Source organism: Microbacterium enclense (assembly GCF_001456955.1).
Lineage (GTDB): Bacteria > Actinomycetota > Actinomycetes > Actinomycetales > Microbacteriaceae > Microbacterium > Microbacterium enclense.
In genome coordinates, this window is record NZ_KQ758475.1 from 57,672 (window position 1) to 140,853 (window position 83,182).

Annotated in this window: 66 protein-coding genes (1 of these 66 running past the window's edge); 30 read left to right on the top strand and 36 right to left on the bottom strand. The window is 72.3% G+C overall.

Annotated features, from left to right (window positions below; genetic code table 11):
* On the bottom strand, nucleotides 1-970 hold the 5' portion of the coding sequence (locus AS029_RS15320; RefSeq protein ID WP_058233464.1) for an MFS transporter. It extends 323 nt beyond the left edge of the window; 970 of the gene's 1,293 nt are visible here — the first part of the coding sequence; the start codon lies at nucleotides 968-970; the stop codon falls past the left edge of the window.
* Between the two features lie 69 nt (nucleotides 971-1,039).
* Between AS029_RS15320 and AS029_RS15325 the strand changes: the two genes are divergently transcribed.
* Nucleotides 1,040-1,621, top strand: a complete 582-nt coding sequence (locus tag AS029_RS15325) for a TetR/AcrR family transcriptional regulator (RefSeq protein ID WP_058233465.1) — start codon at nucleotides 1,040-1,042, stop codon at nucleotides 1,619-1,621.
* A gap of 528 nt (nucleotides 1,622-2,149) precedes the next feature.
* Here the strand turns inward: AS029_RS15325 and AS029_RS15330 are convergent.
* Nucleotides 2,150-3,103, bottom strand: coding sequence for a LacI family DNA-binding transcriptional regulator (locus AS029_RS15330; RefSeq protein WP_058233466.1), 954 nt, complete (start codon nucleotides 3,101-3,103; stop codon nucleotides 2,150-2,152).
* A 60-nt stretch (nucleotides 3,104-3,163) separates the two neighbouring features.
* Here AS029_RS15330 and galT point away from each other — a divergent pair, with 60 nt between their 5' ends.
* The 3 genes from galT (at nucleotide 3,164) to AS029_RS15345 (ending at nucleotide 7,162) form a co-directional block, all read left to right on the top strand.
* Complete coding sequence (gene galT, locus AS029_RS15335; RefSeq protein ID WP_058233467.1) at nucleotides 3,164-4,339, top strand: galactose-1-phosphate uridylyltransferase; 1,176 nt, start codon at nucleotides 3,164-3,166, stop codon at nucleotides 4,337-4,339.
* Entirely contained in the window at nucleotides 4,336-5,487 is a 1,152-nt protein-coding gene (gene galK / locus AS029_RS15340; protein ID WP_058233468.1) for a galactokinase, read from the top strand. Before galT ends, galK begins: the two co-directional genes overlap by 4 nt.
* Before the next feature lie 211 nt (nucleotides 5,488-5,698).
* A complete protein-coding gene (locus tag AS029_RS15345) occupies nucleotides 5,699-7,162 on the top strand; it encodes a carboxylesterase/lipase family protein (protein ID WP_058233469.1) in 1,464 nt (487 codons plus the stop codon).
* Nucleotides 7,163-7,489: 327 nt separating this feature from the next.
* On the opposite strand, the gene AS029_RS15350 is transcribed toward AS029_RS15345, so the two are convergent.
* From AS029_RS15350 to AS029_RS15360, 3 genes are read right to left on the bottom strand one after another with little or no spacing between them, the layout of a single operon-like run.
* Entirely contained in the window at nucleotides 7,490-8,461 is a 972-nt protein-coding gene (locus tag AS029_RS15350; protein WP_058233470.1) for a DNA-methyltransferase, read from the bottom strand.
* Entirely contained in the window at nucleotides 8,458-9,507 is a 1,050-nt protein-coding gene (locus AS029_RS15355) for a lipoate-protein ligase LplAB (protein WP_058233471.1), read from the bottom strand. The genes AS029_RS15350 and AS029_RS15355 overlap by 4 nt, the downstream gene beginning before the upstream one ends.
* A gap of 46 nt (nucleotides 9,508-9,553) precedes the next feature.
* Nucleotides 9,554-10,501, bottom strand: coding sequence for a DMT family transporter (locus AS029_RS15360; protein WP_058233472.1), 948 nt, complete (start codon nucleotides 10,499-10,501; stop codon nucleotides 9,554-9,556).
* A gap of 71 nt (nucleotides 10,502-10,572) precedes the next feature.
* Between AS029_RS15360 and AS029_RS15365 the strand changes: the two genes are divergently transcribed.
* A complete protein-coding gene (locus tag AS029_RS15365; RefSeq protein WP_058233473.1) occupies nucleotides 10,573-11,472 on the top strand; it encodes a LysR family transcriptional regulator in 900 nt (299 codons plus the stop codon).
* A gap of 16 nt (nucleotides 11,473-11,488) precedes the next feature.
* Here the strand turns inward: AS029_RS15365 and AS029_RS15370 are convergent, their stop codons facing one another.
* The 3 genes from AS029_RS15370 to tatA form a co-directional block, all read right to left on the bottom strand.
* Nucleotides 11,489-13,081 carry a DUF2079 domain-containing protein gene (locus AS029_RS15370; protein ID WP_082642342.1) on the bottom strand — a complete coding sequence of 531 codons (1,593 nt, stop codon included), beginning with the start codon at nucleotides 13,079-13,081 and terminating at the stop codon, nucleotides 11,489-11,491.
* 65 nt (nucleotides 13,082-13,146) lie between these two features.
* A complete protein-coding gene (locus AS029_RS18050; RefSeq protein ID WP_074615967.1) occupies nucleotides 13,147-13,794 on the bottom strand; it encodes a twin-arginine translocase TatA/TatE family subunit in 648 nt (215 codons plus the stop codon).
* 49 nt (nucleotides 13,795-13,843) lie between these two features.
* A complete protein-coding gene (gene tatA, locus AS029_RS15380) occupies nucleotides 13,844-14,080 on the bottom strand; it encodes a twin-arginine translocase TatA/TatE family subunit (protein ID WP_058233474.1) in 237 nt (78 codons plus the stop codon).
* A 460-nt stretch (nucleotides 14,081-14,540) separates the two neighbouring features.
* Here tatA and AS029_RS15385 point away from each other — a divergent pair, with 460 nt between their 5' ends.
* The 4 genes from AS029_RS15385 to AS029_RS15400 all read left to right on the top strand — a co-directional run bounded on the left by AS029_RS15385 (nucleotide 14,541) and on the right by AS029_RS15400 (nucleotide 21,812).
* Nucleotides 14,541-18,047, top strand: a complete 3,507-nt coding sequence (locus AS029_RS15385; protein WP_228375968.1) for a PQQ-dependent sugar dehydrogenase — start codon at nucleotides 14,541-14,543, stop codon at nucleotides 18,045-18,047.
* 86 nt (nucleotides 18,048-18,133) lie between these two features.
* Nucleotides 18,134-19,162 (top strand): sugar phosphate isomerase/epimerase family protein, encoded by a 1,029-nt coding sequence (locus AS029_RS15390; RefSeq protein ID WP_228375969.1) that lies wholly within the window; start codon nucleotides 18,134-18,136, stop codon nucleotides 19,160-19,162.
* Nucleotides 19,163-19,179: 17 nt separating this feature from the next.
* On the top strand, nucleotides 19,180-20,451 hold the full coding sequence (locus AS029_RS15395; RefSeq protein WP_058233476.1) for a hypothetical protein: 1,272 nt from the start codon (nucleotides 19,180-19,182) through the stop codon (nucleotides 20,449-20,451).
* Between the two features lie 116 nt (nucleotides 20,452-20,567).
* Nucleotides 20,568-21,812 (top strand): COG1361 family protein, encoded by a 1,245-nt coding sequence (locus tag AS029_RS15400; RefSeq protein ID WP_058233477.1) that lies wholly within the window; start codon nucleotides 20,568-20,570, stop codon nucleotides 21,810-21,812.
* Nucleotides 21,813-22,859: 1,047 nt separating this feature from the next.
* On the opposite strand, the gene AS029_RS15405 is transcribed toward AS029_RS15400, so the two are convergent.
* From AS029_RS15405 to AS029_RS15415, 3 genes are all read right to left on the bottom strand, one after another.
* Nucleotides 22,860-24,041 carry an ROK family transcriptional regulator gene (locus AS029_RS15405; protein WP_058233478.1) on the bottom strand — a complete coding sequence of 394 codons (1,182 nt, stop codon included), beginning with the start codon at nucleotides 24,039-24,041 and terminating at the stop codon, nucleotides 22,860-22,862.
* A 99-nt stretch (nucleotides 24,042-24,140) separates the two neighbouring features.
* On the bottom strand, nucleotides 24,141-25,190 hold the full coding sequence (locus tag AS029_RS15410) for an ABC transporter permease (protein ID WP_082642345.1): 1,050 nt from the start codon (nucleotides 25,188-25,190) through the stop codon (nucleotides 24,141-24,143).
* Entirely contained in the window at nucleotides 25,187-26,662 is a 1,476-nt protein-coding gene (locus AS029_RS15415; RefSeq protein WP_058233479.1) for a sugar ABC transporter ATP-binding protein, read from the bottom strand. The genes AS029_RS15410 and AS029_RS15415 overlap by 4 nt, the downstream gene beginning before the upstream one ends.
* Nucleotides 26,663-26,964: 302 nt before the next feature.
* Between AS029_RS15415 and AS029_RS15420 the strand changes: the two genes are divergently transcribed.
* The 3 genes from AS029_RS15420 (at nucleotide 26,965) to AS029_RS15430 (ending at nucleotide 30,327) form a co-directional block, all read left to right on the top strand.
* Entirely contained in the window at nucleotides 26,965-28,014 is a 1,050-nt protein-coding gene (locus tag AS029_RS15420) for a substrate-binding domain-containing protein (RefSeq protein WP_058233480.1), read from the top strand.
* A 92-nt stretch (nucleotides 28,015-28,106) separates the two neighbouring features.
* On the top strand, nucleotides 28,107-29,294 hold the full coding sequence (locus tag AS029_RS15425) for a Gfo/Idh/MocA family protein (protein WP_058233525.1): 1,188 nt from the start codon (nucleotides 28,107-28,109) through the stop codon (nucleotides 29,292-29,294).
* Between the two features lie 28 nt (nucleotides 29,295-29,322).
* Nucleotides 29,323-30,327: a sugar phosphate isomerase/epimerase family protein gene (locus tag AS029_RS15430; protein WP_058233481.1), complete on the top strand. Its 1,005-nt coding sequence runs from the start codon at nucleotides 29,323-29,325 to the stop codon at nucleotides 30,325-30,327.
* A 1,352-nt stretch (nucleotides 30,328-31,679) separates the two neighbouring features.
* On the opposite strand, the gene AS029_RS15435 is transcribed toward AS029_RS15430, so the two are convergent.
* The 7 genes from AS029_RS15435 to AS029_RS15465 all read right to left on the bottom strand — a co-directional run bounded on the left by AS029_RS15435 (nucleotide 31,680) and on the right by AS029_RS15465 (nucleotide 40,190).
* Nucleotides 31,680-33,062, bottom strand: coding sequence for an alkaline phosphatase family protein (locus AS029_RS15435; protein ID WP_058233482.1), 1,383 nt, complete (start codon nucleotides 33,060-33,062; stop codon nucleotides 31,680-31,682).
* Complete coding sequence (eboE, locus tag AS029_RS15440) at nucleotides 33,059-34,474, bottom strand: metabolite traffic protein EboE (protein ID WP_074615968.1); 1,416 nt, start codon at nucleotides 34,472-34,474, stop codon at nucleotides 33,059-33,061. The genes AS029_RS15435 and eboE overlap by 4 nt, the downstream gene beginning before the upstream one ends.
* 2 nt (nucleotides 34,475-34,476) lie before the next feature.
* Nucleotides 34,477-35,361, bottom strand: coding sequence for a TatD family hydrolase (locus AS029_RS15445; RefSeq protein ID WP_058233483.1), 885 nt, complete (start codon nucleotides 35,359-35,361; stop codon nucleotides 34,477-34,479).
* A 1-nt stretch (nucleotide 35,362) separates the two neighbouring features.
* Nucleotides 35,363-36,919, bottom strand: coding sequence for an EboA domain-containing protein (locus AS029_RS15450; RefSeq protein WP_058233484.1), 1,557 nt, complete (start codon nucleotides 36,917-36,919; stop codon nucleotides 35,363-35,365).
* A complete protein-coding gene (locus tag AS029_RS15455) occupies nucleotides 36,916-37,887 on the bottom strand; it encodes an SCO3242 family prenyltransferase (protein ID WP_058233526.1) in 972 nt (323 codons plus the stop codon). Before AS029_RS15455 ends, AS029_RS15450 begins: the two co-directional genes overlap by 4 nt.
* Nucleotides 37,884-39,083: an inositol-3-phosphate synthase gene (locus AS029_RS15460; protein ID WP_058233485.1), complete on the bottom strand. Its 1,200-nt coding sequence runs from the start codon at nucleotides 39,081-39,083 to the stop codon at nucleotides 37,884-37,886. The genes AS029_RS15455 and AS029_RS15460 overlap by 4 nt, the downstream gene beginning before the upstream one ends.
* Before the next feature lie 258 nt (nucleotides 39,084-39,341).
* Nucleotides 39,342-40,190: an alpha/beta fold hydrolase gene (locus AS029_RS15465; protein WP_058233486.1), complete on the bottom strand. Its 849-nt coding sequence runs from the start codon at nucleotides 40,188-40,190 to the stop codon at nucleotides 39,342-39,344.
* Nucleotides 40,191-40,331: 141 nt separating this feature from the next.
* On the opposite strand from AS029_RS15465, the gene AS029_RS15470 reads away from it, so the two are divergent.
* The 3 genes from AS029_RS15470 (at nucleotide 40,332) to AS029_RS15480 (ending at nucleotide 43,880) form a co-directional block, all read left to right on the top strand.
* On the top strand, nucleotides 40,332-40,793 hold the full coding sequence (locus tag AS029_RS15470) for a MarR family winged helix-turn-helix transcriptional regulator (protein WP_058233487.1): 462 nt from the start codon (nucleotides 40,332-40,334) through the stop codon (nucleotides 40,791-40,793).
* 8 nt (nucleotides 40,794-40,801) lie between these two features.
* A complete protein-coding gene (locus AS029_RS15475; protein WP_058233488.1) occupies nucleotides 40,802-42,163 on the top strand; it encodes an MFS transporter in 1,362 nt (453 codons plus the stop codon).
* 106 nt (nucleotides 42,164-42,269) lie between these two features.
* The gene (locus AS029_RS15480) at nucleotides 42,270-43,880 is read left to right on the top strand and encodes a DHA2 family efflux MFS transporter permease subunit (RefSeq protein ID WP_058233489.1); all 1,611 of its coding nucleotides are present in this window, start codon (nucleotides 42,270-42,272) and stop codon (nucleotides 43,878-43,880) included.
* 143 nt (nucleotides 43,881-44,023) lie between these two features.
* Here AS029_RS15480 and AS029_RS15485 read toward each other — a convergent pair whose 3' ends face one another.
* The 4 genes from AS029_RS15485 to AS029_RS15500 all read right to left on the bottom strand — a co-directional run bounded on the left by AS029_RS15485 (nucleotide 44,024) and on the right by AS029_RS15500 (nucleotide 48,997).
* On the bottom strand, nucleotides 44,024-45,301 hold the full coding sequence (locus AS029_RS15485) for an alpha-hydroxy acid oxidase (RefSeq protein WP_058233490.1): 1,278 nt from the start codon (nucleotides 45,299-45,301) through the stop codon (nucleotides 44,024-44,026).
* A gap of 57 nt (nucleotides 45,302-45,358) precedes the next feature.
* Nucleotides 45,359-46,204, bottom strand: coding sequence for a transglutaminase family protein (locus tag AS029_RS15490; RefSeq protein WP_058233491.1), 846 nt, complete (start codon nucleotides 46,202-46,204; stop codon nucleotides 45,359-45,361).
* Nucleotides 46,205-46,301: 97 nt separating this feature from the next.
* Nucleotides 46,302-47,234: an alpha-E domain-containing protein gene (locus AS029_RS15495; RefSeq protein ID WP_058233492.1), complete on the bottom strand. Its 933-nt coding sequence runs from the start codon at nucleotides 47,232-47,234 to the stop codon at nucleotides 46,302-46,304.
* A complete protein-coding gene (locus AS029_RS15500; protein ID WP_058233493.1) occupies nucleotides 47,228-48,997 on the bottom strand; it encodes a circularly permuted type 2 ATP-grasp protein in 1,770 nt (589 codons plus the stop codon). The genes AS029_RS15495 and AS029_RS15500 overlap by 7 nt, the downstream gene beginning before the upstream one ends.
* Before the next feature lie 106 nt (nucleotides 48,998-49,103).
* On the opposite strand from AS029_RS15500, the gene AS029_RS15505 reads away from it, so the two are divergent.
* Nucleotides 49,104-50,327 (top strand): ATP-grasp domain-containing protein, encoded by a 1,224-nt coding sequence (locus AS029_RS15505; protein ID WP_058233494.1) that lies wholly within the window; start codon nucleotides 49,104-49,106, stop codon nucleotides 50,325-50,327.
* 161 nt (nucleotides 50,328-50,488) lie between these two features.
* Here AS029_RS15505 and AS029_RS15510 read toward each other — a convergent pair whose 3' ends face one another.
* From AS029_RS15510 to AS029_RS15530, 5 genes are all read right to left on the bottom strand, one after another.
* Nucleotides 50,489-51,670, bottom strand: coding sequence for a zinc-dependent alcohol dehydrogenase (locus AS029_RS15510; RefSeq protein WP_058233495.1), 1,182 nt, complete (start codon nucleotides 51,668-51,670; stop codon nucleotides 50,489-50,491).
* Nucleotides 51,671-51,756: 86 nt separating this feature from the next.
* Nucleotides 51,757-52,467 (bottom strand): glycosyltransferase family 2 protein, encoded by a 711-nt coding sequence (locus AS029_RS15515; RefSeq protein WP_228375970.1) that lies wholly within the window; start codon nucleotides 52,465-52,467, stop codon nucleotides 51,757-51,759.
* 5 nt (nucleotides 52,468-52,472) lie between these two features.
* Entirely contained in the window at nucleotides 52,473-53,981 is a 1,509-nt protein-coding gene (locus tag AS029_RS15520; RefSeq protein ID WP_074615969.1) for a PIG-L family deacetylase, read from the bottom strand.
* Nucleotides 53,975-55,021 carry an acyl-CoA dehydrogenase family protein gene (locus tag AS029_RS15525; protein WP_082642347.1) on the bottom strand — a complete coding sequence of 349 codons (1,047 nt, stop codon included), beginning with the start codon at nucleotides 55,019-55,021 and terminating at the stop codon, nucleotides 53,975-53,977. The genes AS029_RS15520 and AS029_RS15525 overlap by 7 nt, the downstream gene beginning before the upstream one ends.
* Nucleotides 55,022-55,186: 165 nt before the next feature.
* The gene (locus AS029_RS15530; RefSeq protein ID WP_058233497.1) at nucleotides 55,187-56,356 is read right to left on the bottom strand and encodes an alpha/beta fold hydrolase; all 1,170 of its coding nucleotides are present in this window, start codon (nucleotides 56,354-56,356) and stop codon (nucleotides 55,187-55,189) included.
* Nucleotides 56,357-56,438: 82 nt separating this feature from the next.
* Here AS029_RS15530 and AS029_RS15535 point away from each other — a divergent pair, with 82 nt between their 5' ends.
* The 3 genes from AS029_RS15535 (at nucleotide 56,439) to AS029_RS15545 (ending at nucleotide 58,608) form a co-directional block, all read left to right on the top strand.
* Complete coding sequence (locus AS029_RS15535; RefSeq protein ID WP_058233498.1) at nucleotides 56,439-56,675, top strand: addiction module protein; 237 nt, start codon at nucleotides 56,439-56,441, stop codon at nucleotides 56,673-56,675.
* A complete protein-coding gene (locus tag AS029_RS15540) occupies nucleotides 56,672-56,989 on the top strand; it encodes a type II toxin-antitoxin system RelE/ParE family toxin (RefSeq protein ID WP_058233499.1) in 318 nt (105 codons plus the stop codon). Before AS029_RS15535 ends, AS029_RS15540 begins: the two co-directional genes overlap by 4 nt.
* A gap of 83 nt (nucleotides 56,990-57,072) precedes the next feature.
* Nucleotides 57,073-58,608 carry a molybdopterin-dependent oxidoreductase gene (locus AS029_RS15545; RefSeq protein WP_058233500.1) on the top strand — a complete coding sequence of 512 codons (1,536 nt, stop codon included), beginning with the start codon at nucleotides 57,073-57,075 and terminating at the stop codon, nucleotides 58,606-58,608.
* A 116-nt stretch (nucleotides 58,609-58,724) separates the two neighbouring features.
* On the opposite strand, the gene rocD is transcribed toward AS029_RS15545, so the two are convergent.
* The 3 genes from rocD to AS029_RS15560 form a co-directional block, all read right to left on the bottom strand.
* Nucleotides 58,725-59,942 (bottom strand): ornithine--oxo-acid transaminase, encoded by a 1,218-nt coding sequence (rocD, locus tag AS029_RS15550; protein WP_058233501.1) that lies wholly within the window; start codon nucleotides 59,940-59,942, stop codon nucleotides 58,725-58,727.
* Nucleotides 59,939-60,835 (bottom strand): dimethylargininase, encoded by an 897-nt coding sequence (gene ddaH, locus AS029_RS15555; protein ID WP_058233502.1) that lies wholly within the window; start codon nucleotides 60,833-60,835, stop codon nucleotides 59,939-59,941. Before ddaH ends, rocD begins: the two co-directional genes overlap by 4 nt.
* Before the next feature lie 454 nt (nucleotides 60,836-61,289).
* Nucleotides 61,290-62,252: a carbohydrate kinase family protein gene (locus tag AS029_RS15560; protein WP_058233503.1), complete on the bottom strand. Its 963-nt coding sequence runs from the start codon at nucleotides 62,250-62,252 to the stop codon at nucleotides 61,290-61,292.
* 204 nt (nucleotides 62,253-62,456) lie between these two features.
* On the opposite strand from AS029_RS15560, the gene AS029_RS15565 reads away from it, so the two are divergent.
* The 8 genes from AS029_RS15565 to AS029_RS15600 all read left to right on the top strand — a co-directional run bounded on the left by AS029_RS15565 (nucleotide 62,457) and on the right by AS029_RS15600 (nucleotide 72,068).
* Nucleotides 62,457-63,470 carry a sugar ABC transporter substrate-binding protein gene (locus tag AS029_RS15565; RefSeq protein ID WP_082642348.1) on the top strand — a complete coding sequence of 338 codons (1,014 nt, stop codon included), beginning with the start codon at nucleotides 62,457-62,459 and terminating at the stop codon, nucleotides 63,468-63,470.
* Complete coding sequence (locus tag AS029_RS15570; RefSeq protein WP_217630079.1) at nucleotides 63,467-65,014, top strand: sugar ABC transporter ATP-binding protein; 1,548 nt, start codon at nucleotides 63,467-63,469, stop codon at nucleotides 65,012-65,014. Before AS029_RS15565 ends, AS029_RS15570 begins: the two co-directional genes overlap by 4 nt.
* A gap of 67 nt (nucleotides 65,015-65,081) precedes the next feature.
* On the top strand, nucleotides 65,082-66,086 hold the full coding sequence (locus AS029_RS15575) for an ABC transporter permease (RefSeq protein WP_058233504.1): 1,005 nt from the start codon (nucleotides 65,082-65,084) through the stop codon (nucleotides 66,084-66,086).
* On the top strand, nucleotides 66,083-67,195 hold the full coding sequence (locus tag AS029_RS15580) for an ABC transporter permease (protein WP_074615970.1): 1,113 nt from the start codon (nucleotides 66,083-66,085) through the stop codon (nucleotides 67,193-67,195). Before AS029_RS15575 ends, AS029_RS15580 begins: the two co-directional genes overlap by 4 nt.
* Nucleotides 67,192-68,928, top strand: coding sequence for an FGGY-family carbohydrate kinase (locus AS029_RS15585; RefSeq protein WP_058233505.1), 1,737 nt, complete (start codon nucleotides 67,192-67,194; stop codon nucleotides 68,926-68,928). The genes AS029_RS15580 and AS029_RS15585 overlap by 4 nt, the downstream gene beginning before the upstream one ends.
* Nucleotides 68,925-70,808: an acireductone synthase gene (gene mtnC / locus AS029_RS17070; protein WP_167345289.1), complete on the top strand. Its 1,884-nt coding sequence runs from the start codon at nucleotides 68,925-68,927 to the stop codon at nucleotides 70,806-70,808. The genes AS029_RS15585 and mtnC overlap by 4 nt, the downstream gene beginning before the upstream one ends.
* Nucleotides 70,805-71,440, top strand: coding sequence for a methylthioribulose 1-phosphate dehydratase (gene mtnB / locus AS029_RS15595; RefSeq protein ID WP_058233506.1), 636 nt, complete (start codon nucleotides 70,805-70,807; stop codon nucleotides 71,438-71,440). The genes mtnC and mtnB overlap by 4 nt, the downstream gene beginning before the upstream one ends.
* A 46-nt stretch (nucleotides 71,441-71,486) precedes the next feature.
* The gene (locus tag AS029_RS15600) at nucleotides 71,487-72,068 is read left to right on the top strand and encodes a 1,2-dihydroxy-3-keto-5-methylthiopentene dioxygenase (RefSeq protein WP_058233507.1); all 582 of its coding nucleotides are present in this window, start codon (nucleotides 71,487-71,489) and stop codon (nucleotides 72,066-72,068) included.
* Between the two features lie 165 nt (nucleotides 72,069-72,233).
* On the opposite strand, the gene arfA is transcribed toward AS029_RS15600, so the two are convergent.
* Complete coding sequence (gene arfA / locus AS029_RS15605; protein ID WP_058233508.1) at nucleotides 72,234-73,745, bottom strand: arabinosylfuranosidase ArfA; 1,512 nt, start codon at nucleotides 73,743-73,745, stop codon at nucleotides 72,234-72,236.
* A 218-nt stretch (nucleotides 73,746-73,963) separates the two neighbouring features.
* On the bottom strand, nucleotides 73,964-77,698 hold the full coding sequence (locus tag AS029_RS15610; RefSeq protein WP_058233509.1) for an aldehyde dehydrogenase family protein: 3,735 nt from the start codon (nucleotides 77,696-77,698) through the stop codon (nucleotides 73,964-73,966).
* Between the two features lie 223 nt (nucleotides 77,699-77,921).
* Here AS029_RS15610 and AS029_RS15615 point away from each other — a divergent pair, with 223 nt between their 5' ends.
* Entirely contained in the window at nucleotides 77,922-79,046 is a 1,125-nt protein-coding gene (locus AS029_RS15615) for a S1 family peptidase (RefSeq protein WP_228375971.1), read from the top strand.
* 77 nt (nucleotides 79,047-79,123) lie between these two features.
* Here AS029_RS15615 and AS029_RS15620 read toward each other — a convergent pair whose 3' ends face one another.
* Both AS029_RS15620 and AS029_RS15625 read right to left on the bottom strand, forming a co-directional pair.
* On the bottom strand, nucleotides 79,124-79,504 hold the full coding sequence (locus AS029_RS15620; protein ID WP_228375972.1) for an MDR/zinc-dependent alcohol dehydrogenase-like family protein: 381 nt from the start codon (nucleotides 79,502-79,504) through the stop codon (nucleotides 79,124-79,126).
* Nucleotides 79,459-80,043, bottom strand: coding sequence for a zinc-binding dehydrogenase (locus AS029_RS15625; RefSeq protein WP_228375973.1), 585 nt, complete (start codon nucleotides 80,041-80,043; stop codon nucleotides 79,459-79,461). The genes AS029_RS15620 and AS029_RS15625 overlap by 46 nt, the downstream gene beginning before the upstream one ends.
* 66 nt (nucleotides 80,044-80,109) lie before the next feature.
* Between AS029_RS15625 and AS029_RS15630 the strand changes: the two genes are divergently transcribed.
* Nucleotides 80,110-81,120 (top strand): helix-turn-helix transcriptional regulator, encoded by a 1,011-nt coding sequence (locus tag AS029_RS15630; protein ID WP_058233511.1) that lies wholly within the window; start codon nucleotides 80,110-80,112, stop codon nucleotides 81,118-81,120.
* 50 nt (nucleotides 81,121-81,170) lie between these two features.
* Nucleotides 81,171-81,800, top strand: a complete 630-nt coding sequence (locus tag AS029_RS15635) for a DUF1345 domain-containing protein (RefSeq protein WP_058233512.1) — start codon at nucleotides 81,171-81,173, stop codon at nucleotides 81,798-81,800.
* Nucleotides 81,801-81,845: 45 nt separating this feature from the next.
* Here the strand turns inward: AS029_RS15635 and AS029_RS15640 are convergent, their stop codons facing one another.
* Nucleotides 81,846-82,445, bottom strand: coding sequence for an Asp23/Gls24 family envelope stress response protein (locus AS029_RS15640; protein ID WP_058233513.1), 600 nt, complete (start codon nucleotides 82,443-82,445; stop codon nucleotides 81,846-81,848).
* A 21-nt stretch (nucleotides 82,446-82,466) separates the two neighbouring features.
* Entirely contained in the window at nucleotides 82,467-83,054 is a 588-nt protein-coding gene (locus tag AS029_RS15645) for a hypothetical protein (protein WP_058233514.1), read from the bottom strand.
* Nucleotides 83,055-83,182 lie beyond the last annotated feature (128 nt).

Sequence of the window (83,182 nt, forward strand, 5' to 3'; positions counted from 1 at the left end):
TCAACGCGCCGACGATGAACAGCCACGGCTGCGCAAGCACGGAAGCGACCCCGGCGAGGGCGATCAGCCCGACGGCCTGGGTGACGATGCCGCTGAGCACGACGCCCCGCTCGCCGATACGCGGGAGCAGGAAGCCGAGCAGCACGCCCTGGATGGCGATGTCGATGATGCCGACGCACGCGGTGAGCAGGCCGATCGCGGTGGGATTCCACGAGATCGCGTCGAGCGCGAGCACGCTGAAGTTGTTGACGAAGAAGCCGAACGGCAGGCCGACGAGGATCAGACCGATCATGAGCCCGCGCAGTTCGGGGCGGCGGAATACACCGCGGAAAACCGCGAGCGGGTGCACAACCCGCAGGTCGAGCCGGGCGATGCGCTTCTCGGGCGCGAGGCTCTCGGGCAGCAGGAAGATGCTCAACACCGCGACCGTCAGGGCGAGACCGGCGGTGACGAACACGGGCAGGTCGACATCGATCGCGGCGAGTGATCCGCCGAGAGCTGGTCCGACCATGGTGCCGATGCCCGCGGTCGCCCCCAGAACGCCGAAGCGACGCGCGCGCTCGTCGGCCGGGGTGATGTCGGCGAGGTAGGCGAAGAGGGCGGGGAGGTCTCCGGCGGTGACACCCTGCACGATCCGGCCGAGCAACAGCACCCAGATCGCTCCGCCGACGCCGAAGAGCAAGAACCCGAGGGCGGCGCCGAATCCGGCGACGATGATGACCGGCCGTCGCCCGAAGCGGTCGGAGATGCGCCCCAGGAACGGCGCGACGAGGAACGCGCAGAGGGCGTTGACCGTCTCGAGGATGCCGACCCAGACAGCCAGGTCGGACGGGTTCGACACGTAGCGGAGCACGACGAAGGGAAGGACGGGGAGCACGACGGTCATGCCGGCGGTCGTCAGGGTCGTGATGACGACGAGCATGACCCAGGCGCGGCGGCCCGACTGAGAGGAGGGCAAAGGTGAAGTCACGCCGTAACTGTACTCGTACCACTTTCATAGTCAACATAGTTACTGAGTCAATCCGGTATCGTGGCGGACATGGGCGAGACGATCGGTCGGCGGGAACGCAAGAAGGCCGCCACCCGCAAGGCGATCTCCGATGCCGCGACCCTGCTTTTCATCGAGCGAGGTTTCGACGAGGTGAGCATCCGCGAGGTCGCCGAGGCCGCAGACGTGTCGCCCACGACCGTGTTCGCGCACTTCCCGCAGAAAGAGGCGCTGGTCTTCGACGAGGACGACGCGCAGCGCGACCTGCTCGTCGGCGCCGTGCGCGACCGCGCCCCGGGCACCTCGGTGTCGGAAGCCCTGCGAGAGCTCTACCGCCGCGAGCTCGTCGGCCTGGCGTTCGACCCGACGGGCGCGCATCGCCGGCAGTTCATGAAGCTGATCACCGACACCCCCGCCCTGCACGACTACGCCTCGCGCATGTGGCTCCGCCACGAGGACGCCCTGGCCCAGGCGATCGCCGAGACGACCGGGCAGAGCACACCGGATGCCGGGACCCGCGTCTACGCGCGCATGGTGCTGCAGCTGCAGATCCTGGCGTTCGAGCACGACGACGCCGCGGCGACCATCGAGGCCGGCTTCCGCATCCTCGAGCAGGGCTGGAAGAGCGGCTGATCGTGAGAGACGGTCTCGTCGCCGGCTGGACCTGCCAGCGCGACGTGCCGGCGCGACTGGACGGGCGGGCGATCAGGCTCGTACCCCCGCGTTGCAGGTGGGCGGCGCGCGGGGCGGGGGACGTCGTCGTCATGGTCTCGTTGCGGGTCGGAGGCGTCGGGAAGCGTCGGGAAGCGTCGGGAAGCAGAATCCCGCGAGACGGGCGGGTTGTCGTCATCGGCGCGCTGCGGTCACCATCGATCCGGCGGCGATCAGGTGTTCGGCCGCAGCAGGCGGCGTGCGAGGGATTCGGGGCGGGACCGGCCGTTCGGGGCGGATCGGCGCAGCAGCGTGCGCACCGGCGCAACGCGTAAGCGCGATTCGGGGCGGGATCCGGCGTGCGTACCGGCGCAGCGGCGTGCGCGCGGATTTGGGGCGGGATCGGCCGTTCGGGGCGGGAAAATCACGCCCCGAACGGCGGAATCCGCCCCAAACCGATGAGCGACGCCGGGAGCGGGCCTTCGCGAGCGTTCCGGAATCGCCGTGCGGTCAGTCCGCGACGCTGCTCGCGCGCACGACCAGCGACGTCGGAACCGTCTCGGCGACCGTCTCGCCCCCCTCGATCGCATCGACCAGTGCCGCGACGGCGCGAGCACCCAGGGCGTCGAAGTCCTGCCGGACGGTGGTGAGCGGGGGGCGGAACTCGGCGGCATCCACGATGTCGTCGAAACCGACCACGGCGACGTCTGCGGGAATGCGGCGCCCCGCCTCGGCAAAGGCGCGGAGGGCGCCGAGCGCCATCTGATCGTTCGCGACGAACACGGCGGTGGCGGCATCGAGGTCTGCGGCCGCGCGATGGCCGGATGACGAGGTCCAGTCGCCGCGGACCGGCTCGTGCGGTGCGACGCCGGCGTCGGCGAGCGCTTCTCGCCACCCGCGTTCGCGCTCGCGGGCCGCATACGATCGCGCGGGGCCGGCGACGTGGTGGACCGTCTCGTGGCCCTGCGCGAGCAGGTGCGCCGTGGCCACCCGCGCGCCGCCGGCGTGATCGGTCTGCACGATCGAGAAGCGCGCATCGGGCGGAGAATCGACCACCACGACGTGGAGGTCGGCGGGGGGCTCGACGTCGCGCGCGAGCTCGGTGGCCTCGTTGAGCACGACCGCGCCGTCGACGCCTTGCGAGCGCAGGCGCGCGAAGGCCTCGCGGATGCCGCGCTCCCCCACCGTGACGACCGCGAGAGCGTAGTCGCGCGCGGCCGCGGCTTCGGAGATGGCCTGCAGCATGCGCGAATTGCCGACGGAGGCGAGGGTCGACACGACCAGGCCGATGGTGGAGGTCTGGCCGGTGCGCAGGGCACGCGCGGCGCGGTGCATGCGATAGCCGAGGTCGGCCATCGCCTTCTCGACGCGCTGGCGGGTGGCGGGGTCGACCCGCGGACTGCCGTTGACCACGCGCGACACCGTCTGCGCCGAGACCCCGGCCCTCTCGGCAACGTGTGCCATCGATACGCGCATTCTCACTCCCATGTTGACGATATCACGCCCGAGTTGTAGCGTGTTATCGTGAACACGGACAGCCTCTCCGCGGTGCCGCTGGGCGCCGGCGTGGTCAAGCGCCCGACCCGCCTCGCCGACGGCCGCGAGCTCATCTACTTCGACGACCCGCAGACGACGCTCGGAGCCGATCGCGCGGTGGACGCGCGAACCCTCGACCCGCGGCCCGCCACCGCGACCATGCGACAGGACGTGCTGACGGGCGACTGGATCACCGTGGCATCCAATCGCCAGAACCGCGCGTTCCTGCCTCCCGCGCACCTCGACCCGCTGTCACCGCAGACGCCCACGAACCCCTCCGAGATCCCGTCGCTGTACGACGTCGCGGTCTTCGAGAACAAGTCGCCGTCGTTCGGCCCCGCCCTCGACATCGCGACCGGCGACGCCCCCGCCGCCGTCGACCCGCCCCAGAGCGACGACGACCTCGAGCACCTGGGCCTGGGCCGCACGCGCACCTCCGTCGGCCGCTGCGAGGTCGTGTGCTTCAGCCCCGCGCACGAGGGGTCGTTCGGCTCGCTCTCGCGCACCCGCGCCCGCACCGTCATCGAGGCGTGGGCCGACCGCACCGCGGCGCTGTCGGCTCTGCCCGGCATCCGGCAGGTCTTCCCCTTCGAGAACCGCGGGCAGGAGATCGGGGTCACCCTCCCCCACCCGCACGGCCAGATCTACGCCTACCCCTACGTCACCCCGCGAACGCACCGTCTGCTCGACACGATCTCGCGCAGCTCGGACGACCTCTTCGCACGGATCCTGGAGTTCGAGCAGGGCGGCGAGCGCGTCGTGCTGCGGGGCGAGCACTGGACGGCGTTCGTGCCGTTCGCGGCCCGCTGGCCTATCGAGGTGCACGTGCTGCCGCACCGTCACATCGCCGACCTCGCCGAGACCACGGATGCCGAGCGCGACGAGCTCGCACCCTTCTACCTGCGGCTGCTGCGCGGCATCGACGCGCTGTACGGCACCCCCACGCCCTACATCGCGGCGTGGCACCAGGCCCCCGTCGACCGCGGGCGCGACGCCGTGCGCCTCAACCTGCAGATCACTTCGCCGCGTCGCGCCGCCGACAAGCTGAAGTACCTCGCCGGATCCGAGGCCGCCATGGGCGCCTGGATCGGCGACGTGACCCCCGAGTCGCAGGCCGAACGTCTGCGCGCCGCCCTCGACACCGTTCCGGAGGTGACGGCATGACCGCCGTCGACAACGCCCGCACCCTGCTCGCCGGGCCCGCCGTGGGGGTGTGGTCGGCTCCCGGCCGCGCCAACCTCATCGGCGAGCACACCGACTACAACGAAGGATTCGTCTTCCCCTTCGCGATCGCACAGCGCACGGCCGCCGCCGTCGCCCTGCGTCACGACGACGTGATCCGCGTGCGCTCGACGTTCTCCCCCGACGCCGTGGAGGTCTCCCTCGGCGAGCTCGACGCACGCATCACCGCGGGCGGCCTCGACTGGGCCGGCTACCCGCTGGGTGTGGCATGGGCGCTTCTGCGGGAGGCTCCAAATGCCACCCCGCGCGGCGTCGACATCGCGCTGGCGTCGGACGTGCCGGTCGGCGCCGGACTGTCGTCGTCGGCCGCGATCGAGGGAGCCGTGGCATCCGCGCTCAACGACGTGTGGAACGCCGGCCTCGACAAGGTCGCGCTCGCCCGGGTCGGCCGCATCGCCGAGAACGACGCGGTCGGCGCGCCCACCGGGATCATGGATCAGATGGCCTCGATGCTCGGCGTCGCGGACGCGGCGACCTTCCTGGACTGCCGCACCCTCGAGACCCGCGCGGTGCCCCTCGGCTTCGCCGACGCGGGCCTGTCGATCCTCGTCACCGACACCCTCGTCGAGCACGCGCACTCCACCGGCGGATACCGCGAGCGCCGTGAGGCCTGCGAGCGCGGGGCCGCGGCCTTCGGCGTCGCCTCGCTGCGCGACCTCTCGGTCGACGACCTGCCGCGCGCCGAGCAGATCCTCGACGATGTCACCTTCCGCCGCGTGCGCCACGTCATCACCGAGAACCAGCGCGTGCTCGACACCGTGGCGGCCCTCGACGCCGACGGCCCGGCCGCGATCGGCGGGCTGCTCGTCGCCTCGCACGCCTCGATGCGCGATGACTTCGAGATCTCGGTGCCCGAGCTCGACCTGGCCGTCGAGACGACGCTCGCGTCGGGCGCGCTGGGCGCACGCATGACCGGCGGCGGCTTCGGCGGGGCGGCGATCGCGCTGATCCCCACCGGGCTCGTCCCGGCGGCGACCGAGGCGGTTCTCGCCGCCTTCGCGGCATCCGGATTCCGCGCGCCGAACGTGTTCACGGTGGTGCCGTCGGAGGGCGCGCGCCGCGACGCGTGACGTTGCGGCCCTGAGGGCCAGGGCGACACGACGCAGGAGATCCGGCGCCGAGCGATCCAGGCGCCGGCATCCGTCGCCGCCCGCGGAGCCCAACTCCTGCGTTGTGTCTCGATGAGTCGGGTGAGCCCCCGAGCGGGCGGTCATCGGCGAGCGGGCTCGCGGGCGCGACCGAATCTGGCGGCCCGCGCGACCGGGGCGGCAGGATGAGGGAATGGATGCCGCTCCCCTCGCCGTGACCTCGAAGGGCCGCGTGCGCGGCTTCCGGCGCGGAGACACCGCCGTGTTCCTCGGCATCCCGTTCGCTCAGGCACCCGTGGGGTCCCTGCGATTCGCCGCGCCGGCGCCGGTCGAGCCGTGGAAGGGCGAGCGCGACGCCTCCGCGTACGGCGCGACCGCCCAGCGGGGCGATGCCGGCATCACGCTCATCCCCGAGCCCAGCGTGCCGGGCGAGGCCACGCTGAACGTCAACGTCTTCGCACCGGCCGACGCGATCCGGGATTCCGCGTTGCCGGTGCTCGTGTGGATCCACGGCGGCGGTTACACCTCGGGCTCCCCCGCGAGCCGCTGGTACGACGGCGACGCGTTCGCCCGCGACGGGGTCATCGTGGTCGTCATCTCCTACCGCATCGGCTTCGACGGGTTCGGGCTCATCGACGGCGCACCCGCCAACCGCGGCCTCCGCGACCAGATCGCCGCGCTCGAATGGGTGCGCGACGAGATCCGCGCGTTCGGCGGCGACCCCGCGCGTGTGACCGTCGCGGGGCAGTCGGCGGGCGGCGGGTCGGTGCTCGCGTTGATGGCGAGCCCCGCGGCATCCGGGCTCTTCTCCGCTGCGATGGCCGTCTCGCCCGCGGTCGGCGCGGTCACGCACGAGGCCGCCGAGAACCTCGCCCGCCGCGTCGCCGCCCGCGCAGGGGTCGAGGCCGACCGGGAGGGCTTCGCATCCCTCGCCGAGGACCGTGTGCTCGCGGCGCAGAAGAGCGCCCTCACCCCGCGCCCCGTTCGGACGCTCTCGTCGCTGGCGACCCTGCTCGACGACGGGCTGCCGCTCGGGCCGGTCATCGACGGCGACGTGCTGCCGCGGCATCCGCTCGAAGCCCTGGCGGACGGAGCGTCGGCTGACATCCCGCTCGTGATCGGCTCGACCGACGACGAGTTCACGGGGCTCACAGCGCGCTTCGCCGGCGTGCTCCGCTTCGTGCCGGTGCCGTTGGCGCTGGCCGTGCTCGGCCTTCCGCGTTCGCGGCGGCGCGCCTACCTCGACCGCACCCGGCGTCGAGGAGCCGCGGCCGTGCTCGGCGGCTACGCCACCGACCGGGTGATCCGATCGACCGTGCTCGAGGCCGCCCGGGCGCGCGGGACGGCACCGACGTGGGTGTACCGCTTCGCGTGGGCCTCCCCCGTGCCCTCGATCGGCGTCGCCTGCCATTGCCTCGACGTGCCGTTCTGGTTCGACCACCTCGGCGCCGACGGGGTCACCGCGATCGCCGGCCCCACCCCTCCCGTCGACCTCGCCACGCGGATGCACGGCTGCGTGGTCGCGTTCGCGCGGGACGGTGATCCGGGCTGGCCGCAGTGGGAGGCCACGACACGGCGCGCGCGGGTGTTCGACGCCGTGGCATCCGCCCCCGTCGTCGAGTCCGACGCCTACGCCGACGTCGCACCGCTGGTCTGAGGGCGTGCTCGCGTCCGTGTCTTCGGGCCCGGCTGATGCGGTTGGCCCGGTTTGGGGCGGTTTTCGCCGTTCGGGGCGGAAAAATCACGCCCCGAACGGCGGAATCCGCCCCGAACCCAGCGAAGCCCCGCCGCCGCCGCACGTGGCCGGCCGAGGGCGGCAGCCCGCCCGTCGGACTTGACTGCGCCGGATTGGGGCGGCTTCCGCACTTCGGGGCGGAAAAATCACGCCCCGAACGGCGAAATCCGCCCCAAATCGCTGAACGCGCGTTCACCGGGGCGGGCGGCGACCCGGGGCGGGCGAAGCCCGCCGCACCGCACCGGAGGGTCAGTCCGCGAACGGCTCCAGGCGCTTGCGCATCACGGCCACGGCATCCGCGTTGTCGTCGATCAGCACGCTGTCCCTGCCCAGGGGGGCGGCGACCGCGCCGAGCGTGCCGCTGCCGGCGAACATGTCGAGCACGCGATCACCGGGGCGGCTGGACGCTTGCACCATGCGGCGCAGCACCCCCTCGGGCTTCTGCGTCGGGTAGCCGGTCTTCTCGCGGCCCGTGGTCGGAACGATCGTGTGCCACCAGACGTCGGTGGGCATCTTGCCGCGCGCGGCCTTCTCGGCGGTCACGAGGCCCGGGGCCATGTAGGGCTCGCGGTCGACGGCATCCGAATCGAAGAAGTACCGCTGCGGGTTCTTCACGTAGACCAGGATCGTCTCGTGCTTCGTGGGCCAGCGGCGCTTGGTCTTCGCGCCGTAGTCGTAGGCCCAGATCAGCTCGTTCAGGAATCGGTCGCGGCCGAACAGCGCGTCGCACATCACCTTGGCGTAGTGCACCTCGCGGTAGTCGAGGTGCAGGTACAGCGTGCCGTCGTCGGCGAGCAGGCGCCATGCCTCGATCAGTCGCGGCTCGAGGAAACCCCAATAGTCGTCGAACCGGTCGTCGTAGGTGCGCAGGTCGCCGCGCAGACGTGCATACTCGCGTCCGTGGAAGCCGCGCTGCACCACGGGAGGCGGGGGCGGCTCCTCGTCGGGGAACGTCAGCATGTTGGGGTCGTCGTCGACGGATGCCGCGGCCTCGGGCTCGTCGGCATCCGGGGTCGCGGCATCCGGGGTCTCGTCGATCTGCGGCGTGTAGGTCGCCGACTCGACGGCCTTGGAGCGCGTGCGCCCCGTGTTGAACGGCGGGTCGAGGTAGACGAGGGCGAAGGAGCCGTCGGCGTACGCGGGAGTGATCGCCAGATTGTCGGCGTGGTGGATCTCGACGCGGCCCGGCTGGGGAGCGTCGGGCAGGACCTCGACGCTCACGGAACGCGCTGCAGCCACGCGTCGGTGGCGAACTTCGTCTCGACGAGCGCCTCGGCCTCGGCGTACTCCTCGTCGGTGATGTGCCCGGGGGTCGCGCCGTACAGGGTCGTGAAGGTCTGGATGAACCGGTCGATCACCTGATCACGCGGAAGGCCGGTCTGGCTGCGCAGCGGGTCGACCCGCTTGGCCGCCGACACCGTGCCCTTGTCGCTCAGCTTCTCGCGGCCGATACGCAGCACCTCGGTGAGCACCTGGCCGTCCATGTCGTAGCTGAGGGTCGCGTGGTGCAGCACCCCGCCGTTGGCGAGGCGCTTCTGCGCGGCCCCGCCGATCTTGCCGTGCGGGCCGGCGATATCGTTGAGCGGCTGATACACCGCGTCGATGCCGAGCGATCTCAGCGCCTGCAGCACCCAGTCGTCGAGGAACGCGTAGGAGTCGGCGAAGGTCATCCCCGCGACGAGGGATGCCGGGACGTACAGCGAGTACGTCACGATCGAGTTCGCGGCCATGAGCATCGCTCCCCCGCCCGAGATGCGGCGCACGACGTCGAAGCCGTGCGCGGCCGCCCCCGCGGGGTCGACCTCGTTGCGCAGCGACTGGAACGAGCCGATGACGACGGCGCTTTCGTTCCACTCCCAGAGGCGCAGCGTGGGCTTGCGCAGCCCCGCCCCGACGCGGGTGGTCAGCACCTCGTCGAGCGCGAGGTTCATGCGGGGAGAGACGGGACGGTCGTGGACGACCTCCCACTCGAAATCGGCCCATCCGGGAGCGGTGACGAGGGCGCGGCGGATGGCCGTGGCGACCGACTCGGGCGTGAATCCGAGCAGCTGCGCCCCCTCGGGGAGCGCCGCACGGATGGCCGCGGCGATCGTCGGGACGTCGGACTCCACCGGCAGGCCGTTCACGGCGGCGTCGATGTCGTCGAGGGCGTCGTCGGGCTCGAGGAAGAAGTCACCGGCGAGGTGGAAGCCGTGGATGCGACCCTCGCGCTCTTCGAGGTCGACGACGACCAGCTTGCCCCCCGGGACTTTGTACTCGCCGTGCATGCGTCCAGCCTACGGCGGGCGGCCCGCGGGGGCTGCCGCCGAGATGTCAGCGCGGTGCCGTCTCGGCGATGGCGGGGCGCGCGCTCGGCGCGGACGCCGGAGCCGGTCCCCGGCGGTGGCGACGCTCGATCGCCTGGCCGGCGTACGACGCCCCGATGATGAGGGCGGCACCCGCGAGGCCGGGAAGCCCGACCGCCTCGCCCCCGATCGCGACGCCCACGGCGAGCGCCCACACCGGCTCGGTCCCCATGAGGATGCTCGCCCGCGTCGCCGACGTGCGCCGCACCGCCCACAGCTGCACGACGAAGGCGAAGACCGAGCACAGCAGTCCGAGGAAGAGCAGATTCGCCCATCCGGATGCCGTGAGCCGGGCCGCCGCAGCGGGCAGGTCGGCGCCGGCCACGGCCGACGACGTCACCGCGCACACGACGAGCTGCACGAGCACGACGGCGAGGGTGCTGTCGTGCCGCTCGCGAGTGAGGCGCGCACTGGCGGTGACGTGGACGGCGCGCACGACCGCGGCGGCGATGACGAGCGCGTCGCCGACGGTGGGGGTGCGCAGCCCGCCGTCCGAGACGAGCAGGGCCACGCCGACCACCGCCGCGACGGCGGCGACGAAGTACGAACGCGGCAGCCACGACCGCGCGGCGATGCTCTCGAGCACCGGGGTGAAGACGAGGGCGAGGCTGATCAGCAGCCCCGCGTTGGTCGCCGTCGTGAGGTGCACGCCCGCGGTCTCGAGGCCGATGACCGCCGCCTGCGAGCACCCGAGCAGTGCCGCGATCGCGAGGCCCCGGCCGCGCGGCATCCGTTCGCGCCGGATGAAGCACACGATCCCGAGCGCCGCCGCGGCGATGATGAAGCGCAGCGCCACGGCGGGGGCGACGCCCACCTCGCCGGTCAGTTCTTTCGCCGCGAGGAAGCTCGCGCCCCACACCACGGCCACGGCTATGAGCAGCAGGTCGACGACGATCTCGGGTACGCGACGGGTCATATCCCCACTGTCACCGCCCGGACGCGGAAGAACAACGCCCACTTCCTTCCGTATCCCGTAAGTTCGGACTTATGGATGCCGCCCACCTGCGCTTACTCCGAGAGCTCGGCGACCGCGGCAGCGTCGCCGCCGTCGCCGCGGCCCTGCACATCTCGGCATCCGCGGTCTCGCAGCAGCTCGCATCGCTCCAGGCGCGCGTTCCCGTGCCGCTCACCATGCGGCGCGGCCGCGTCCTCGCGCTGACCCCGGCCGGTGAGGCGCTGGCTGCGGCGGGAGCGCGCGTGGATGAAGCGCTCACCGCCGCGCGGGAGGCGGTGGGGGCATTCCTCGAGAGCGACGATCGGCCCGTGCGGGTGTCGGCGTTCCACAGTGCCGGGCTGGCATTGTTCGGTCCGCTCCTGCGCGCCCTCGACGGCACCCCGCCCCTGCACCTGACCGACGCCGATGTCGCTCACCACGCTTTCCCGGGTCTGACCGCCGACCACGACCTCGTCATCGCCCACCGCCTGGCGCACGATCCTCGGTGGCCGAGCGACCGCGTGGTCGCGACCGGGCTGCTCGAGGAGCCCCTCGACATCGCCCTGCCCGCGGGGCATCCCCTGGCATCCCGATCCCGCGTGCACGCCGCCGACCTCGCCGACGAGTCGTGGGTGTCGGTGCACGAGGGCTTTCCCCTCGCCGGCGTGCTCGACCACCTCGCCGCCCGCGTCGGACGGCCCCTGCGCATCGCGCACCGCATCAACGAGTTCTCGGTGACGGCGGAGGTGGTGCGCGCGGGCGGCGCGGTGGCCGTCATGCCGAGGACGACCACGACCTCGCTCGCCGCCGACGGAGTCGTGCTGCGCCCGCTCGCCGATGTGGACCTCGTGCGTCACGTCGACGTTCTCGCGCGACCCGACACCCTGGCCTACGCCGCGGTGCGACGCGTGTTGCGGACGCTGCGCACGGTGGCGGCGGAGGCGGCGGGCTGATCCCGCCCGCCGTGCCTCACCGGCAGGCGACCTCATAACCGTCGCCGTCGAAGACGACGCCGTAGCCGACGCCCGGGAACAAGCGCTGCCCCACGTCGGTGACGCTGCCCCACTCGCCGGGCGTTCCCCCGGCGACGGTGTCGATCACGATGCAGTCGGGCTCGGGGTTGGCGTTGCCGATCCAGTAGACCTCGTGGTCGCTGACGAGGTAGTTCATCAGCCCGATGTCGCTGACCACGCTCGCCCCGGCGGGGACCGCGGCGATCGCCGCCCGGGCGCTGGCCGCGCGCGGCGACGGCTCCCACGCGGCGGCCGTGACGAGCGAGAACAGCGGCAGGCCGGGCAACAGCACGATGGCCGCCGTCACCGCGATGGCGGGCGCCTGGCGTACGTAGGCCCGCATCCACGCCCAGCGGGATGAGCGTCCGCGTTCGATGGCATCCAGGAGTGCGACGAGCACGATCGGGATGAGCACCGCGCTGTAGTGCCACGTCGGCGCCCAGTAGCCGGTGTTCGTCGAGAGGAAGCGCCAGGCCAGGGTCGGCAGCAGCAGCAGCGCCAGCGGCGAGCGCAGCACGAGAACGGCGGACGAGGCGAGGATGAGCGCGAGGGTCTCACCCTTGGCCGGGTTGAAGAGGATCGCAGTGTCGGTCAGGACGCTGAGCGGATCGGCCTTGTCGGCGTAGGCCCATTCCCCACCCGGGTTGAGCGCCGGCAGCACGATCATCGTCGCGACGACGAACCACACCACACCCCACACCGCCAGCCCCGCACCCAGGCTCACGCCCGAGAGGCGTGCCAGCCCGCGCAGAACCGACGGCGCCGAGGCGGCGCCCGCGCGCGGTGCCACCCCGACGCGGCCGTGCTGCGCGACCGCGGAGACGTCTTCGTGCGGATGCCCCCGACGCTCACGCCACGCCAGCAGCATGATGACCAAGCCGAGCATGACGACCGTGAGCCCGAGGTCTTCCTTGACGAAGACGAGCGGCGCGCCCCACAGCGTCGCGACGCCCCAGCGGCGGTCGAGCACGGCGATCAGGCTGAGGGTGAGCAGGGGCACGGCGAGCGCGATCTCGTGGAACTGCGCGTCGGCGGCGTACTGCAGACCCCAGGCGAAGCCGAAGGCGAGGCCGAGCGCCACGCCGGCGATGGGGCCCAGGCGGGTCAGCGCCGCGCGCGTGAAGACGGCTGCCGAGAGCGCGAAGCAGGCGGCCTGGATGACGAGCAGCGTGAACGCCGACGGGAAGATCGCGTAGATCGGCGCGAGAACGGCCAGCAGCGGGTGGAAGTGGTCGCCGAGCAGGTTGTAGCCGTCGCCCTTGATGTCGACGATGGGCGGCTGCAGCGCCGCGTAGTGCGCGAGCAACTGAGTGAAGATGCCGAGATCCCACGAGCGGGCGGTGAAGTGGGCCCACTGCTGCGCGGCGAAGAGGACGTAGCCGACGAAGACGATCACGAAGACGGCGACCGGACCCGCCCAGTCGCGACGGCGACCCCAGACGCGGGAGGCGACCCCCGATGCCGGGCCGAGGGCGGTCGCACGCCGCGGGGCGACCGATGGGGCGTCGACCGGGTCGCCCGGGGCGGCGGGCGCGGACGTCTGAGTCATGCGAACATCTTCGCGTACCGGCCATCGTCAGACGAATGCCCGACAGCCGGGTGGGGAGAACAGCCTCAGCGGGAGGAGGCGTCCGCAACCGGCGACAGCGGGGCGCGAAGATCGACGGATGCCGAGGGGCGGACGCGCGCGGGAGCGGCCTCCCACGCCGGCTCGTCGTCGTCGAGATCGGATGCCGCATCGAGCGGCGCGGGCGGCGCGGAGCGCGGCACGGTGGGTGCCGATACGGCCGACTCGGACGCCTGCGCGGACGATGTGGGCGCGGCCGGCTCCGACGCCTGCGCGGCCGGCTCCTCCACCGACGGTGTGGACGGCGCTGCCGCCGCCGACGCGAGCGGCTCGCCGGGCGCCGACGCCTCGGGCGGGTTCGCGGCCGACGTCGCGGCCGGCGCGTCGGCATCCGGCGTAGCGGCCGACGGCCCAGCGGCCGCCGGCGCGGCGGCATCCGGCTCGGCGAGCAGTGCCTCGCGGATGATGCGGCGCGGGTCGTACTGCCGAGGATCGAGACGCTGCCAGTCGACGTCGGCCACCTCGGGCCCGAGCTCCTCGCGCACCCGCTCCTGAGCGGTGCGGGCCATGCGCCGCACCTGTTGAATGGTGCGGCGCAACGACTCCGCCGCGGCGGGCAGACGTTCGGGGCCGATGATCATCACGGCGATGAGACCGATCAGAAGGATCTTCTCCATCGTCAGGCCGAAGGTCATGAGAGACCCTTGTGCACTGACGCGGCGTCGTGCGGGCGCACGTGTCGGATCAGCGAGACGACGGCGGATCGACCGCGACGGCGTCGCTGCGCGCGTCGGTCGACGGCGCGGCCGAGGCGCGCGCGTCGGCGGCATCCTCGTCTTTCATCGCCTTGATCTCACCGCGGAAGACGCGAGCCGATTTGCCGACGCTCTGCGCGAGGGCGGGGAGCTTGGCCGCGCCGAAGAGCAGCAGGATCACTGCCAGAACGATCAGCAGGTGCCATCCGGTCAGTCCATGGAGCATGAGGCCTCCTCGGCCGTGCCGGCGCCTTCGCCGGCCATCGGGAATCGGCGCGGGGAACGCACCGTCGGCGATGCTAGCCCGCGACGACAAAGATTCACAACCTCCGCGTCGCACGCACTTTTGTTGGTCGCCAGTCGCGCAACTTTTGATTGACCTATGGAAAAACATCGGTCAAGATGACCAGCGAGCGACATCGCCGATCATGCGAAGACGACTCACCCCCGGAGCTCGCCCGAGACCCGCCCGCAGAGGCGGTGATCGGCGACCCATCCGAACTCGACGAAGAGCGGAGGATCGCACCCGCGCGTGGCCGACAGCCACCGCATGAAGAGCCCGGGCCGTCACGAAACAGTCGTTGAGACCGACCGTGTGACGACCCGGTGAAAACAACTCGCACGCATTCACAGGAGCTGTATTCACGATGAACTCTACTTCTCGGCATCCGGCCAAGAGGTCCCGGTTGACGGCGGTCCTCGCGGCCACCGCGCTGGGCCTCGGCGCCTTCGCCGCGGCACCCTCGGCGGCCTTCGCCCACGAGGGACACGACCACGGGACCGACCCCGTCATCACCGATCCCGGTGGCGACCACGGCGACCCCACCGACCCCGGCACCCCCGACCCGGGCGACACCGGCGAAGACGGCGGCGCCCTCGACTGGAGCAACTACGAGCGCGTCCTGCTCACGAAGGACGTCGGCGAGCCGATCGACCTCGCGGTGCTCCCCGACAAGCGCGTCCTGCACACCGCCCGCAACGGCGACGTGCGTCTGACCGACCCGGCCACGGGCGTCACGCGCATCATCAACAAGCTCGACGTCTACGCGAACTCCGAGGACGGCCTCCAGACCGTCGCGATCGACCCCGACTTCGAGAACAACAAGTGGGTGTACCTCGTGTACTCGCCGCGCGACGCCGACGGCGACGGCGTGGCCGACACCCCCACCGGCAACGCACCGAACACCCTGCCCGCCGGGGCCGACGAGTCGTACTGGGACCGCTGGCTGGGCGTGAACCGCCTCGCCCGCTTCCAGTGGACCGGCGACCAGCTCGACCTCTCCTCCGAGCAGGTCATCCTCGACGTCGAGGTGCAGCGCGGGCAGTGCTGCCACGTGGGCGCCGACATCGGCTTCGACGGCGACGGCAACCTCTACCTCAGCACGGGCGACAACACCCCGGCATCCACTCCGGGAGCGAACGGCTTCGCACCCAACAACGACGCCCCCGGCTTCAACCCCGGCTTCGACGCACGACGCGGCGCCGGCAACACCAACGACCTGCGCGGCAAGATCCTGCGCATCCACGTCGAGGACGACGGCACGTACACGATCCCCGAGGGCAACCTCTTCGCCCCCGGCACCGAGCTCACCCGCCCGGAGATCTTCGTCATGGGCGTGCGCAACCCGTTCCGCATCGAGGTCGACATCGAGACCAACTCGCTGTCGTGGGGCGACTACGGCCCCGACGCGACGAAGGCCGTCGCCGAGACCGCGGGCCGCGGCCCCATGGGCCTGGTGGAGTGGGACGCCATCAGCCTCGACGAGCCGCAGAACGCCGGATGGCCCTACGTGCACGGCGACAACTTCGCCTACAACGACTGGGACTTCGCCACCGCCACCCCGGGTGCGTTCTTCGACCCGCAGAACCTCAAGAACGAGTCGCGCTGGAACACCGGTCTCGTCGACCTGCCCCCGGCGCAGCCGGCGACCCTCTGGTACGGCGACAACCCCGGCGACCAGCCGTGGGACGAGCTGGTGAACTTCGGCGCCGGCACCGGCCAGGGCCCGATGGGCGGACCGGTCTACCACTACGACGAGTCCAACCCCTCGACGACCAAGCTCCCCCGCCACTGGGACGGCAAGGCGTTCATGGGCGAGTTCTCGCAGGACTACATCGCCGCATTCACGCTCGACTGGGACGCTTTCGAGGTCACCGACATCGAGGACTTCCTGCCGAACGCGGCCCTGTCGGCCCTCGGGCAGCCCCCGCACGACAACCCGATGGACATGGAGATCGGGCCCGACGGCTCGATGTACGTGCTCGACTACGGTGACGGCTTCTTCCGCGCCAACCCGGATGCCGGTCTGTACCGCATCGATTACGTCGCGGGCAACAAGTCGCCCCAGGCGCGCTTCACCGCCACGCCCACCTCGTCGTCGCAGGCGCCCCTGACGGTGCAGTTCGACGCCGCGGCATCCACCGATCCCGACGGCGACGCCCTCACCTACGAGTGGGACTTCGACGGCAACGGCACCTTCGACGCCACCGGCGTCACCGCCTCGTACACCTACACGGAGCTCGGCAACTACACCGCGCGCCTGCGGGTGACCGACGCGGGCGGACGCTTCGGCCTGACCTCCCGCACCATCTCGGTGGGCAACCAGGCCCCCGAGGTGACCGTGGAGTTCCCCGGTAACGGCGCGTTCTTCGACTGGGGTCAGGCGATCCCGTTCAAGGTGACGACCCAGGATGCCGAGGACGGCACCGCCACCGACTGCGCCCGCGTGAGCTGGACCTACGGTCTCGGCCACGACGAGCACGCCCACCCCGAGGTCTCGGGCACCGGCTGCACCGGCGTCTTCCGCACCGACCCCAACTCGCCCGAGCACGGCCCCGGTGCCCTGCTCTACGGCGCCGTCGTGGTCACCTACACCGACCGCGGTGCCAACGGCCTCCCGGCCGCCACGGGTGAGGCGACCCTCCGCCTCAACCCGAAGGAGCAGCAGGCCGAGCACGCCATCCGCCGCCAGGGCGTGACGGTGTACGCCGACGAGGACGCCTCGGGCGGCAACGCCATCCGCGGCCTCGGCCAGGGCGACTACCTCGCCTTCGACCCGGTGAACTTCGCCGGTATCGACGGAGCGATCGTCCGGGCCACCGGTGCGGGCGAGGTCCAGCTGCGTTGGGGCGCCGCCGACGCCGAGCCCTTCGCCACGGCGAAGATCCCGGGCGGCAACGGCTGGAAGGACGTGGAGATCTCGTTCGACGCCCCCGAGGGCACCGGCGCGCTCTACGTCACCTCGGCCGACGAGCTCGCGGTCGACTCGCTGAAGATGGTCGGCGACGGCGTGGGCGACGTGACGCCTCCCACGGTGGCGCACACCCTCGCTCCGGCCACCCCCACGGGTGTGGGCGGCGTCTTCAACGAGCCCGTGCGCTTCTCGGTGCAGGCCGCCGACAACGGCACGCTCGCCAGCGTCCAGTACTCCCGCGACAACGGCGCGACCTGGACGAACCTCGCCGCGAACCAGCAGTACGGCGTGACGTTCGACCAGAACGGCACGTACGACCTCCGCTACCGCGCCACCGACACCGGCGGCAACGTGTCGGAGCTGGGTTCGGTGTCGTTCACGATCGACCTCGACGCCCCCAACGAGCCGACGGTCGACACGCGGACGATGGTCACGCTCGCCTCCCCGCGTGTCACCTACGGCGCCCCCGGCGACGTCACGGTGTCGGTGCGCGGCGAAGGCGGCGCCCCCTCGGGCGAGGTCGTGCTGACGGTCGGCGAGAACGAGATCGCCCGCGGAACCCTGGATGCCGACGGCAACGCCGTCATCGCCCTGCCCGCGGACCTGCCGGTCGGCACGCACACCCTGCGAGCCACCTACGGCGCCGACGAGACGTTCAAGACGTCGGCCGGTATCGCCCGCCTCACCGTGTCGCAGGCGCGTTCGACGACCACGGTCGCCGTGTCGCCCACGCCGGTCAAGCCAGCCGTGGCCGCCACCGCCACGGTCCAGGTGGCGTCGTCGACGGGCATCGTCCCGACCGGTGACGCCACGGTGACCATCCGCCGCAACAACGCGGTCGTCGCCACCCTCACCGGAACGCTCGGCGCAGACGGCACCGTCCAGGTGACCCTGCCCAAGCTCAGCACGGTGGGCGCCTACCAGGTGCAGGCCTCCTACAACGGATCCGCCGGCATCGCGAAGAGCAGCGGCAGCACCAGCCTGACCGTCCAGAAGTAACACCCCGGTGGGGGCCGCGATACGCGGCCCCCACCACCCCCCTCGGCCGTCCCGGCACCGGGGCGGACCCACCTCGAAGGAGAGTCATGAGTCACCACCACGACCACGCGCACCCCACGGTGCCGGATCGGCCCATGAGCCGGCGCACGCTGCTGAAGGCCCTGGCCGCCTCGTCGGTCGCCGTCGGCATCGGCGCCGCCGCCATGCCCGCCGCCGCATCGGCATCCACCGCCTTCGGTGCCCGTGCCGCCGCGGCCGCCCCGCCCGTCAGCGCCGGCAAGCGGCTCGTCCCCGTCAACCGCATCGGCATCCAGCTCTACACCGTGCGCGACAAGGTCAGCTCGCTGGGCTTCCGCGCGGTGTTCGAGGAGCTCGCCCGCATCGGCTACTCGGAGGTCGAGTTCGCCGGGTACACGCAGGGCAACGTCGGCGCGATCACCCCGCAGCAGATCCGTCAGCTGCTCGACGACAACGGCCTGCGCGCGACGGGTGCCCACGTCAACCTGAACCCCAACAACATCGACCAGCAGCTCGAGATCGCCCACGTTCTCGGCATGCCGCACCTGGGCCAGGGCGGCCCCATCGCCGGCGGATACGGCGGCCCGCTCGCCAAGGACCCCTGGATGCAGGCCATCGGCACGTGGAACCAGATGGGCGAGAAGGGCCGTGCGGCGGGCATCAAGCTCTACCTGCACAACCACGCTCAGGAGTGGGGCTTCACGACCGACACGAAGGAGCGCGTCTACGACCTGTACTGGCAGCACCTGAACCCCGAGACGGTGTTCTTCGAGATGGACGTCTACTGGGCGCACGTCGGAAAGCACCTGTACCCGGGATTCGAGCCGATCGACTACATCAAGCGCGACCCGCGACGCTTTCCGATCCTGCACCTCAAGGACGGGAAGCTGAACCCGAACAGCGCCAACGGCTACGACATCGTCGAGTTCGGCGCCGGCAACATCGACTACACGGCGTTCCTCTCGCAGCTGCGCGACCGCGGCCAGCGCTTCGGAATGTTCGAGCAGGACAACGCCGCCACCGTGCCGGTCAACCCCGGCAACTCGCTGGCCAACGCCGACCGCAGCTACGAGAACATCGCAGCCCTGCGCGGCTGACCCTCGAGGAAGATCACATGAACAAGATCATCAAACTCACCACCGTCGGCCTCCTCGTCATCGGGGGCAGCGTCGTCGCCGTCCCCGCGTACGCGGCCGACCTGACCTGCACCGACGACCTGGGCAGCCAGACCGTCTCGGGCAACCTCCTCGTCCCCGGCGGCGCGGACTGCGTCCTGGGCGGCGCGACCGTCGAGGGCGACATCATCGTGGAGGAGGGCGGATGGCTGGATGCCACCTCCGTCACCGTCACGGGCGATGTCATCGCCACCGACGCGTACGGCGTCTCGCTCGACGGCACCAGCGTCGAGGGCGACATCAGCGCGTACTCGGCCGACACCACGGTGGGCTTCCTCTACGTCAACGACCTGCGGGTCGGAGGCTCGGTCGAAGCCGGCGGCATCGACGTCGAGGTCGTCGACAGCGCGATCACCGGCTCGCTGCTGACGCAGCAGGCCAACTACGTCGACGTCGTGCGCACCTCGGTGGGCGGCGACGTGTCGATCGACCGCTCCGGCTGGGGCGTGTCGATGACCGGTGCAGTCGTGCAGGGCGACGTGACCGTGAGCGGCAGCTCGCGCGACGTGCTCATCGGCGCCACCGCCGACGGCGGCAGCGACGCCTTCGCCAACACCATCGGCGGCGGCCTGTCACTCACGGGCAACTCGGCCAACCTGCGCGTGGCGAACACCACCGTGTACGGCGCCCTGGCGCTGGATGCGAACACCCCCGGCGCCATCTTCGGCGCGGGCGTGCGCGCGGGATCCACGACGGGCGACTACACCGGCGAGGCGCCGACCGCGCCGCCGACCGGTGACCAGTCGATCGCCGTCACCGTGCCGGCGCAGGGCTCGGGCGAGCTCACCTGGTCGATCGAGGGCACCTCGCGTCTCGTCGACCTCGGTGTCGCCGAGCAGGAGCTCGACCACTTCCACGCCGAGGGCGAGATCATCCCGATCCGCATCCAGGACACCCGCGCCGGCAACCCCGGATGGTCGCTGACCGCCCAGGTGTCGGACTTCACCGCCGGTGGCGAGCAGGTGTCGAGCAAGTACCTCGGCTGGACGCCCGAAGTGCTCGAGAACGCGGGCGACGCCATCGCCGGCGCTCCCGTGCCCTCGGGCTTCGACGAGGGCGAGGGCCTGTCGGTCGCTCGCACGCTCGCCTCGGCGAACGAGGGCCACGCGCGCGGCAGCTCCCTCGTGGGCGCCGACCTGGATCTCAAGCTCCCGCTCGAGACCCCCCGCGGCACCTACACCGCGACCGTGACGCTGACCGCCCTCAGCTGATCCCTCCGTCGGGGTCGCGCTCGCCTCGAGCGCGGCCCCGGCGGACACCCTTGGCCAGGGCCCGCTCTTCCACGAGCTCGGCCCCGGCGAGAACCCTCCGAACGAAAGCCACGCCCATGTCCCAGGCGACCACCCTTCCCCGTCTTCTCCTCTCCGTCTCCGCAGCCCTCGCTCTGGTGCTGGGCACCCCCGTCGCCGCGTCCGCGGCCGCCGCTCCCTCCGCCGCGCTCGCGGCCGCCGCCCCCTCCGCCGCGCTCGCGGCCGCGGCTCCCTCCGCCGCTCTTGCGGCCGCCGCCCCCTCCGCCGCGCTCGCGGCCGCCGCCCCCTCCGCCGACACCACGGTGACGTGGAGCGTCAAACCCGCCGACACCGCGCAAGGGCGCGACCGGCCCAACTACGCCTACGACCTGCCGCCGGGCGGCACGGTCGGCGATGCGCTCTACGTCGCCAATCGGAGCCCCCAGCCGATCACGCTCACCGTGTACGCGGCCGACGGCTTCCTCACCGAAGACGGTGCCCTCGACATCCTCGCCGGGGGTGTGGCATCCACTGATCTCGGCAGCTGGGTCCAGATCGAGACCGCCGAGCTCACCCTCGACAGCGGCGCCAGCGCCGAGGTGCCCTTCACCATCGCCGTACCCGCCGACGCCTCCCCGGGTGACTACGCCGCGGGCGTCGTGGCATCCATGCTCGTCACCGCCGACAACGGCACGATCACCGAGCGACGCCTCGGCTCGCGCGTGCACCTGCGGGTGCAGGGCGACCTCGCGCCCGCCCTGACCGTGAACGACGTCGCGGTCGACTACCACGGCACCGCCAACCCCGTCGAAGCGGGATCGGCGACCGTCACCTACACCCTCACCAACACCGGCAACACGCGCCTGGATCCCAACGTCGACGTCGCCCTCGGCGGTCCGTTCGGTCTGGCTCGCGTGAGCGCCGCCGACGACGCCCCCGAGCTGCTGCCGGGGAGCAGCCTGCAGCGCACGGTCGAGGTGGCATCGGTCGTTCCGCTGGGCCTGCTGGCGGCCGACGTGACGGCCACCTCGCAGGTCGTCTCGCGCACCCTCGCCGGTGCGGAGCCCTCGACGCTCGACCCGCTGGTGTCGGCCGGTTCGGCGGCCACGGCCGCGATGCCGTGGACCGCGCTGGCGATCCTCGCCGTGCTCGCCGCGTTCGTCGTCTGGCGCATCGTCGCCGCCCGCCGCCGCAAGGCCGCGCACGCCCGGGAGCTCGCCGCCGCGGTGGCCGCGGCGCGTGCCGAGGCCGCACCGGCGACCGACGCGGAGCCGGTGCCCGCGGGTGGCGTGATCACCGACTCCCCCGACACCGCGACGCGCGCTTCGCGCCGCGACCCCTGAGACCCGCTCGCGGCGCGGAGAGGGACACTCCGCGCCGCGAGCGACCCATCACGCCCGTCGTGCTGCGGCACGGCGGGCGTTTCGCGTGCTCGCGCGTCCATCCGCCGCTCCGCGCACAACTCCTGCAGACCGTCGCCGCAGCCGCCGCGAACCGGCCGCCCGCACCGAAACCGCAGGAGTCGTGCGCCCGTGGAGCGACACAGGCCCACCCTGGGACACAACGCAGGAGCACGGCGACCGACGCCGCCCCCAGCCGCAGGAAACCAGGCGCCCCGGCCCGCCGCGACGCGCACAACTCCTGCAAACCGTCCCACAACAGCCCGAAACGGCCGCCCGCACCGAAACCGCAGGAGTCGTGCGCCCGTGGAGCGACACAGGCCCACCCTGGGACACAACGCAGGAGCACGGCGACCGACGCCGCCCCCAGCCGCAGGAATCCCGGCGCCCCGGCCCGCCGCTCCGCGCACAACTCCTGCAAACCGTCACCACAACAGCCCGAAACGGCCGCCGGCGCGAGAACCGCAGGAGCCCTGCACCCGGCACGGCGGCACAACCCCACCCGGGACACAACGCAGGAGCCCGGCGACCGACGCCGCCCTCAGCCGCAGGAAACCCGGCACCCCGGCCTGCCGCGACGCGCACAACTCCTGCAAACTGTCACCGCAGCCGCCGCTTGCCGGCCGACCGCGCCGGAGCCGCAGGAGTCGTGCGCCCGTGGAGCGCCACAGGCAAACCCGCACACAACGCAGGAGCCCGGCGACCGACGCCGCCCTCAGTCGCAGGAAACACGGCACCCCGGCCCGCCGCTCCGCGCACAACTCCTGCAAACCGTCACCACAGCAGCCCGAAACGGCCGACCGCACCCCATCCGCAGGAGCTGTGCGCCTCGCAGCGCGGCACAGCGCCACGGCCCCACACCGCACCGCAGGCGCCGCGCACGCCCACGGCGGCACGGCGGCACGGCCGCACGGCACGGCCGCACGGCACGGCGGCAACCACACCGCACCGCGTGGACAGCGAAAGCCGCACCCCGCGCGGCGGCCGGCGTCAGGCGCGCAGGAACGCGGCGTTCAGCGACTCGGGCGCGAGCGCGTGCTCGACGGCCAGCATGCTCGCGCCGATGACGGCGGCGTTCTCGGCCGCAGCCGACTGCACGATCGACAGGTACTCGGTGGCCAGCGGCGTGGAACGCGTGTAGACGACCTCGCGCACTCCCGCGATCAGGTGCTCGCCGACGCGTGCCATCGACCCGCCGATGGCGATGACCGACGGGTTCATCAGGCTCACGCACGTCGTCAGCACCTCGCCGATGTCGCGGCCGGCCTGACGCACCGCCTGGATCGCGTCGATGTTGCCACGCTTGACGAGGTCGACCACGTCGGATCCGGTGTGCGCCTCGATCCCCTGCGCGCGCAGGGCGCGGGCGATGGCGGGACCGGATGCCAGGGCCTCGAGACATCCGCGGTTGCCGCACTGACAGGGGATGTCGGCGCCGCGCGCGACCTGCACGTGACCGATGTCGCCCGCGATGCCCTGGGCGCCGCGCTGCAGGTGCCCGTCGGAGATCAGGCCCGTGCCGATACCGGTGGCGACCTTGACGAACATGAAGTGCTCCACGGCCGGCCAGGCGACGCTGCGTTCGCCCAGCGCCATGATGTTGACGTCGTTGTCGACGAGCACGGGCGCGGGGATGTGCCGGTTGATCCAGCCGGGGATGTCGAAGCGGTCCCAGCCGGGCATGATCGGGGGGTTCACCGGCTGCCCGGTGGAGTGCTCGACGGGGCCGGGGACCCCGATGCCCATCGCCGCGACGTCGGAGACCGATCGTCCCGACTCGGTGAGCAGAGCGGATGCCGTCTCGACGAGCCACGTCAGAACGGGCTCGGGGCCGAGGGCGATGTCGATCTCGCCGTGACGCTCCGAGAGCACCTTGCCCGTCAGATCGGCGATGGCCACCGTGCCGTGGGAGGCGCCGAGGTCGACGGCGACGACGACCTTGGCGGCGGGGTTGATGGCGAACTGCGACGGCGGGCGTCCGCCGGTCGAGACGGCATCGGCGACGGGGGTGATGAGCCCCATGCGCATCAGCTCGTCGACGCGGACGGCGACGGTGGACCGGGCGAGCCCGGTCGACTTAGCCAGCTCCGCGCGCGTACGCGGGACCCCGTCTCGCAGCAGCTGGAACAACTGGCTCACGCCGTTGACCGACTGCACGGAATCTGTCGTCATCCTGTTCACGCCCTCAGTACACCATTAGTTGCCATGTGTTCGATCCACATGCCGAAGGCGGCTACGCACATTACGCAGCCGCCGACGGCACATGGTCTGTCAGCTCCGTCCGGGAGGGCGGGAGAAGCGCTGCTGAAGCAGCACCGCGACCACGATGATGACACCTTTTGCCACGGCCTGGACAGAAGACGAGAGATTGTTCTGAATGAAGACGTTGGTCAGCGTCGCGAAGATCAGCACGCCGAACACCGTGCCGGTGATCGTGCCGCGACCACCGATGAGCAGGGTCCCTCCTACGACGACCGCCGCGATGGCATCCAATTCGTAGAGCTGACCGTGCGTCGAGGTGCCCGCGGTGGTACGGCCGAGGATCATGACGGCGGCGATGCCGGCGCACAGTCCGGTGATGGCGTACAGCCACATGGTGTGGCGTCGCACGTCGATGCCGGCCAGGCGTGCGGCCTCGCGGTTGCCGCCGACGGCGACGGTGCGGCGGCCGAAGGTGGTGCGGTTCAGCAGCACCCAGCCGAAGGCCGCGACGATGGCGAAGATCCAGATGAGGATGTCGACGCCGAGGAAGTCGGAGTTCATGAAGGTGATGAAGCCGCGGTCCTGCACGACGAGCGTGCGGCGTTCGGCCAGGATCTCGGCGAGACCGCGCGCACCGACGAGCATCGCCAGGGTCGCCATGAACGCGACCACGTTGCCGTAGGCGATGACGATGCCGTTGATGAGACCCGCACCGATGCCGACGGCCAGCGCGATGAGGATCATCACGCTCCAGTGGAGGTTGTCGGCGAGGTCCTGCACGGCGGCGAGGGTGGCCACCACCGAGGCCAGACCCATGACGGAACCGACCGAGAGGTCGATGCCGCCGGCGATGATGACGAGCGTCATACCGATGCTGATCACACCGATGATCGAGGCCTGCCGCAGGATCACGAGCAGGTTGTCGACACTCGCGAACGAGGTGGGGGCGGTGACCGCGCCGACGATGACGATGACGAGCAACGCGACGACGAGGCCGATGTTGCGCCCGGCGGAGCCGGAGAGGAGGCGTCGCCAGGTCGGGGCGGGCGCGGGAGCGGCGACGGCCCCGGTCTCGGCGGGAGCCGTGCGCACACGGGTCGGGGTGGTCGGCTCGCTCACGCGGCGGATCCTTTCATGACGAGATCGAGCACGCCGTGCTCGTCGATCTGATGGGAGGGAAGGGTGCTCAGGATGCGGCCGTCGGCGACGACCAGGACGACGTCGGCGAGGCCGAGGACCTCCTCGATCTCGCTCGAGACCACCACGACGGCGTTGCCGGCGGCGGCGAGGTCGCGGATGAGGGCGTAGATCTCGGCGCGGGCGCCGACATCGACGCCGCGGGTCGGTTCGTCGAGCAGCAGCACGTTGGTGCCGTGCACGAGCCAACGGGCGAGCAGGATCTTCTGCTGGTTGCCGCCCGAGAGGGTGCGTGCGGGACGGTCGGGATCGGCCGGGCGCAGCTCGAACGCGTCGATCTGCTCGCGGGCGACCTTGCGGGCTGCGCGGTCGTCGAGGAAGCCGCCCCTGGCGAAGCGCTTCATCGAGGCGAGGGCGATGTTGATGAAGATGGGCTCGTCGAGCACCAGACCCTGGCTCTTGCGCTCCTCGGGTGAGAGGCCGATGCCGGCGTGGACGGCGGCGCGCACCGACCCGCGGGGCAGCGTCTTCTCGCGCACGCGCACGGTGCCGGCGCTCGCACGGCGGGCACCGTAGACGGTCTCGAGGATCTCGGAGCGTCCCGAGCCGACGAGACCGGCGAGTCCCACGACCTCACCCGCACGCACCGAGAACGACACGTCGCTGAAGACACCGTGGAGCGCCAGGTCCTGCACGTCGAGAACGACCGGGGCGTCGGATGCCACGGGCTCGCGCACGGGGAAGACGTTGGCGACCTCGCGACCGGTCATCAGACGGATGAGCTCGGCCTTGGGGGTGTCGGCGGCGGAGAGTCCGACCGCGGTGGTGCGGCCGTCCTTCAGCACGGTGATGCGGTCGCCGATCTCGCGGATCTCCTCGAGACGGTGGGTGATGTACACCACGGCGATGCCGGCGGCGGTGAGCTCGCGAACGACCGCGAACAGGTTCTTGACCTCTTCGGTGTCGAGGACGGCAGACGGCTCGTCCATGATGATGAGCTTGATGTCGTGCGACAGAGCGCGCGCCATGCTCACGATCTGCTTGTTGGCGGCACTCAGCGAACCGACCTCGGTGTGCGGTGACAGCGACGAGTGACCGAGACGACGAAGGAGCTCCCGCGTCTGGCGCGCGGCTTCGGCGCGGTTGGTGAAGCCGCCGCGAGCCAGTTCGTGCCCGAGGAAGATGTTCTCGGCGATGGTGAGGCCGTCGACGACATCGAGTTCCTGATACATGGTGGCGATGCCGAGGTCGATGGCGGCATCCGGGTCGGCGATCTCGACGTTCTCTCCGAGCCACACGATCTCGCCCTCGTCGGGGCGGTGCACGCCGGCGAGCGTCTTGATCAGCGTCGACTTTCCCGCACCGTTCTGGCCGAGGACGCAGTGCACCTCGCCCGCGACGATGTCGAGGTCGACGCCGCGCAGAGCTCGGACGCCGGCGAAGGACTTCGTCACACCTCGGACGCTGAGTAATGACGGCTGATGGTCAACTTTGATCACTCGGCGAACATAACACGCTCCCTCACCGTCGCGCGACACCCAATCCGGGGGAGGAGACCGGCCTCGCGGGCGCGCGAGCGCGGGCGCCCTTTTCGCTCCTTGCGAGCCGAACGCCCACTTATGCAGTGCAAAAAACAAAAGTTGACTGATTGACCAACACTTCTGCTAGCGTGAGGCCCGTCAGAGCGGACCCTTCCTTCCGGAAAACACCCGGGGCCGGGCTGACCCCAGCTGCATCACATTCAAGGAGGAAGCACATGCGCTCGAACTGGAAGTCGCGATCGCGACTCGTCCTGACCGGTATGGCGGTCGTCGCCTCGGTCGGTCTGCTGGCCGGCTGCACCGGCTCGAACAACGACGCCCAGAACGTCGTCGACCAGGGCACGTCCGCCGAAGAGAACGCCGCGGCCGGCGACACCGTCGTCATCGGCTTCTCCGGCCCCGCCGCCGACCACGGTTGGCTCGGCGCGATCAACTCCGGCGCGCTCGCCGCCGCCGCGAGCTTCTCGGACGTCGAACTGCGTCAGGCCGAGGGCACCAACGACGTCAACGCGCAGATCGCCGCCGTCGAGACCTTCATCAACGACGGCGTGGATGCCATCGTGCTGCTGCCGAGCGACGGCGCGGCCCTGACCGAAGTGGCCATCAAGGCGATGAACGCCGGCATCCCGGTCATCAACGTCGACCGCGAGTTCTCCAGCCCCTTCGCCGCCCGCTCCACCGTGCTCGGCGACAACTACGGCATGGGCGTCAGCGCCGGAACGTACATCTGCGAGCAGCTCGAGGGCAACAGCAGCGCCGTCGTCGCCGAGATCGCCGGCATCGACTCGCTGCCGCTCACGCAGGACCGCTCCGCCGGCTTCGCCGACGCGCTGTCGGACTGCGGCCTGAAGGTCGGTCCCCGCGTGGCCGCCGACTTCACCGTGCAGGGCGGCGAGGCCTCGACCTCGCAGCTGCTGTCGGCCAACCCGAAGATCGACGCCATCTGGAACCACGACGACGACCAGGGCATCGGTGTGCTGGCCGCCATCACGGCCGCCGGACGCGACGAGTTCATCATGGTCGGCGGCGCCGGCAGCCGGAACGCGATGGAGACCATCGAGGCCGGCGACAGCCCGCTTCAGGCCACGGTCATCTACCCGTCGACGCAGGCCGCCGACGGCATCGCGCTGGCGCGTCTCATCGCGCAGGGCAAGACCGCGGGCGACCTCATCACCCCGAGCGTCCCCAACCGCATCGTGCTCGACGCTCCCGTCGTCACGCGGGACAACGTCGCCGACTTCATCGATCTCGCCTTCGAGTCCTGATCCGGAACGGGGCGTCCGCCGACGAGGCGGGCGCCCCGTACCCCGTTCCCCCAGAGAAAGATCCCATCGTGACCCAGCCCCTTCGCATCGCCATGATCGGTGCGGGATTCATGGGCGCCGCGCACTCCCAGGGATGGCGCGTCGCACCCCGATTCTTCGACCTCCCCCGCTCCCCCGAGATGAGCGTCCTCGTGGGGCGCGACGCCACTCGCACGCAGCAGTGCGCCGACACCTGGGGCTGGGGCGAGAGCGCGACGGATTGGCGCGAGGTCGTCCAGCGTCCCGACGTCGACGTCGTCGACATCGTCACCCCCGGTGACACGCACGCCGAGATCGCCATCGCCGCCCTCGAGGCCGGCAAGCACGTGCTGTGCGAGAAGCCCCTGGCCAACACCGTCGACGAAGCGCGGCGCATGGCGGATGCCGCGGCGGCCGCCGCCGAGAACGGCATCCGGTCCATGGTGGGCTTCACCTACCGGCGCCTTCCCGCCACCACGTTCGCCCGCGATCTCATCGCCGCCGGCCGTCTCGGCGACATCCGCCAGGTGCGCGCGGAGTACCTCCAGGACTGGCTCAGCGACGCCGAGGCGCCCCTGACGTGGCGCCTGCAGAAAGACCGCGCCGGCTCCGGCGCCCTCGGCGACATCGGCGCGCACGCCGTCGACATCACCGAGTACATGACCGGTCAGCGCGTCACCCGCGTCGCGGGCGTACTCGAGACCATCGTCGCCGAACGCCCCGTGCTGGCGTCGTCGTCTGGCCTGTCGGGCTCGGCCGGAACCGAGCGCGGCGCGGTGACCGTCGACGATCTCGCCCTGTTCACCGGGCGCCTCGAGTCCGGCGCCCTCGCCTCGTTCGAGGCATCGCGCTTCCGCCTCGGCCGCAAGAACGGCCTGCGCGTCGAGATCGCCGGCTCCCTCGGCTCTCTCTCGTTCGACCTCGAGAGCCCGAACGAACTCCACCTCTACGACGCGACCCTGCCCGACACCGAACAGGGCTTCCGCCGCATCCTGGTGACCGAGCCCGGACACCCCTACGCCGGCGCCTGGTGGCCCACCGGCCACATGCTGGGCTACGAGCACGGCTTCTCGCACCAGGCGAAGGACTTCGTCGAGGCGATCGCCGCGGACGCCGACCCCAGGCCCTCGTTCGCCGACGGTCTGCACGTGCAGGAGGTGCTGGATGCCGTGGCGCGCAGCTCGGACGCCGAGGGCGCGTGGACGAGCGTCGAGGCACCGACGGCGCCCGTGGCGGCCGATCAGCTGCTCGCGGCATCCTGAATCCATCCCCTTCGAAAGGACGTCCGCGATGACGCGACCGATCACGCTGTTCACCGGCCAGTGGGCCGACCTGCCCTTCGAAGAGGTCGCGCGCCTCGCCGGGGAGTGGGGCTACGACGGCCTCGAGATCGCCTGCTGGGGCGATCACCTCGACCCGTGGCGCTGGGACGACGACGACTACGTGCAGGGCAAGCTCGACGTGCTCGAGCGCAACGGCCTGAAGGTCTGGACCATCTCCAACCACCTCAAGGGCCAGGCCGTCTGCGACGACCCCATCGACCAGCGGCACCGCGACATCGTGTCGGATCGGGTCTGGGGCGACGGCGACCCCGAGGGCGTGCGTCAGCGCGCCGCCGAGGAGCTGAAGAACACCGCGCGCCTGGCATCCAAGCTGGGGGTGAAGACCGTCACCGGCTTCACCGGATCGAGCATCTGGAAGTACGTCGCGATGTTCCCGCCCGCCAGCGAGCAGATGGTGGACGCCGGGTACCAGGACTTCGCCGATCGCTGGAACCCGATCCTCGACGTCTTCGACGAGGTCGGCGTGCGCTTCGCCCACGAGGTGCATCCGTCGGAGATCGCCTACGACTACTGGACGACGAAGCGCGCGCTCGAAGCGATCGGGCACCGCCAGGCGTTCGGGCTGAACTGGGACCCGTCGCACATGGTGTGGCAGGACATCGACCCGGTCGCCTTCCTGTGGGACTTCCAGGACAAGATCTTCCACGTGCACTGCAAAGACACGAAGAAGCGCCTCGGCAACGGCCGCAACGGCCGTCTGTCGTCGCACCTGCCCTGGGCCGACCCGCGCCGCGGCTGGGACTTCATCTCCACCGGGCACGGCGACGTGCCCTGGGAGGACGCCTTCCGCATGCTGAACGCGATCGGCTATGACGGCCCCCTCTCGGTCGAGTGGGAGGATGCCGGTATGGACCGTCTGGTCGGAGCGCCCGAGGCGCTCGGATTCGTGCGGAAGTTGTCGACGTACGAGCCCTCGGGCGCGGCGTTCGACGCGGCGTTCAGCACGCGCTGAACACCGGGGGGCTGCGGAAGCGAGCCACGGAAGGGTCGGGTGCGTCAGGCACCCGGCCCTTCTGTCTGCCCGGGGGTTGCGCGGGGTCTGCGCGGGGTGTGCCCGGGTTCTACGCGGGTTCTGCGCGGGTTCTGCCCTGTCTGCGCGCTGATCCTGACCTCGTTGCGCCCGGATCCCGCCCTGGTTCCGCACGACTCCTGCGGGTGCGGGCAGGAGCGGGTTCGGGAGGCTCCGACGTCAGCGATGTGCAGGAGTTGTGCACGCGGCCGGCGGCGCGAGCCCACGGGCGGTCCCCCGGCGACGCGGCGGCGCGGCGACGCGGGGGCGCGGCGGCGCGGGGGCGGTCCGGGGTCGGCGGGCGGCGGGCGGCGGGCGGCGGCGGCGGCGGGGCCCCCGGGGCGGTTCGCCGTCGCGGCGGTGTGTGCGGCGTCACCAGAACAGGGGATGCCACCAGAACAGGCCGTTCCGGCGAACATCGGCCTGTTTCCGTGGCATCCCCTGTTCTCGGCGCACGCGCAACGCGCGCCAGCCCAGCGAGCCAGGGCGCGGTGGGGCGGCCGACGGCGGCGGTCGGTAGTCGGTGGTCCACGGTCGGCGGGCGGCCGTCGGCGGGCGGCGGCGGACGCCTGCGAGACGGTTCGCGCCGTCGCCGCGCGGGAACGGCGTCACCAGAACAGGGGATGCCACCAGAACAGGCTGTTGTAGCCGAAATCGGCCTGTTTCCGTGGCATCCCCTGTTCTCGGCGCACGCGCAACGCGCGCCAGACGCCCAGAAGCGCCCAACGGCCAGCACACAGGATGCCGCGGGGTGGCGGCGGCGCACGCCTGCGAGACGGTTCACCGTCGCGGCGGTGTGTGCGGCGTCACCAGAACAGGGGATGCCACGAGAACAGGCCGTTGTGGCCGAAATCGGCCTGTTTCCGTGGCATCCCCTGTTCTCGGCGCACGCGCAACGCGCGCCAGACGCCCGGAAGCGCCCGGCGCCAGCGCCGGGCGATGCGCCCAACGGCCAGCACGCAGGATTCCGCGGGGTGGCGGCGGCGGACGCCTGCGAGGCGGTTCGCCCCGTCGCCGCGACGCAAACGCGTCACCAGAACAGGGGATGCCACGAGAACAGGCCGTTGTAGCCGAAATCGGCCTGTTTCCGTGGCATCCCCTGTTCTCGGCGCACGCGCCGCGCGCGCCAGACGCCCGGAATCGCCCGGCGCCTGCGCCCGGCCCGCACGGTGCGCGCCCGGCGCCCAACCCGCGCCGCGCGCGCCGGCGCCCCGCACCCCCGGCGCGCGGCGCCGCGCGCGCCGGCGCCCCGCACCCCCGGCGCGCGCCAGACGTCCAGCGCGCCCGGCGGGGCGTCAGGCGCCGAGCCCGCGCAGCACCAGGTCGCGCACTCCCGCCGCGGGCAGCGCCTCGACGTCGGGCAGCAGTCCGGAATCGCTCGTCACGACCATCGGCGCATCGTGGCGCGAGGTGGGCAGGCGGCCGTGGGTGCCGCGCACGCAGGTGGGGTCGAGCGGCACCGTGCTCATGGCGTAGCGCAGGCCCAGCTTCTTCTTCACGAGGTTGACGCCGGCTTTGGCCTTCGCGAGGCGGTCGGCGGGGTCGAAGAACAGCTCGGCGGGGTCGTACCCGGGCTTGCGGTGGATGTCGACGCCCCGGGCGTACTCGGGCGCGCGGTCGTCGTCGAGCCAGAAGTAGTAGGTGAACCACGCGCCCGGCTCGGCCACGACGACCAGATCGCCCGAACGCTCGTGGTCGAGCCCGTAGCGGGCCTGCGCCTCGCGGTCGAGCACCTCGTCGACGCCCTCGAGCCCCCGCAGCAGCGCGGCGACGCGCGCGAGGTCGGCGGCATCCGGAACGTAGACGTGGGCCACCTGATGGTCGGCGACGGCGAAGGCGCGCGAGGTCCACGGGTCGAGCTGCTCGCGGCCGTCTTGCACGTACACCTCGAGCAATCCCGCCCGCCGGAGCGCGCGGTTGACGTCGACGGGGCGCGAGGCCTGCTCGATGCCGTACTCCGACACCGCGACGACGGTGTAGCCGCGGTCGGCGGCGTCGTCGAGCAGCGGCGCGATGGTGTCGTCGAGCTCGCGGGCGGCGCGATCGGCCTCGGCGCCGTTCGGTCCGAAGCGCTGCAGGTCGTAGTCGAGGTGCGGCAGGTACGCCATCGCCAGGTCGGGCGCGGGTCCCCACCGTTCGGTGATGATGCCGCGGGTCGCCTCGGTCAGCCACGCGCTGCTTCGGATCGTCGCCGTCGGCCCCCAGTACTGGAACAGCGGGAACTCCCCCAGCGCGCCGACGAGCTGATCGTGCAGGGCCGCCGGGCGCACGTACGCGTCGGGGCTCTTGCGCCCGTCGGCGTGGTAGATCGGCCGGGGCGTCACGGTGACGTCGGTGGTCGCGCCCATCGCGAACCACCAGCCGAGGTTCGCCGTGCGCAGCTCGGGACGGGAGCGGCGGGCGGTCTCCCACACCTTCTCTCCCGCGACGAGCTTGTTGTGCTGGCGCCACAGCAGCGGGTCGCCGAGCCCGCGGAAGTACCAGCCGTTGCCGACGATGCCGTGCTCGCGGGGGGCGAGACCGGTGAGCATGGTCGACTGCACGCTGCACGTCACGGCGGGAAGGATCGTGTCGAGCCCCACCTGACCGCCGCGGCGACCGAGCGCGCTCAACCGCGGCATCGCCGCGAGCGCCCGCGGGGTGAGCCCCACGATGTCGAGGAGAAGGACCTTGCTCATGTGCGGCTCCCGCCGTCGATTCCGGATGCCGGAGACCCGGCGATGTCGCTCGCGTGCGGCGACCGCGCGGGAGCACCGGATGCGGCGACCCCGGCGAGCTCGCGGCCGCGCGCGGGCGCCGCCGCGGTGGCAGCCCCAACCGCGGGTGGGGGCACCGCCCCCGTGGCATCCCGATCCTCAGGCGCGGGCGCCGCCGGCGCGGCATCGCGGTCCTCGGGCGCGGGCACCGCCCCCGTGGCATCGCGGTCCTCGGGCGCGGGCACCGCCGGCACGGCATCCGGAGCCGAGTCGGTCAGCGCGTGCGGCAGATGCTCGCGCACCCAGCGGAGCTCGGCGGCGATGCCGTCCGCGAGGGTGTCGGGCTGCAGCGATGCGGGCAGCACCGACCACGTGTACGTCTCCACGTCGAGGTGCGCATCGGCCCCGCCGGGAGCGGCGAGCACCGCGTCGACGGCCGCGCGCAGCACCTCGGTCGTCGCGCGCAGCGGAGCCGCGGGCCGGGCGTGGAGCGGGATGTGCACGTGCACCCGCCACGCCTGATCGCCGGGCCACGGCTCGTCTGCGTCGAGCACCTCGGGCAGGTCGTCGGCGGTGTGCGTGCCGCCGGCGCTGCGCACCTGGTGCACGTAGCGCTCCTCGGCGAAGGGGCGCAGCGCGTCGAGGGCGCCGGGAGCTTCGGGGTCGGGCACCTCGAGCGCGACGGAGGCCTGCACCTTGACGACCCGCACGCCCGCGGCGGTCGCGGCCGCGACGACGGCGGCCGGATCGGCGAACGACACCGCGAGATGGCAGGTGTCGAGGCACAGCCCGAGCCGTCCGTCGGCGATGAGCGCCGGGCGCGCGCCGAGCCACGCCACCACGTCGGCGACGTCGTCGAGGATGCACCCCGGTTCGGGCTCGATCGCCACCCGCACGGTACGTCCGGTCTCGCGCTCGATGGCGGCGAGGCCCTCGACCAGGCGTCCGAGGTTCTGCTCCGCGGCGCGGGAGGCCGCGGCATCCCACCCCTCACGCCACCCCAGCGGCAGCGTCGAGATGCTGCCCTCGGCGCCCTCGGGCACCAGCGCTGCCAGCGCCCGTGCGCAGTCGAGCGTGTACGCGAGGCGCTCGGGCGTCGTCCAGTCGGGGCGGTAGACCGCGAGCTTGACGACGTCGTCGTGGAACCCGCGGTACGGGAAGGCGTTCACCGTGCGCAGCTCGAGAGCGTTGCGCTCGAGGGCGTCGGCGAGCACCGCGCGGGCCCGCCCGTCACCGGAGAGCGTGGATGCCACGCCCACCGGCATCCACAGTCCGACGCCGAGGCGGTCGAGGCCCGCGGCCCGCCGCACGGGGCCGGCGTGCTCGTCGAGCTGGCGGACGATGCCGGGGAGGTCTTCGGCGGGGTGGACGTTGGTGCAGTACGACAGCTCCACCCTCACGCCCCCTGGCGCGACGCCATGCCGCGCAGCACCGAGTTGCCCTCGAACAGGTCGGGACCCTGTTTCGCGGGGGCGAACCCCTCGATCGGGTCGGTGTTCACCCGACCGCTCTGCGCGTAGAAATAGCGGGGGTTGCGCCACAGGATGCGATCAACGTCGTCGTCGCTGAAGCCGGCGTCGAGCATGGCGAGGCCGGTCTTCGCGGTCTTCAGCGGGTCGGAACGACCCCAGTCGGCGGCGGAGTTGACGATCACGCGGTCGAGGCCGATGCGCTGCATGATCGCGACCACGCGCTGCTCGTCCATCTTGGTGTCGGGGTAGATCGAGAAGCCCATCCACGCTCCGCTGTCGGCGACGGCGTCGACGCACGTCTCGTTGAGGTGGTCGACGAGCACATGCTGCATCGGGATGCCGGACTCACGCACCACGTCGAGCGTGCGCTGCGTGCCGACGGCCTTGTCGCGGTGCGGGGTGTGCACGAGCACGGGCAGCGCGAACTCGATGCCGAGGGCGAGATGCTGGCGGAGGATCTCGTCCTCCTCCGGGGTCATCGAGTCGTAGCCGGTCTCACCGACCGCCACGACGCCGTCTTTGGCGAGGTAGTGCGGCAGTTCGGGCATGACCTCGCGGCAACGGGGATCGTTCGCCTCTTTCGGATTCAGCGCGATCGTGCAGTGATGACGGATGCCGAACTGCGCGGCGCGGAACCTCTCCCACCCGATCAGGGTGTCGAAGTAGTCGAGGAACGACCCGACGCTCGTGCGGGGCTGACCGAGCCAGAACGCCGGCTCGACGAGGGCGCGAACGCCGGCGTCGTACATGGCCTCGTAGTCGTCGGTGGTGCGCGCCGTCATGTGGATGTGGGGATCGAAGATGCGCATGTCAGGCCCTTTCACGAGCGCGGAGGAGGGTGAGATCGTCGGGCACCGTGCGTCCGGCGGCGCGGCGCTCCTCGGCGAAGCGCGCGGCCATCGCGGCGAGTTCGTCGTCGGCGCGCGCCTCGAGCCCCGCGACGACCGAGAGCGGGATGCCGAGAAACACGCACTTCAGCACGCCGTGGCGCCACGCATGGTCGTCGAGGTGCGCCGCGGCGAAGGAGCCGAGGGCTGCGGCGACGAGGCGGGTGTCGTTCGCGCGCAGGGCGTCGAGCACGAGGTCGAGCCCCGCATCACGCCAGGCCGGCGCCGGATCGGTGATCGCGTCGAGGCCGCGCAGCACGCCGCGGCGCTCGGCGTCGTCGCCGCGCCGGTAGAGCGCGACCGCCGCGGCCGGGTCGGCGCCGCCGTCGGCGAGCGCCGCGATGATGGCGGCCCGGGCGGCGTCGTCGGCGGTCGGCGCGAACGGTTCCGCGGTCAGCGGCTCGCGTCCGACCTCGCGTCCGGCCGCGGCGAACAGGCGCGCCGCGCCCGTGGCATCCCCTCGCACCTGCTCGACGGCCCGGGTGGTCCAGGGGTGCGGGCCCGCGCCGCGGGAGGAGATCGCGGGAGCGGAGGATGCCACGGCCCCGGCCGATCCTCCCGTCGCCGAATCCCCTCCCGCCGCCGGCGCCGCGGGGGCCCGGCCCGCCACCGGCACCGTCGCACCGGAAGCCGCACCGGAGCGCGCCGCGGCGGCGGTCAGCGCCGCCATGCTGGCGCGCGCGAGGGCCGGAGCCGCGTGCGCATGGCGGGGCAGCTCGACGGCGACGACGCCGCGGTAGTCGAGCTCGCGGAGCGTGGCGAGCGCGGCATCCAGGTCGAGCGCCCCCTCGCCGAAGGGGAGGTGCTCGTGGGCGTGCGGGAGCATGTCGTCGGCCTGCACGTTGCGCAGCAGCGCACCCGCTGCTCGCAACGCGCCCACGACACCGTCGGGTTCGACGACGACGCAGTGCCCGAGGTCGACGGTGATGCCGAGGTTCGCGGGGTGCCCGAGGCGGGCGCGCACGGCGAGGGCGTCGGCGACGGTCTCGACGACCATGCCGGGCTCGGGTTCGAGGGCGAGCGGAACGCCCGCCGCCGCTGCCACGGCGGTGAGTTCGAGCAGACGCTCATCGAGGAGCACGCGGGCGGCGTCGAGCGTCACATCGTCGGGGAGCACACCGCTCCACAGCGACACGCAGTCGGCGCCGAGGATCGCGGCGATCTCGATCGCGCGGCGAAGGAACACCATGCGCGGTTCGGCGTTGCGGTCGACCAGCGTCGGGCGGTGCTTGCGCACGGGGTCGAGCAGGTAGCGCGCTCCGGTCTCGACGACGACCCGCATCCGGCGTCGGCGCAGATCCGCCGACAGCGCCTCGGCCTGCGCGCGCCAGTCGGGTGCGAACGGGTCGAGGTGCGGGTGGCCGAGCGTGAGGGCGACGGCCGTGTACCCCTCGTCCTGCAGCACGTCGAGCGCGGACGGCAGGGGGTGATCGGTGAAGCCGTTGGTTCCGTAACCGATGCTCCAAGGCACCTCGTTCATGTGATGTCTCCTCTCGAGCGGCGGCGCCCGAGCAGGCGACCGGCGACCTCGACGCCGAGCAGGGCGAGGGTCGCGACCGGTGACCCGGCCCGGGCGGCAAGGGCCGACTGCAGCGGGACGACGGCGCGGATGCCGGCACGCGTGGCATCCCGTGAGTTCGATGCGCTCGCCTCGCCCGCCACGGCCAGGTACCCCGGAAGCACGGCCGCGAGATAGCGGGCGCCGCCCAGGGCCGCAGCCGCGCGGGCGCCGCCCAGGGCCGCAGCCGCGCGGGGCCCACCCAAGGCCGCAGCCGCGCGAGCACCCCCGAGGGCCGCAGCCGCGCGGGCCCCGCCGGGCCGACCCGACGCGCCACCCCCGCCGAGCAGACCGGATGCCGCGACGGCCACGCTCGCGGCGACGGCGGCGCCGCCCGTCACGCGGGTGGACCCGTCGACCTCGCCGCGCGAGACGGCGGTGACCGCGACGGTGTGCACGGCGACCGCGCTCGCGGGCAGCAGGGCGCCGCGCCACCCGGGGCCCGCCGCCCCCATCATCACGTCGAGGCCACGGCAGACCGCCATGACGACGGGTCCGGCGGCGGTCGGCTTGAAGACGAGGTCGTACGCCCAGAGCGCCCCCGCCAGCGCGAGCGACACCAGGCCCGAGGCGCGCCCGGCGGCGAACGCCGACCCGATGCCGAGAGCGGTGAGTCCCGCGCCGACGGCGAGCGCGCGCGAGCGCGTGATACGCCCCGACGGAATCGGGCGCTCCGGCCGCTCGAGCGCGTCGAGATCGGCATCCGCCCAGTCGTTCAGAGCCATTCCGGCGCTGTACAGGCACACCGACGACGCCGCGAGCGCACCGCCTCGCAGCGGGGAGTCGCCTCCGGAGCCGCGGGCGCTGAGCGCGCCGACCACGGCGTCGCCGAGCACGGTCAGCGACGCCGGAGCGCGGACGAGGTCGAGATAGTCCGCGACGCGCGTCACGGTGCGGCGACCCGCGCCGCGGCCACCGCGGCCGCCGTCTCGTGCACCCACGAGACGTACTGCGCGGTCTGCTCGCCGAAGCCGTGCACGTCGCTGCCCCAGGGGTCTTTGAAGAAGCAGCCGAGGGCGGGCACGACGCCGGCGTGACCGGCGCGGGTGGCCAGCGACAGGGAGCGCACGAGGTCGATCACCAGGGGCGCTGCCAGCGCGGAGTCGTACGCGCTCCACGTGGTCTGCAGGGTGACGCGGCTGCCGAGGAAGCCGGTGGCGCTGACGTGGTCCCACGCGGTCTTGACGTCGCCGAGGTCGGGCACGTTGTCGATGTGCAGGGGCGCGACGACGTCGTCGCCGACGAGGGCGTGCAGGCCGCGGTTCTTCGACACGAGCTTGGACCGCACTGCTTCGGGGTCGGCGAGCGTGGCGCCGTCGCCACCGCCGAGCAGGTTCGTACCGGCCCACGACTGCACCCGGAAGCCGCGCGCGGCGAACATGGGCGCGAGCACCGTGCGCAGCAGCGTCTCACCCGTCTTGCCGTCCTGTCCGGCGTAGGCGATTCCCGCGCGTTCGGCGCGTTCGCGCAGCACAGGGAGGTTGAGGGATGCCGAGGGGGTGAAGGCCGCGTAGGCGGCTCCGGCCGCGATGGCCGCGAGGGCGGCGCGTGAGCTCGGCGGCAGCACCCGCACGCCCGGCGTGGTGAGCGCGGCCTGCAGCAGGGCGTCGTCCTCGAAGCCGGGGTGGTAGGGCGGAAGGGGTTCGGTCGACGACACGTCGATGACGACGACCTCGCGCAGGCCGTGCCGATCGCGGAAGTCCGCGATGTCGGCGGCCATCAGGTCGATCTCCTCCTGCTGCGTGGTGGTGCGCGTCGGGACGGGGCGCAGGTTCTGCTCGGTGGCGCGGAGGCGCTCGCGCACGGCGTCGACGAGGGCCGCGGGGAACATGCCGCCCCCGGCGAGCTGCTCGGCGCGCTCCTCGAGCGGGGTCGCCGCGATGTCGTGGCCGCCGACGACAATGTCGGCGACGGCGGGGAACTCCTCGACGCGCACCGCGTCGGTCTCGGTGGTGAGGCCGATCGGCGAGGCGGCACCGAGGGCGAGCGCGTGGATGCCGATGGTCGCGGTCGTGGCGAGCGACCCGCGCGCGCCGATGAACCAGGCTCCGACTTCGGCGGTGGAGGGGGTGTCCGAGGTGTTCACGCGGGGATCCGTTCTTCGTTGAGGGATGAGCTCATCCGGGCGCACGCCGAAGACCGGCCGGTCGGGCCGCGAGAGAGCGCGCTGCAGGGGGATGGCGGGCGGTTCGGATGTTCGGGACGGGTCTCGTCGTCGAGGTGTTCCAGTCCTCCCGACAGTACTCAGGCTTTTGCGGCTTGGCAACCAAAAGGTGAAGCCGGAACGCGCATTAAGTGCGCGACGCCCGGGCGTGTTCCGACTCGGCCCCCGACAGGGTGCTGCTCAGTCCCGCGCGGGCAGGCGCTCGTCGAGCCACGCGAGCAGGTCGGCGCGCACCTCGACCTGCTGCACCTCGTTGAACACCTCATGCCGCGCCCCCGAGTACACCCGCGTCGTCACGTCGGTCAGTCCCGCTCGCTCGCGGTAGGCGTCGGCGAGGCGGTGCACGCTGCGAGGGCCGCCGACGGTGTCGTCGCGACCCACCATGAGCAGCACCGGTACGTCACGACCGAGGTCGCGCCGCGGGCGGCCCGCCAGCTTCAGCGTCTCGATCGGGCCGAACAGCCGCAGGATCGGCGTGGTGGTGGTCAGCGGATCGGCGACGAAGTCGCGACCCACCCGCTCGTCGCTCGAGAGCCATTCCATGCCCGAGCCCCGCTGGTGCTTCCAGGGGGCGTTGAGGTCGCCCGCGTTCAGCGCGCCCGGCCACCGCAGGGCCGATCCGGTCAGCACGACGGCGTCGTAGGCCTCGGGATGCCGATCGAGCAGCATCTGCGCGAGGAACGAGCCCCACGACTGCCCGATGAGCACGAGCGGCAGGCCGGGGTTCTCGTCGCGGATGCGCTGCGTGAGCGTCCACACCGCGTCGCGCGCCGCCCCCAGACCGCCGGGGCCGAGACGACCGAGCTTGCGGCGGTCGCCGCCCCATTGGCGCAGACCCGTGCGCCCGTGACCGCGGTGATCGTCGGCGTAGACGGTGTAGCCGTCGGCGACGAGGGCCTCGATCAGAGCCCCGTAGCGACCAGCGTGCTCCCCCACGCCGTGCAGCAACTGCACCACCGCGCGCGGCTGGGCCGCCTCGTGCACGTCGTAGACGATCGGGATGCCGTAGGCGTCGGTGAACTCGGGCATGGGGCGAGTGTACGGCCGTCGCTCCGTCACCCCGCGGGTTCGGCAGCCCGCACCGACGTGACGGCGCGATCCGGCACTCGCCCGGGGGTGTGGCATCCATTCCGTTAGCACGACTAATGAGTTAGGCTAAGAAACAGGAACATGAACGACCGCGTCGACGAATCCCCCCTCACCGACAACAGTCATGATTTCAGCGCCGCAGCTTCCGAGCTGCGCATGGCGACGTTCCGACTGGCTCGCCGCCTCCGGGCCCAGCGAGCCGTCGACACCATGAGCGACGGGCAGTTTGCCGTCCTCGCCGCCCTCACGGTGCATGGCGCGCACACGCTCGGCCAACTGGCCGATCGTGAGCGCGTCACCGCGCCGTCGATGAACCGCACGGTGTCGCTCCTCGAAGAAGCCGGCTACATCACACGCATTCCGGATGCCGCCGACCGCCGCCGCGTCAGCATCGACCTCACCGACTTCGGTCGCACGATCGTCGACGAGACCGTCCGCCGGCGCGACGCCTTCGTCGAGGAGGCGCTGGCCGAACTCACTCCCGACGAACGCGACACCCTGGCCCGCGCGGCCCTGATCATGAGGAAGGTGGCCGACAGGTGAGCTCCCCGATGTTCCGGTCGCTGTCGATCTTCAACTACCGCGTCTGGTTCATCGGAGCCCTCGTCTCCAACGTCGGCGCCTGGATGCAGGCCACCGCCCAGAACTGGGTGGTGCTCACGCAGCTCACCGATAACGACGCCGCCGCCATGGGCGTCACCATGGCCCTGCAATTCGCGCCCCCGCTGCTGCTGGTCGGGGTCACCGGCTGGGTGGCCGACCGGTTCGACCGTCGGCGGCTCATCATGTGCACGCAGGGCGCCCTGCTGCTGCTGGCCCTCGCCCTCGGCATCCTGCTTCTGACCGGCACGATGACGCTGCCGCTCATGTACGGCTTCGCACTGGCGCTCGGGGTCGCCACCGCGTTCGACAACCCGGCGCGCCAGGCCTTCGTCTCCGATCTGGTGTCGCAGGAGAACGCCTCCAACGCGGTCGCCTTGAACGCCGCCTCGTTCAACACCGCCCGCCTCATCGGTCCCGCCGTCGCCGGCGTCATGATCGTGCTCATCGGCACCGGGTGGGTCTTCCTCGTCAACGCCGTGACGTTCCTCGCGATGCTCGGGGCGCTGCTGATCATGCGCCCGCACGAACTCGTGGCCCGCGTCCGGCGGGCGGGGCCCGCTCGTCTCGCCGACGGCTTCCGTTACGTCGCGCGCCGCCCCGACCTGGTCGTCATCTTCGTCATGGTGTTCCTTCTGGGCGCCTTCGGCATGAACTTCCCGATCTTCGCCTCCACCATGGCGCTCGAGTTCGGTCGCGGCGCCGACGGCTTCGGGCTGCTCAGCTCCTTCGTCGCGATCGGCTCCCTCGCCGGAGCCCTCCTCGCCGCGCGCCGGGAACGCGCGCGCATGCGCGTGGTGATCGTGGGCACGGGCGGGTTCGCCGTGGCATCCGCCCTGTCGGTGCTCGCGCCCGGCTACGAGACGTACGCCGCCACCCTCGTGCTGACCGGCTTCTGCGTGGTCACGACCCTCACCACCGCCAACGGGTACGTGCAGACGACGACCGATCCGGCGCTGCGCGGACGGGTGATCGCGCTGTACATGGCGATCCTGCTCGGCGGCACCCCCGTCGGCGCCCCGATCGTCGGCGCCGTGGCGGCGGAGTTCGGCCCGCGCACGGCCATCGGACTCGCCGCCGTGGTCGCCCTGATCGCGTGCGCGATCGGCGCCTCGTGGACCCTCGCGTCGGGCCGAGTGCACCGCCACGAGACGAAGCGGTTCCGCCTGACCGTCGACGAGACGCGGCCCCTGCCGACGATCCCGCCCGAGCCCGAGGACTTCAGCGACGAGATCGCCGGCACGACCCCAATCCCCCTCCCGCCGGGCGAGCGCGCTCCGCGCCCGGTGCACCGCCCTCGACACGGCGCCTGAGCGACGTCGAAGTCGGTCCGCATCGGCGGATCGCGACTCGAATTCGGTCGACCGCCCTGTCGCCGACCTCTCCCCCTTTTCCCCAATAGCTAGATAAGCTAGCTATATGACCGAGAATCAGCTGCCCCGCCGCTGGGCGGGACTCGTCTTCATCAGCATCGCCGTCTCGCTGATCATCGTCGATTCGACGATCGTCAACGTCGCCGTGCCCTCGATCGTCGAGGAGCTGGATATCTCATCGACCGAGGTGCAGTGGGTGCAGGAGGCCTACACCCTCGTCTTCGCGTCGTTCCTGCTCGTCTTCGGCAGCCTGGCCGACCGCTTCGGGCGCCGACGACTCCTGCTCACGGGCGTCGTCGTCTTCGGCGCCGCCTCCATCGCCGCGGCCGTCGCCCCCACCGGCGGGCTGCTGATCCTGGCCCGGCTCGTGCAGGGCGTGGGCGGGGCGATGATCCTGCCGACGACCCTGTCGATCATCAACGCCACCTTCCGCGGCCGCGAGCGCGGCATCGCCTTCGCCGTCTGGGGCTCGACGATCGGTGGGATGGCCGCGGTCGGACCCCTGCTCGGCGGGTGGCTGACGACCGCCTTCTCGTGGCGGTGGGCGTTCGGCATCAACATCCCCCTCGGCGTCGTCATCGTGATCGGGGTCGTGCTGACCGTCGCCGAATCGCGCAGCGACCGGGTGGAACGCATCGACGGCATCGGCGCCCTGCTGTCGGTGCTCACGATGGCGCCCCTCGTCTTCGGCCTCATCGAAGGCCGCACCTACGGGTGGTGGACGGTCGACACCGTCCCCACGATCGGCGCCTGGACGTGGCCCTTCGCCCTCTCCCCCGTGCCCGTCGCCTTCGCGCTGGCCGTGATCGGCCTCGCCGCGTTCATCGCGTGGGGCATCGCCCGTCAGAGACGGGGCCGCTCGACGCTCCTGGCGTTCGACCTGTTCGGCATCACCTCGTTCCGCAACGGCAACATCGCCGCCGCCGTCGTCTCGCTCGGCGAGTTCGGCATCATCCTCGCCCTGCCGCTGTGGCTGCAGTTCGTCGTGGGCTTCGACGCCCTGCAGACGGGACTGCTGCTGCTCTCCCTCGCGATCGGCTCGTTCGTCGCGAGCGGCGTCGCGGGCGCACTGAGCGGCAAGGTCGCCCCGGTCTGGGTCGTACGCGGTGGCCTGCTGGCCGAGGTCGTCGGCGTGGCGGGCGTGGCCGTCACCATCGCGCCGGATGCCGCGTGGGGACCGCTCGTGCCCTCCCTCTTCGTCTACGGACTCGGCGTCGGACTCGCCACCGCCCAGCTGACGGGGGTCGTACTGGCCGACGTGCCACCGGCCGCGAGCGGCCAGGCGTCGGGCACCCAATCGACGTCTCGTCAGCTGGGCGCCGCGCTGGGCGTGGCGATCCTCGGCACCGTGCTGTTCTCGACCACGGCGGGGGTGTTGGCATCCGCTCTCGACGATCGCGGGATCCCCGCGGCTCAGCGCGATCAGGTCGTCTCGCAGGTCGTCGACAGTGCCGGTGCCGCCATCGCGGGCCTGGCGGCGTCTCCCGACACGCGGGATCTGGCGACCGACGCCCGCGAAGCGTTCAGCGACGGCACCCGCGCCGCGGCGTTCACCGCCGCCGCGTTCCTGACGCTGGGTCTCGCCTCGACGCTCACGCTCGGTGCGGGCGCGGCGCGGCGCGAGCCGCACGCGGCGAGCACCGGCGAAACGGTCTGAAACCCCTCGGGCGGCCGCCGCGATGCGCGCGGGCGGCCGCCCGGCGACGGCGTCGCGCGGGCTCCTCGAGCTGCACGACCTCGGCTGCGGGCGCACGGAGCGTGCGCGTCGCAGAGCCTGCGCGGCTCCCGGGCAGCCGCCGCCTACACCCGGGTGTCGACCGCCGAGCCGTCCACCGGCACCAGCCGCGTGAGCTGCGTCACGTGCCGCGGCTCGAGCTCGTCGAGCGACGACACCCCGAGCAGGGTCATCGTGCGTTCGATCTCGCTGCGCAGGATCGCGATCGTGCGATCGACACCCTGCCGGCCACCGGCCATCAGGCCGTAGAGGTAGGCCCGGCCGATGAGGGTGAACTTCGCACCGAGGGCGATGGATGCCACGATGTCGGCGCCGTTCATGATGCCGGTGTCGACCATGACCGTCGCATCCTTCCCGACCTCGCGCACGACCTTCGGCAGCAGGTGGAACGGGATCGGCGCGCGGTCGAGTTGGCGGCCGCCGTGGTTGGACAGCACGATGCCGTCGACGCCCTGATCGACCAGGCGGGCGGCATCCTGAACGTTCTGCACGCCCTTGACGACGATCTTGCCGGGCCACATGCCGCGGATGACGTCGAGGTCGTCGTAGCTGATCGTCGGATCCATCGCGGCGTTCAGCAGCTCCCCGACGGTGCCGCCGGTGGTGCTGAGCGAGGCGAACTCGAGCTTGGGCGTGGTGAGGAAGTCGTACCACCACCAGGGCCGCGGGATCGCGTTGACGATCGTGCCGACCGTCAGCTGCGGCGGGATCGAGAACCCGTTGCGCTTGTCGCGCAGACGCGCGCCCGCGATGGGGGTGTCGACGGTGAACTGCAGCGTGTCGAACCCCGCCTTCGCCGCGCGCTCCACCAGGCCGTACGAGATGTCGCGGTCCTTCATGACGTAGAGCTGGAACCAGTTCCTCCCGGGTATCGGCCCCTGAGGCTCGCGAAGGGTGGCCGCCTTGACGTCCTCGATCGAGGTCGTCCCCAGGGTCGACAGGGTGAACGGGATGCCGGCGGCCGCCGCCGCGGACGCTCCGGCGGTCTCGCCCTCGGTCTGCATGAGACGGGTGAACCCGGTGGGCGCGATGCCGAACGGCAGGGCCGAGGGACCGCCGAGGATCTCGCACGAGGTGTCGACGTCGGCCGCGGGACGCAGGATGTCGGGGTGGAACTCAACGTCCTCGAACGCGCGGCGGGCGCGGTCGAGCGACAGCTCGCCCTCGGCCGCGCCATCGGTGTAGTCGAAGGCCGCTTTGGGGGTGCGCCGCTTCGCGATCGCGCGAAGGTCGCCGATCGTCAGCGCAGCGTCGAGACGGCGCTTTCGCGCGTCGAGCTCGGGCTTCTTGAACTGCATGAGCTCGAGGAGCTCGCCGACCTTGGGGAGCTGGCGCTGAACCATGGGGTTCTCACTTTCATGTGGTCTGACCACATCGTAGAACCCCCCGCAGGCTGCCCGCTACGTCTCGCGCGTGATGGTGACCTTCACTTTGAGGTTGCTCCGGCCCGGACCCGCGTACACACCGCGCAGCGGCGGCACGTCGTTGTAGTCGCGGCCCCGGCCCACCAGCACGTGGCGGTCGCCGATCTCGATGTTGTTCGTCGGGTCGAAGCCCTGCCAGTCGCCGGCGAACCACTCCACCCACGCGTGCGACTCCCCGGTCACCGCCTCGCCGACCTCGGCGGAGGGCCTGGGGTGCAGATACCCCGACACGTACCGGGCCGGGATGCCGACCTCGCGAAGCGCCCCGATGGCGATGTGCGCGATGTCCTGACACACGCCCTTGCGCGCCTCCCACGCGTCGACGGCGGTCGAATGCACGCCGGTCACGCCCTGCATGTAGTCGATGGCGTCGCCGATGGCCTCGGCGATGGCGTGGGCCGCGGGGCCCGGACGATCGTGCTGCGCGGCGATCGAGCGCGCGAGCTCGGCGACCTCCGGGTGCGGAACCGTGCGACGCGTCTGCGTCAGCTGCTCGACCGTCGCGATCGAGCGGGCGGACTCCGCGGCCAACTGCTCCCACGTGATGTCGCTGTGCTCGATCGGTCGCGGACGCACCTCGACGAGCGACCGCGCCGTGATCATGAGCGCCGAGTGCGGCGACAGCACGTCGAAGGCCGCGACCCGCGTGCCGAAGTAGTCGACGTACTGGTTGACCGACGTCGACGGTTCGATGTCGAGCGACGAGCTCAGCACGAACTGGCTCTCCGTCGAGTGCGGGAGCATGCGGGCCTCGTTGTACGACGCCGAGACGTCGCCCGGATAGACGAAACCGGTCTGGTGCTCGATGCGCAGACGCTTCATCGCACGTTCCCTTCACCCTGGCGTCGCGCCGAGGGTCCCTGAGCCTGTCGAAGGGGTTGGTGAGCCCGTCGAAGGGGTTGGTGAGCCCGTCGAACCATCATGAGATCTCCCCGATCCAGCTCGGCTCGGCCTGCGTCGGGAAGAAGCGCGATCGGATGGCCTCCGACGCCTCGCGCGTCACCGTCTGCACGCGCTGCATGTGCTCCGGCAGATCGGTGAGCACGTCGCTGACCGGGCGATACTCCAGATCGTTGCGGATCTGACCGAGGGCGCGCAGCACGGTGTTGGAGTGCCCGACGCGATCGGCGCGGGGGTCGATCGCGCTCATGCAGTCCTCGGCGCGCTGGATCGAGTAGATGATCGAGCGCGGGAACAGGCGGTCGAGCAGCAGGAACTCGGCCGCATTGCGCGCGCTCGGCATCCCGCGATACGTGCGCAGGTAGGCCTCGTACGCGCCGCAGGAGCGCAGGATCGTCGTCCACGACGGACCCGACACCTCCGTCAGCGACCGCGTGGCCAGAAGGCGCGCCGTCATGTCGGTGCGCTCGATGCTGCGGCCCAGCGTGAAGAACTGCCACGCCTCGTCGCGGTTCGTCGAGGAGTCGACGATGCCGATGGCCAGGGCCGCGCGCTCGCGCACCCACTGGAAGAACTCGTGCACCTTGTCGGTCTGCAACCGCCGCGGCATGCGGGAGTTCGTGGTGTTGAGGATCTCCCACAGCTCGGTCGAGACGATCTCGCGCGCCCGGCGGGCGTTCTCACGCGCCGCCGTGAGCGAGTAGGCGATGCTCGACGGGTTCATGCGGTCGACGGCGAGGCGGGCGAGCACGTCGTCGCGACGCACCGTGTCGACGTTCTCGGGCCAGGCCGAGCCCATGACGCTCAGCAACGACCGGCAGGCGGTGTCCTCGTCGATCCAAGGGTCTTCGAGAAGCAGCTGCAGGTGCACGTCGAGGATGCGGGCGGTCCCGTCGCTGCGCTCGATGTACCGCCCGATCCAGAACAGCGATTCCGCGATGCGGCTCAGCATGAGCCGACCTCCTCGGTCACCGAGCTCGCGGACGGGTCGGGGACCCGCTCGCGGGTCTGCTGCTGCTGCTCGGCCTGCGGACCGTGCTGCACCCCGGCATCCTGTTGCTGCTGCTCCTGCTGCTCCTTGCCCGAACGCGATTCGCTCGGCCGCGGGTCACGCGGGGAGGTGGCGGGCGCGGGCTGCCCGTCGTAGATGATCGGGATGGCCTCGGTCACCGCCGCCTGGTCGGCGACGAGTCCCGAGACGCCGTTGCCCTGGCCGTACTCGACGTGCGAGGGCGCGGCGCCGCCGATCACCCACGTGTCCTTCGAACCGCCGCCCTGGCTGGAGTTCACCACGAGCTGCCCCTCGGGCAGCGCCACGCGCGTGAGGCCGCCGGGCAGCACCCAGATGTCGTCGCCGTCGTTGACGGCGAACGGACGCAGGTCGGCGTGGCGGGGTCGCATCCCGTCTTCGACCAGCGTGGGGATGGTCGAGAGCATGACGACGGGCTGGGCGATCCAGCCGCGCGGGTCGGCGAGCAGGCGCTTGCGCAGCTGCTCGAGCTCGGCCGGCGAGGCGTCGGGGCCCACCACGAGCCCCTTGCCACCGGAGCCGTCGACGGGCTTGACCACGAGCTCGGGCAGCCGGTCGAGCACCTCTTCGAGGGCGCCCGGGTCTTCGAGGCGCCAGGTGTCGACGTTCTTGAGGATCGGCTCCTCGGCGAGGTAGTACCGGATGAGGTCGGGCACGTAGGTGTAGAGCAGCTTGTCGTCGGCGACCCCGTTGCCCACGGCGTTGGCGATCGTGACGTTGCCCAGGCGCGCGGCGAGCATGAGGCCGGGCGCACCCAGCATTGAGTCGGCGCGGAACTGCAGCGGGTCGAGGAAGTCGTCGTCGACACGGCGGTAGATGACGTCGACGCGCTGCGGGCCGCGGGTCGTGCGCATGAACACCTTGCCGCCGATGCACAGCAGGTCGCGGCCCTCGACCAGCTCGACGCCCATGAGGCGTGCGAGCAGCGTGTGCTCGAAGTACGCCGAGTTGTAGACGCCCGGGGTGAGCACGACGATGTTCGGGTCGTCGATGCCGGGCGGGGCCGACGCGCGCAGGGCGGCGAGGAGCTTGTTCGGGTAGTCGCCGACGGGCCGCACGCGCATCGAGACGAACAGCTCCGGCAGCGTCTGGGCCATGACGCGGCGGTTCGAGATGACGTACGAGACGCCCGAGGGCACACGCACGTTGTCTTCGAGCACGCGCATCTCGCCGTGCTCGTCGCGGATCAGGTCGATGCCCGACACCTGGATGCGCACGCCGTTGGCGCTGCGGATGCCGGCGGCCTGGCGGTAGAAGTACTGCGACGACGAGATCAGCCCCGCGGGCAGGATGCCGTCGCGCACGCAGTGCTGGTTGCCGTACGCGTCGTCGAGGAACGCCTCGAGTGCCTTGACGCGCTGCTTCACGCCGGCCTCGATGCGCGACCACTCGTCGTACGCGATGACGCGCGGCACGGCATCCAGGGGGAAGGGCCGCTCCTCGCCCGCGAAGTCGAACGTCACGCCCTGCGCCAGGTACGAGCTCGCGAGCGACTCGGTGCGTCCGCGCAGCTCCTCCTGGGTCATCTGCGCGAGCGTCTGGTACAGCTCCCGGTACGCCGCGCGAGAGGGTGCGGCTTCGCCCGGACTCACCGGGACACCGAACATCTCGTCGAACGCCGGGACGCCGGATGCGGTCTTGCGCGGCGCCAGCGTGGAGCCGTAACCGTCGAACAGGTCACCCATGCGACGACTCTACTCAGCGCCGTGTTGCCGCCACGTTTCCCGGGCGGCGATCCCGGCGGATGGATAGAGTGACGCTCACCTCGCCGCCACGACCAAGGGTGCCTCCATGCGCGTGCTCGTCACCAGTTCCCGCAACACCTTCGCGCTCGATCTGATCCGCAAGCTCGGGAGCGTCGGTCACACCGTCTTCGCCAGCGACACATACGACGGAGCGGTCGGGAGCCACTCGCGCTTCCTCGCCGGACACCTGACGACGCCGTCGCCGCGCTTCGAGACGGATGCCTTCATCGCCGCCGTGAGCGCGTACGTCACCGAGCACGACATCGACCTGATCATCCCCACCTTCGAGGAGGTGTTCCACCTCGCCGCCCGCGCGACGGACCTGCCCGCGGGAACCCGCCTCTACGCGGGCCGCTTCAGCGATCTCGCCCGCCTGCACGACAAGGCCAGCTTCCAGCGACTCGCCCAGGATGCCGGGGTGCCCATCCCCGAGACCGTCGTGGTCACCTCGCCCGACGAGCTGCGCACCGCCATCGACCACTTCCCCCGGTACTTCGCCCGCGCGGCGTTCTCGCGCGGCGGCGTGGGCCTGCTGACCAACACCGGACCGCTCGCCGGCAAGGTGCCGATCGAGGACTGCGTGCCCACGCCCGAGCAGCCGTGGCTCGTGCAGCCCTTCGTCGACGGGCCGATGGTGTGCACGTACAGCGTGGTGGTCGCGGGCCGGGTGCAGGCGCACACCACGTACAAGGCCGCCGAGCAGTGGGCGCACTCCACCGCGATCGCCTTCGTCGCCGTCGACAGCACCGACACGCTGCGGTACACGCAGCAGCTCGTCGACGCCCTCGACCCCGGGTTCACGGGCCAGATCTCGTTCGACTTCGTCGACCACGGCACGGACGCCGCCCCGGATTACAAGATCATCGAGTGCAACCCGCGGCCCACCAACGGCGTCATCCTGCTCGACGCCGACGATGTCTCGAAGGCGATCCAGGGCGAGCTCGCCGCGCCCGTCGTCGCGATTCCCGGCACGCAGCGGCAGATCACGCTCGCCGTGATCGCCGACGCGTTCACCGAGCCGCTGTCGCACCTGCCGAAGACGCTGCACGATCTGCTGACCGTGCGCGACGTCGGTGCCGGGTGGTGGGACGACGCCGCGATGCTGTGGAGCCCGGCGACGATCGTGCACGGCGCGAAGATCTCGCACGGCGACCGCAAGGAGGCGCTCGCCGCGCTCGGCGACGACATCGTCTGGAACGGCGAGCCGATCGCGGGCATGAGCGAAACGGATGCCGCCGCCCTCGAGGCCGTGCACGCCAGCCGGGCGTGAGCGCCGCCTCCCGGCATCCGTCTCTCCTCCCCACCGACCTGCCCGCGCGTAGCCGCGCGAGGGGTCAAGAACTGTCGCCCGGCGCCTCTCCCGGCGACAAGAATTGACCCCTCACGCGGCTTGACACCCCGGCCTGGTCGCCGCGCGTAAAGCGCGAGGGGTCAGGAGCCGGGGCGCAGCACGACCTTGATGCAGCCGTCCTCCTTCTTCTGGAACGTCTCGTACAGGCCGGGGGCGTCGTCGAGCGGGGCGTGGTGGGTCACCAGGTCCATGACGCCGAGCGGGTCGGCGGGGTCCTCGACCAGCGGAAGCAGGTCGTCGATCCAGCGCTTGACGTTGCACTGGCCCATGCGCAGGTTCAGCTGCTTGTCGAACATCGTCTTCATGGGCAGCACGTCGGCCTCGCCGGCGTAGACACCGCTCAGCGAGACGGTGCCGCCGCGGCGCACGAGGTCGATCGAGGCGTAGACCGCGGCGAGGCGGTCGAGCCCGGCCTTGTCCATGAGCTTTCGCGCGAGGGCGTCGGGCAGCAGGCCGACGGCGTTCTGGGCCAGCTTGATGCCGCCGTTGCCGTGGGCCTCCATGCCGACGGCATCCACCACCCCGTCCGCCCCGCGGCCCTCGGTGAGATCGACGAGTTCGTCGACGACCGTGTCGGTGAGGTCGTAGGTCAGGATGCCGTGGCGCTCGGCCATCGCGCGGCGCTCGGGCTCCGGCTCGATCGCCAGCACGCGGTACCCCAGGTGCACGCCGATGCGGGCGGCGAACTGCCCGACCGGCCCGAGCCCCATGACCGCGAGGGTGCCGCCCTCGGGCACGTTCGCGTACTGCACGCCCTGCCAAGCCGTGGGAACGATGTCGCTGAGGAAGAGGTAGCGGTCGTCGGGCAGGTCGTCGCCGACGCGGATGTGGTTGTAGTCGGCGAGCGGAACGCGCAGGTATTCGGCCTGTCCGCCCGGCACCTGGCCGTAGAGCTTGGTGTAGCCGAAGAGCGCGGCACCGCTGCCGTACTCGCGCACCTGCGTCGTCTCGCACTGCGACTGCAGGCCGCGGCGGCACATGAAGCAGTGGCCGCAGGAGATGTTGAACGGCACGACGATGCGATCGCCGACGGCGAGGTTCGTCACGGCCGAGCCCACCTCGACGACGACGCCCATCGGCTCGTGGCCGAGCACGTCGCCCTTGTCGATGAAGGGTCCGAAGAGTTCGTAGAGGTGCAGGTCCGACCCGCAGATCGCGGTGGACGTGATCTTCACGATCGCATCGGTGGGCTCGAGGATCTCGGGGTCGGGGACCTCCTCGACGCTCACGTTGCGCGTGCCCTGCCAGGTCAGTGCCTTCATGGTCGTGCCTCTCGTTCCGGGGTCTGCCAGTCTGCGCCCGGCGCGCGTACGCGGCCGAGGTGGTTGACGAGCCCCCCGGCCATGCGTCACGCGCCCGGGGCCGCCAGCGGCGGTGCGTCGATCCAAGCGTGCACACGCGCGAGGAACGCGGCATACCCGGCCGGCGTGCGCCCCGTGAGGCGACCCGACGTCTCGACCTCGTGCTCGTCGCTCGCCCGCTCGCGCGCGCCGAGAGCCCGCACCGCGCGCACGAGCGCGACGTCCTCGTGCTCGACGAGATCCGGGATGCCGCCTGCCTCGGTGTACGTGCTCGCCCGCACCCCGAGATTCGCGCCGTGCACGTTCCCGGGCGGTCGGCCGCGGTGATGGGTCGCGAGCCAGTAGGCCGCATGTCGGGCGCTGAGGTCGGCGAAGTCGGGGCGGACGGTGCCGAGCACGAGGTCGACCCCCGCGTCGGCGAGGTCGAGCTGGTGCGTGATCCAGTCGGGGGGCACCACGGTGTCGGCATCCGTCATCGCGATCCACGTCTGCCGCGGGTCGACGTCGCTCAGGGACAGCGCGTGCGTGACCCCGATGCGGCGGGCGGTGCCGACGCGGCGAGCGGTGATCGTCACGGACTCGACCGGCCAGCGGGCGACCTGCGGGGCCGTGGTGTCGGTGCAGGCATCGAGCACCACGACGACCGTCGCCACCAGGTCGGGGTGCCGCTCGCGCGCCGTCGCCACCGCGCGGACGACGGATGCCAAACACCGCCCGATCAATGCCTCTTCGTCGTGCGCCGGGATGACGACGGCCACCGCCCTCACGAGACGAGCCCGGCCTCGGCCGCGACCGACCGCGCCCCCGGGTGCGCGAAGACCTCGAGCACGAAGTCCTCCTCCTCGTGCCGCACGAGACGCACGAGGTCGGAGCGTGCGGCGAGCGCATCGTGCACCTCGTCGCCACTGCGCGGATACTCCGCGACCGGATGCCGCCAGTGGCAGGCGACGAGGTGACCGTCGGGGGTGAGCGAGGCGACGGCGGCGGCGAGCCCGCGATCGAGGTCGGACCCGGCCCAGTAGTAGGCGACCTCCGACAGCACGACGAGGTCGAAGGCACCCTCGGGCCAGTCGTCGGGAAGGGTCGCCCGGCGCAGCTCGACGTTCCCGCGGTCGCCCAGCCGCCGGCGTGCGCGCTCCAGCGCGGCCTCGGCGAGGTCGACGGCGAGCACCCTGTCGCTGCGGTTCGCGAGCTGCGCCGTGAGCGCGCCCGTCGAGCACCCGGCCTCGAACGTCGCGCGGTAGTGGCGCCAGGGCAGGGCGGCGAGGAGCACGGCGCGCTTGCGCTCTTCGTACCAGCGCGAATCGAAGCCCCACGGGTCGTCGTGCCGGGCGTACATGTCGTCGAAGTAGGCCTGGCCAACGGATGCCGACGGCCCCGCCGCGTCCGCGCTTTCCCGCGGCGCGACCACGCTTGCGCCGGCGCCCTCCGCCATCCTCGCGGTCGGCGCCGGCGTCGCGCCCGCGCCCTGCGGCACGAGGGAGCCCTCGGCATCCCGCACCTCGGCGCCGGCGCTCGCACCGACTCCCTCCGGCGCGAAGAACACCTCGGCATCCCTCTCGAAGTGCGCGCGCATGCGGACGTGCACCATCGCCTCGTCGCCCGGCGCCGGCGACAGCGGTCGCAGCTGACTCGCGTGCGCGTCGAGGGCGCGGGTCTTGGCATCCTGAACGCTCGGGTCGAGCGCGAGACGCTCGGCGCGATCCCACGGCACGTCGTCGGAGGTGCCCCAATGCCAGAGCCAGATCGGGAACGCGCGCGAGTGCACCCCGCGGGCCGCGCACACCTCCTCGACGATCTCGCCGACGACGCGGTGATCGCGGTGTCCGTCGCCGCGCCAGGGCGACAGCACGAGCACGCGGTCGGAACCGGCGCGGTCGAGAGCGTGCGTCACGGCGGCGGCGATGGCGTCGCGGTGCTCGTCGGTCCCCCCGTCGGGCAGGCCGAGGAAGACCGGGGCGGCGCTCAGCCCGAGTTGGCCCATCGCGGCGTGAAGCTCCCGGCGGCGCAGCAGCGCGAGCGTCGCGGGCGTGTGCGTGGGCGAGTCGGGATGCGATCTCTCACCGTCGGTTGCGACCAGCAGGTCGATCGGGATGCCACGGGCAGCGGCCGTGGCGAGGAGCCCCGCCGCGCCGAGCGTCTCGTCGTCGGGGTGCGCCGCGACGACGAGGAGCCGGTCGACGTCGAGGTCGAGCGCGGGAAGGTCGCGGCGCAGGGCGGCGGTCCAGGATCCCTCGTCGGTGCCCGGCTCGCGGTGGTCGAAGCTCACCATGCGCCGTCACCCCCTGCCACGTCGCCGCCGATCTTCGCGAGATCGCGCTCCGCGTGGTGCTGGCGGACGTAGACCTGCAGGTCGGCGACGCGCCGGGCGTGCGCCTCGTCGGCGACGAGCGGCAGCGGCCCGAGCGCGTGCGCGGCTTCGGCGATCGTCGTCTCGACCGCGTCGGCGACGACCGCACGCGCGCGGGCGGCCCGCAGACCCTCGGATGCCGAGCCCCCGGCGTCGAACACCGCCGCGGTCTCGACGAGGACGGCGCGCGCGGCCCAGAGCGCCGTGTCGGCCCGGCCGAGGTGTACGCGCGAGAGCTGGTCGGCGTGTTCCCCGCCCGCCGCGGCGGCGAGGGCGGTGCGCAGGGGCGTCGCCGCGCCCCACCAGCACGCCGCGACCCCGACCCCGCCGTGCGCGAAGCCGGGCCGGCGCAGGTACCACCCGGCATCCCCCACCGGAACGGCCCGGGCCCCGTCGACGTCGATCGGGGCGCTGACGATGCGATCGAGACCCCGCGCGTGCCAGGGGCCGGAGCGTGCGGTGACGGCCGGGTCGCGAAGGTCGAGCGCGAAGAGCTGCCGGCGCTCGTCGTCGATCCAGGCGGTGACGAGCGCGTGATCGAGGTCGGCGGCGAGAGAGCACCAGGGCTTCGTGCCGCGGAGCGTCCAGCCGTCGGCATCCTGTCGTGCCTCCAGCCGCAGTCCCGCGCCTTCGGCGGCGAACACGCCCCACGAACCAGCCGTGTCGACGTCGATCGCGAAACCGGCCGCCGCGGCCTCGTCGAGGATCGCGAGGGCGTCGAGGTGCGGCTCGAGCACGCGCGCGGCGGCGACGTCGCGGGCGGCGACCGACGCGAGCAGTTCCCACGTCGCCGCGACCGAAGCCGGCCGGGCGACGACAGTGGCCCACGCGAGCGTGGCGGCGACGTCGCTGCCGAGGGCCGGTACGGCATGCGCTCGGTGCAGGGCGTCGCGGACGTCGTCGAGGCCGGGGGTCGTGTCGGGGATGAGCAGGGGGAGTGCGGGATGGTCACCGTCGGTCACGCACGTCAGTGAAGAAACCGTTGCGGATTCCGTCTAGATCGTTGACAGCGCGGCCCGACCGCTGCAGTACTGCGCGAAGACCCGGCTCGGTCAGCGACGCGACCGCAGGCGGCCGTGCCGCACGGCGCGGCTGGCTCAGCGACGCGACCGCACGGCGCGGCTCGGTCAGCGACGCGACCGCACGCGGCCGTGCCGTAGCGCGTCGAGGTGAGCGACGGCGAGCAGCAATCGGGGGAACGACGCCGACGCCCCTTTGCGGGGCAGGCGGTCGAGGGCGGCCTCGTCGCCGGGCAGCCTCGCCTGCTGCCCCCGCACCAGCCGCCGCGTCGCGTTCAGCAGGGCCAGCGGGTGCGTGTCGAGGGCGCTGTGGCCGTTGCGGATGCGCACGAGGGTGGCATCCGGGGCCGACGCCGCCACCCGCTCGGCGATCGCGGGCGGGGTGCGCAGGTCGCGGTCGCCCGAGAGCACCACCAGCGGGAAGTCGAACGAGCGCACCGCCGCGACGAGGTCGTCGGGCTCGCCGACGAACGCCGGGAACAGGTGCGCGAGCGGAAGGTAGGTCAGCGCCGGATCGAGCGGGTGCCCGTCGGGGGTGCCGGCGTAGCCGAGCTCGCGGAACGCGATGGTGCCGACGAGGTCGAACTCGTAGATGCCGGGGATGCGCGGCAGACCGCCGTCGCGCGTGGCGTACGCCCCCAGGGCCCGCCAGGTGAGACCCGCCCGGTGGCGCAGCAGCGGCAGCACGAGGTCGGAGCCGCCCAGCTCGTACGCGGCCCGCACGATGTCGAGCACGACCCGCGGGGCGACACCCGCGGCCACGAGACCTCTCACGCCGCGGGCCATCTCGTCGTCGGCATCCCAGAACAATCCGCGCACGCGCTCCCGCTCGAGGCCGACGTCGCGCGTGGACTGCAGGGCCGAATCGAGCAGCATGGATGCCACGCGCTGCGGATGCCGCGCCCCCAACGCCATCGCCAGATAACTGCCGTACGACGAGCCGACGATCACCGCCCGGTCGATGCCCTCGGCATCCAGCACCGCGACGAGGTCGTCGAGCACCGAGGCGATGCGCATCGCCTCGGCGGGCAGCGGTCGGCCGTCGAGGTCGGTGCGCGACCGGCCCACCCCGCGGTGCTCGACCATCACGAGGTCGAGGCCGCCGCGCGCCGCCCACCGCCGCAGGCCGCGATAGGGCAGGAGCGAGGCGAGCCCGGGGCCGCCCGGGATGACGACGACGGGCGTCGCCCCACGCGGCCCGGTGCGCACGTACGTCAGGTCGAACGCCGGTGCACCGCCCGCGGCCGGGCGGCGGATCGACCGCGGGGTCTCACGCATGCCAGCACGCTACTCGCGGGGGCGGGATGCCGCTGTGGAGAGCTTCTGTGCCTGCGGTATGAATCGACGTACACTCGGCCACATGGCGCCTGAGACCCTCACCCTCATCAGGGACGCGCTCGCGCTCGACCCCGATCAGCGTGCGGTCATCGCGAACGCCCTCCTGCAGAGTCTCCACCCGTCATCCGAACCCGACGACGTCGAGGAGCCATGGCTCACAGAGGCGGCCCGTCGCCTCGACACCGCGCGCGACGGATCATCGGAGACCATTGACGCCGACGCGCATTACGCGCGCCTGCGCGCCTCGCTCGCCGAGTGACGGCCCGTCAGCGCGAGCATCCGGAGGCCGCCGCCGAACTCGACGCCGCCGTTCATTGGTACGAACAGGAGCGAACGGGACTCGGCGCGTTGCTCTTGGACCGGGCGGAGCAGGCCCGCCGCGATCTCGCTGAGTGGCCCGATGCGTCGCCGCCTTCTCGAACTCTCGATGACGGAACGATCGTCCGGAGCAAGGCCATCCACGGGTTCCCGTACCGGATCGTCTACGCAGTCGAGCCGGCGGGTGTCGTGATCCTCGCGTACGCGCATGAGCGCCGCGAACCGGCGTTCTGGGCGCTCCGCCGCGACGAATGAGTCACCGACGCGCGGGATGCCGATTGGCTGTGAAATCGGGCGGGGACGGCGTCGGCGGGCATCGGCATCCATAAGCTCCGATCGTGACCCGCTCGACGTCCTTCTCCCGCGGCATCCCCGCTGCCGCCGCCATCGGGGCGACCGTGCTCGGCGCGGGGCTGGGCGAGCTCGTCGCGGCGATCGTCGCTCCCTCCGCCAGCCCCTTCTCCGTCATCGGCGGCGGCATGATCGACATCGCGCCTGCGTGGGCGAAGAACCTCGCCATCGACCTCTTCGGCACCGGCGACAAGGCGGCGCTGCTCGTCGGCATCGCCGTGCTGCTGCTCGTGGTGGCCGGGCTGGCCGGGCTGCTGGAGTGGCGCCGCCCGCCGTGGGGTCGGGTCGTGCTCGTCGGGCTCGGAGTCGTCGGAGCCGTCGTCGCGATGACCCGCGCCGACGCGGGCACCCTGTCGCCCGTGCCGTCGATCGTCGCGGGCGGCGTCGCGGCGATCGTGACCGCGCTGCTGCTGCGTCGCCTCCGCCGGCCGTCGACGCTCGCGCCGGCCGACACCGGCCTCACCCGACGCGGCGTGCTCGCCCTGTCGGGCGTCGCCGTGATGGCGGGCGCGCTGGCGGCGCTGGGGTCGGTCGCCCTGAGCAGCGGTGCGCGCGCGGTGAGCGCCGTGCGGGCGGCGCTGCGCCTGCCGGCCCCGGCGACCACCGTCGACGTACCGGCCGCAGCCGAACTCGGCATCGACGGACTGTCGCCCGTGATCACGCCCGCCGCCGACTTCTATCGCATCGACACCGCCCTCGTCGTGCCGCAGGTCGACCCGGCCACGTGGTCGCTGCGCGTGCACGGGCTCGTCGAGCAGGAGGTCGTGCTGCGCTGGGACGACCTCGTCGCCCTGCCGCAGCAGGAGACGGTCGCCACCCTCGTGTGCGTGTCGAACGGCGTCGGCGGCGATCTCGTCGGCACCGCGCGCTGGCTCGGCGTTCCGCTGCGCGACATCCTCGCGCGGGCACGCCCCACCGCCGAGGCCGACATGGTGCTCTCGCACTCCATCGACGGGTTCACGGCATCCTCGCCCCTCGAGGCGCTGACCGACGACCGCGATGCGCTGCTGGCCATCGGAATGAACGGCGAACCGCTGCCGATCGAGCACGGCTTCCCGGTGCGCATGGTCGTGCCGGGGCTCTACGGCTACGTCTCGGCGACGAAGTGGGTGACCGAACTCGAGGTCACGCGCTTCGACCGGGCCGAGGGGTACTGGACGCCGCGCGGCTGGTCGGAGCGCGGCCCGGTGAAGCTGCAGTCGCGCATCGACGTCCCCCGTGCCGGCGCACGCGTCGCGGCGGGCGACGCCGTCATCGCGGGCGTCGCCTGGCAGACGCACGTCGGCGTCTCCGGCGTCGAGGTGCAGATCGACGACGGGCCGTGGCAGCCCGCGACACTCGCCACCGCCATCTCGGCCGACACGTGGGTGCAGTGGAGCATCCCGTGGCAGGCGACGGCGGGCGAGCACACTCTGCGCTGCCGCGCGACCTCCACCGCCGGCGAGACGCAGACCGAGGCCCGCACCCCACCCGCCCCCGACGGAGCGACGGGCTGGCCGGAAGTGCGGGTGACAGTCGCCTGAGCGCGCGTGAGGGGTCATTTTTTGTCGCTTCCGAGCGTCCTCGGCGACAGAAAATGACCCCTCACGCGGGTCGGGCGCGGAGCGCGCGGGGCGTCGGGCGCGGAGCGCGTGGGGTGTCAGGCCGACAGAACGTGCTTGAGCTGCTCGACCGCCCAGTCGAGCTCGGTCGCGCGGATCGTCAGCGGCGGCGCGATGCGGATGGTCTGGCCGTGCGTGTCCTTCACGAGCACGCCGCGCGACAGCAGCTTCTCGGCGACCTCGCGGCCCGTGCCGTACGCGGGGTCGATGTCGACGCCGGCCCACAGGCCCGCGATGCGCACGCCGGTCACGCCGTGGCCGATGAGCGCGCGCAGCGCCGGCTCCAGGTGCGCACCGAGCGCCTTGGCGCGGGTCTGGAATTCTCCGGATGCCAGCATCTCGACGACGCGGAGCCCCACCGCGGCGGCCAGCGGGTTTCCGCCGAACGTCGAGCCGTGCTCGCCCGGGCGGATGACGCCGAGCACGTCCTCGTTCGCGACGACCGCCGACAGGGGCAGGATGCCACCGCCCAGCGCCTTGCCGAGCAGGTAGACGTCGGGCACGACACCCTCGCGATCGCACGCGAACGTCTCACCCACGCGTCCGAGGCCCGACTGGATCTCGTCGGCGATGAACAGCACGTTGCGCTCGGTGCAGAGCTTGCGCACCCGCTGCAGGAACCCCTCCGGCGGAAGCACGACGCCAGCCTCGCCCTGGATGGGCTCGAGCAGCACGGCGGCGGTGTTCTCGTCGATCGCCGCGGCGATGGCATCCGCGTCTCCGTACGGCACGTGCACGAAGCCCGGAGCGTACGGGCCGAAGTCGTCGTGCGCCGTGGGGTCGTCGCTGAAGCCGACGATCGTGGTGGTGCGGCCGTGGAAGTTGCCGTTCGCGACGATGATGGTCGCCGCGTCGGGGGTGATGCCCTTCGTGCGGTAGCCCCAGGCGCGCGCAACCTTGATGCCGGTCTCGACGGCCTCGGCGCCGGTGTTCATCGGCAGCACGAGGTCTTTGCCGCACAGTTGCGACAGCGCGGTGGCGAAGGGGCCGAGGCGGTCGTTGTGGTACGCCCGACTCGTGAGCGTCAGGCGGTCGAGCTGCTCGCGGGCGGCGGCGACGATCGCGGGGTGACCGTGACCGAAGTTCAGCGCCGAGTACGCCGACAGCAGGTCGAGGTAGCGCTTGCCCTCGACGTCGGTGACCCACACGCCCTCGGCGCGCGAGACGACGACGGGCAGCGGGTGGTAGTTGTGCGCGACGTGGGCGCCCTCATCGGCGATCAGACGGGCGCCGAGGTCGTCGAGAGTGGTGCTCATCGGGATCCCCCTCGCAGTTCGAGGGTGCAGCACTTGATGCCGCCGCCGCCGAGCAGCAGCTCGGACAGGTCGACCTTCACCGGCGTGTAGCCGCGTTCGCGCAGCTGCGCCTCGAACCCGACGGCGCGGGGCGAGATGATGACGTTCTTGCCGTCGCTGGCGGAATTGAGTCCGAAGACGGCGCCGTCGCTGTCGGAGACGCGGATGGCATCCGGGTACCGCTCGCGCAGGATCGCCTGGCTGCGCTCGTCGAACGCGTTCGGCAGGTAGGCGATGTTGGCCTTGTCGACGCCGCCGGGACCCTCGACCGGATCGAGCACGGCGATCGCAGTGTCGAGGTGGTAGAACCGCGGGTCGATGAGCGTCAGCGAGACGACCTCGCGCGAGAACACCTCGCCCACCTCGCGGTGGCTGTCACCGGTCGAGCGGAAGCCCGTGCCGGCCAGGATCGTGTCGCCCACGAGCAGGAAGTCGCCCTCGCCCTCGTTGACCTCGACGGGCTCGGCGACCTCGAAGCCGTTGGCGGCGAACCAGTCGATGAACGCGGGTGCCTCGGCGGCGCGCTCGCGGAAGCGGAACTTCGGCCCGTACGCCACACCGTCGATGACGAATCCGCCGTTGGCGGTGTAGACCATGTCGGGCAGGCCCTCGACCGGGTCGATGAGCTCGATGTCGTGACCGAGCTCGGTGTACGTGTCGTAGAGGGCCTGCCACTGCTGCAGCGCCAGGTTCGTGTCGGTGGGGCGCGAGGGCTCCATCCACGGGTTGATGCTGTAGCTCACCGTGAAGTGCTCGGGGCGACACATCAGGTAGCGGCGGTGCTGCTGCACGCGCTCGGTGCTCGTCGCGGAGGCCACGTCGGATGCGGGCGTGGCGGTGGGGGTAGCGGACATCTCTGCTCCTCGGAGGAAAGGTGCGGCGGACGCTGTCCTGGGGCCCGGTGGCCCTTCGAACCCGTCGGTGCCGTGACACCGTGCGGGGAAAGGTCGGTCCGAGCACGCCGCGATCATTCTCGCACGCGCGCGCGAGCGAGCGCGCGTGGCGCGGCGCGGTGCGGTTTCGCGGTGCACAACCTCCGCGATGTGCACAACCTCAGCGGCATCCACCCCGACCCGACGGAGGGTGCGCGAATCACTGACCTTCTGCACGGCGACGGGCGGACGGGCACGCGCCGCACAACCTCCGCGATGTGCACAACCTCAGCGGCATCCACCCCGACCCGACGGAGGGTGCGCGAATCACTGACCTTCTGCACGGCGACGGGCGGACGGGCACGCGCCGCACAACCTCCGCGATGTGCACAGGTTGCGCGAACCGACCCTGCGCGAGCCGACACCGGATGCCGCGTCAGAAGGCCCCGCGCACGCCCTCCGCCCGCAACCGGACGACGTCGGCCGCGGAGTACAGGCCCGCGTCCGATCCCAGCCCCGTGGCGACGAGGCTGCCGCACGCCAGCCCCCGCTCCGCGCACTCCGCCGTGCTGAGCCCGTCGACCAGGCCCCAGATGAACCCGGCGCTGAAGGCGTCGCCGCAGCCGGTCGTGTCGACGACGTCGACGGCGTATGCCGGAAGCCGCATGTCGCGGCCGGCGCGCGTGCTGACGCTGACGCCGGCCGCGCCGCGGGTGATGACGAGGGTCGAGACCCCGGCAGCCAGGTAGAACGTGATCGCCTCGCTCAGCGTCGTCGCGCCCGCGAACGACAGGGCGTCCTCCTCGCTCGGGAAGAGGTAGTCGACGTACGGCAGGCACGGCAGCACCGCCTCGCGGTCGGCGGCTGCGCCGGTGGGGATGAAGTCCATGGTCGTGACGACCCCGGCCGCGCGGGCCCGACGCAGCAGCTCGACGCTCGGGGCACCGTCGATGCCCGGAAGCAGGCACGTGCCGCCGAGGTGCAGCACCGCCACGTCGCTGAAGTCGATGGATGCCAGATCGTCGGGCCGGATCGCCGCGTTCGAGCCGATGACGTGCAGCGCCGGCCGGCTGCCGTCGCGGCGGATCGGCAGCATCGTCGCCGAGGTCGGCCGCTCGGGCCGCACCACGAGACCGTCGATGTCGACGCCCTCTCCCGCCATCGTCGAGCGCAGGAACGCACCCAGCGCGTCGTCGCCGACCGCGCCCACCGTCGCGACCGGGACGCCGAGTCGCGCGAGGTCGACGGCGGTGGCGGCGGCCGTGCCGGCGACGGTCAGACGGATCTCGTCGAGCAGCGCGAGTCCCTGCCCGGGAGGGATGGCGTCGACGTAGCGGCCGAGCACGTCGGCGACGTGAAGGCCGGCGGTGACGACGCGGCGGGTGGTGGTCGCGGGCATGGGTCTCCTCGTGCGGGGCGGAACGGGCGCATCTTACTGACAGCGGGAGCGCCGCCGCTTTCATGTCATCGTGTGACGGTCGGGTCGAACGTTGTCCGAGGCACTCCCTACGCTGAGGGGGCCGCTTCCCGGCGGCACCCCACACAGCATCCGCGGCGACGCGCGCACCGACGCGAGCGCCCAACGGCCCCACAGGAGCCCACCGTGAGAAAGTCCCTCTTCGCCCTTCCGGCGATCGTCGTGGCGGCGGGCCTGGCCCTCGCCGGTTGCACGACCGTCTCGTCCGAGTCCTCCGCCCCGAACGGCGAGGGCGTCGACGCCAGCCAGCCGCTCGCGGGCAAGACGATCGGCGTCGCCGTCGTCGGCACGCAGCACTTCTGGGACCGCGAGGCCTTCCAGGGTGCGGTCGACGAGGTCGAGAAGCTCGGCGGCACCGTGCTCACCACCGACGGCAACCGCGACAACACCCTGCACGCGCAGAACCACGACATCTTCCTCGCTCAGAACGTCGACGCCGTCATCACAATCCTCGGCGACGCCTCGGTCGACCCGAAGCTGCAGCAGCTGCACGACGCCGGCATCCCCGTCTTCGGCGTGGACCACGCCTCGGAGTGGGCCGTCAACAACGCGCAGTCCGACAACGAGGTGGGCGGCACGGCCCTGGGCAAGATCACCGGCGACGCGCTCGGCGGCGAGGGCAGCATCGCCGTGTTCAACGCGTTCGGCTCGAGCCTGTCGTTCTGCGGCGAGCGCTACGACGCGTGGAAGAACGAGCTCGCGACGAACTACCCGAACATCAAGCTCATCGAGCCCGAGCTCGCCGAGCAGTTCGCCAACGCCCCCGACGACGCCCGTCAGCAGACGCTCGCGCTGCTCGAGAAGTACCCCGTCGGCACCATCCAGGACATCCACGTCGCGTGCTGGGACCAGCCCGCCATCGGCGTCGTGCAGGCGATCGAGGACTCGGGCCGCACCGACGTGAAGGTCACCGCCTTCGACGCCGGCCCCGACACGCTCGAGATCATGAGCGAGCCGGGCAGCCCGTTCGTCGGCAACATCGCCCAGCTGCCGCGCAAGATCGCGACCATCTCGGCCGACAACGTGGGCAAGTACTTCCTCGGCGAAGAGGTCGAGAAGGTCAGCTACGTCGACACCATCCCGGTCGCCGGTCCCGACGAGGCGAAGAAGGTCTCGAAGGAGCTGGGCTACACCCAGTGACGAACAGCTCCTCCTCCTTCGTGACGCCGGTCCTGCACATGACCGGCGTCACGAAGGCGTTCGCGGGCGTCCCGGCTCTGCGGGGCGCCTCGATCGACGTGCGCCCGGGCGAGGTGCACGGCCTCGTCGGCGAGAACGGCGCGGGCAAGTCCACGCTCATCAAGATCCTCGCGGGCATCTATGCGCGCGATGCGGGCTCGGTGGTCATCGGCGGCACGGATGCCGGCACGCTGACACCCGCCGATGCGCACGCGGCCGGCATCCGCTTCGTGCACCAGGAACTCCAGCTCGTGCCCGACATGACGGTCGCCGAGAACGTCTGGCTCGGCAACGAGCAGAGCGCGGGCGGCGTGCTGCGAGGACGCCGCATGAAGACCCGGGTGACCGAGGTGCTGCACGACGTGCTCGGCATCCGGCTCTCGCCGACCCGTCTCGTGCGCGACCTCGGGCCCGCCGAGCGCAAGCTCGTGCAGGTGGCCCGGGCGCTCGTCGACGACGACGCGCGCCTCATCGTCTTCGACGAGCCCACCGCCCCGCTCGCCAGCGCCGAGGCGGAGCAGCTGCTCGGCATCATCGGGCGCCTGCGCGACCGCGGCATCGCGAGCCTGTACATCTCGCACTACCTCGGCGAGGTCACCCGCATCTGCGACCGGGTGACGGTCCTGCGCGGCGGTCTCGACGTCGGACGCATCGACTCCGTCGACGCCGACAGCGGCCGCGAGATGATCCGCCTGATGATCGGGCGCGAGATCGACGACCTCTACCCCGCCCGCCGCCCCGCCACCACGGCCGAACCGGTGCTGCGCGGCCGCGGCCTGCGCGTCGGGGCGGTCGTGCACGGTGTCGACCTCGACGTGCGCCCCGGCGAGATCCTCGGCGTCACCGGGCTGCTCGGCTCCGGCGCCTCCGAGCTGGCCGAGGCCCTGGTGGGCCTGCACCGTCACACGGGCGACCTGTCGCTCTCGGGCCGCCGCTTCCGCCCGTCGAGCCCCGCCGCGGCCCTCGAGGCGGGTGTCGTGCTCGTGCCGCGTGACCGGCGTCACGACGGCGTCGTGCTCGACTTCTCGACCCAGCGCAACCTCACGCTGTCGACGCTCGCCGAGGGCACCCGCGCGGGACTCCTCGACGACGCGGCGTCCCGCGACCGCGCGTCGGAGCTGGCGGAGCGCCTCGACATCCGCCCGCGCGACACCGGCGTGCAGACGCGTCTGCTCAGCGGCGGCAATCAGCAGAAGGTCGTGCTGGGCCGCAGCCTCGCCGCCGGCGCCCGCGTCATCGTGCTCGACGAGCCGACGGTCGGCGTCGACATCGGCGCGAAGCAGGAGATCTATCGCCTGCTGGCCGAGCTCGCGGCATCCGGAACCGCCGTCGTCGTCGTCTCGACCGACCCGGCCGAGGTGCTCGGACTCAGCGACCGCATCGTGGTGCTGGAGCGCGGACGCGTGGCGCACGAGGTGCCGACCGACGGCCTGACCCTCGAGCACCTCAGTGCGCTGGTCACCGGCAGCACCGCCGACCCTCGAACCGAAGGGGATGCCGCGTGAGCACCCTCGTCACCATCGGCCCCGGCGCCGGCGGAGCGCCCTCCCGATCGACCGAAGGGGATGCCGCGTGAGCACCCTCGCCGCCCCCGAGCGCACCGCGCTCGCCCCGCGCGTGCGGAGCCTGCTGGCCCGGCGCGGCCCGCTGCTCGTCGTCCTCGCGATGACCGTCTACCTCGCCGTCACGGCGAAGGGCTTCCTCGGCGTCGCCAACGTCACCGCCAGCCTCACCCAGGCGGCACCGGTGGCGCTGGTGGCGATGGGCCTCGCCATCGTCGTGATCGGCGGCGGCGACGACGTCGTGGTCGGGGGCATCGACCTGTCGATCCCCGCGACCGCCGCCCTGGCCACCGCGATCGTCAGCGATCAGCTGACCACGTACGGCACGCCCTTCGCGGTCGCCTTCGCCCTCGGCATCCTGGTCACCACCGTCTTCGGGCTGCTCAACGCCATCCTCGTCGGCTGGGTCGGACTGTCGTCGATCCTCGCGACCCTCGCGGTGTACGTCGCGGTCGTCGGCATCACGCGCGTGGTCAGCGGCAACCGTCGCATCGACGTCGCCGACCCGCTGATCGTGGCCGTGCGCGACACGCGCGTCGCGGGCATCCCGCTCGCTGCGGTCCTCATGCTGATCGTCGCCGCGGTGCTCGTGTTCGTCATGGCCCGCACCCCCTACGGCCGACGCCTGCAGGCGGTCGGCGGAAACCGGGATGCCGCGATCTTCGCCGGCATCCCGGCCCAGCGCTACATCATGTCGACGTTCGTCATCGCGGGGGTCGTCGCCGGTCTCAGCGCGCTGCTGCTCATCGCCCGCGGCTCGGGCAGCAGCCCGGGCATCGACGAGCGCCTCATGGTCGACATGGTGCTGGCGACGTTCCTCGGCGCCGCCTTCACTCGGCGCGGCACCGTGACCGTCGCAGGGTCCGTGCTGGGCGCGCTCTTCGTGGCGCTGCTGTCGAACGGCCTCATCCTCTCGCGCGTCGCCAACGCCTGGGTCGACGGCTTCAAGGGCGTGCTGATCCTGCTCGTCGTGGCCGCCGCGGCCGCCCGCAAGAGCGAGGAGGCCCGCGCGTGAGCACCACCGCCACCCGCACCCGCTGGTCGGGCGTCGCCGGTTCCGCCGCGGCCACCGTCACCCGCTACGGCTTCGTCGCCGCCTTCGCGCTGCTCATCGTGTTCTTCTCGTTCGCGAGCGACGCGTTCCTTCGCCCGACGAACCTGCTCAACGTGCTCGACGGCGTCGCGATCCTGCTGCTGGTCGCCCTCGCCCTCACCGTCGTGGTGTCGTCCGGCGGCATCGACCTCTCCGCCGCCGTCGCCGTCGACTTCGGCGCGTGGTTCGCGATCGTGTCGATGATGTCGTTCGGGATGCCGTGGCCCGTCGCCGTGCTGCTGGGCCTGCTCGGCGGCGCGCTGATCGGGGCGCTCAACGCCTTCCTCATCGTGGGGCTCGGCGTCACGCCCTTCCTCGCCACCCTCGGCACGTTCTTCATCGGGCGCAGCGCCCAGCAGATCGGTACGAACGGCGGCGCGAGCGTCAGCTTCCGCGCGGCTCCCGAGGGCTTCACCTTCCTCGGCTCGGGCGACGTGCTCGGAGTCGGCATCCCGGTCATCATCGCCGCGGTCGCGGCCGTGGGCATCGGCATCCTGCTGCACCGCACCCCCGCGGGCGTGCGCATCCAGGCCATGGGCCTGCAGGATCGCGCGGCCGTCGTCGCGGGGCTGCGCACCCGTCGCATCCGGGTGCTCGTCTACGTCGGCGCGGGCGTGCTGTGCGCGGCGGGCGGCATCCTGCTCAGCGCGTCGCTGCGGCTGTACACCCCGCTCGCGGGCTTCAGCTACCTGTTGGATGCCATTGCCGCGGTGTTCATCGGCGCGTCGATGCACCCGCGCTCGCGGCCCAACGTGCCCGGTACCGTCGTGGGTGTGCTGTTCCTCGGCGTGCTGGCGAACGGCCTCGACCTGCTCGGGCTCGACTTCAACGTGAAGGCCGCGGTGCAGGGCGTGGTGCTGCTGGTCGCCCTCGTGCTGGCGTACACCGTCGCGCAGCGCGCGCGGGCGGCGGCGGAGCGCAAGCCCGCTGTCGCGGCGGCCCGACCGGGCGCCGCCGGGACGGGCGCGGTCGCCCCGGACGCCGCAGCCGCCCCGCGCACCGGCGACACCACCCCGGGCGGCACGGCGTGACCCCCGCCGTCCTCGGCATCGACGCCGGCACCACCGCCGTCAAGGCCGTGCTGTACTCGCTCGAGGGCGAGACGCTCGCCGCCGGGCACCGGTCGGTCGCGGTCGTGCGCACCCCCGACGGCGGTGCCGAGAGCGACATCGACCTCGTCTGGGAGGCTGTCGTCGGCGCCGTGCGCCAGGCGCTGTCGCAGGCGCGCAGCACGGCCCCCGACGTCGTCGCGATCGGTGTGACCGGGCAGGGCGACGGTGCGTGGCTCGTCGACGCCGAGGGGCGGCCGGTGCGTCCCGCCGCCCTGTGGCTCGACGGCCGGAACGCCGACCGCGTGACCGCCTGGCAGCGCGACGGACGGGATGCCGCGGTGATCGCCGCCACCGGATCGGCCAGCTTCCCCGGCACCCTCCCCGTGCTGCTCGACGGCTTCGCCGAGACCGAGCCCGACGTGCTCGCCCGCGCGGCTCACCACCTCAACTGCAAGGACTCGGTGCGTCACCGCCTCGCCGGCGAGGTCGCGACCGATCCCTCCGAGGCGTCGCGCACGTACCTCGATCCGGCGACCCTCGCGTACTCCGACGAGATGATCGACGCGCTCGACCACCGCCGCTTCGCGCATCTGCTGCCGCCCGTCCGCGCCCCGCACGAGCGCGGCGGCACCCTCACCGACGATGCCGCCGCCGAGCTCGGCCTCCGCGCCGGCGTGCCCGTCGCCATCGGCCTCGTCGACTCCGCCGCCTGCCCCGTGGGTCTCGGCGCGCTCGCCGACCAGGACGGCTGGGTGGTGCTCGGCACGACCGCGACCGTGGCCGTCAACCGCGTCGACCGCGCGGCGGCCGACAGCGGGATCGGCATCCTCATCCCCACCGGCCGCGGCACCCAGGTGCTCGAAGCCCTGTCGTCGATGGTCGGCACGCCCAACCTCGACTGGGTGCGAGGCACCCTCGGCCTCGCCGACCGCAGCTGGACCGAGCTCGAACGCCTCGCGCGCACGGCGCCCGACGGCAGCGGCGGAGTCATCTACCTGCCCTACGGCTCGCCCAGCGGCGAGCGCGCCCCGTTCGTGGATGCCGCGGCCTCGGCGTCGTGGGTCGGCATGAACGTCACGACCACCCCCGCCCAGCTGCTGCGGAGCGTCTTCGAGGGCCTGGCGTTCTCGGTCGCCGAGTGCCTCGACCTGCTGGATGCCGCCGACCGCGTGCCCGTGTGCGGCGGCGGCGCGCGCAGCGACTTGCTGTGCCAGCTGCTGGCCGATGTGTCGGGGCGCACGATCGTGCGCACCGCCGACCCCGAGGTCGGGGCGCGCGGGGCCGCGACCGTCGCCCTGGTCGCCGCCGGCCTCGCCGACGACCTCGAGACCGCCGTGCGGGTGTTCCCCGCCGACAGCGTCGAGTTCACCCCTCGCCCCTCGCCCGCCCTCGCGGCGGCGCGCGAGGTGTTCGCGCGCGTGCGGGCGGCGCTGCGGCCGGAATGGCCCGCGCTCCGGTCGCTCGGGCGTCTCGCCGCGGCGGCTCCCCCGGCCGGCACGGGCGAGACGGCCGCCGTCGCCCACACCCCGCAGGTCGCCGCCGCCGCCCCCGCCGCCGACGACTCGGAACCGCCCGCCGCCGCACGCGCCGACGTCTCGGAACCGCCCGCCGCCGCACGCGCCGACGTCGAGCGCACCGCCGCCGCGGCCCCCGCCGCGCACCTCGACGCCCCCTCCCTCGACGTCCCCGCCCCCGAGAGGACCTCCGCGTGACCCGCATCGTCATCACCGCGCCCTTCGATCCGCGCATCGCCGCCGAGCTCCCGGGCGAGGTCGTCACGGCATCCGAGGCCGAGACCGGGCAGTCGCTCGGCGCCCGCGCCGCCGCCGACCCCGTGTTCGCCGCCGCCCTGGCCGAGGCCGACGTCGTGATCGCCGAGCTCGACCGCATCGACGACGACGCCCTCGCGGCGGCTCCTCGCCTGTCGCTCGTCGTGGCCTGCCGTGCCAACCCCGCCAACGTCGACCTGGCGGCGTGCGCCGCGCGAGGCGTCGAGGTGCGCACGACGCCGGGCCGCAACGCCGATGTCACCGCTGATTTCACCCTCGCGCTGCTGCTCGCGACCGTGCGACACGTGCCCGCCGCCTCGGCATGGCTGCGCGCGGGCAACTGGAGCGGCGACGACGTCTTCGAGCCGTACGCGCGCTTCCGCGGCATCGGCCTGTCGGGACGACAGTTGGGCGTGGTCGGCGGCGGCGCGGTCGGACGACGCGTGGTGCGCCGCGCGCAGGGCTTCGGCATGCGCATCGCCGTGTACGACCCGTTCCTCGCCCCGGGTGCCCTCGGCGACGACGTGCAGCACCTCGAGCTCGACGACCTGCTCGCCACCAGCGACATCGTCACCCTGCACGTTCCGCTCACCCCCGAGACCACCGGGCTGATCGCCGCGCGCGAGCTCGCGCTGCTGCGCCCCGACGCCTACCTCGTCAACGCCGGCCGCGCCGCCCTCGTCGACCGCGACGCGCTGCTCGCGGTGCTGCGCGAGGGGCGCATCGCCGGCGCCGGCTTCGACGTCTTCCACGACGAGCCGCTGTCGTCCGACGACGAGCTGCTGCGCCTGCCGAACGTCACCCTCACCCCGCACATCGCCGGGGCGTCGGACGACGTCGTGGTCGAGCACTCCCGCCTGGCCGCCGCCGCCGTGGCATCCGTCTTCCCGCCTCCCTCCTCCTCCCCGAGCCCGTCGCCCCACTCCGCTGAGGTGCGGGAAGCGACCGCGCCGGATGCGGAATCGCGGACACAGGCCGCAACTCACCGCAACGCCGACGCCTCCCCCACCCACCCCGATGACTCGCGGGAAGCGACCGCGCCGGATGCGGAATCGCGGACACAGGCCGCAACTCACCGGGAAGCTTCGACGCCCGACCCCCACGAAAGAGAACACCACGTGACCGCCACCGCCACCGCCGACGTCGTCGTGCTCGACATCGAGGGCACCACCTCGGCCGCGGGCTTCATCCTCGGCGACCTCTACGACTACGCCCGCCCGCGCCTCGACGAGGTGCTCGGCCGCGACGACGACACCGTGCGCGCCGCCCGCGCCGACGCGATCGCCGAGACGGGACTGGATGCCGACGCCTCCGACGCCGAGATCGCCGAGGCGCTGCGCGGACTCATGGCGAAAGACGTGAAGTCGACGCCGCTGAAGACCCTGCAGGGCATCATCTGGGCCGAGGGCTTCGCCGCGGGCGAGATCCACTCGCAGTTCTTCGACGACGTCCCCCCGCGTCTGCACGCGTGGCACGAGGACGGCATCCGTCTCGCCGTTTACTCCTCGGGTTCGGTCGCCTCGCAGGTGCCGTGGTTCCGTCACGCCCCGCAGGGCGATCTGACCCCGCTCGTCGAGGACTTCTTCGACACGGTCAAGGCCGGGCCCAAGAAAGAGAGCGCGTCGTTCGACAAGATCGCCGCCGCCCTCGGCGTCGCCCCCGACCGCGCCCTCTTCCTCACCGACCACCCCGACGAGGTCTCCGCCGCCCTCGCCGCCGGCTGGCAGGTCGTCGCCCTCGACCGCGCGGGCGAGCCGTGGGCCGGAGCCGACTTCGCCGCGCCCGCCGTGGCATCCTTCGACGAGATCGAGGTGACCCGATGACCACGCTCCCCTCTCGCGAGGCCGTGCGCGCGGCCGGGGCGGCGCTCTCCGCAGAGGCGACACGTTTCTCGGGCTACGGGTGGATGCGCGGCACCTCGGGCAACCTGTCGGTCGTGGTCGACCGCGACCCGCTCGTGCTCGCCGTGACCGCCTCGGGCCTCGACAAGTCGCTGCTCACCGACGCCGACGTCGTGCTCATCGACGCGGCCGGTCACGCGATCGATCCCGACGATCCCCGCCCGCCGTCGGCCGAGTCGGGCCTGCACGCCCACATCGCCGCGCGCACCGGCGCGAACGCCGTGTTCCACGTGCACGCCTTCGACGCCGTCGTCGCCGGACACCGGTGGCCGGGCGGCGTCGAGATCCGCGACATGGAGATGCTCAAGGGCATCGGCCACCTCGCCGACGACGAGACCGTGACGATCCCCGTCATCCGCAACCACCAGGACATGACGGTCGAGGCCGGCTGGTTCGACGAGGTGTACCGCCCCGCCACCGCCGACGTCCCCGAGGTGCCGGCCCTGATCGTGGCGAATCACGGCATGTACGCCTGGGGCAACGACGTCGCCGCCGCCCGGCGCCACCTCGAGATCACCGAATGGCTGCTGCGCTTCGCCGTCGCGACCCGCTGAGCCCACGGCATCCACCCACCGAGAACACCCCACGAAAGGAGCGGCCATGACCCTGCTGACCGTCTGGAAGGAAACCGACCCGAGCACGCCCGTGCTCGAGACCACCGAAGAGAGCGAGATCCGCGAGGCCCTCGCCGAGCTCGGCGCCCGCTTCTCGCGCTGGGAGGTCAAGGACGTCCCCACCGGCGCCTCGCAGGACGAGGTGCTCGCCCTCTACGCCGACGAGATCGGCGCGGTGAAGGAGCGCGAGGGCTACACCCTCGTCGACGTCGTCGCCCTCGACCCCGCGCAGAGCGACTACGACGAGCTGAAGACGCCGTTCCGCGAGAAGTTCCTCTCGGAGCACGCGCACGACGACGACGAGGACCGCTACTTCGCCAAGGGTGCGGGCGTGTTCTACCTGCACGCGAACGAGAAGGTGCACGCGGTGTACTGCGAGGCGGGCGACCTCATCTCGGTGCCGGCGAACACCACGCACTGGTTCGACATGGGCACCGCCCCGCACTACGTCAGCGTGCGCTTCTTCCACGACGACGACGGCTGGGTGGGCCACTTCACCGGCAGCCCCATCGCCGAGTCGTTCGCGACGTTCGACCAGCTCGCCGAGCGTCGCGCGCAGCTGGCCTGATCACCGCCGGGCGCCCGTCCTCGTAGGCATCACGGATGCCACGGGGCGGGCGTTCCGCGTGTCGCGGCGCCGCGCGCATAACCTCCGCGATGTGCACATCCTCAGCCGACATTCCGGTGGAAGAACTGACCTCGCGCGAATCGCTGAGATTATGCGCGGCATCCCTCAGCGACGCCGCAGAGCCACGGCGGCCCACGCGACGGGCGGGAGAGTCACGTGCAGGATGCCGTCGACGAGCCGCGTCGGCACCGTTCCGGGGCGCACGCGATCGTGGTCGTCGAGCGTGTTCTGCGCCGACGGGTCGTCGTCATGGAGCAGGTGCGACTCGACGACCTCCACCTCGCCGAGGCCGCTGACGTCGATCATGAGCTCGACCGGCTCGTCGCGCCCGCGGTGCACGGCGAAGATCGCGGTCGCACCGCTGTCGGCGTCGTGGGTGGCCACGGCATCCACGGCCGATACCTCGCCGTAGACCGCCGTGGCGATCGTGGGCGCCTCGATCGGCACGCGCACGGCCGTCCCCCGCGCGAGCCGGGAGGTGATCGCGAACGGGAAGAAGGTCGTCTGCCGCCAGGCGGGTCCGCCGGGCTCCGTCATGATCGGCGCGATCACGTTGACGAGTTGCGCGAGCGACGCGGATGCCACCCGATCGGCGTGCTTCAGCAGCGAGATGAGCAGACCGCCGAAGACGACGGCATCCAGAACCGAGTACACGTCTTCGAGCAGACGCGGCGCGACGGGCCAGTCGTCGATCGCGGTGGGCTTCACGGATGCCACCCGGTCGATGTACCAGACGTTCCACTCGTCGAACGAGATGTCGATGCGTTTGCTGCTGCCGCGGGCGGCGCCCACGTGGTCGGCGGTGGCGACGACCGCCTCGATGAAGCGATCCATGTCGACGGCCGAGGCGAGGAACGAGTCGATGTCGCCGTCGCGCTCCTGGTAGTAGGCGTGGCACGAGATCATGTCGACGTCGTCGTAGGTGTGCTCGAGCACCACGCGCTCCCAGTGGCCGAACGTCGGCATGTTCGCACCCGACGACCCGCAGACGACGAGCTCGATCGAGGGGTCGAGCTGCCGCATGCCCTTCGCGGTACGGGCGGCGAGCTCGCCGTAGTCGTCGGCCGAGCGGTGACCGAGCTGCCAGGGGCCGTCCATCTCGTTGCCCAGGCACCAGACGCGCACGTCGAACGGTGCCGCGCGTCCGTTGTCGATCCGCCGCTGCGACAGCGTCGAGCCGCCCGGGACGTTGGCGTACTCGAGCAGGTCGATGGCTTCGAGCGTGCCGCGGGTGCCGAGGTTGACGGCGAGCATGAGGTCGCTGCCGGCCTTGTCGAGCCAGTCGGCGAACTCGTGCAGCCCCACCTCGTTGGTCTCGGTCGAGTGCCAGGCGAGGTCGAGGCGCCGGGGGCGCTGCTGGCGTGGACCGACGCTGTCCTCCCAGCGGAAACCCGAGACGAAGTTGCCGCCCGGGTAGCGGATGGTCGAGACGCCGAGCTCGCGCACCAGCTCGAGCACGTCGCCGCGGAAGCCCTGGTCGTCGGCGGCGGGGTGGCCGGGTTCGTAGATGCCGTCGTAGACGTGCCGGCCGAGGTGCTCGACGAACCCGCCGAAGAGGCGGCGGCGCACGGGGCCGATGGCGGATCGGGGGTCGACGGTGAGTCGGGCAGCGGTCATCGGTGCTCCTTTTCCGCCTCGACCGTACCCGCGTCCGTCCGGTTCGCTAAACGTTTTCGAAACGCGGGCCCCCGGGGGCGGTGTCGGTCGCCCGCTCGCCGCGGCTCGCGCGAGACGCCTGCGGTACCGCGGCACGAAGCAGCCGCGCGCGGCAGCGGCGCCACACTTGGCGCACGGCAGCACCGCGGCGCACCGCAGCGCACCGCGCAGCGGCGCCGTCAGATCACCGCGGCCGACCAGGGGTCGGGAAGGCCGTAGCGGTGAGCGCCGATCGACACCGCCTGCTCCCGCAGGAACGGCAGCAGCTCGAGACGCCCCGCGGTGGTGACCTCGTCGGCGTAGACGGTCAGCGACACGTCGGCCCCGACGGTCTCGGCGACCGCCCGGCGCTGCGTCGCGACCGTCTCGGCCGGGCCCACGAGGCGGATGCGATCCGGCCGCGCCGAGGCGACCGGGGCGTCGCCCTCAGCGGCATCCGGGAATCCGCCCGCCAGCCGCTGCAGCCATTCCTCGTCGGTCTCGACCGACACGGCGATGTCGGACTCGCCGAGCAGATGACGCACCGGTGCGGGGAGTCCCACGGGCGTGCTGAGGCTGAAGGTCGAGCCCGACCGCACCGCCGCGACGAGCACGCGCAGCACCGCGTGCCACGAGGCGTCACCGGTCGCGCGGATGGCGACGTCCGCCGGCCGGTACCGCCGGAGGTTGCGCTCGACGCCGAGGCGCGAGACGTCGGTGACGCGGCCGAACTCGCGATCCCACGACACCGCATCCGACAGGGCGCCGCGGCGCAGCCATTCGAACGCCTCGTACGACAGCGTGGGCTGCGCGGCCTCGATGAGCGCGGTGATGCGGCTGTCGAGCCCGCGCAGGTGCAGCGTCGACGACGACGCCCCACCCGACGACGGACGCCACGAGCCGAGGGTGACGAGCCGGTGCGGCCCGCCCGACATCGCGCCCGCGCCCACCGACGCCTCGCCCCACCCGCCGAGGGGCTCGCGCTGCACGACGCCGCCGGTCGAGGGACGGTTGACGCGCAGCACCGCGGCCTCGGCCGTGTCGAGCCACAGCTCGAGATCGCCGACGTCGCGCGTGTGCAGGCCCGCGACGAAGCCGGAGCCGATGGCGTTCTGCAGCTCGATCGCGCGGGTGACGGTGGGGGCGTGCAGGATGCCGAGCACGGGCGCGGCCACGGCGGCCCGGGTCAGGTGAGAGCCGGCGGTGACGCCCGTGCGCACGCCGGGCGACCAGAAACGTCCGGCCGTGTCGGCGCCGAGGTCGAGTTCGCGCGGCTCCACGAGCCAGCGCTCCCCCTCGCCCAGCACGGTGAGGGCGCGGCGCACCTCGCCCGCCGGTTCTTCGACGAGTGGGCCGATGTCGCTCAGCGGGTCGTCGGCGGGCCCGACACGCAGCGACGAGACGGCGTCGGCGAGCTGATCGAGGAACGGCGTCGATCGGGAGACCGCCCCCACCAGGATGACGAGCGACACCGCGGTCGCGGCCTGCCCGGCGCGCGCGAAGGCGCCGGCGACGATGTCGGCGACGGCTGCGTCGATATCGGCCGATGGGGCGACGATCGCGGCGTTCCGACCCGCCGTGAGCGCCTGCATCGGCAGCGCCGGACGCCAGCCGGCGAAGCGTTCCGCGGTCGCGCGGGCGCCGGCGAGCAGCACGCGGTCGACGTCCGGGTGCACGATGAGCGCACGGCCCGAGGCGTCTTCGTTCAGATCGACGTAGACGAGCAGGTCGCGGGGCACGCCCGCGGCCCACAGCGCCTCGGCGACGACGGCTCCCGCGCGCCGGGCGCGGGGCGACGGCGTCAGCAGCACGCCCGATCCGGCGGCGAGCGCCGCGAGCGTCTCGGCCGCGCACAGGCCGACCGAGGCGTTCCAGCGCGGGGCGACGACGCTCACCCGGTCGGGGACGAATACGGCCCCCGGCACCCGGTCGAGCTCCTTCGCCGTCACGGCGTAGTAGGCGGCGGCGTCCACCGCCTGACTCACCTCCGCGTCGGCCTCGGCGAACAGCGCCCCGGCTTCGGCGGCGAGCACCTCCACCAGCTCCGCCCGCCGCGCGGCGAGCGCGCGCGCCGCGCTCTGCAGCACGGCCGCGCGATCGGCCGCGGGAAGCGCCGCCCAGGGCTCGGCGGCCGTGCGCACGCGCTGCACGGCGGCGTCGAGGCCCGCTTCGTCGTCGATGCGTCCGGCCGCGGCGGTGGCGTCGCCCGCGGTCGATTCGGCCAGGCGCTCGAGCACCTCGGCGGCCCACGCGCGGTCGTCGGCGACCGTGGGGTCGGTGTCGGCGGTGTTGCGGAACCCCGGGGCGCCGCCCGCCGGCTCGGTGCTCTCGCGGGTCGAGAACACGGCGGTGTCGACGAACGCCTGCCCGCCGAACAGCATCTGCTGCACGTCGGGCCCGAGCGAGGAGGTGTCACCGGATGCCGCGGCCTCGCGCGCGATGCCGAGCACCGCCTGCGTGAGACCCGCGTCGGCCGCGTCGTCGGAGGCGCGCTCGCGCAGGATCGCCGGTTCGTCATCGCCGCCGCGCTGCGCGGCGCGCGCGGTCGGGGCGGGCTCGTCGGCAACCGTCAACGCCCGGCGGGCTCGCGCCGTCACCGCGTCCGTCTCGGGATGCGCGGCGCCCTCGACCTCGTCCTCCGCCGGGTCGACGAGGTCGGCGGGGATGTCCGCCCCCAGGGCGGGGGCGGCGGGGATCTCCGGCCCCAGGGCGGCGGCGGCGACCGCGGTGGCGTAGGCGGTCGCGAGGCGGCCGGCCACGGCGTCCAGATCGTCGGGATGGGCGGCGGCGGTGACGGTCACAAACGCGGCATCGGGCACCCAGGGGGTCGCGCGCGGCAGCGCCAGACGCACGGTGGCATCCATCTCGTCGGCGAGGGCGAGCGCGAGGGCGGCCCGTTCCGGATCGGCCGACGCGAGTTCGACGACGAGCCCCTCCTGGCCGCGCGGGGCGAGGGCCTCGCGGACGGTTCGCACGAGGGCGCCGTCGACCTCGTCGCGGGTCGCGACCGCCGGCGGAGTCCACCCGTGCCGCGCCGCCGCGACCACGTCGGTGGAGTCGACGACCTCGTCGCCGAGTCGCAGGGTGACCCGCGCACCGCCCTGGGCAACGCGGATGGCGGCCCACGCAGCGAGCTCGCGCACGGCGTCGAGCGTCTCGGGCACCGCGACGGGCAGAGCGATGCCGGCGGCGGCCTCGGCAAGGCGCGGCTCCTCGAGCACCCGGGTCAGCACCGCCACCGTGGCATCCAGGTCGTCGCGGCCGGCGGCGAGCAGGGTCACGTGGGTTCCGGCGTCCACGGCGGCCAGGAACACCGGCAGCACGCGCTCGGCGGCATGCTCCACGTCGGCGGCGAACGCCCATCGACTGCGCGGCGACACCACGTCGGAGAGAGCGAACGACACGCGCTCGACGTCGTCTCGCGAGACGAGGGAGCGGATGCCGTCGACACGGCGTCGCGCGGCCGTCTCACCGAGCACCGCGGGGCCGACGAGGCGCACGTCGAAGACCGTCCCGGCCTCGGCGGCGGCGGCGAGGTCGACGGCGAGTCGCTCGGGGCGGGCATCGAGGGCGAGCTGACCGAGGAGGTCGCGCAGCGCGCGGCGTGCGAGGGGCACGGCCGGCGCGGGCAGGACCGGCGCCACGGCGGCGCCGATCTGCAGCGCTCCCCGCACGAACCAGGGAAGCGTCGAAGGGATGTCGGCCGCGAGACGGTGCAGGGCCGCGGCCGCCGCGGTCTGACTCTCGGGCCGCACGACGCCGTCGCACACGCGGGCGACGAAGGCCGCGGCATCCGGATCCGTCGGCAGGATGCCGCGGCGCGGGGTCGCGGCGTCGTCGGTGCGCGGTGAGAACGTCCGCGCCGTCGCCGCGGCCCGCGAGGCCAGGTCGGAGGAGAGCGCTGGACCGGTGGCGCGAGGGTCGTTCGGGCTCATGCCCGTCAGCCTAAGCACCGCCCGCGCGCGACCTCGGCGGCCCGCCGCGCAACCGCAGGATCGGTTGCGGCGCCCACGAGCTCACGGTGTCCCCCGAATGGCCGACAATTTTTGCACCGCGACCATCAATTTGCCGGAACTTCTTCGCTTTTCGTCTCGATCGTGTTTGTATGTCCCCGGGTACCCCACCATTTATCCCCCCTGGATGGAAGGTCACTCCACAGTGAACCGTTTCTCGAAGACGGTCGTCGGCGCTGCTGCCCTCGGCCTGTTCCTGACCACCGCCGCCACCGCCCCCGCGCTGGCGCAGACACCCACGTCATCCCCCGACGCGGCCGTCGACGGCGTCGACGCGCAGCGGCTCGCGGCGATGGCGGCCGACCTCGGCACCGACGTGTCGGGCGCGCAGGAGGTCCTGCGTTTCCAGGCCGACGCGGCCGACACGGCCGACGACGTCGAAGGCGCCACCGGCGACGCCTTCGCCGGCACGTGGGTCGACGAGTCCACGCAGACCGTCTACGCCGCCGCCACCACCGAGGCGGCTCTGGACGCGGCCGCCGACGCCGGCGCCGTACCGGTCGCCGCCGAGTACTCGCTGACCGACCTCGAGGCCATCGTCGCCCAGATCGCCGCGAGCCCCGTCCCCGACACGATCCCCTCGTGGTGGATCGACGTCGAGGCCAACGACGTCGTCGTCGATGTCGTCGCCGGCGGCGAGCAGTCGGCGACCGACTTCGTCGCCTCGCTCGGCGCGCCGACCGACGCGGTGCGCCTGCAGACCGGCGTCGAAGCACCCGACACGTTCGCCACCATCCGAGGCGGCATGTCGTACTTCATCAACAACGCCAGCCGGTGCTCCGTCGGTTTCGCCGTGCAGGGCGGCTTCGTCACCGCCGGCCACTGCGGCGTCACGGGCGACAGCACGAACTACGGCACCTTCCGCGGGTCGTCGTTCCCCGGTAACGACTACGCCTGGGTCGCCACCCCCGACCACACCCCCGTCGGGCAGGTCATGGACTACTCCGGCGGCACCGTCGCCGTGAAGGGCTCCACGCAGGCCGCGGTGGGCGCGACCGTCTGCCGCTCGGGCTCCACGACCGGCTGGCACTGCGGCCAGATCCAGGGTTACAACTCCACCGTGCGCTACCCGCAGGGGTCGGTGTCGGGCCTGATCCGCACCAACGTCTGCGCCGAGCCCGGCGACTCGGGCGGCTCGCTGCTCGCCGGCAACCAGGCGCAGGGCGTCACCTCCGGCGGCTCCGGCGACTGCACCTCGGGCGGCACGACCTACTTCCAGCCCGTCAACGAGATCCTGCAGACCTACGGCCTGCGCCTTCTCACCAGCTGATCCCACCCTCCCCCCGGGTACCCGAAGCCCCGGCCGCCGTGCGCGGTCGGGGCTTCCGGCGTGGGTGGAGACGCCGGTCAGGGCCAAAGAACCGCCCGCACGCACCCGTCGGTCTTCTTCTTGAACATCGCGTACCCCTCGGGTCCCTCATCGAGCGACATGACGTGGGTGGCGAGATGCTCGGTGACGAGCTCGTCCCGCTCCATCCGCTCGAGCAGCATCGGGATGTACCGGTGCCCGTGCTGCTGCGCCGATCTCAGGGTGAGGCCCTTGTTCATGACCGCTCCCAGCGGGAACTTGTCGACGAACCCGCCGAAGACTCCGAGCACGAACAGGCTCCCGCCCTTGCGCGCCGCGAAGATCGCCTCACGCACGGCCGTCGGCCGGTCGGTCTGCAGCCTCAGCTGCTGCTTCAGCTGGTCGTAGGCGAAATCGGGGCCGTCGTGATGCGCCTCCATCCCAGTTCATGGCTGACGATGAACGACGGCGTGGCCTTTCCCGCGGCGATCAGATCGCGCAGCTGCCGGTTGTACTTCTTCACCGGCGCCTGCCCCGTGCCCATGGTCTGTCCCTTGAACCAGTGCAGTCCGATGTCGAAGGCGATCCGCCCCTGCTTCGCCAGCTCGTCGGAGGCCCCGGGGTCTTGCGGCACGAACACCCCGACGGTGCCGATGCGTCCGGTGAAGCGCACCGACTGCACGAGCCGGTTGAGCGTGACGTTCGGCTGCTCGTCGCCGCCGGGATCGTGCGCCTGATAGCCGACGCACTCGCAACCGTTGTCGGCGCCGAGCCCCATCGTCTGCTCGAGCACGGCCTCGACGGGGTCGACCTTCGAGTCGTCGATGGCGATCGCGCCGATCGACTCGGCCAGACGCAGGCGATCCGGATGCCGATCCACGACCATCACCTTGCTCGCGCCCTTGATGGTCGCCGACAGCGCCGCCATCAATCCGACCGGGCCGGCACCGTAGACGACCGTCTGATCCCCCGGCTTCACCCCGGCCATCTCGGTGGCGGTCGGGGCGGATGCTCCGACGACCGAGGTGAGAGGAGCGGTCGAGCAGTGACAGGAAGCGGCTCAGCGCAGCTCGCCGAGATCGCGGCGAGCCCCCGCCCCGTTCACGAGCGGGCACAGGCGATGCTCGACGAACTGCAGCGCCAGATCCCGTTCGACGGCGCCTGGATGGCGCTGGCCGAACCGGACGGCGCGGGGTACACCTCGTTGGCGAGCACCGACCTCGACGGTTCGAGCGTGCGCTATCTGAGCGGCCCGCAGATGGCGCACGACATCGCATTGACCGGCGCCGATCGGCATCGACCGCCTACCAGCCTCTCCGACCTGCCCTCCTCCTCGCGCGACCTCCGCACTTGGGCCGAGTGCCTCCTTCCCGCGGGGTTCAACGAGGCACTGTCGGCGGCGTTGTTCGCGTCGGGGGGTCGGCACGTCGGCTTCATGACGGTGCTGTTCCGACGAGCGGACCCGCCCGACCCGGCGCTCCGGCGCCGCTTCGCGCGCCTGGTCCCCCAGGTCGCGTCCGGCATCGACCCGCTCCGATCGCTCGCCGCATCCGCGGTCTTCATCGGCCGTGCCACCGCGGGAGCGGTGCTCCTCCCCGACCACGGCGTCGCTCGCCTCCCGGGCCTGTCCGACGACCCGCTCCTCGCCGCCGACTCCGACCTCGTCGAAACGGCCCGCGACGCACTCCACGAGGGGCCGGATTACGCCACGTTCCTCTGGCCCCGGGGCACGCCCCAGGCGCCGGACGAGTACCTGCGCGTCACCGTCCTGGTCTGCGAGAGCGACCTGGAGGCCGTGGCGTGCGGAGTCGTCGTGATCTCGCGCGCGCCGCACCTGCGCGGTCTGACACCGCGGGAGCTCGAGGTCCTGGGGCACGTCATCGAGGGGTGCTCCAACCTCGAGATCGCGCGCGCGCTCACGGTGTCTCCTCGCACGGTCGCCGCTCATCTCGAGCACATCCTGTTCAAGCTGGATGCCACCTCGCGCGCGCTCGCGGCCGTCCGTGCCGAGCGGGCGGGCCTGTACGTGCCGGTCCCTCGCACCTGCACCGGCTGAGCGCTGCGGCGACCGAGAGACGGAACACACCATCGAGGAAAGGGAACGTCATGTCGCACCTCGCTGTGAAAGCCGGTGTCGGCGCTGCCGTGGGCGCAGGGGCAGCGGTGGTCGCCGCGCTGCTCGGCATCCCGGATCTGTCACTGCTGCTGGGTTGGGTGATCGCCGCCGGAGTCTTCCTGACGTGGGCCTGGTCACGAGCCTGGCCAGCCGACAGTGAGCGCACCCGGGCCCTCGCGCGTCACGAGGAACGCTCGCGTCGACTGGTCGACACGCTCATCATCGCGGCGACCCTGTTCAGCGTCGTGCTCGTCGTCTTCGCCCTGATCCGCAGTCAGCAGCAGGATGTGGTCGGATCGGTCGCCGCGATCCTCGCCGTCGTCGGCGTCGTGGCGGCGTGGGCGCTCGTGAACACCGTCTTCGCCTTCAAATACGCCCGGATGTACTACCTCGACGACCGGCACCGGTTCGACTTCGACCAGGACGAAGACCCGGCCTACAGCGATTTCGTCTACACGGCGTTCTTGATCGGGATGGCCTACAGCGCGAGCAACGTCACCCAGTCGTCGACGCCGTCACGCCGCATCGCCCTGGGCCACGCTCTGCTGTCGTACTTCTTCGGCACCTTCGTGGTCGCGGTCGCCATCAACCTGATCACCGGCCTCACCCAGGGTGGGTGAGGGCCGCTGCCCACTGCGGACTCCGGACGCTCATCCGACTGGCGATCACTCGCTTCGACGGCGGGCGCGCACGTCTTCGGCCGCGTGCGCGATCGCCCCGGCGACATCCGTGAGAGCGTCCGCGACCCGTTCGTCGGCGCGATCCGCGTTCGCGGACCCGGATGCCGGGCGCTCAGCGTCGGCGGCGGAGGTCGATGCCGATGCCGATGCGGGGTCATGCGTGACATCCGTGTCGACCGCAGCGGTCGACGGTGCCCCGTCGCTCGCCTCGTCGCCGGCGACGGGCTCGGTGTCGAACGGGCCCCACACGTCGGTCACCCGCACGTCGACGTCGACGTGCTCGACGCCGGCCACCCCGAGCGCACTCTTGGAGGCCTCGCGAACCGCAGCCGAGACCTCGTGCAGCTTGTGGGGGTAGTCGACGACGATGGACACGGCGACGCGTGCCGATCCGCCGCGATCCGCCTCCACCTTCACCCCCGGGACGACGCGGGTCAGCCCGACGCGCTCGCGCACGGCGTTGGAGGCGCGTTCGACGGAGCGTCCGAGCGCGTGAACGCCGTCGACGGCCGCGACGGCGGCTGCGACGGCCTCGGCCGTCTCGTCAGGGATCAAGGTGGCCGTAGCCGGGGTCTGACTTGTCATTGACGTCTCCTCGTGGGGGTGTCAGTGCACGCGGGTGTTCTCGCGGGCGAGTTTGGCGCGCAGGCCGCTGTGGATGGAGATGTAGGCGCGCAGGTTCTGGCCGGTGAGAGCGGCGAGGTTGGTGACGAGGGTGTCGACGTGCGCGGCGACCTCGCGGGGGGAGGTGTTCTGCCGCGGGGTGACGGCGACGTGCAGCACCGACTCGCGGCCCACCTCGCCGGCGGTGATGCGGGAGGAGAGAATCTCGTCGCGTTCGGCGAGGGCGTTCTTCAGCGCCTCGGACGCGAACCCGTCGGTGACGGTGATGCGGCCTTCGGCATTCGCGCTGCCGGTGGACTGCAGCGCGGCCTGCCGGCGACCGCGCACGGCGGCGGAGGCGATGACGATGAGGACGATCGCGATCACCACGATCGCGGCGACCGCACCCCACCCGGCGGACTCCCGGCCGAGGGATTCGAGCCAGCCCTGGAACCCGCCCATGACGGTGGTCCAGGTGTCGGCGCCGCCGGGGACGAGCCCGACCAGCAGGGCGAGGGTCGCCAGGCCCAGCAGCACGACGGCGACGAGGAAGAGGACGAAGCGGTTCAGACCGCGACGCGTCGCATTCATCGGGACTCCTTGGTGTCGGGACGCTCGACGCGCACGCGGGTGCGGACGGCGGGCGTCAGCTTGTAGGCGGTGATCTCCTCCTCGACGATGCGGCGCAACTGGGCCTCATCGACGGGGATACCCACCGG

Excerpts from the sequence above, each read along its gene's own strand:
- AS029_RS15325 (WP_058233465.1), top strand. The coding sequence starts at position 1,040 with ATGGGCGAGACGATCGGTCGGCGGGAACGCAAGAAGGCCGCCACCCGC.
- AS029_RS15330 (WP_058233466.1), bottom strand. The coding sequence starts at position 3,103 with ATGGCACACGTTGCCGAGAGGGCCGGGGTCTCGGCGCAGACGGTGTCG.
- galK (WP_058233468.1), top strand. The coding sequence starts at position 4,336 with ATGACCGCCGTCGACAACGCCCGCACCCTGCTCGCCGGGCCCGCCGTG.
- AS029_RS15345 (WP_058233469.1), top strand. The coding sequence starts at position 5,699 with ATGGATGCCGCTCCCCTCGCCGTGACCTCGAAGGGCCGCGTGCGCGGC.
- AS029_RS15355 (WP_058233471.1), bottom strand. The coding sequence starts at position 9,507 with ATGCACGGCGAGTACAAAGTCCCGGGGGGCAAGCTGGTCGTCGTCGAC.
- AS029_RS15360 (WP_058233472.1), bottom strand. The coding sequence starts at position 10,501 with ATGACCCGTCGCGTACCCGAGATCGTCGTCGACCTGCTGCTCATAGCC.
- AS029_RS15365 (WP_058233473.1), top strand. The coding sequence starts at position 10,573 with ATGGATGCCGCCCACCTGCGCTTACTCCGAGAGCTCGGCGACCGCGGC.
- AS029_RS15370 (WP_082642342.1), bottom strand. The coding sequence starts at position 13,081 with ATGACTCAGACGTCCGCGCCCGCCGCCCCGGGCGACCCGGTCGACGCC.
- AS029_RS18050 (WP_074615967.1), bottom strand. The coding sequence starts at position 13,794 with ATGACCTTCGGCCTGACGATGGAGAAGATCCTTCTGATCGGTCTCATC.
- tatA (WP_058233474.1), bottom strand. The coding sequence starts at position 14,080 with ATGCTCCATGGACTGACCGGATGGCACCTGCTGATCGTTCTGGCAGTG.
- AS029_RS15390 (WP_228375969.1), top strand. The coding sequence starts at position 18,134 with ATGAGTCACCACCACGACCACGCGCACCCCACGGTGCCGGATCGGCCC.
- AS029_RS15395 (WP_058233476.1), top strand. The coding sequence starts at position 19,180 with ATGAACAAGATCATCAAACTCACCACCGTCGGCCTCCTCGTCATCGGG.
- AS029_RS15400 (WP_058233477.1), top strand. The coding sequence starts at position 20,568 with ATGTCCCAGGCGACCACCCTTCCCCGTCTTCTCCTCTCCGTCTCCGCA.
- AS029_RS15405 (WP_058233478.1), bottom strand. The coding sequence starts at position 24,041 with ATGACGACAGATTCCGTGCAGTCGGTCAACGGCGTGAGCCAGTTGTTC.
- AS029_RS15420 (WP_058233480.1), top strand. The coding sequence starts at position 26,965 with ATGCGCTCGAACTGGAAGTCGCGATCGCGACTCGTCCTGACCGGTATG.
- AS029_RS15425 (WP_058233525.1), top strand. The coding sequence starts at position 28,107 with ATGATCGGTGCGGGATTCATGGGCGCCGCGCACTCCCAGGGATGGCGC.
- AS029_RS15430 (WP_058233481.1), top strand. The coding sequence starts at position 29,323 with ATGACGCGACCGATCACGCTGTTCACCGGCCAGTGGGCCGACCTGCCC.
- AS029_RS15435 (WP_058233482.1), bottom strand. The coding sequence starts at position 33,062 with ATGAGCAAGGTCCTTCTCCTCGACATCGTGGGGCTCACCCCGCGGGCG.
- AS029_RS15445 (WP_058233483.1), bottom strand. The coding sequence starts at position 35,361 with ATGCGCATCTTCGATCCCCACATCCACATGACGGCGCGCACCACCGAC.
- AS029_RS15450 (WP_058233484.1), bottom strand. The coding sequence starts at position 36,919 with ATGAACGAGGTGCCTTGGAGCATCGGTTACGGAACCAACGGCTTCACC.
- AS029_RS15465 (WP_058233486.1), bottom strand. The coding sequence starts at position 40,190 with ATGCCCGAGTTCACCGACGCCTACGGCATCCCGATCGTCTACGACGTG.
- AS029_RS15470 (WP_058233487.1), top strand. The coding sequence starts at position 40,332 with ATGAACGACCGCGTCGACGAATCCCCCCTCACCGACAACAGTCATGAT.
- AS029_RS15475 (WP_058233488.1), top strand. The coding sequence starts at position 40,802 with ATGTTCCGGTCGCTGTCGATCTTCAACTACCGCGTCTGGTTCATCGGA.
- AS029_RS15480 (WP_058233489.1), top strand. The coding sequence starts at position 42,270 with ATGACCGAGAATCAGCTGCCCCGCCGCTGGGCGGGACTCGTCTTCATC.
- AS029_RS15485 (WP_058233490.1), bottom strand. The coding sequence starts at position 45,301 with ATGGTTCAGCGCCAGCTCCCCAAGGTCGGCGAGCTCCTCGAGCTCATG.
- AS029_RS15490 (WP_058233491.1), bottom strand. The coding sequence starts at position 46,204 with ATGAAGCGTCTGCGCATCGAGCACCAGACCGGTTTCGTCTATCCGGGC.
- AS029_RS15495 (WP_058233492.1), bottom strand. The coding sequence starts at position 47,234 with ATGCTGAGCCGCATCGCGGAATCGCTGTTCTGGATCGGGCGGTACATC.
- AS029_RS15500 (WP_058233493.1), bottom strand. The coding sequence starts at position 48,997 with ATGGGTGACCTGTTCGACGGTTACGGCTCCACGCTGGCGCCGCGCAAG.
- AS029_RS15505 (WP_058233494.1), top strand. The coding sequence starts at position 49,104 with ATGCGCGTGCTCGTCACCAGTTCCCGCAACACCTTCGCGCTCGATCTG.
- AS029_RS15510 (WP_058233495.1), bottom strand. The coding sequence starts at position 51,670 with ATGAAGGCACTGACCTGGCAGGGCACGCGCAACGTGAGCGTCGAGGAG.
- AS029_RS15520 (WP_074615969.1), bottom strand. The coding sequence starts at position 53,981 with ATGGTGAGCTTCGACCACCGCGAGCCGGGCACCGACGAGGGATCCTGG.
- AS029_RS15530 (WP_058233497.1), bottom strand. The coding sequence starts at position 56,356 with ATGCGTGAGACCCCGCGGTCGATCCGCCGCCCGGCCGCGGGCGGTGCA.
- AS029_RS15535 (WP_058233498.1), top strand. The coding sequence starts at position 56,439 with ATGGCGCCTGAGACCCTCACCCTCATCAGGGACGCGCTCGCGCTCGAC.
- rocD (WP_058233501.1), bottom strand. The coding sequence starts at position 59,942 with ATGAGCACCACTCTCGACGACCTCGGCGCCCGTCTGATCGCCGATGAG.
- ddaH (WP_058233502.1), bottom strand. The coding sequence starts at position 60,835 with ATGTCCGCTACCCCCACCGCCACGCCCGCATCCGACGTGGCCTCCGCG.
- AS029_RS15560 (WP_058233503.1), bottom strand. The coding sequence starts at position 62,252 with ATGCCCGCGACCACCACCCGCCGCGTCGTCACCGCCGGCCTTCACGTC.
- mtnB (WP_058233506.1), top strand. The coding sequence starts at position 70,805 with ATGACCACGCTCCCCTCTCGCGAGGCCGTGCGCGCGGCCGGGGCGGCG.
- AS029_RS15600 (WP_058233507.1), top strand. The coding sequence starts at position 71,487 with ATGACCCTGCTGACCGTCTGGAAGGAAACCGACCCGAGCACGCCCGTG.
- arfA (WP_058233508.1), bottom strand. The coding sequence starts at position 73,745 with ATGACCGCTGCCCGACTCACCGTCGACCCCCGATCCGCCATCGGCCCC.
- AS029_RS15610 (WP_058233509.1), bottom strand. The coding sequence starts at position 77,698 with ATGAGCCCGAACGACCCTCGCGCCACCGGTCCAGCGCTCTCCTCCGAC.
- AS029_RS15620 (WP_228375972.1), bottom strand. The coding sequence starts at position 79,504 with ATGGAGGCGCATCACGACGGCCCCGATTTCGCCTACGACCAGCTGAAG.
- AS029_RS15635 (WP_058233512.1), top strand. The coding sequence starts at position 81,171 with ATGTCGCACCTCGCTGTGAAAGCCGGTGTCGGCGCTGCCGTGGGCGCA.
- AS029_RS15640 (WP_058233513.1), bottom strand. The coding sequence starts at position 82,445 with ATGACAAGTCAGACCCCGGCTACGGCCACCTTGATCCCTGACGAGACG.
- AS029_RS15645 (WP_058233514.1), bottom strand. The coding sequence starts at position 83,054 with ATGAATGCGACGCGTCGCGGTCTGAACCGCTTCGTCCTCTTCCTCGTC.